The sequence below is a fragment of the Lentzea sp. NPDC058450 genome, assembly GCF_042721395.1.
Classification (GTDB): domain Bacteria; phylum Actinomycetota; class Actinomycetes; order Mycobacteriales; family Pseudonocardiaceae; genus Lentzea.
Genome location: NZ_JBHXLO010000007.1, coordinates 1 through 115,343, shown reverse-complemented (window position 1 = coordinate 115,343; position 115,343 = coordinate 1). Strand labels below are relative to the sequence as shown.

General features: G+C 69.4%; 98 protein-coding genes, 1 tRNA gene, 1 rRNA gene and 1 other RNA gene (1 of these 101 running past the window's edge). 66 read left to right on the top strand and 35 right to left on the bottom strand.

Annotated elements, in window-relative coordinates; genetic code table 11:
- From ACFWNN_RS13700 to ACFWNN_RS13650, 11 genes are all read left to right on the top strand, one after another.
- A protein-coding gene (locus ACFWNN_RS13700; protein WP_382440222.1) for an alpha/beta fold hydrolase crosses the window boundary here: on the top strand, positions 1–23 show its end. It extends 931 nt beyond the left edge of the window; 23 of the gene's 954 nt are visible here — the last part of the coding sequence; the start codon falls outside the window, past its left edge; it ends in the stop codon at positions 21–23.
- A 70-nt stretch (positions 24–93) separates the two neighbouring features.
- Positions 94–1,062 (top strand): DUF3152 domain-containing protein, encoded by a 969-nt coding sequence (locus tag ACFWNN_RS13695; RefSeq protein WP_382440221.1) that lies wholly within the window; start codon positions 94–96, stop codon positions 1,060–1,062.
- Positions 1,063–1,141: 79 nt separating this feature from the next.
- Entirely contained in the window at positions 1,142–2,314 is a 1,173-nt protein-coding gene (gene moeZ, locus ACFWNN_RS13690; protein WP_382440220.1) for an adenylyltransferase/sulfurtransferase MoeZ, read from the top strand.
- Between the two features lie 133 nt (positions 2,315–2,447).
- Complete coding sequence (locus tag ACFWNN_RS13685) at positions 2,448–3,245, top strand: TIGR02569 family protein (RefSeq protein ID WP_382440219.1); 798 nt, start codon at positions 2,448–2,450, stop codon at positions 3,243–3,245.
- A gap of 106 nt (positions 3,246–3,351) precedes the next feature.
- Complete coding sequence (locus tag ACFWNN_RS13680) at positions 3,352–5,271, top strand: molybdopterin oxidoreductase family protein (RefSeq protein ID WP_382440218.1); 1,920 nt, start codon at positions 3,352–3,354, stop codon at positions 5,269–5,271.
- Positions 5,268–6,767, top strand: a complete 1,500-nt coding sequence (locus tag ACFWNN_RS13675) for an FAD-dependent oxidoreductase (protein ID WP_382440217.1) — start codon at positions 5,268–5,270, stop codon at positions 6,765–6,767. The genes ACFWNN_RS13680 and ACFWNN_RS13675 overlap by 4 nt, the downstream gene beginning before the upstream one ends.
- Positions 6,768–6,863: 96 nt before the next feature.
- Positions 6,864–8,165, top strand: a complete 1,302-nt coding sequence (locus ACFWNN_RS13670; RefSeq protein WP_382440216.1) for an MFS transporter — start codon at positions 6,864–6,866, stop codon at positions 8,163–8,165.
- A gap of 88 nt (positions 8,166–8,253) precedes the next feature.
- Positions 8,254–10,710 (top strand): nitrite reductase large subunit NirB, encoded by a 2,457-nt coding sequence (nirB, locus tag ACFWNN_RS13665; protein ID WP_382440215.1) that lies wholly within the window; start codon positions 8,254–8,256, stop codon positions 10,708–10,710.
- On the top strand, positions 10,707–11,018 hold the full coding sequence (gene nirD, locus ACFWNN_RS13660; RefSeq protein ID WP_382440214.1) for a nitrite reductase small subunit NirD: 312 nt from the start codon (positions 10,707–10,709) through the stop codon (positions 11,016–11,018). The genes nirB and nirD overlap by 4 nt, the downstream gene beginning before the upstream one ends.
- Positions 11,015–12,112, top strand: coding sequence for a uroporphyrinogen-III synthase (locus ACFWNN_RS13655; protein ID WP_382440213.1), 1,098 nt, complete (start codon positions 11,015–11,017; stop codon positions 12,110–12,112). Before nirD ends, ACFWNN_RS13655 begins: the two co-directional genes overlap by 4 nt.
- Positions 12,109–12,765 (top strand): sirohydrochlorin chelatase, encoded by a 657-nt coding sequence (locus tag ACFWNN_RS13650; protein WP_382440212.1) that lies wholly within the window; start codon positions 12,109–12,111, stop codon positions 12,763–12,765. The genes ACFWNN_RS13655 and ACFWNN_RS13650 overlap by 4 nt, the downstream gene beginning before the upstream one ends.
- Positions 12,766–13,102: 337 nt before the next feature.
- Here the strand turns inward: ACFWNN_RS13650 and ACFWNN_RS13645 are convergent, their stop codons facing one another.
- From ACFWNN_RS13645 to ACFWNN_RS13635, 3 genes are read right to left on the bottom strand one after another with little or no spacing between them, the layout of a single operon-like run.
- Positions 13,103–13,426 (bottom strand): MGMT family protein, encoded by a 324-nt coding sequence (locus ACFWNN_RS13645; protein ID WP_382440211.1) that lies wholly within the window; start codon positions 13,424–13,426, stop codon positions 13,103–13,105.
- Between the two features lie 13 nt (positions 13,427–13,439).
- Entirely contained in the window at positions 13,440–14,429 is a 990-nt protein-coding gene (locus ACFWNN_RS13640; RefSeq protein WP_382440210.1) for an alpha/beta hydrolase, read from the bottom strand.
- 12 nt (positions 14,430–14,441) lie between these two features.
- Positions 14,442–15,749 (bottom strand): cytochrome P450, encoded by a 1,308-nt coding sequence (locus ACFWNN_RS13635; protein ID WP_382440209.1) that lies wholly within the window; start codon positions 15,747–15,749, stop codon positions 14,442–14,444.
- 182 nt (positions 15,750–15,931) lie between these two features.
- Between ACFWNN_RS13635 and ACFWNN_RS13630 the strand changes: the two genes are divergently transcribed.
- Both ACFWNN_RS13630 and ACFWNN_RS13625 read left to right on the top strand, forming a co-directional pair.
- Positions 15,932–16,750: an SAM-dependent methyltransferase gene (locus ACFWNN_RS13630; RefSeq protein ID WP_382440208.1), complete on the top strand. Its 819-nt coding sequence runs from the start codon at positions 15,932–15,934 to the stop codon at positions 16,748–16,750.
- A gap of 174 nt (positions 16,751–16,924) precedes the next feature.
- A complete protein-coding gene (locus tag ACFWNN_RS13625; protein ID WP_382440207.1) occupies positions 16,925–18,940 on the top strand; it encodes a putative bifunctional diguanylate cyclase/phosphodiesterase in 2,016 nt (671 codons plus the stop codon).
- Between the two features lie 78 nt (positions 18,941–19,018).
- Here ACFWNN_RS13625 and ACFWNN_RS13620 read toward each other — a convergent pair whose 3' ends face one another.
- Both ACFWNN_RS13620 and ACFWNN_RS13615 read right to left on the bottom strand, forming a co-directional pair.
- Positions 19,019–20,014 carry an alpha/beta hydrolase gene (locus ACFWNN_RS13620; protein WP_382440206.1) on the bottom strand — a complete coding sequence of 332 codons (996 nt, stop codon included), beginning with the start codon at positions 20,012–20,014 and terminating at the stop codon, positions 19,019–19,021.
- Positions 20,015–20,031: 17 nt separating this feature from the next.
- On the bottom strand, positions 20,032–21,345 hold the full coding sequence (locus ACFWNN_RS13615; RefSeq protein ID WP_382440205.1) for a cytochrome P450: 1,314 nt from the start codon (positions 21,343–21,345) through the stop codon (positions 20,032–20,034).
- Between the two features lie 167 nt (positions 21,346–21,512).
- On the opposite strand from ACFWNN_RS13615, the gene ACFWNN_RS13610 reads away from it, so the two are divergent.
- Both ACFWNN_RS13610 and ACFWNN_RS13605 read left to right on the top strand, forming a co-directional pair.
- On the top strand, positions 21,513–22,328 hold the full coding sequence (locus tag ACFWNN_RS13610; protein ID WP_382440204.1) for an SAM-dependent methyltransferase: 816 nt from the start codon (positions 21,513–21,515) through the stop codon (positions 22,326–22,328).
- 168 nt (positions 22,329–22,496) lie between these two features.
- Positions 22,497–24,545 (top strand): putative bifunctional diguanylate cyclase/phosphodiesterase, encoded by a 2,049-nt coding sequence (locus ACFWNN_RS13605; protein WP_382440203.1) that lies wholly within the window; start codon positions 22,497–22,499, stop codon positions 24,543–24,545.
- A 48-nt stretch (positions 24,546–24,593) separates the two neighbouring features.
- Here the strand turns inward: ACFWNN_RS13605 and ACFWNN_RS13600 are convergent, their stop codons facing one another.
- Complete coding sequence (locus ACFWNN_RS13600) at positions 24,594–25,541, bottom strand: chitinase (RefSeq protein ID WP_382440202.1); 948 nt, start codon at positions 25,539–25,541, stop codon at positions 24,594–24,596.
- Between the two features lie 956 nt (positions 25,542–26,497).
- Here ACFWNN_RS13600 and ACFWNN_RS13595 point away from each other — a divergent pair.
- Complete coding sequence (locus ACFWNN_RS13595; RefSeq protein ID WP_382440201.1) at positions 26,498–29,635, top strand: ATP-dependent helicase; 3,138 nt, start codon at positions 26,498–26,500, stop codon at positions 29,633–29,635.
- 97 nt (positions 29,636–29,732) lie between these two features.
- A complete protein-coding gene (locus tag ACFWNN_RS13590) occupies positions 29,733–33,092 on the top strand; it encodes an ATP-dependent helicase (protein WP_382440200.1) in 3,360 nt (1,119 codons plus the stop codon).
- Between the two features lie 3 nt (positions 33,093–33,095).
- Here ACFWNN_RS13590 and ACFWNN_RS13585 read toward each other — a convergent pair whose 3' ends face one another.
- Positions 33,096–33,635, bottom strand: a complete 540-nt coding sequence (locus tag ACFWNN_RS13585; RefSeq protein ID WP_382440199.1) for a hypothetical protein — start codon at positions 33,633–33,635, stop codon at positions 33,096–33,098.
- A gap of 76 nt (positions 33,636–33,711) precedes the next feature.
- Positions 33,712–34,092: a hypothetical protein gene (locus ACFWNN_RS13580; protein ID WP_382440198.1), complete on the bottom strand. Its 381-nt coding sequence runs from the start codon at positions 34,090–34,092 to the stop codon at positions 33,712–33,714.
- A 62-nt stretch (positions 34,093–34,154) separates the two neighbouring features.
- On the opposite strand from ACFWNN_RS13580, the gene ACFWNN_RS13575 reads away from it, so the two are divergent.
- The 3 genes from ACFWNN_RS13575 to ACFWNN_RS13565 are packed head-to-tail and all read left to right on the top strand — an operon-like array spanning position 34,155 to position 37,182.
- On the top strand, positions 34,155–35,588 hold the full coding sequence (locus tag ACFWNN_RS13575; RefSeq protein WP_382440197.1) for a M20/M25/M40 family metallo-hydrolase: 1,434 nt from the start codon (positions 34,155–34,157) through the stop codon (positions 35,586–35,588).
- Positions 35,585–36,628: a potassium channel family protein gene (locus tag ACFWNN_RS13570; protein ID WP_382440196.1), complete on the top strand. Its 1,044-nt coding sequence runs from the start codon at positions 35,585–35,587 to the stop codon at positions 36,626–36,628. Before ACFWNN_RS13575 ends, ACFWNN_RS13570 begins: the two co-directional genes overlap by 4 nt.
- 5 nt (positions 36,629–36,633) lie before the next feature.
- Positions 36,634–37,182 (top strand): hypothetical protein, encoded by a 549-nt coding sequence (locus tag ACFWNN_RS13565; RefSeq protein WP_382440195.1) that lies wholly within the window; start codon positions 36,634–36,636, stop codon positions 37,180–37,182.
- Here ACFWNN_RS13565 and ACFWNN_RS13560 read toward each other — a convergent pair.
- Together ACFWNN_RS13560 and ACFWNN_RS13555 are read right to left on the bottom strand one after the other, a co-directional pair.
- The gene (locus ACFWNN_RS13560) at positions 37,179–37,634 is read right to left on the bottom strand and encodes a hypothetical protein (protein ID WP_382440194.1); all 456 of its coding nucleotides are present in this window, start codon (positions 37,632–37,634) and stop codon (positions 37,179–37,181) included. The two genes, ACFWNN_RS13565 and ACFWNN_RS13560, sit on opposite strands and share 4 nt — an antisense overlap.
- Before the next feature lie 43 nt (positions 37,635–37,677).
- On the bottom strand, positions 37,678–38,247 hold the full coding sequence (locus tag ACFWNN_RS13555; protein ID WP_382440193.1) for a hypothetical protein: 570 nt from the start codon (positions 38,245–38,247) through the stop codon (positions 37,678–37,680).
- 72 nt (positions 38,248–38,319) lie between these two features.
- Between ACFWNN_RS13555 and ACFWNN_RS13550 the strand changes: the two genes are divergently transcribed.
- From ACFWNN_RS13550 to ACFWNN_RS13540, 3 genes are read left to right on the top strand one after another with little or no spacing between them, the layout of a single operon-like run.
- The gene (locus tag ACFWNN_RS13550) at positions 38,320–38,997 is read left to right on the top strand and encodes a response regulator transcription factor (protein ID WP_382440192.1); all 678 of its coding nucleotides are present in this window, start codon (positions 38,320–38,322) and stop codon (positions 38,995–38,997) included.
- A complete protein-coding gene (locus ACFWNN_RS13545; RefSeq protein WP_382440191.1) occupies positions 38,994–40,268 on the top strand; it encodes a sensor histidine kinase in 1,275 nt (424 codons plus the stop codon). Before ACFWNN_RS13550 ends, ACFWNN_RS13545 begins: the two co-directional genes overlap by 4 nt.
- Positions 40,269–40,281: 13 nt before the next feature.
- The gene (locus ACFWNN_RS13540; protein WP_382440190.1) at positions 40,282–40,758 is read left to right on the top strand and encodes a hypothetical protein; all 477 of its coding nucleotides are present in this window, start codon (positions 40,282–40,284) and stop codon (positions 40,756–40,758) included.
- Between the two features lie 26 nt (positions 40,759–40,784).
- On the opposite strand, the gene ACFWNN_RS13535 is transcribed toward ACFWNN_RS13540, so the two are convergent.
- The 3 genes from ACFWNN_RS13535 to ACFWNN_RS13525 form a co-directional block, all read right to left on the bottom strand.
- Complete coding sequence (locus ACFWNN_RS13535; RefSeq protein WP_382440189.1) at positions 40,785–41,678, bottom strand: neutral zinc metallopeptidase; 894 nt, start codon at positions 41,676–41,678, stop codon at positions 40,785–40,787.
- 12 nt (positions 41,679–41,690) lie between these two features.
- A complete protein-coding gene (locus tag ACFWNN_RS13530; RefSeq protein WP_382440188.1) occupies positions 41,691–42,770 on the bottom strand; it encodes a neutral zinc metallopeptidase in 1,080 nt (359 codons plus the stop codon).
- A gap of 310 nt (positions 42,771–43,080) precedes the next feature.
- Positions 43,081–44,253 (bottom strand): neutral zinc metallopeptidase, encoded by a 1,173-nt coding sequence (locus ACFWNN_RS13525; protein ID WP_382440187.1) that lies wholly within the window; start codon positions 44,251–44,253, stop codon positions 43,081–43,083.
- Positions 44,254–44,490: 237 nt separating this feature from the next.
- Between ACFWNN_RS13525 and ACFWNN_RS13520 the strand changes: the two genes are divergently transcribed.
- From ACFWNN_RS13520 to nudC, 4 genes are read left to right on the top strand one after another with little or no spacing between them, the layout of a single operon-like run.
- Positions 44,491–46,119 (top strand): DUF2207 domain-containing protein, encoded by a 1,629-nt coding sequence (locus ACFWNN_RS13520; RefSeq protein WP_382440186.1) that lies wholly within the window; start codon positions 44,491–44,493, stop codon positions 46,117–46,119.
- 9 nt (positions 46,120–46,128) lie between these two features.
- Entirely contained in the window at positions 46,129–47,412 is a 1,284-nt protein-coding gene (locus ACFWNN_RS13515; RefSeq protein ID WP_382440185.1) for a M16 family metallopeptidase, read from the top strand.
- Positions 47,409–48,797 (top strand): M16 family metallopeptidase, encoded by a 1,389-nt coding sequence (locus ACFWNN_RS13510; protein ID WP_382440184.1) that lies wholly within the window; start codon positions 47,409–47,411, stop codon positions 48,795–48,797. The genes ACFWNN_RS13515 and ACFWNN_RS13510 overlap by 4 nt, the downstream gene beginning before the upstream one ends.
- Positions 48,794–49,738 carry an NAD(+) diphosphatase gene (gene nudC / locus ACFWNN_RS13505; protein WP_382440183.1) on the top strand — a complete coding sequence of 315 codons (945 nt, stop codon included), beginning with the start codon at positions 48,794–48,796 and terminating at the stop codon, positions 49,736–49,738. The genes ACFWNN_RS13510 and nudC overlap by 4 nt, the downstream gene beginning before the upstream one ends.
- Here nudC and ACFWNN_RS13500 read toward each other — a convergent pair.
- On the bottom strand, positions 49,735–50,184 hold the full coding sequence (locus ACFWNN_RS13500; protein WP_382440182.1) for an Lrp/AsnC family transcriptional regulator: 450 nt from the start codon (positions 50,182–50,184) through the stop codon (positions 49,735–49,737). The two genes, nudC and ACFWNN_RS13500, sit on opposite strands and share 4 nt — an antisense overlap.
- 82 nt (positions 50,185–50,266) lie before the next feature.
- Between ACFWNN_RS13500 and ACFWNN_RS13495 the strand changes: the two genes are divergently transcribed.
- Both ACFWNN_RS13495 and ACFWNN_RS13490 read left to right on the top strand, forming a co-directional pair.
- On the top strand, positions 50,267–50,884 hold the full coding sequence (locus ACFWNN_RS13495) for a LysE family translocator (RefSeq protein ID WP_382440181.1): 618 nt from the start codon (positions 50,267–50,269) through the stop codon (positions 50,882–50,884).
- Positions 50,885–50,886: 2 nt separating this feature from the next.
- Entirely contained in the window at positions 50,887–51,312 is a 426-nt protein-coding gene (locus ACFWNN_RS13490) for a PaaI family thioesterase (RefSeq protein ID WP_382440180.1), read from the top strand.
- Between the two features lie 24 nt (positions 51,313–51,336).
- Here the strand turns inward: ACFWNN_RS13490 and ACFWNN_RS13485 are convergent, their stop codons facing one another.
- Entirely contained in the window at positions 51,337–52,101 is a 765-nt protein-coding gene (locus ACFWNN_RS13485; protein ID WP_382440179.1) for an NmrA family NAD(P)-binding protein, read from the bottom strand.
- A gap of 56 nt (positions 52,102–52,157) precedes the next feature.
- On the opposite strand from ACFWNN_RS13485, the gene ACFWNN_RS13480 reads away from it, so the two are divergent.
- Positions 52,158–52,625 (top strand): MarR family winged helix-turn-helix transcriptional regulator, encoded by a 468-nt coding sequence (locus tag ACFWNN_RS13480; RefSeq protein WP_382440178.1) that lies wholly within the window; start codon positions 52,158–52,160, stop codon positions 52,623–52,625.
- Here the strand turns inward: ACFWNN_RS13480 and ACFWNN_RS13475 are convergent.
- Positions 52,614–53,624: a DUF2399 domain-containing protein gene (locus ACFWNN_RS13475; protein ID WP_382440401.1), complete on the bottom strand. Its 1,011-nt coding sequence runs from the start codon at positions 53,622–53,624 to the stop codon at positions 52,614–52,616. The genes ACFWNN_RS13480 and ACFWNN_RS13475 overlap by 12 nt on opposite strands.
- A 174-nt stretch (positions 53,625–53,798) precedes the next feature.
- Between ACFWNN_RS13475 and ACFWNN_RS13470 the strand changes: the two genes are divergently transcribed.
- Together ACFWNN_RS13470 and ACFWNN_RS13465 are read left to right on the top strand one after the other, a co-directional pair.
- On the top strand, positions 53,799–54,410 hold the full coding sequence (locus tag ACFWNN_RS13470) for a TetR/AcrR family transcriptional regulator (protein WP_382440177.1): 612 nt from the start codon (positions 53,799–53,801) through the stop codon (positions 54,408–54,410).
- Positions 54,407–55,144: a maleylpyruvate isomerase family mycothiol-dependent enzyme gene (locus ACFWNN_RS13465; protein WP_382440176.1), complete on the top strand. Its 738-nt coding sequence runs from the start codon at positions 54,407–54,409 to the stop codon at positions 55,142–55,144. Before ACFWNN_RS13470 ends, ACFWNN_RS13465 begins: the two co-directional genes overlap by 4 nt.
- Here ACFWNN_RS13465 and ACFWNN_RS13460 read toward each other — a convergent pair.
- From ACFWNN_RS13460 to ACFWNN_RS13450, 3 genes are read right to left on the bottom strand one after another with little or no spacing between them, the layout of a single operon-like run.
- Complete coding sequence (locus ACFWNN_RS13460) at positions 55,141–59,199, bottom strand: TIGR02680 family protein (protein ID WP_382440175.1); 4,059 nt, start codon at positions 59,197–59,199, stop codon at positions 55,141–55,143. The genes ACFWNN_RS13465 and ACFWNN_RS13460 overlap by 4 nt on opposite strands.
- Positions 59,196–60,392, bottom strand: coding sequence for a TIGR02678 family protein (locus tag ACFWNN_RS13455; RefSeq protein ID WP_382440174.1), 1,197 nt, complete (start codon positions 60,390–60,392; stop codon positions 59,196–59,198). Before ACFWNN_RS13455 ends, ACFWNN_RS13460 begins: the two co-directional genes overlap by 4 nt.
- Positions 60,389–61,861, bottom strand: a complete 1,473-nt coding sequence (locus tag ACFWNN_RS13450; RefSeq protein ID WP_382440173.1) for a DUF2397 domain-containing protein — start codon at positions 61,859–61,861, stop codon at positions 60,389–60,391. Before ACFWNN_RS13450 ends, ACFWNN_RS13455 begins: the two co-directional genes overlap by 4 nt.
- 72 nt (positions 61,862–61,933) lie before the next feature.
- Between ACFWNN_RS13450 and ACFWNN_RS13445 the strand changes: the two genes are divergently transcribed.
- On the top strand, positions 61,934–62,866 hold the full coding sequence (locus ACFWNN_RS13445) for a cobalamin biosynthesis protein (RefSeq protein ID WP_382440172.1): 933 nt from the start codon (positions 61,934–61,936) through the stop codon (positions 62,864–62,866).
- Here ACFWNN_RS13445 and ACFWNN_RS13440 read toward each other — a convergent pair.
- Genes ACFWNN_RS13440 through ACFWNN_RS13430 form a run of 3 tightly spaced genes read right to left on the bottom strand, consistent with a single transcriptional unit; the run spans position 62,774 to position 64,809 of the window.
- The gene (locus tag ACFWNN_RS13440) at positions 62,774–63,592 is read right to left on the bottom strand and encodes an SURF1 family protein (protein ID WP_382440171.1); all 819 of its coding nucleotides are present in this window, start codon (positions 63,590–63,592) and stop codon (positions 62,774–62,776) included. The genes ACFWNN_RS13445 and ACFWNN_RS13440 overlap by 93 nt on opposite strands.
- Positions 63,593–63,634: 42 nt before the next feature.
- Positions 63,635–64,372 carry a fructosamine kinase family protein gene (locus ACFWNN_RS13435; protein ID WP_382440170.1) on the bottom strand — a complete coding sequence of 246 codons (738 nt, stop codon included), beginning with the start codon at positions 64,370–64,372 and terminating at the stop codon, positions 63,635–63,637.
- Positions 64,351–64,809 carry a low molecular weight protein-tyrosine-phosphatase gene (locus ACFWNN_RS13430; RefSeq protein WP_382440169.1) on the bottom strand — a complete coding sequence of 153 codons (459 nt, stop codon included), beginning with the start codon at positions 64,807–64,809 and terminating at the stop codon, positions 64,351–64,353. Before ACFWNN_RS13430 ends, ACFWNN_RS13435 begins: the two co-directional genes overlap by 22 nt.
- 84 nt (positions 64,810–64,893) lie before the next feature.
- On the opposite strand from ACFWNN_RS13430, the gene ACFWNN_RS13425 reads away from it, so the two are divergent.
- From ACFWNN_RS13425 to ACFWNN_RS13410, 4 genes are read left to right on the top strand one after another with little or no spacing between them, the layout of a single operon-like run.
- Positions 64,894–65,100 carry a hypothetical protein gene (locus ACFWNN_RS13425; protein ID WP_030472678.1) on the top strand — a complete coding sequence of 69 codons (207 nt, stop codon included), beginning with the start codon at positions 64,894–64,896 and terminating at the stop codon, positions 65,098–65,100.
- Between the two features lie 37 nt (positions 65,101–65,137).
- Complete coding sequence (gene cobC, locus ACFWNN_RS13420; protein WP_382440168.1) at positions 65,138–66,136, top strand: Rv2231c family pyridoxal phosphate-dependent protein CobC; 999 nt, start codon at positions 65,138–65,140, stop codon at positions 66,134–66,136.
- Positions 66,133–66,960 (top strand): Nif3-like dinuclear metal center hexameric protein, encoded by an 828-nt coding sequence (locus ACFWNN_RS13415; protein WP_382440167.1) that lies wholly within the window; start codon positions 66,133–66,135, stop codon positions 66,958–66,960. The genes cobC and ACFWNN_RS13415 overlap by 4 nt, the downstream gene beginning before the upstream one ends.
- The gene (locus ACFWNN_RS13410) at positions 66,957–67,694 is read left to right on the top strand and encodes a zinc ribbon domain-containing protein (protein ID WP_382440166.1); all 738 of its coding nucleotides are present in this window, start codon (positions 66,957–66,959) and stop codon (positions 67,692–67,694) included. The genes ACFWNN_RS13415 and ACFWNN_RS13410 overlap by 4 nt, the downstream gene beginning before the upstream one ends.
- 146 nt (positions 67,695–67,840) lie before the next feature.
- On the opposite strand, the gene ACFWNN_RS13405 is transcribed toward ACFWNN_RS13410, so the two are convergent.
- The gene (locus ACFWNN_RS13405; RefSeq protein ID WP_382440165.1) at positions 67,841–68,386 is read right to left on the bottom strand and encodes a hypothetical protein; all 546 of its coding nucleotides are present in this window, start codon (positions 68,384–68,386) and stop codon (positions 67,841–67,843) included.
- Positions 68,387–68,507: 121 nt separating this feature from the next.
- On the opposite strand from ACFWNN_RS13405, the gene ACFWNN_RS13400 reads away from it, so the two are divergent.
- The gene (locus ACFWNN_RS13400) at positions 68,508–69,068 is read left to right on the top strand and encodes a TetR/AcrR family transcriptional regulator (protein ID WP_382440400.1); all 561 of its coding nucleotides are present in this window, start codon (positions 68,508–68,510) and stop codon (positions 69,066–69,068) included.
- Here the strand turns inward: ACFWNN_RS13400 and ACFWNN_RS13395 are convergent, their stop codons facing one another.
- Entirely contained in the window at positions 69,069–70,277 is a 1,209-nt protein-coding gene (locus tag ACFWNN_RS13395; RefSeq protein ID WP_382440164.1) for an HNH endonuclease, read from the bottom strand.
- 1,121 nt (positions 70,278–71,398) lie between these two features.
- Here ACFWNN_RS13395 and ACFWNN_RS13390 point away from each other — a divergent pair.
- The 3 genes from ACFWNN_RS13390 (at position 71,399) to ACFWNN_RS13380 (ending at position 73,602) form a co-directional block, all read left to right on the top strand.
- The gene (locus ACFWNN_RS13390; RefSeq protein WP_382440163.1) at positions 71,399–72,427 is read left to right on the top strand and encodes a ParB/RepB/Spo0J family partition protein; all 1,029 of its coding nucleotides are present in this window, start codon (positions 71,399–71,401) and stop codon (positions 72,425–72,427) included.
- 278 nt (positions 72,428–72,705) lie between these two features.
- Entirely contained in the window at positions 72,706–73,020 is a 315-nt protein-coding gene (locus ACFWNN_RS13385; RefSeq protein ID WP_382440162.1) for a hypothetical protein, read from the top strand.
- 336 nt (positions 73,021–73,356) lie between these two features.
- Positions 73,357–73,602 (top strand): NaeI family type II restriction endonuclease, encoded by a 246-nt coding sequence (locus ACFWNN_RS13380; RefSeq protein ID WP_382440399.1) that lies wholly within the window; start codon positions 73,357–73,359, stop codon positions 73,600–73,602.
- 1,385 nt (positions 73,603–74,987) lie between these two features.
- Here the strand turns inward: ACFWNN_RS13380 and ACFWNN_RS13375 are convergent.
- Positions 74,988–75,073, bottom strand: a tRNA-Leu gene (locus ACFWNN_RS13375).
- A gap of 65 nt (positions 75,074–75,138) precedes the next feature.
- Between ACFWNN_RS13375 and ACFWNN_RS13370 the strand changes: the two genes are divergently transcribed.
- Positions 75,139–76,209: a bifunctional RNase H/acid phosphatase gene (locus ACFWNN_RS13370; RefSeq protein ID WP_382440398.1), complete on the top strand. Its 1,071-nt coding sequence runs from the start codon at positions 75,139–75,141 to the stop codon at positions 76,207–76,209.
- A gap of 63 nt (positions 76,210–76,272) precedes the next feature.
- Positions 76,273–77,208, top strand: a complete 936-nt coding sequence (locus ACFWNN_RS13365; protein WP_382440161.1) for a DUF3103 family protein — start codon at positions 76,273–76,275, stop codon at positions 77,206–77,208.
- A 6-nt stretch (positions 77,209–77,214) separates the two neighbouring features.
- Here the strand turns inward: ACFWNN_RS13365 and ACFWNN_RS13360 are convergent, their stop codons facing one another.
- Positions 77,215–77,736, bottom strand: coding sequence for an NAD(P)H-dependent oxidoreductase (locus ACFWNN_RS13360; RefSeq protein ID WP_382440160.1), 522 nt, complete (start codon positions 77,734–77,736; stop codon positions 77,215–77,217).
- 176 nt (positions 77,737–77,912) lie between these two features.
- Here ACFWNN_RS13360 and rnpB point away from each other — a divergent pair.
- From rnpB to ACFWNN_RS13340, 4 genes are all read left to right on the top strand, one after another.
- Positions 77,913–78,305, top strand: an RNA gene (gene rnpB, locus ACFWNN_RS13355) — RNase P RNA component class A.
- 17 nt (positions 78,306–78,322) lie between these two features.
- The gene (locus tag ACFWNN_RS13350) at positions 78,323–79,447 is read left to right on the top strand and encodes a threonine synthase (protein ID WP_382440159.1); all 1,125 of its coding nucleotides are present in this window, start codon (positions 78,323–78,325) and stop codon (positions 79,445–79,447) included.
- A 155-nt stretch (positions 79,448–79,602) separates the two neighbouring features.
- Positions 79,603–81,177, top strand: a complete 1,575-nt coding sequence (locus tag ACFWNN_RS13345) for a DUF6345 domain-containing protein (RefSeq protein ID WP_382440158.1) — start codon at positions 79,603–79,605, stop codon at positions 81,175–81,177.
- 203 nt (positions 81,178–81,380) lie between these two features.
- Positions 81,381–81,614: a hypothetical protein gene (locus ACFWNN_RS13340; protein ID WP_382440157.1), complete on the top strand. Its 234-nt coding sequence runs from the start codon at positions 81,381–81,383 to the stop codon at positions 81,612–81,614.
- 4 nt (positions 81,615–81,618) lie between these two features.
- On the opposite strand, the gene ACFWNN_RS13335 is transcribed toward ACFWNN_RS13340, so the two are convergent.
- On the bottom strand, positions 81,619–81,882 hold the full coding sequence (locus ACFWNN_RS13335) for a hypothetical protein (RefSeq protein WP_382440156.1): 264 nt from the start codon (positions 81,880–81,882) through the stop codon (positions 81,619–81,621).
- A 415-nt stretch (positions 81,883–82,297) separates the two neighbouring features.
- On the opposite strand from ACFWNN_RS13335, the gene ACFWNN_RS13330 reads away from it, so the two are divergent.
- From ACFWNN_RS13330 to ACFWNN_RS13275, 12 genes are all read left to right on the top strand, one after another.
- Positions 82,298–82,576 (top strand): hypothetical protein, encoded by a 279-nt coding sequence (locus ACFWNN_RS13330; RefSeq protein ID WP_285647521.1) that lies wholly within the window; start codon positions 82,298–82,300, stop codon positions 82,574–82,576.
- Positions 82,577–82,579: 3 nt separating this feature from the next.
- A complete protein-coding gene (locus tag ACFWNN_RS13325) occupies positions 82,580–83,050 on the top strand; it encodes a hypothetical protein (RefSeq protein ID WP_285647519.1) in 471 nt (156 codons plus the stop codon).
- A complete protein-coding gene (locus tag ACFWNN_RS13320; RefSeq protein ID WP_382440155.1) occupies positions 83,025–85,883 on the top strand; it encodes an ATP-binding protein in 2,859 nt (952 codons plus the stop codon). The genes ACFWNN_RS13325 and ACFWNN_RS13320 overlap by 26 nt, the downstream gene beginning before the upstream one ends.
- On the top strand, positions 85,880–87,745 hold the full coding sequence (locus ACFWNN_RS13315; protein WP_382440154.1) for a hypothetical protein: 1,866 nt from the start codon (positions 85,880–85,882) through the stop codon (positions 87,743–87,745). Before ACFWNN_RS13320 ends, ACFWNN_RS13315 begins: the two co-directional genes overlap by 4 nt.
- 12 nt (positions 87,746–87,757) lie before the next feature.
- Positions 87,758–88,357 carry a hypothetical protein gene (locus tag ACFWNN_RS13310; RefSeq protein ID WP_382440153.1) on the top strand — a complete coding sequence of 200 codons (600 nt, stop codon included), beginning with the start codon at positions 87,758–87,760 and terminating at the stop codon, positions 88,355–88,357.
- A 3-nt stretch (positions 88,358–88,360) separates the two neighbouring features.
- Positions 88,361–89,359, top strand: coding sequence for a C40 family peptidase (locus ACFWNN_RS13305; RefSeq protein ID WP_382440152.1), 999 nt, complete (start codon positions 88,361–88,363; stop codon positions 89,357–89,359).
- Between the two features lie 18 nt (positions 89,360–89,377).
- Positions 89,378–89,851: a hypothetical protein gene (locus tag ACFWNN_RS13300; RefSeq protein WP_382440151.1), complete on the top strand. Its 474-nt coding sequence runs from the start codon at positions 89,378–89,380 to the stop codon at positions 89,849–89,851.
- Positions 89,848–90,042, top strand: a complete 195-nt coding sequence (locus tag ACFWNN_RS13295) for a hypothetical protein (RefSeq protein ID WP_382440150.1) — start codon at positions 89,848–89,850, stop codon at positions 90,040–90,042. The genes ACFWNN_RS13300 and ACFWNN_RS13295 overlap by 4 nt, the downstream gene beginning before the upstream one ends.
- A 36-nt stretch (positions 90,043–90,078) precedes the next feature.
- A complete protein-coding gene (locus ACFWNN_RS13290) occupies positions 90,079–91,473 on the top strand; it encodes an RNB domain-containing ribonuclease (RefSeq protein WP_382440397.1) in 1,395 nt (464 codons plus the stop codon).
- A gap of 405 nt (positions 91,474–91,878) precedes the next feature.
- Entirely contained in the window at positions 91,879–92,544 is a 666-nt protein-coding gene (npdG, locus tag ACFWNN_RS13285; RefSeq protein WP_382440149.1) for an NADPH-dependent F420 reductase, read from the top strand.
- Complete coding sequence (locus ACFWNN_RS13280; RefSeq protein WP_382440148.1) at positions 92,544–93,305, top strand: helical backbone metal receptor; 762 nt, start codon at positions 92,544–92,546, stop codon at positions 93,303–93,305. Before npdG ends, ACFWNN_RS13280 begins: the two co-directional genes overlap by 1 nt.
- Before the next feature lie 50 nt (positions 93,306–93,355).
- Positions 93,356–93,781, top strand: coding sequence for a ricin-type beta-trefoil lectin domain protein (locus ACFWNN_RS13275; RefSeq protein ID WP_382440147.1), 426 nt, complete (start codon positions 93,356–93,358; stop codon positions 93,779–93,781).
- Here ACFWNN_RS13275 and pip read toward each other — a convergent pair.
- On the bottom strand, positions 93,778–94,719 hold the full coding sequence (gene pip / locus ACFWNN_RS13270; RefSeq protein WP_382440146.1) for a prolyl aminopeptidase: 942 nt from the start codon (positions 94,717–94,719) through the stop codon (positions 93,778–93,780). The two genes, ACFWNN_RS13275 and pip, sit on opposite strands and share 4 nt — an antisense overlap.
- 18 nt (positions 94,720–94,737) lie before the next feature.
- Between pip and ACFWNN_RS13265 the strand changes: the two genes are divergently transcribed.
- Complete coding sequence (locus ACFWNN_RS13265; RefSeq protein WP_382440145.1) at positions 94,738–95,595, top strand: glutathione S-transferase family protein; 858 nt, start codon at positions 94,738–94,740, stop codon at positions 95,593–95,595.
- Positions 95,596–95,605: 10 nt separating this feature from the next.
- On the opposite strand, the gene panB is transcribed toward ACFWNN_RS13265, so the two are convergent.
- Both panB and ACFWNN_RS13255 read right to left on the bottom strand, forming a co-directional pair.
- Positions 95,606–96,460 (bottom strand): 3-methyl-2-oxobutanoate hydroxymethyltransferase, encoded by an 855-nt coding sequence (gene panB / locus ACFWNN_RS13260; protein ID WP_382440144.1) that lies wholly within the window; start codon positions 96,458–96,460, stop codon positions 95,606–95,608.
- Positions 96,461–96,639: 179 nt separating this feature from the next.
- Positions 96,640–97,479, bottom strand: a complete 840-nt coding sequence (locus ACFWNN_RS13255; RefSeq protein WP_382440143.1) for an alpha/beta hydrolase — start codon at positions 97,477–97,479, stop codon at positions 96,640–96,642.
- Here ACFWNN_RS13255 and lysX point away from each other — a divergent pair.
- The gene (gene lysX / locus ACFWNN_RS13250) at positions 97,441–100,743 is read left to right on the top strand and encodes a bifunctional lysylphosphatidylglycerol synthetase/lysine--tRNA ligase LysX (RefSeq protein ID WP_382440142.1); all 3,303 of its coding nucleotides are present in this window, start codon (positions 97,441–97,443) and stop codon (positions 100,741–100,743) included. The two genes, ACFWNN_RS13255 and lysX, sit on opposite strands and share 39 nt — an antisense overlap.
- Positions 100,744–100,750: 7 nt before the next feature.
- Here lysX and ACFWNN_RS13245 read toward each other — a convergent pair whose 3' ends face one another.
- The 3 genes from ACFWNN_RS13245 to ACFWNN_RS13235 form a co-directional block, all read right to left on the bottom strand.
- Complete coding sequence (locus ACFWNN_RS13245; protein ID WP_382440141.1) at positions 100,751–101,398, bottom strand: response regulator; 648 nt, start codon at positions 101,396–101,398, stop codon at positions 100,751–100,753.
- A gap of 4 nt (positions 101,399–101,402) precedes the next feature.
- The gene (locus tag ACFWNN_RS13240; protein WP_382440140.1) at positions 101,403–102,593 is read right to left on the bottom strand and encodes a sensor histidine kinase; all 1,191 of its coding nucleotides are present in this window, start codon (positions 102,591–102,593) and stop codon (positions 101,403–101,405) included.
- A gap of 114 nt (positions 102,594–102,707) precedes the next feature.
- The gene (locus tag ACFWNN_RS13235) at positions 102,708–104,420 is read right to left on the bottom strand and encodes an NAD+ synthase (protein ID WP_382440139.1); all 1,713 of its coding nucleotides are present in this window, start codon (positions 104,418–104,420) and stop codon (positions 102,708–102,710) included.
- 29 nt (positions 104,421–104,449) lie between these two features.
- Between ACFWNN_RS13235 and ACFWNN_RS13230 the strand changes: the two genes are divergently transcribed.
- The gene (locus tag ACFWNN_RS13230; protein WP_382440138.1) at positions 104,450–106,012 is read left to right on the top strand and encodes an alpha/beta hydrolase; all 1,563 of its coding nucleotides are present in this window, start codon (positions 104,450–104,452) and stop codon (positions 106,010–106,012) included.
- Positions 106,012–107,535 (top strand): alpha/beta hydrolase, encoded by a 1,524-nt coding sequence (locus ACFWNN_RS13225; RefSeq protein ID WP_382440137.1) that lies wholly within the window; start codon positions 106,012–106,014, stop codon positions 107,533–107,535. The genes ACFWNN_RS13230 and ACFWNN_RS13225 overlap by 1 nt, the downstream gene beginning before the upstream one ends.
- Here ACFWNN_RS13225 and ACFWNN_RS13220 read toward each other — a convergent pair.
- Positions 107,490–109,004: an MFS transporter gene (locus tag ACFWNN_RS13220; protein ID WP_382440136.1), complete on the bottom strand. Its 1,515-nt coding sequence runs from the start codon at positions 109,002–109,004 to the stop codon at positions 107,490–107,492. The two genes, ACFWNN_RS13225 and ACFWNN_RS13220, sit on opposite strands and share 46 nt — an antisense overlap.
- Positions 109,005–109,556, bottom strand: coding sequence for an LppX_LprAFG lipoprotein (locus ACFWNN_RS13215; protein ID WP_382440135.1), 552 nt, complete (start codon positions 109,554–109,556; stop codon positions 109,005–109,007). It abuts the gene before it with no gap.
- 125 nt (positions 109,557–109,681) lie between these two features.
- Here ACFWNN_RS13215 and glnA point away from each other — a divergent pair, with 125 nt between their 5' ends.
- The 3 genes from glnA to ACFWNN_RS13200 form a co-directional block, all read left to right on the top strand.
- Entirely contained in the window at positions 109,682–111,025 is a 1,344-nt protein-coding gene (glnA, locus tag ACFWNN_RS13210) for a type I glutamate--ammonia ligase (RefSeq protein ID WP_382440134.1), read from the top strand.
- A gap of 18 nt (positions 111,026–111,043) precedes the next feature.
- Positions 111,044–114,574, top strand: coding sequence for an FkbM family methyltransferase (locus ACFWNN_RS13205; protein ID WP_382440133.1), 3,531 nt, complete (start codon positions 111,044–111,046; stop codon positions 114,572–114,574).
- Positions 114,575–115,053: 479 nt separating this feature from the next.
- Positions 115,054–115,343: ribosomal RNA gene (locus tag ACFWNN_RS13200) — 16S ribosomal RNA — on the top strand; the annotation flags it as partial.

The window sequence follows — 115,343 nt, the reverse complement described above, 5'->3', positions numbered from 1 at the left end:
CGGTCGACCGACACACATGGTGATGAACGACGGCCATACGGGGGATGTGGGACCCTGGACGACGTGAATCGCGCCCCCGAGCGAGGACGTCCTGTGCCGCCCTCCGACCGCTACCGCCGCGGCGAGCGGCGGACCAGCGCGGAACCGCTCGCGGCCGCCTGGGAACCGGACGCGACCCAGGCCATGCGACGCCCCCGCAAGAAGAGCGGGATGAAGAGGCTCGTCTCCAACTACGGCTGGCGGATCTACGCGATCCCCGTGCTGCTGGTGCTGACTGCGCTCGTGGTGCTCGACACGGTCCAGCCCAAGGCGCCCGGCGCGGGCGGCGACACCGGCAGCACCAACGCCGCCGAGACGCCCGTCAGCACGCCCGAGGTCCCTGCCTCCGAGGTGCCGGGCAAGAAACCGGTCCTGAACATCCCGACGGCCGAGCTGCCGGGCGGTCCGGCGTTCTCCGAGGACGGCGTCGGCACGTTCAAGGCGATCGCCGGCGCGGGTGACCGGTTCGGTGACGGTGGCGCGCAGAAGTTCCGCAAGTACTCGATCGCCATCGAGGACGGCGTGAAGCCCGCCGACTACAACGACGACGCGGCCGCGTTCGGCCGCACGATCGACGGCATCCTGGCCGACCCGCGCAGCTGGATCGGCACCAAGCAGGTCGCGTTGCAGCGGGTCGAGGCGAACCAGAACCCCGACTTCACCGTGACGCTCACCACCACGAAGACCACGCACACGCTCTGCGGCAAGGAGATCCCGTTCGAGACCTCCTGCTACAACCCCGGCCAGAAGCGCGTGATCATCAACGTCGCCCGCTGGGTGCGCGGCGCCATGGTCTACGGCAGTGACCTGGCCGGATACCGCACCTACGTGATCAACCACGAGGTCGGGCACGCCCTGGGCAGCGGCCACGCGGCCTGCAAGGACAACGGCGCGCCGGCCCCGGTGATGATGCAGCAGACGTTCGGCGTCTCGAACGACTTCGTCTCGCAGCTCAACGCCGGCCAGGACGTGGTGCCCGCCGACGGCAAGGTGTGCACGCCGAACGCGTTTCCCGCAGGCTGAGACAGCTTTCCAACGGGGAAGAGTCGAGGCAGGGTAGACGTTGTCTCGGACACGGAGACATTCGTCGAGGAGGACCAGCATGGCGCTTCCGCCGCTCGTTGAGCCAGCCGCGGAGCTGACCAAGGAAGAAGTCGCGCGCTACAGCCGGCACCTGATCATCCCGGACGTCGGGGTGGACGGGCAGAAGCGGCTGAAGAACGCGAAGGTGCTCGTCGTCGGCGCGGGCGGCCTGGGCAGCCCGGCGCTGCTGTACCTGGCCGCGGCCGGGGTCGGCACGCTCGGCGTCGTCGACTTCGACGTCGTGGACGAGTCGAACCTGCAACGCCAGGTGATCCACGGCCAGTCCGACGTCGGCCGCCCGAAGGCGGAGTCGGCGCGCGACTCGGTCGCCGAGATCAACCCGTTCGTCAAGGTGATCCTGCACCAGACGCACCTCAACTCCGAGAACGCGCTGGACGTCTTCCGCGACTACGACCTGATCCTCGACGGCACCGACAACTTCGCCACCAGGTACCTGGTGAACGACGCCGCGGTGCTGCTGGGCAAGCCGTACGTGTGGGGCTCGATCTTCCGGTTCGAGGGCCAGGTCAGCGTCTTCTGGGAGGACGCCCCGAACGGCCAGGGCCTCAACTACCGCGACCTCTACCCGGAGCCGCCGCCTCCCGGCATGGTCCCGTCGTGCGCCGAGGGCGGCGTGCTGGGCGTGCTGTGCGCGTCCATCGGCTCGATCATGGTGACCGAGGCGATCAAGCTGCTCACCGGTATCGGCGACCCGTTGCTGGGCCGCCTGATGGTCTACGACGCGCTGGAGATGTCGTACCGGACCATCAAGATCCGCAAGGACCCGGAGTCCCCGAAGATCACCGAGCTGATCGACTACGAGGCGTTCTGCGGGGTCGTGTCCACGGACGCGCAGCAGGCCGCCGCGGGCAACACGATCACGCCGCTCGAGCTCAAGCACAAGCAGGAGTCCGGCGAGGACTTCCTGCTGGTGGACGTGCGCGAGCCGCACGAGTTCGAGATCGTCCGGATCCCCGGTTCCGTGCTGATCCCTAAGGACAAGATCCTGTCCGGCGAGGCGTTCTCGGAGCTCCCGCAGGACAAGCCGCTGGTGCTGCACTGCAAGTCCGGTGCGCGCTCGGCGGAGGCCCTGGCGGCGCTGCACAAGGCGGGCTTCAAGGACGCCGTGCACGTCGGTGGCGGCGTGCTGGCGTGGGCCCGCGAGGTGGACCCGAGCCTGCCGACGTACTAACGGTGGTGGGTGCTTTCGGGGGCATCGACACCCGAAAGCACCCGTCACTCGTTCGGCTTTTCGAGTGGCGGCGCGAATCACCGCGTGCCGTGATCCACCACCCGGACGGTCTAAGCAGGTAGCGTGCCCGACCGTGACCCGCTCCCCCGAACCGCCCCCAGCGCACGTGCGTGCGGCGTTCGGGGCTCGTGACGCCGAGCCCGAGCTCATCGACGGCGGCCCTGCCTGGCGCTGCGGCGACGCCACCATCAGGCCCGCGCCCAAGCCCGCCGAGGCCACCTGGATCGCGAAGACCCTCGACGGTCTCGACGTCCACCACCTGCGGATCGGACGACCGCTCAGATCGACGGACGGCCGGTACGTCGTCGGCGGCTGGTCCGCCACCAAGTTCCTGGCCGGACGGGCCGAGCCGCGGCACGACGAGGTCATCGCCGTCGCGCAACGGCTGCACCAGGCCACGGCCGAGCTGCCCAAGCCCCGGTTCCTCGACGCGCGCACGGACGTGTTCGCCGTCGCCGACCGCAAGGCGTGGGGCGAGGAGGACGTGCCGCTCGACGCCGATCTCGGCGGGCGGACGTTCGACCTGCTGAAGGACCTGCGCAAGCCGCTCAACCTGCAGCCGCAGGTCGTGCACGGAGACCTGTTCGGCAACGTGCTGTTCGCGGGCGACGCCCCGCCGGCCGTCATCGACTTCACCGCGTACTGGCGTCCCGCCGAGTGGGCCGCGGCCGTGATCGCCGTGGACGCCGTGGCGTGGGGTGGCGCGGACACCGGGCTGTTCCACCGGTGGAGCCACCAGGCCGAGTGGGAGCAGGCGCTGGTGCGGGCGACGATGTTCCGGCTCGCCGTGCACGCGCTGCACCCGTTGTCAACGCCACAGTCCTTTGCGGGCTTGGAACGAGCTGCTCACTTCGTCACCGCACTGCTGTGAGCGGGCCATTTTCCACTGACGAAACATTGGGTCGCATTGGGTTAACGAGCGCTTCTTAGCGTTCGGAGGCGTGACCCATTGCCCTTACTGCGCGCTGCAGTGCTCCATGAGCGTCATCGACGGCCAGGTGGCCCCTGGTCCCGGTGGGCTGTGCCAGAAGGGCTGGACGGCGGGGGAGCTGCTGCGGCATCCCGGCCGGCTCACCACTCCGCTGCTGCACGGGTCGCCGGTGTCGTGGGACGAGGCGCTGGACTACGTGGCGGCGCGGATCGGGTTCTACGAGCCCGACGAGGTCGCCGTGTTCGGCGGTGGCGGGCTGACGAACGAAAAGGCCTACGCGCTCGGGAAGTTCGCGCGGGTGGCGTTGAAGACCTCGCAGATCGACTACAACGGCCGGTTCTGCATGTCGTCCGCCGCGGCGGCGGGCAACAGGGCGTTCGGGCTCGACCGCGGGATGCCGTTCCCGTTGACGGACCTGCGCACCGCGGACACCGTGCTGCTGGCGGGCTCGAACCCGGCCGAGACGATGCCGCCGTTCCTGCGGCACCTCGAAGGCGCGCGGCTGATCGTCATCGACCCGCGCCGGACCGCGACGGCCGAGCGCGCGACGCTGCACCTGCAGCCCGCGCCGGGCACGGATCTGGCGCTGGCACTGGGTTTGCTGCACACCGCCGTCATCGAGGGCGTGATCGACAAGGAGTACATCTCCGCGCGCACCACGGGTTTCGACGACGCGTGGCGGGTGGCGGCGTCGTGGTGGCCGGAGCAGACCGAACGCGTCACGGGCGTCTCCGCCGCTGACCAGCGCGCCGCCGTGCACATGCTGGCCGGCCGGTCGTACATCCTGTCCGGGCGCGGCACCGAACAGCACGCGTCCGGCACCGACACCGTCTCGGCGTGGATCAACCTGGCTCTGGCACTGGGACTTCCCGGCCGGGCAGGATCGGGCTACGGCTGCTTGACCGGGCAGGGCAACGGCCAGGGCGGCCGTGAGCACGGCCAGAAGGCCGACCAGCTCCCGGGCTATCGCAAGATCGACGATCCCGTTGCGCGGCAGCACATCATGGACGTTTGGGGCGTCTCGTGGCTGCCCGGACCCGGCCGCAGCGCGTACGAGCTGCTGGTCGCCGAGGACATCAAGGCGATGCTGGTGTTCGGCAGCAACCCGGTGGTGTCGGCGCCGCGCGCGTCGGGCGTCGCGGACCGGTTGCGCGCGCTGGACCTGTTGGTGGTGGCGGACTTCGTGATGTCGGAGACCGCGGCGATGGCCGACGTGGTGTTCCCGGTGACGCAGTGGGCCGAGGAGGACGGCACCATGACCAACCTCGAAGGCCGGATCATCAGGCGCCGCAAGGCACTCGACCCGCCTCCCGGGGTGCGCAGCGATCTGGAGTTGCTGCACGGACTCGCGGCGCGGTTGGGGGTTGTTGAAGGCTTTCCCGTTGCGCCGCAGGAGGTCTTCGAGGAGCTGCGGCGCGCGTCGGCGGGCGGGCTCTCCGACTACTCGGGCGTGACGTACGAACGGCTGGAGTCCGAGCAGCTGCACTGGCCGGTGCCGTCGACGGATCATCCCGGCACACCAAGGCTCTTCCTCGACCGGTTCGCACATCAGGACGGGCTGGCGCGGTTCGTCCCGGTCGACCACCGCGGCCCGGCCGAGCCGCCGGACGCCGAGTTCCCGTTGCAGGCCACCACCGGCCGCGTGTTGCAGCACTACCAGTCCGGGGCGCAGACGCGGCGGATCGACGAGCTGATGAAGGCCGTTCCCGAGATGTACGTGGAGATGCACCCGGACACGGCCTCGCGCGCGGGGCTGAGTCCGGACGGTCTGGCACGCGTCGTGTCCAGGCGGGGAACGGTCACGGCGGTCGTGCGCTGCGTGCCGAGCATGCGGGCCGACGCGGTGTTCCTGCCGTTCCACTTCCCCGGTGACGGGCGGGCGAACCTGCTCACCAACCCCGCGCTCGATCCCACGAGCCGGATGCCCGAGTTCAAGGTGTGCGCGGTGCGATTGGAGCGGGCATGAGGCGAGTCGTGATCGTCGGGTACGGCATGGCAGGGGCGCGGCTGGCGGACGAACTGCGCCGCCGGGACGCCGAGATGTCGGTGACGGTGGTGGGCGCCGAGCCGCACGCCGCGTACAACCGGGTGCTGCTGTCGACGGTGGTGGCGGGGGCGATGACACCGGAGTCGACGCGCCTGCACGACGAGGGGTGGGCGGCGGAGCAGCGGGTTGACCTGCGGCTGGGGTGCGAGGTGGTGGGGATCGACCGCGCCTCGCGCACGGTGACGATCCGCCAAGTGGGCGGGGTGAGTGGGGGCGGGGACGCTGCGGCGGCGCAAGCCCTGACCATCCCCGCCGCCGAACCTGCCGAGGCCATTCCTTACGACGCGCTCGTCCTCGCCACCGGCAGCACCCCCTGGGTCCCACCCGCCGAGGGCCTCCTCGAAGACGGCAAGCTCGCCCCCGGTGTCGCCGCCTTCCGCACCCTCGACGACTGCGCCCAGATCGCGAACGCCGCCGACAAGGGCGCACCCGTGGTCGTCCTCGGCGGCGGCCTGCTCGGCATCGAAGCCGCCAGAGGCCTGGCCGGACGAGGCTGCCTCGTCACGGTCGTCCACCCCGTCGGCCACCTGATGGAACGCCAGCTCGACCCCGGCGCCGGCGGCGTCCTCGCCCGCACCCTCGGCAAGCTCGGCATCGAGTTCCGCCTGAACGCCCTGGCCGCCAAGTACCTCCCCGGCGACGGCCTCGTCCTCGACGACGGCAGCCACCTGCCCGCCGAGCTCGTCGTGGTGTCCGCCGGTGTGCGCGCCGAGACGTCGTTGGCGGTGAAAGCAGGTCTGACGGTCGATCGCGGCATCGTCGTCGACGACGCGTTGCGCACCAGCGACCCGCGCGTGCACGCCATCGGCGACTGCGCCCAGCACCCCGGCACGGTGTCCGGCCTGGTGCAGCCCGCGTGGGACCAGGCCGCGGTGCTCGCCGACCGGCTGACCGGCGCGAACCCGGCCGCGCGGTACACCGGCACGTCGGTCGTCACCAGGCTCAAGGCGCGGGACGTGGACCTGGCCGCGTTGGGGGACGTGCACACCGACGTCGACTGCCCCGACTCGGAGGTCCTGTGCTTCCAGGAACCCTCGCGCGGCCGGTACGCCAAGCTCGTGCTGCGCGACGACCGGGTGGCGGGCGCGATCGTGCTCGGCGCGCCGGATGCGGCCGCCACGATCACGCAGCTCTACGACCGGGGCATCCCGGCGCCGACCGACCGGCTCGCGCTCCTGCTCGGACGGGCGTTGCCCGCCGAGGCCGCGTCGCCCGCCGACCTGCCGTCCAGCGCGGTGATCTGCCGGTGCAACACCGTCTCCAAAGGACAGATCGTGTCGGCCTGGCGGGCGGGCGCGGAGTCGTTGCCGCAGCTCGCGGAGGCCACGCGGGCCACGACGGGGTGCGGTGGCTGCAAGGACGCGGTGTGCGGGCTGCTCGACTGGCTCGGAGCCTCACAGCCGGCGTCGGCGTGATGTGCGGCGGAGTTGCCGTCGCCGTCATCGACCAGAACGCCGAGGTAACGAGCGGTTTCTAGGTTTTCCGGCAACGCCGACCCGCGGAGGACTTCAATGAGCTGGATCGACCACTGGGAGCCGGAGAAGCCCGAGTTCTGGGAGAGCAAGGGCAAGCGGATCGCCCGCAAGAACCTGGCGTTCTCGATCCTCGCGGAGAACCTCGGGTTCAGCGTGTGGGTGCTGATGAGCATCGTGGTGGTGAGCCTCGGTTCCGTCGGCTTCGACTTCACCGTGGGCCAGCAGTTCTGGCTGCTGATCGTGCCGAACCTCGTCGGCGCGGCGCTGCGGGTGCCGTACACGTTCGCGGTGCCGCGGTTCGGCGGCCGGGTGTGGACGACGATCAGCGCCGGGTTGCTGCTCATCCCGTGCGCGATGCTCGCCTACGCGGTCTCGACGCCGGGCACGCCGTACTGGTTCTTCCTGCTCACGTCGGCCGCGATGGGCCTGGGCGGCGGCAACTTCTCGTCGTCGATGGCCAACATCTCGTTCTTCTACCCCGAGGGCAAGAAGGGGCTGGCGCTCGGCCTGAACGCGGCCGGCGGCAACCTGGGCGTCGCGATCACGCAGCTCCTCGTGCCGATCGTGATCACCATCGGTACCGGGATCCACCTCGCCTACGCGGCGCTGATCTGGATGCCGTTCATCGTCGTCGCGACGGGCTGCGCGTGGTTCTTCATGGACAGCCTGACGCAGGCCAAGCCGGACGGGCAGTCGTACAAGCTCGCGTTGTCGAACCAGCACACCTGGGTGATGTCGTTCCTGTACATCGGGACGTTCGGGTCGTTCATCGGGTACTCGTTCGCGTTCCCGTCGCTGATCAAGCTGGCCTTCGCCGACCACAAGAGCTGGGTGGCGCTCGCGTTCCTGGGCGCGCTGATCGGCTCGGTCGCCCGGCCGCTGGGCGGCTGGCTCGCGGACCGGATCGGTGGCGCCAAGGTGACGCTGGGGACGTTCGTCGGGCTCGCGATCGGCACTCTCGGCGTGATCCTCAGCGTCGACACGAAGAACTTCGCGCTGTTCTTCGGTTCGTTCATCGCGTTGTTCGTGCTGGCGGGCGTGGGCAACGGCTCGACGTACCGGATGATCCCGGCGATCTTCCGCACCCAGTCGGACTGCGACAAGTCCGCGAAGCGCCAGGCCGCGGCCGTGGTCGGCATCGCGGGCGCGGTCGGCGCGGCCGGTGGCGTGCTGGTGAACCTCGTCTTCAAGTTCTCCCTGGAGGGCTCGAAGACGCTGACTCCCGCGCTGACCGCGATCCTCGTCTTCTACGGCCTCTGCCTCGCCACCACCTGGTGGTTCTACCTGCGCCGCACCGTCTTCGCGGCACGTCCGTCGCTCGCCCACGCAGGCGTGTGACCCCGGCCGGTTTACCGCGCCGACACACAGCAGACCTGGCGATGACACACGGCCCGGTGACGATGCCGGGGCGGAAGGAGGGACTCCGATGACTCGAACGCTGGTCGTGATCGGCCACGGCATGGTGGGCCACCGGCTCGTCGACCTCCTGCGCGACTCCGCGTGGCGGATCGTCGTGTTCGGCGAGGAGTCGCGCCCCGCCTACGACCGGGTGGCGCTGTCGTCCTATGTGGACACCTGGACCTCGGACGCGCTGGAGTTGCCCGCGCTGAGCGGGTGCGAGCTGCGGCTCGGCGAGAAGGTCGTGTCGGTGGACCGGGAACGGCGCGTGGTCGTCGGGGCGTCCGGTGTCGAGGTCTCCTACGACGCCCTGGTGCTGGCCACGGGGTCCGCGCCGTTCGTGCCGCCGGTGCCGGGCCGGGACCTGCCCGGTTGCCACGTCTACCGGACCATCGACGACCTGGACGACATCCGGGCGACCGTCGAGGCCGCCTCCCGGCCGGGCCGGAAGTCCGGGATGGTGCTCGGTGGTGGGTTGCTCGGCCTGGAGGCGGCCAACGCGTTGCGGGGCATGGGAGTGTCGCCGCACGTCGTGGAACTGGCGCCGCGGCTGATGCCGATCCAGGTCGACGACGGCGGTGCCTCGCTGCTGAAGCGCCTGGTCGAGAAGCTCGACCTGACCGTGCACACCGGCACCTCCGCCTCCTCGATCGAACGGGACGGGTCGCGGTTGATCGCCCGGCTGGCCTCCGGGCTGGAGCTGGACCTCGACGTCGTGGTGTTCAGCGCCGGCATCCGGCCGCGCACCGACCTGGACCTGGGCTTGGAGCTCGGGCCCCGCGGCGGGTACCTGGTGGACGCGGCCTGCCGCACCGCTGATCCCGCGGTGTTCGCCATCGGCGAGTGCGCTGCCGTCGAGGGTGTGACCTACGGACTCGTGGCGCCCGGCTACTCGATGGCGGAGGTGGTCGCCGACCAGCTTTCCGGTGGTGCGCGGGTGTTCCCCGGTGCGGACGTCTCCACGAAGCTGAAGCTGCTCGGGGTGGACGTGGCGTCGTTCGGCGACGCGCACGCGGCCACCGAGGGCGCGTTGGAGGTCGTGGTCAACAACGCGGTCGCCGGGACGTACAGCAAGCTCGTCGTGTCCGATGACGCCCGGACGTTGCTGGGTGGCGTGCTGGTCGGTGACGCCTCTTCCTACCTGTCGCTGCGGCCGTTGGTGGGCAAGGAAGTTCCGGCCGCCCTGTTGCAGCCTGGTGGCGCCGTCGACGTCGAGATGCCTGCTGACGCGCAGGTCTGCTCGTGTCTGGCGGTGACGAAGCAGACGATCACGGACGCGATCGTGTCCGGCGTGGCCTCTGATGTTGCCGAGCTGAAGGCCTGCACCAAGGCCGGTACCGGGTGTGGCTCGTGCGTGCCGATGCTCAAGAAGCTGCTGACCGAGTGCGGGGTCGAGCAGTCCAAGGCGTTGTGCGAGCACTTCACGCACTCCCGCGCGGAGTTGTTCGAGATCGTCCGGGCCACTCGGGTCACCACGTTCTCGGAGCTGGTGTCGCGGCACGGCAGCGGGCGCGGGTGTGACATCTGCAAGCCCGCGGTGGCGTCGATCCTGGCGTCTCTGGGCAACGGGCACATCCTCGGCGCCGAGCAGGTCTCGCTGCAGGACACCAACGACCGGTTCCTGGCGAACATGCAGCGCAACGGGACCTACTCCGTGGTGCCGCGGATTCCCGGCGGCGAGATCACGCCGGAGAAGCTGATCGTCATCGGTGAGGTGGCCCGGGACTTCGGGCTGTACACGAAGATCACGGGCGGGCAGCGGATCGACCTGTTCGGTGCGACCGTGGACCAGCTGCCGTTGATCTGGCGCCGGTTGGTGGACGCCGGCTTCGAGTCCGGCCACGCCTACGGCAAGTCGTTGCGGACCGTGAAGTCCTGTGTCGGCACGACCTGGTGCAGGTACGGGGTGCAGGACTCCGTGGGGCTCGCGATCGAGCTGGAGCTGCGGTACCGCGGGCTGCGGTCGCCGCACAAGCTCAAGTCCGCGGTGTCCGGCTGTGCGCGCGAGTGCGCGGAGGCGCGGTCGAAGGACTTCGGCATCATCGCCACCGAGAACGGCTGGAACCTCTACGTGGCCGGCAACGGAGGGTTCACGCCCCGGCACGCGGACCTGCTGGTGTCCGATGTGGACACCGCCACGCTGATTCAGGTGATCGACCGGTTCCTGATGTTCTACATCCGCACGGCCGACCGGCTGCAGCGCACCTCCGTGTGGCTGGAGGGCCTCGACGGCGGGCTGGACCACCTGCGCGAGGTCGTCGTCGACGACAAGCTCGGGATCTGCGCCGAGCTGGAGGCCGCGATGGCCACGCACGTCGACGACTACGCCGACGAGTGGCGTGGCGTGCTGGAGGACCCGGAGAAGCTGGCCCGCTTCACGTCGTTCGTGAACGCCCCCGGGGTGCCCGACCCCACCATCTCGTTCCGTGCCGAGCGGGGGCAGCGCGTTCCCGTGTCCCTGGGGATTCCGGAGGTCGTCAGATGATCGTCTGTGGCGTTGAGGCTCTGCGGCCAGAGCAGGGGGTGGCGGCCCTGCTGCCGGACGGATCGCAGGTGGCGGTGTTCCTGACCGCGGACGGCGAGGTGCACGCCCTGTCCAACATCGATCCCTTCAGCGGCGCGGCCGTGCTGTCCCGCGGCATCGTCGGTGATCGCGGCGGGGTGCCCGTCGTGGTGTCACCGGTCTACAAGCAGGCCTTCTCGCTGGCCACCGGTGAGTGCCTGGACTCGCCTTCGGTTTCCGTCGCCGTGCACGGGGTGCGCGTGCGTGACGGCGTCGTGGAGCTGACGTGACGGCGCCGCTGCCGTTGGCGGGGTTCACGATCGGCGTCACCGCGGCGCGCCGCGCCGACGAGCTGATCGCGTTGCTGGAACGCAAGGGAGCCTCGGTCGTGCACGGTGCTGCCCTGCGGATCGTGCCGTTGCCGGACGACGCGACTTTGCACGCGGCGACTCTTGAGTTGGTGTCGTCGCCGGTAGATGTCGTGGTGGCCACTACGGCCATTGGGTTTCGTGGCTGGTTCGAGGCCGCTGAAGGGTGGGGGCTCGCGGCTCGGCTGCACCGGGCGTTGTCCGGGGCCGTGGTGTTGCCGCGCGGGCCCAAGGCCAAGGGGGCGGTCCGTGCGGCCGGTCTTGTCGAGACCTGGTCGCCGACGTCCGAGTCGAACGCCGAGTTGCTGCAGTACCTGTTGCGACTTGGGGTTGCCGGGAAGCGGGTTGCCGTTCAGTTGCACGGGGAGCCGTTGCCGGACTTCGTCGGGTCTTTGGTCGCTGCCGGGGCGGATGTCGTGGAGATTCCCGTGTACCGGTGGGAGCCGCCGGCCGACACCGGGCCGTTGCTGCGGTTGATCGATGCCGTGGTGGCCGGGTCGGTGGATGCCCTGACGTTCACCTCGGCGCCTGCGGCTGCCTCGGTGTTGCGGTCTGCGCCCGATTTGGCGGCGTTGGTGGCGCGGTTGCGGCGGGACGTGCTGGTGGTCGGGGTTGGAGCGATCACCGCTGGGCCCTTGGTGGCGGCGGGGATTCCGGTGGTGCAGCCTGCTCGGTCGCGGATCGGGTCGATGGTCCGGGAGTTGGCCGTGGAGCTGCCTTCCCGGGCGTTGCGGTTGCGGATTGCTTCCCGGGACATGGAGATGCGGGCCCAGGCCGTGGTGGTCGACGGTGAGCTGAGGCCTGTCGCGCCTGCGCCCATGGCCGTGTTGCGGACTCTTGTGGCTGCGCGCGGGAGGGTGGTTTCCCGGCAGGAACTGTTGGCCGCGTTGCCTTCCGGTGGGGAGGAGCACGCGGTGGAGACTGCCGTTGGGCGGTTGCGGACTGCTTTGGGGGCGCCGCAGATGGTGTGCACTGTGGTCAAGCGTGGGTATCGGCTTGCGATGGAGCCCGTATGAAGCTGGTGCTGGCGTTTCACGGGACTCGGGATCCGCGCGGGTTGGCGGTGTGCGATTTGATCGCGGCCGGGGTTCGGGCTGTTGTGGACGTGCCTGTGGTGGTTGCTTACGCGGACGTGCTTGAGCCTTCGGTTCGGTCTGTTGTGGACTCGGCTTGTGTTGTGGTACCGGTGTTTCTGGCGGCCGGGTATCACGTTCGGGTCGACATTCCGGCTCAGGTCGCCGGGGTGCCCGGGGTTGTGGTGACTCCGCCGTTGGGGCTGGATGCGGTGCCTGCGGTTCGGGAGCGGTTGGTGGAGGCCGGGGTTCGGGCCGGGGATGCTGTGGTGCTGGGGGCCGCTGGGTCTTCGGATGCTTCGGCTTTGGAGACCGTGCGGGTTGCTGCCTCGATGGTGGGGGCTTGTGCTGTCGGGTATGTGGCTACGGCTTCGCCTCGGATTGCCGATGTGGTGGCTGGGGTGCGGGGGAGGCGGGTGGTTGTTGCCTCTTGGTTGCTGGCGCCTGGGGTGTTCCAGTCGACGCTGGGGCGGTGTGGGGCGGATGTGGTTGCCGCGCCTGTGGGGGCCCATCCGTTGGTTGTTGCCGCGTTGGTTGACCGGTATTACTCGGCGTTGCGTTCCAGCGGGGTTGGTTGCGTTCCGCAGTTCGTCTGACCTTGCGAGAGTTGGTTGCGCGGGTCTCGACGAAAGACCTGGGGTGTGCGATTGGGGCTTGACTTCGGGGCCCTTGCGAGGTGCTGGTCGGCCGGGAAAGGCCGGGCTGAAAAGCGCCCGGCCGAGCTCGAGAAGCTAGCACCTCGCACCCAAAGTCAAGCCCCAATCGCCTTGAGCGGTGGAACCGGCTCTGTGGCAGGCATTGGCCCGTTCGGGCTCGCCTTCGGCTTCGCGTGCCGGGTTTCGTAGGTGGGCGGCCTGCGTCGACGGCTGTCCGGTTGGGAGCGCGCGCCTGGCTTGCGACGGTGGTCGCCTTGCGTTGGCGACTGCTGTTGCTCTACCAGAGGCCTGGGGGCTCGACCTCTTCCTTGCGGGCCTTCTCCCAGCGGTACTCGCGCAGGTTGACCTTGCCGCCCAGGTTCGGGACGCCCTCCTCGTGCAGCAGCTGCAGTTGGGTGTCGCGGAGGTGCGGGGCGCAGGTGCCGTCGGCCTTGAGGACTCGTTGCCACGGGAGGTCGTGGCCGTCCTCGTTCAGGATGCGGCCGACGATGCGAGGGGTCGGGGCCTTGGCCAGATCCGCGATGTCGCCGTAGGTGGCTACTCGTCCGCGCGGGATCGCCAGGATGAACTCGCGGACTCGCTCGTGGATCTCTTCGTCCATGTGCCGAGTCTAGCTAGATGGTTTTTGCCCAGGTGGCCACTGCCTGGTGGTAGTCCGGGGCGTTCGGGGCGTAGTTGATCGAGTGGCCGTAGCCGTTGAGGACGTAGGTGTCCAGGCGTGGGGCGGCGGGGAAGAACGGGGCCTCGTCTGTTTTGAGGGCTGCTGGGCTTGAGCAGTCGCTGCCCATCAACGGGACGCCCGCGCTGCAGAAGTGGGTGTCGTTGCCGACGACGAGGAGGACCGGGACTCGGATCTGGCGGCTGATCGGGATGATCACCGTGTTGAGGAGGATGGTGTCCACGGCTTCTGTTGCCGCGAAGACGGTTTTGGTGGACTCGTCGTAGTCGATCGAGCCTGGGATGAGCGGGCCCGGTTTGTGGAACGCGTTGTAGCGGGTGTTCGGGGCTGTGGTGAGGTAGCCGGCGTCCAGGCCTGCCGGGATCATGTTGGCGAGGACCGGGACCACCGTTATGTAGTTCATCTTGTGCGTGAAGCCGGTGACGAGGACGCCGTCCACGTCCTGGTGGGTGCCTGCCTCGATCATCGCCATCGCCGAGCCGATGGAGTGGCCCGCGATGATGACCTTGGTGAAGCGCGGGCGCAGCTTTTCGATCACCTGGTGGGCCGCGCTCGCCTGGGTGGAGGCGGTGACCAGGGCGCTCAGGGGCTTCGAGCTCTTGCCGGTGCCGAGGCGGTCCAGGGCGAGGGTGGCGAAGCCCGCGTTGTTCTGGGACCGGGTGTAGGAGTGGGTCTGCGGTTCGAAGCCCACGTTCCAGTAGGTGCGGTCGTAGGTGCCGCCGGGGATCAGGACCTGGACCGTGGTGGCGCCCGGTGGGGTGCAGAGGGTGCCCGCGACGGTCTCCTGCGTGGTGATCAACGGGGTCAGGCCCACGCGGACCGGGTAGGTGACTTCCTGGCACGTGGTGGCGGCCGTTGCCGCGGCCGGGGCTAACAGGGTTCCGGTGGCGAGCAGCGCGGTGGCGCAGAGCCGGCGGAAACGCATGGGGGACCTCTCCTAGCGGGGGACGGCCTTCATCAGAAGGCCGGTGGGGTACGGGGCCGAGGTGAACTTGACCCTTGCCTGGCGGGTGGGGATCAGGCGCCATCTCGTGGCGATGGTGGCCAGGGTGATGATGAGTTCGGTCTGGGCGAAGGTGTTGCCCAGGCACTGGCGGGTGCCGCCGCCGAACGGGACGTAGGCGCCTCTCGGGAGCGACGAGGTGAAGGCAGGGGTCCAGCGGTCCGGGTTGAAGAGCGCCGGGTTCGGGAACGTGCGCTCGTCGTGGTGCAGGGCGTGCGGGCTGATGATCACCTCGGCGCCCGGTGGGAGGGTCGCGTCGCCGAGCTGCACGTCGGTCAGGGTGCGGCGCATGACGAACCAGATCGGGTACTTGCGCAGCGTTTCCTGGACGATCGACGTGGTGTAGGGCAACGACTTCAGGTCCGCGTAGGTGGGTGGGCGGCCGCCTAACACCTCGTCGAGTTCGGCGTGCAGGCGGCGTTCCACGTCCTGGTTGATCGCCACCTCGTAGAGCGCCCAGGCCAGGGCGATGGCGGTGGTCTCGATGCCCGCGGTCAGGAGCGTCAGGACCTCGTCGTAGGCCTGGGTGTCGGTCATGCGGGCGCCGTCGTCCTCGGCCAGGAGGATCATCGAGAGGACGTCGCCGTGGTCGGTGGCGTCGGCTCGCCAGCTCTCGATCACCTGCAGGACAACGGACTTCATCCGGGCGATGGCCGCGTCGAACTCGCGGTTGCCCGGCAGGGGGAGCTTCTCGACGAACGTCGGGGTCAGCGCCCTGATCATGCCCTGTTGGATGATCGTGAAGACGGACCGGCGGACCTCCTCGACGGCGTGGCGGCCGATCTCCGCGGAGAAGAGGGTCTCGCCGACGACGGTGACCGCCAGCTCCTGCATGTCGTTCTCGATGACGCGGATCTCTCCTGGTTCCCACCGCGCAGCCAGCGCAGCAGCAGCACGAGCCATTGTCGAGGCATACGCTTCAATCCGTTCGCGATGGAACGCCGGTTGCATCATCCGGCGCTGGCGCAGGTGGTGTTCGCCGTTCGACAGCAGCAGCCCGGAACCGAGGTACGGCTGGAACTTGTCGAACATGGCGCCTTTTCGAAACTTCGATCCTTGCGACACAAGCACTTCGTGGGTCAGCGCCGGGCTGGTCACGAAGTGCGCGTGTAATGGGCCGAGGTCGAGACGCACCACGTCACCGTGTTCGTGCAGCGCGTCGGTGAACTTGGCGCGCCGGGCGAGCATCGCCGGGGTGTGTCCGAGCAACGGCCAGCGGTGGGGAGCCACCGGGACTGGCATTCGGACTCCTGCGGAGTTGGGCCGAATGGGGACGGACCACCCTAGGAGCCGTTTGGGCGAAGACGACAGTGCCTGATCGGGTGGTTCGAGGGTCACTCGGATGGTTCAGTGCGCGGGCCGCTCGGGTGACTAGAGTCGTGCGTCTTCCCCGGACAGCCACGAAAACCGAAGAGGTGTTCCCCGTGGCAGAGACCCAGAACTGGGTTCCGCTCGGCATCGACACGACCGTCCCGAGCATGGCCCGCGTCTACGACTACATCCTCGGCGGCGCCCACAACTTCGCCGCCGACCGGCAGGTCGGGTCCCAGATCGAGAAGCTCGTCCCCGGACTGCCGAGCGTCGCCAGACTCAACCGCCGGTTCCTCGGCCGGGCGGTGAACTTCCTGATGGACCAAGGGGTTCGGCAGTTCCTCGACATCGGGTCTGGCATCCCGACCGTCGCGAACGTGCACGAGGTCGCGCAGACCAGGGACCCGGACGCCCGCGTCGTCTACGTCGACAAGGACCCCGTCGCGTTCGCCCACAGCCAGTTGTTGTTGGCTGACAACGAAAACGCTGCCATCGTGCAGGCCGACATGCGCGATCCGGAGGCCGTGCTGTCGAGTCCCGAGGTCGCGCGGCTGCTGCGTCTCGACGAACCGGTCGGGCTGCTGATGCTGCTCATGCTGCACTGGGTGCCCGACGAGGACAGCCCCGAGAAGCTCGTCGCCCACTACCGCGACGCCCTGCCCGCCGGCAGCTTCGTCGCGATGACGCACGTCGCCAAGGACCAGATCGACGAGAGCGTCGACCAGGCCGCCGCGGTCGTGAACCAGAGCAGGTCAGCGGACCAGATGCACATGCGGACGCACGCGCAGGTCAGCGCGTTGTTCGACGGGTTCTCGCTGGTGGAGCCCGGTCTCGTCGGCTGTGGCGAGTGGCGCCCCGACGGACCTGGCGACTTCGCGGACGAGGCGTCGATGAACATGTTCTTGTACGCTGGGGTCGGTCGTAAGGACTAAAACCACGCTGTAGTGTCGGAGGATCACACGGTTGGCGCAATGGGCGTCGACTGCCGGTAGGTAAACTGCCGGACACTCTCCAACCCATACAGGGCAACGGGAATGACGAAACCAAGCCGAAGACCCGATGCCGCTCCACTCACGGACACCGCCGCCGTCCGCGCGCGAGAAGCCTTGTCGCGCAAGTGGAGCTACCTGCTCAGCAGCGTCGTCGTAGTCGCGCTGAGCAGAGATGAGCTGGACGCCGAACTGGGCGCTCAGCTCGACGCATTGTGCGCGGCGCTGCACCACGAACCGTTCGACCCTGCTCCGTTCGAGGAGGTGGGCGAGCGGCTCGTCGCTCTCGGCTACGTCAACGAACCCGGGCTCAAGCGCACGGTCGACGTGCTGGGCAAGGGTTTGCTGGCGTTGCAGGAGTTCCGGGAGACCGACCAGCACACGGTCCGCGTCGTCGGCGGCATCGGTGCGCTGGCGTGCGGTTTCGTCGCGGCACGGGCCCGCGCGATCCTGGACCAGCAGGAGAGCATGCAGCGGTCGCTGCTCAAGGCCGCCCACGACGCGCAACGGGACCGGCGCCAGAGCGAGGCGAAGTTCGCGGGCATCGCGTCCTCGTCCACCAACGGCGTCCTGATCGTCGGCCTCGACGGCAGGCTGGCCTGGGGCAACGACTCCATCGGCGCGATCATCGGACGTCAGCCGGAACCGGGCACCCGCCTGGTCGAGCTCATCGCGCCGACCTCCATCGCCGTGTTCCGCGAGATGATGGAACGGGTGCTGGGCGAGTTCGGTGAGTTCGAACGCGAACCGATGCAGATCGTGCGCGCTGACGGGGAATTCGCCAAGGTCACGCTCACGGCGTCCCTGCTGCGCGACGACGACGGCAAGCCCAGTCACGTCCTGGTCATGGCCGATGACGACACGGAACTCGCTCTGTTGCAAGGAGAACTGCGCCGGCAGTCGCTGCACGACGTGCTGACCGGCCTGCCGAACAGGCAGTTCTTCACCACCCACCTGGAGACCGCGCTGCGCCGGGCCGACCCCGCGCTCGGCGTGACGATCTTCCACCTCGACCTCGACGCGTTCGGCCTGGTCTGCAACAGCCTCGGCGCACGGGTCGGCGAGCACCTGCTCCAGCACGTCGCCCGCAGGCTGCGCGCGGTGATGTCGAACGAGAAGTCCATGGTCGCGCGGTTCGACGGCGACGAGTTCGGCATCCTCGTGGAGAACACCCCGCAGACGCCGGACATCGCGACCACGATGGCCACCATCAACGCCGACCTCGGCGAACCGACCTATGTGGACGACCACGGCCTGGCGGTGTCGGTCAGCGCGGGCGTCGTGCACAAGCCGTCACCCGACGTCGACCCCGTCGAACTGCTGCGCACGGCCGACCTGGCGCTGCGACAGGCCAAGCGCGACCGGCGCGGTCAATGGGAGTTGTTCCACACCAACGAGGACTCCACCGGACGCCGGGACGCGGCACTCGCCGTGGTCATGCCCGGCGCGTGGGAGCAGGGCGACATCGGCGTCGTCTACCAGCCCGTCCGCGACCTCGCCACGGGCGCGCTCGCGGGCGTGGAGTCGTTGCTGCACTGGGAACTCTCCGACCGGTGCGCGGCGCTCGCCGACGAGAGCGGCCTCATCCTGCCGATGGGCGAGTGGCTGCTGCGCATCGCCGCGGGCCAGGCCCAGTGGTGGCGTCAGCGCGGCGAGCTCGACCAGCAGTTCGGCGTGCGGCTCACGCACCACCAGGCCACCGACGCGGACCTGGTGTCCCGCGTGGCGAAGGTGCTGGAGGAGACCGGGATGCCCGGCGAACGGCTGACGCTCACCATGCCCGTCGGCGTGCTGGGCGTGGCCGACGCGGCGGACAACCTCGGCACCCTCGCGGACATGGGCGTGCGGATCGCGCTCGACGACTTCGGCCTGGGGCCGCGCGACCTGGTGTGGCTCACGGACCTGCCGATCGTGTCCGTGCTCGTGCCGAAAGACCTGGTGCGGCGGCAGGATCCGCGGTCCACGGCGTTGATCCAGGCCGTGCACGACGTGGGCGTGAACCTCTGCGTCGACGGCATCGAGACCGCCGAGCAGGCGAATTGGTGGGCGGAGGCGGGCGCCGACCTCGCGATCGGCCCGCACTTCGGCGCACCGAAGGACGCGGGGGAGTTCCTCCGCACGCTGCGGGACTGAGAGGGGGAGCGTTGTCTCGCAACGCTCCCCGGACCGCGACGCTGGGAACGCTGCCCTGCAACGTTCCCAGCGTCTTGCCTAGATGCTCCGCTGCCAGGCGACCAACGCCGCGTGGTAGGCGTCGGCGCTCTTCGTGTCGAAGTTGAACACGTGCCCGTACCCGTTGACGACGTACCCGTCGAGGCGCGGTGCGCTGGGGTAGAAGGGCTTCTCGGACCTGACCAGTGCCGGCGCGGACGAGCAGTCGGCGCCCAGCGGCGGGGTGCCGCAGAAGTAGTCGGCTGAGGTCTGCATGGTCATCACCGGCACGTCGATCGCGGCGCTGACCGGCAGCACCAGGTTCGACATCAACGCCGTGGTGACGAACTCACCGGCGGACACGACGTCCTTGTTCGCCTCGTCCCAGGCGGTCACGGCGGCAACCTCGGGGCCGGGCGCGTGGAACATGCGGTAGCGGCTGCCGGCCACCGTCGTCAGGTAGCCGACGTCGAGACCGCGCAGGCCGAGCTTCAGGTCGAGCGGCGCGGGGATGAGGTTCGTCAGCGCGGGAACGGCCCTGACGTAGTCCCACTGGTGCGTCATGCCGGTGACCAGGACGCCGTCGACGTCCTTGTACGTGCCCGCCTCCGCCATCGCGATGGCCGAGCCGATGGAGTGGCCGCCGACGATCACCTTCGTGAACCGCGGCCGCAGCTTCTCGATGACCTGGTGCACCGCCTGGGCCTGGTTCGGCACGTCGACCAGGATGCTCAACGGCTTGGTGGACTTGCCGGAACCGATGCGGTCCACGGCCATCGTGGCGATGCCCGCGCCGTTCATCGCGCGCGTGACCGACCGCTTGTCGCCGTCGACCGGGATGTCCCAGTAGCCGCTGGTGTACGTGCCGCCGGGAACGAGCACCTGCAACGTCTTCGCGCCCTGAGGCACGCACAGACGGCCGTACATGGTCTGCCTGATGAGTCCGAACTGGACGGGGGTGTAGACGTCCTCGCAGCTCGTCTGGGCGCTCGCCGGCGTGGGAACCGGTATGAGCGCGGCGAGCAGCACGGCGGCACAGAGCCGACGGAAACGCATGGGGGAACAACCTCCAGCTAGCGGGGGACGACCTTCATCATCAGGTCGTTGGGGTAGGCCGCGTTGGTGAACCTGGTGCGCACGGGCCGGTCCGGGACCAGCCGGTAGCGCCGGCAGACCGTCGCCACCACGATGGCGATCTCGGTCAGGGCGAAGTGGTTGCCGATGCACTGGTGGATGCCGCCGCCGAACGGCACGAAGGCGCCCTTGGGCAACTCCTTGGCACGCTCGGGAATCCACCGGTCCGGGTCGAAGCGCTCGGGGTCCGGGAAGTGCACGGGGTCGTGGTGCATCGTGTGCGGGCTGAGGATGACCTCGGTGCCGGGCGGCAGGACCGCACCGCCGAGCTCGACCTCCACGGCCGTGCGGCGCATCACGAGCCACAGCGGGTACTTCCGCAGCACCTCGGTCGCCACCCGCCCGAGGTAGGGGAGTTTCGAAATGTCGTCGATCGTGACTTCCCGATCTCCCAACACTTCTTCGAGCTCCGCCAGCACCTGTCGTTCGACGTCGGGGTTGGCGGCGATCTCGTGGAAGATCCAGGCGAGCGCGAGCGCGGTCGTCTCGATGCCCGCGGTCAGCAGCGTGATGACCTCGTCGAAGACCTGGTCGCCGGTCATGGGTTCGCCGGTCTCGGGGTCGCGCGCCATCAGCAACGTCGACAGCAGGTCGCCGTGGTCGGTGTCGTCACCGCGGCGGCTCTCGATCACCTCGGTCACGATCGCGCGCATCCGGGCGATGGCCTCGTCGAACTCGCGGTTGGCCGGGATGGGCAGCTTCTCCACGAACCCCGGCGAGAGCGCGCGCATGAGGCCGTTGCGGATGATCACGAAGACCGAGCGGCGGGCCTCGTCGATGGCCTTCCGGCCGATCTCGGTGGAGAACAGCGCCTCGCCGACGATCGTGACCGCGAGCCCCTGCATGTCGGCTTCGAACTGCCTGACCTCACCGGGCTGCCAGCCGTCCACGACCTCGGTGGCGGCGCGGCGCATGATCTCGGCGTACCCGGCGATCCGGTCGCGGTGGAACGCGGGCTGCATCATCCGGCGCTGGCGCAGGTGGAACGCTCCGCTCGACACCGCGAGGCCGTTGCCGACGAACGGGCGGAACTTGTCGTACATCCGGCCCTTGTGGAACTTCGACGCGTCGGTGACCAGCACCTGGTGCGTCACCCGCGGGCTGGCGGCGAAATAAGCGCGTAAGGGACCGAGGTGGACTTCGACGAGATCGCCCTGACCTCGTAAATTCCCGGTGAAAGCGAATCTCTTCCGCAGCATCGGCACGGTGTGCCCGAGAAATGGCAGCCGACCGGGTGCCACCGGGACGGACATCGTCGCTCCTACGCGAGGCGGAAAGAGATCGAGTCACCCTATGAGTCGTTCGGTTGAGAGTGACAGTGCCCGATCGGGTGGCTTGCGTTCACACGTGCGGCGTAACCATGTCCGGTTTGTGCGTGACTAAGCTAGTGCGTCCGCAACCCGATAGAGGTGGGGTCGTCGTGTCCGACGGGCAGAACTGGATTCCGCAGAGCGTAGACGTCTCGGTGCCGAGTGTCGCGCGGGTGTACGACTACCTGCTCGGGGGCGCGCACAACTTCGCGGTCGACCGTCTGATGGGCGACAAGGCCGAGGAGATGATGCCGAACTCGCGGAGCGCGGCCCGGCTGAACCGGGCCTTCCTGCGCCGCGCGGTGCGGTTCATGACCGACCAGGGCGTGCGGCAGTTCCTCGACATCGGCTCGGGCATCCCGACCGTGGCCAACGTGCACGAGGTCGCGCAGGACGAGGCTCCGGAGTGCCGCGTCCTGTACGTCGACCGCGACCCGGTGGCCGTGGCGCACGGCGAGCTCATCGTCGCCGGCAACGACAAGGTCGGCGTGCTGCAGGCCGACATGCGCGACCCGGAGAGCATCCTCACGAGCCCGGAGGCGAACCGGCTGCTCGACTTCGATCAGCCGATCGGGCTGCTGATGCTGTTCATGATCCACTGGGTGCCGGAGGACGCGGACCCGCAGGGGCTGATGAAGCGGTACCGCGAGGCGTTGCCCAGCGGGAGCTTCCTCGCGATCTCGCACATGGCCGGTGACCACGTGAACGACGAGGCCAGGAGCGTCACGGACCGGTTGGCCAAGTCCGGCGGCGACGCCGTCACCTATCGTGATCGGTCCGAGATCGAGGGCTTCTTCGGTGATTTCGACCTGGTGGAACCGGGTCTGGTCAAATTCGCCGAATGGCGACCTGGTGGCCCCGGTGACATCTCCGACGACCCCGCGGTGAACAACGTCGCGTTCGCGGCGGTCGGTCGAAAGCCATAGAAGATATCGATAGAGTGAAGTCGATTCACGCTGCCGGTTGAGGTGGGATCGACGCTGCGTGGGTAAACTGCCGTACCTCAAGAGCCCATTGCGAGGCAGCCCCGAATGTCCAACCCGAGTCGAATAACTCGTGTTACGCCCTCGCCGCAGGACAATGCCAGGGCGCGGATGACGCTTGCCCGGAAATGGTCGTACAAGCTGCTCGGCGCCGTCGCCATTCCGATGGGCCGGGACGACCTCGACCAGGAGCTGGCGCTCCGGCTCGACGCGTTGTGCTCGATGCTGCACGCCGAGCCGTTCGCGACGACCCCGATCGAGGGTGCCGGCGCGGATCTGGCCACGCTCGGTCACCTCGGCAAGCACGGTCTGCGCTGCACCGCGGAGGTGCTCGGCAAGGGCCTGCTGGCGCTGCCCGAGTTCCAGCCCGTGTCGCAGTACGCGGAACGGATCGCGCTCGCCATGGGTGCGCTCGGCGCCGGTTTCACCGCGGCCAACGCGGAGTCCGTGCTGGCGCAGCAGGAGAGCATGCAGCGGTCGTTGCTCAAGGCCGTCCGCGACGCGAACTGGAACCTCAAGGAGAGCGAGGCCCGCTTCAACGAGGTCGTCACGTCGTCCACCAACGGCGTGCTGATCACCGACCTCGAAGGCAGGCTCATCACCGTCAACGAGGCCATCGGCGAGATCCTCGGCCGCACGCCGGACGAGCTCGTCGGCACGCCGTTGCTCGACCTGATCGAGCCCGCGTTCACCGAGATGCTGCGCGAGGCGATGACCGACCTCGCCGCCGGTGCCGTCGACCGCGTCCAGCAGTCGCAACGGTTGCTGCGCCAGGACGGCGAGTCCGCCCGCGTGACGGTGACGGCGTCGTTGCTGCGCGGCGCCGACGGCAAGCCGAACCACTTCGTCGTGGTGGTCGAGGACGGCACCGAGCTGGAGCTGCTGCAGAGCGAGCTGAAGCGGCAGTCGCTGCACGACCCGCTGACCGGGTTGCCGAACCGCCAGTTCTTCACCACGCAGCTGGAGACCGCGCTGCGCAAGGCCGATCCCGAGCACGGCATCACGGTCTTCCACCTCGACCTCGACGCGTTCGGCATGCTGCGCGACAGCTTCGGCGGCCGCGTCGTCGAGCGCTACCTCCAGCACGTGGCCGGACGGCTGAAGGCGTTGCTGGCGGGCGAGAAGGTCATGATCGCGCGGTTCGGCGGTGACGAGTTCGGCGTGCTGCTGGAGAACACGGCGGCCACGCCCCGCATCGACACGATCATGAAGAGCATCAACGAGGACCTGATGTCCGAGCCGACGTACGTCGACGGCCACGGGGTGTCGGCGTCGATGAGCGCGGGCGTCGTGCACCGGCCGGGGTACGACCAGGAACCGCTCGACGTGCTGCGCTCGGCGGAGAGGTCGTTGCGCCGCGCCAAGAAGGGCAGGCGCGGCCAGTGGGAGCTGTTCCACGCGGGCCAGGACGCCGAGGAACGCCGCGACGACGCGCTGGCCGTGGCGATGCCGGCCGCGTGGGAGAACGGCGACGTCACCGTGCGGTACCGGCAGATCGTGCGACTGTCGACCGGTGAGGTCTCGGGCGTCGAGGCGGAGTTGTTCTGGGACACCGACTCCGGCCCGCTGGACCACGACCGGTGCGCCGGGCTGGCCGAGCAGACCGGCCTGATCCTGCCCCTGGGCGGCTGGCTGTTGAAGGTCGCCGGTGGTCAGGCCGCGTGGTGGCGGCAGCGCGGGCAGTTCGACCTGCCGCTGGCCGTGCGGCTCACCGCGCACCAGGCGTCCGACGCGGACCTGGTCTCGCGCGTCGTGGAGGTGCTCGACGAGATCGGCGTGCCATCGGAGATGCTGATGGTCAGCGTGCCCGGTGGCGTGCTGACGCTGCCCGACGCCGTCGACAACCTCGCCGTGCTGACCCGGATGAACGTGCTGACCGCGATCGACGACTTCGGCATGGGACCGCTGGACTTCGGCCTGCTCGCGTCCGACGTGCCGGTGCGCGCCGTGCGAGTGGCACGCGACCTGGTGGCGTCGCGATCCCCTTATGTGGCGGCGTTGTTGCCGTTGCTGCGCGAACGCGGCGTGCGGGTGGCCGTCGAGGGGATCGGGGACGCGGAGCAGGCGGCGTGGTGGCGTGACGCCGGTGCGGACTTCGCGACCGGAGACGCGTTCGGGGTTGCCCGTGAAGCCGGAGAGTTCCTGTTGGATCTCCGGTGACCGGACGGGGTCGGGGTCACGTCCGGCCACCGGAGGAGTTCTCGGTGTCTAGCCAGTGAACTTCGCCAGCGCCTTGGTGAATTCGTAGGTCTGCTGGTTGATACCGCTGCATGAGGAGCTCATGGCTCCGCAGTTACCGCGGTCGCGGTTCACGGCCCAGAAGCTGACCCGCGACAGGTGCTTCGAGTTCGCCCACGTGACGATGTCGCGGAAGTTCTGCGGGGTGACGGTCTCGCCGGTGTCGGTCTTGCCGTTCATCGACGACAGGCCGCTGCGCCGGTAGGCCGCGTCGTCGGTCAGCCCGAACGTCGACTTGACGTGGTTCTTCAGCCCGTCGACCGCGGACTTGGTGTACGCGAACATGTCGCCGCCGCTGCCCCAGTCGAACGGCATGACGGCCCAGGTGTCGATCGGCGCATTCAGTTCCTTGGCTCGCGTGACCAGCCGCTTGCCCCACGAGTTCGGGCCGGTGCGGTCCGTCGGCATGGTGATGACGGTCTTCACGCTCGGGTTGTTCTGCTTCACGATCTTGAGGGCGCCGAGCACGCGGTCCTGCGTGGTGTTGTTCTCGAACTCGGCGGCCTCGATGTCGATGTCGATCGCCTTGAGCTGGTAGGCGTCGATCACCTTCTGGTAGGCGCCGGCCAGTGCCGCGGGGCTCGAGCAGAACTGGCCGAGCTTGTTGCCGGACCAGCCGCCGATCGACGGCACCGCGTCGCCGCCGGCCGCTCGGATGTTGTTGATGAGGGTCTTGTCCGAGCCGGTGAGGCTGCGGGTGCCGTCCCACTTCGGGTTGCAGGTGCCGTCGCTCAGGATGAAGGCGAGGGTGAACGACTTGATGCCCGTCTGCTGCATCACCGTGGCGGGGTTCGGCTGGCCGCCCCACTGGTAGAGGTAGGGGGCTGCGAGTACCGGGTTGACGGCGGCCTGTGCGGTCGTGGGCAGCATGATCGCCGCGCAGGTGGCAGCGACTGCGCCGACTAGGAACCGCTTCATCAGTCCTCCAAAGACTGCTCGGTCCAGGGCGGCGGAGCTGGCAGTGAGGGGGCTCACAACGGTTCTAAAAGTGGACTAGACCACCTGGATCTGTCAAGAAGGTAGACGAAATCGGGTGGCAGCGTTTCGAAACTTGTCCGGTGGCCGGTTTGGGTCGCCTTGGGTCGCCTTGGGGTGGTGGCTGGGTTGGGGGCAAAGACGAACTGCGGACGAGCGTGGTCGAGTCATCGCCGCTGGCGCGTCGATAGAGATTGGGGCTTGACTTCGGGGCCCTTGCGAGGTGCTGATCGGCCGGAAAAGGCCGGGCTGAAAAGCGCCCGGCCGAGCTCTCGAAGCTAGCACCTCGCACCCAAAGTCAAGCCCCAATCTCTTTGCAGCGTGGGCACGTTGGCAGCGCACGTCACCGTTACCGCTTGACCGGAGCCAAGAGGTAAGGACGCCTCGCCTTCGGCATTGCGCTCGGGTCTTGGCCGGGCGCTCGGCTGCGCCATCGCGATGCTTGCGCTCAGACGGGCTCGCCTTCGGCATCGCGAGTCCTAAAGCCATTGGTACCCGGCAAGGCCCATCCGTCTTGCCTCACTCCGCCCCGCCCCGCCCTGGCCCCGCTGCGCCTTGCCTCGCTGCGCCTTGCCCCGCCTGGCCCTGCCCCGCCTCCGCCCTGCCCCGCCTCCGCCCTGCCCCGCCCGGCCCTGCCCCGCCTCCGCCCTGCCCCGCCTCCGCCCTGCCCCGCCCGGCCCTGCCCCGCCTCCGCCCTGCCCCGCCTCCGCCCTGCCCCGCCTCCGCCCTGCCCCGCCTCCGCCCTGCCCCGCCTCTGCCCGGCCCGGCCCTGCCCTGCCCCGCCTCTGCCCGGCCTTGCCCTCCACCCCCGGCTCGCCCTCGTCCCTGCCTGGCCCGGCATCGTTGCTGCTCCGGCGGGGTGTGGCGATCTTGTCGGTGGTGCGTGGTGGAATCGGGGGGTGGCACTTGCACCTCATCTGGTTCGCCGGAAGCCGGAGACGCGGCCGCGTCCTCGGTGGGACGCCGCTGCCCAGCGGGTCTTCGCGGCGGAGGGTTTTGTTCGCGTGCTCGGGGGGCCTGGTACTGGAAAGACGACGTTGCTCGCCGAGTTGGCTGCCCATGTGGTGTTGGAGGGTGGGGCCGATCCCGAGAACGTGTTGGTGTTGACGGCCAACCGGCGGGCTTCGGTGGCGTTGCGGGCTCGGATCACGCAGTTGTTGACCGGGCGGTTGTCTGCTGTTCGGGAGCCGTTGGTTCGGACTGTGCACTCGTACGCGTTCGCGGTGTTGCGGAACCAGGCTGTGTTGATGGGGGAGCCGCCGCCTCGGTTGTTGTCCGGGCCCGATCAGGACGCGATGGTTCGGGAGTTGCTGGCGGGCGACGTCGAGTTGGGGGCGTTGCAGTGGCCGGAGAGGTTGCGGCCTGCGCTGGAGTTGCCCGGGTTTGCTCATGAGCTGCGGGATTTGTTGCTCAGGGCTGCTGAGCGGGGGCTTGGGCCCGAGGATCTGATCGAGCTCGGGGAGGAGCACGGGCGGGACGTGTGGGTTGCGGCCGGGCGGTTCGGGGCCCAGTACGAGGCGGTCAACCTGTTGTCCGGGATGGACTCCGCCACGGCTTATGCGCCTGCTTACGACGCTGCCGAGTTGGTGTCGTCGGCTTATGCGGCGTTCGTGAACGACGAGGACCTGTTGTTCGCTGAGCGGCGGCGGATCAGGTACTTGCTGGTGGACGACGCGCAGCATCTGGATCCGATGCAGTACTCGTTGGTGCGGTCGTTGGGGTCGCAGGCCGCTCGGTTCGTGCTGGCCGGGGATCCGGACCAGGCGATCTTCACGTTCCGGGGGGCCGATCCGGAGATCCTCCGGGACGCGGACGGCGAGACCGCGGTGTTGAAGCAGTCGCATCGGATGATGCCCGAGGTTCGGGACGCGGTGGCGAGGCTCGCCGCGCGGTTGCCCGGGGCTTCGCCGGCGAGAGTGGTTGACCCTGTTGACGGTGAGGGGTCGGTGCAGGTTCGGTTGCTCGCTTCGTCCGCTCAGGAGGCGGCGTGGGTGGCGGACCAGTTGAGGCGGTCGCATCTGGCCGACGAGGTGCCCTGGTCGCAGATGGCCGTGGTGGTGCGGTCGGCGACGTTGTCGTTGCCGGTGTTGCAGCGGGCGTTGCTCGCGGCCGGTGTGCCGGTGTCGGTTTCGTCGGACGAGTTGCCGTTGGCGCAGCAGCCGTCCGTGCGGCCGCTGTTGGCGTTGGTCCGGGCCGCTGCGGCGCCTGGGTCGTTGGACGAGGACACGGCTTCGATGTTGTTGTCGTCCAGTTACGGTGGTGCGGATCCGTTGGCGCTGCGCAGGTTGCGGCGCGGGTTGCGCAGGCTGGAGATGGCCGCGGGGAACGATCGGCCCAGCGGCGAGTTGCTGGTCGAGGTCGTGGAGACGGGTGACCGGCTGGCGGCTCTGGAGGACGTCGAGTCGATGCCCGCTCGGCGGATCGGGCATCTCCTTGCGTTGGCGCGCAAGGCGATCGAGGCGGGCAAGTCCGTCGAGGTCGTGTTGTGGGACCTGTGGACGGCTACCGGGCTGCAGGAGCGGTGGGTGGCGCAGTCGGCCCGGCGCGGGATGCCCGGCATGCAGGCCGACCGGGACCTGGACGCGATCGTGGCGTTGTTCGAGGCCGCGGCGAAGTACGTCGACAGGTTGCCGGGGTCCGGGGCGGCCGGGTTCGCGGACTACCTGGAGTCGCAACGGATCGTCGGCGACACGCTGGCCGCCTCGGCGCCGACCGGCGAGGCGGTGTCGGTGCTGACGGCGCACTCGGCGGCCGGGCGCGAGTGGGAAGTCGTTGCCGTGCCCGGGGTTCAGGAGGGCAGCTGGCCGGATCTGCGGTTGCGCGGCACGGTGCTGGGTGTCGAACGCATGGTGGACGTGCTGGCCGGGCTGGAACCGTCGGTGTCCCAGGTGGCGCCGATCCTCGCGGAGGAACGCCGGTTGCTGCTGGTCGCGGCCTCGCGGGCGCGGTCCAAGCTGCTGGTCAGCGCGGTCAGGGGCGAGGACGAGCAGCCGTCGCGGTTCCTCGACGAGATCGAGTCGTCCGCTGAGGACGAACGCAAGCTGCACCGCCCGCAACGCGGGCTGGTGCTGGGCGAGCTCGTCGGCGAGCTGCGCAAGGTGGTCTGCTCGGACACCGAGTCGCCTGAACGCAGGGAACGGGCCGCCACCCAGCTCGCCAGGCTCGCCGAGGCGGGCGTGCCGGGTGCGCACCCGGAGTCCTGGTACGGCCTGGCCGAGGTGTCGGTGGACGCTCCACTGTGGACCGAGGACCAGAAGGTCAGCGTGACGCCCTCGACCATCGAGGTGATCACGAAGTGCCCGCTGCGGTGGGTCGTCGAACGGCACGGCGGCCAGGACCCGGCCGAGCTGGCCTCGGTCACCGGCACGCTGGTGCACGCTCTGGCGCAGGCGGCGGCCAGCGGCGCGGACTCCCAGCAGCTGCGGGTGAAGCTCGACGAGGCGTGGGCCGCGGTGGACGCGGGTGCGCCCTGGTTCTCCCGCCGCGAACGCCTGCGCGTCGAGAAGATGCTCGACACGTTCCTCGCCTGGCTGACCATGAGCCGCACCCAGCTCACCCAGGTCGCCGTCGAGGAGGAGATGGTCGTCGAGGTGCCCAAGCGCGACGGCGGGCCGTGGCTCCAGGTCCGGGGCCGCGTCGACCGGCTGGAACAGGACGAGAACGGCCGCCCGGTCGTGATCGACCTCAAGACCGGCAAGAGCCCGGTGTCCAAAGAGGCGTCGCAGGAACACCCGCAGCTCGCGGTGTACCAGCTCGCCTCGTCGCTGGGCGGCTTCACCCACATCGGACTCGGAACGGAGCCGGGCGGCGCGCGCCTGCTCTACGTGGCGAAGGAGGACAAGAAGACAGGAGCCGTCGAACGCACCCAGGCCCCGCTCGACGAGCAGGGTGTGCAGGCGTGGCTCGAGGTCGTGCAGGGCGCGGCGGAGTCCGTGCTCGGGCCCGAGTACACGGCGCGGGAGAACGCGGACTGCGACCGCTGCCCGGCGCGCACGACGTGCCCGGTGCACCCCTCCGGGCGTCAGGTGAGTGAGTAAGAGTCGTTGACCTGCGCGTTTCCTGAACCAGAACGGTCGGCGAACACACCGTCCCGGGTGGTGCGGGCGCGCACGGGCCGGGTAGGAAGATGTACTGGTGACCGTCAGCCCGTTTGAGATCGCTGAGGCGCTCGGGCTGAACAAGCCGACACCCGAGCAGGCCGAGGTGATCGCCGCACCCGCGCAGCCCGCGCTGGTCGTGGCGGGCGCCGGTGCCGGCAAGACCGAGACCATGGCCGCGCGGGTCGTGTGGCTGGTCGCGAACGGCCTCGTGCAGCCCGACCGCGTGCTCGGCCTGACGTTCACGCGCAAGGCCGCGCGTCAGCTCGCCGACCGCGTGCGGGCGAGGCTGCGCAGGCTCGCGGGATCGTCCCTGCTGGACGATCTCGACCCGAGCGGCGAGCGCAAGATGTCCGTGCTGACCGGCGAACCCGTGGTGCTGACCTACCACGCCTACGCGGGCCGCCTGGTCACCGAACATGGGCTGCGGCTGCCGGTCGAGCCCGGCGTCCGGCTGCTCACCGAGACGGCGTCCTGGCAGCTCGCGCACCGGGTCGTGTCGACGTGGGCGAAGGACCTCGACACCGACAAGGTGCCCGCGACGATCACGGGCTACCTGCTGTCGCTGGCGGGCGAGCTGGGCGAGCACCTCGTGACGCCGGACCAGCTGGAACAGCACGCGCACGAGCTCACGGCGTTGATCGAGAACGCTCCGCGCGCCCCGCGGCAACGGGACGCGCTGCCGGAGAAGCTCAAGGAAGTCGTTGCGGCGCAACGGCTGCGGATCGCGCTGCTGCCGTTGCTCGACGCCTACCAGCAACGCAAGCGCAAGGAGGCCGCGCTCGACTTCGCCGACCAGATGTCGCTGGCGGCGCAGCTCGCCCAGTTCGAGGAGGTGGCCTCGGGCGAACGCGAGCGGTACGGCGCGGTGCTGCTGGACGAGTACCAGGACACCGGTCACGCGCAACGCGTGCTGCTCAGGTCGTTGTTCGGCGACGGCAAGCCGATGCCGGTGACGTCGGTCGGCGACCCCGCGCAGGCCATCTACGGCTGGCGCGGCGCGTCCGCGGCGAACCTGCCGCGCTTCGCCGACGACTTCCCGCCCACGAAGAAGTTCGGGCTGCTGACCAGCTTCCGCAACCCGCCCGAGGTCCTCGAGCTCGCGAACGCCGTCTCGCTGCCGTTGCGCGAGGCCGGTCTGGACGTCGAGGAGCTGCGCGCACGGCCGGGCGCCGGACCGGGTGACGTCCGGCTCGCGCTGCACGAGAACATCCGCCAGGAGCTCGACTGGATGGCGGACAACCTCGCCGCGCAGTGGGAAGCGCACCTGGACGCCGAGGGCGTGCCGCCGACCGCGGCCGTGCTGGTGCGCCGCAGGTCGGACATGGCCGCCATCGCCGCCGCCCTGCGCGAACGCGGCCTGCCGGTCGAGGTCGTCGGGCTCGGCGGCCTGCTGGACGAACCCGAGGTGCGCGACCTGGTGTCCGCGCTGCGGGTCCTCGTCGACCCGCTGGCCGGCACGGCCGCCGCCCGCCTGCTCACCGGCTCGCGCTGGCGGCTCGCCGCCGTGGACCTGGCCGCGCTCTGGAAGCGGGCGCGTGAACTCGCCGGTGTCGCACCCCGGCAGTCCGTTGTGGACGATCCGCTGATGGTCCTCGCCGACGCGCTGCCCGGTGAGCACGCCGAACAGGCCGGCCTGGCCGACGCGCTGGACGACCCGGGCGACCCCGACGCGTACTCGACCGACGGCTACCGGCGCATCCGCAGGCTCGGCGGCGAGCTCGCGGCGTTGCGGCGCAGGCTCGACCAGCCGTTGCCCGAGCTCGTCGCCGACGTCGAACGCACCCTGCTGCTGGACATCGAGTCGATGTCGCGGCCCGGCATGGTCGGCCGCGCCCACCTCGACGCGTTCTCCGACGTCGTCATGGACTTCGCCGCCGCCTCGCCGTCCGCGACGCTGCCGTCGCTGCTCGACTACCTCTACACCGCCGAGCACGCCGAGGACGGCCTGGAACCCGGCGAGGTCGAGGTCTCCGAGGACCGCGTGCAGATCGTCACCGTGCACTCCGCGAAGGGCCTGGAGTGGCACATCGTCGCGCTGCCGCACCTGGTCCGCGACGTGTTCCCGGGCCGCAAGAAGTCCTCGTGCTGGCTCAAGAACGTCACCGAGTTGCCCGCCTCGCTGCGCGGCGACTCGGCCGACCTCCCGGTGCTGCGGCTGTCCGCGGGCTTCAACCGCAAGGAGGTCGACGAGGCCCTCGCGATCCACACCGAGGAGTTCGAGGAACGCCGGCTCGTCGAGGAACGGCGCCTGTTCTACGTGGGCGTGACCAGGGCCGAGCACAGCCTCCTCATGTCGGGCCACTGGTGGGCGGAGGCGGGCGACAAGCCGAAGGGTCCGTCGGTGTTCCTGCGCGAGATGCACGAGGTCTTCGAACGCGAGAACCCGCCCGGCGACATCAGCGCGTGGGCCCCGGAACCCGAGGCCGACACCCCGAACCCGCTGGCCGAGGACGTGAAGTCGTCGATCTGGCCCGCCGACCCGCTGGGCAAGCGCCGCGACGCCGTCGTCGAGGGCGCCGAGATGGTGCTGGCCGCCCTCGACCAGCTGCGCAACGCCCCGCCGGAGCCGTTGGCGTTGATCTTCGACGAACCGGCGGAAGCCGAGGTCGTGGACGAGGACTACCCGCCGCCCACCGACGAGCCCCCGGACGACGACTTCCCGCCGGAGCCCGAACCGCTGCCCGACGACGTGGTCCCCGACGACCCGGAGATGCCCGAGGAGGCCGACCCGGAGGGCTGGGCGAAGGACGTCGACGTGCTGCTGGCCGAACGCGCCGCGTCGCAGAACCGCCGCGAGCAGGTCCTGCTGCCCGACCACCTGTCGGTCTCGCAGCTCGTCGAACTGGCCAAGGACCCCGACCTGCTGGCCCGCCGCCTGCGCCGCCCGCTGCCGTTCCCGCCGAACCCGCTGGCCCGGCGCGGCACGGCCTTCCACACCTGGCTGGAGAACCGCTTCGGCGCGACCCGGCTGCTGGACCTGGACGAACTGCCCGGCGCCGGGGACGCCGACGCCTCACCGGACGCCGACCTCGAACGCCTGAAGGAGTCGTTCCTCGCGAGCGACTGGGCCGAGCGCACCCCGCACGACGTCGAGGTGCCGTTCGAGGCGGAGTTCGACGGCATCTCGGTGCGCGGCCGGATGGACGCCGTGTACCGGGACCCGGACGGCTGGACGGTCGTCGACTGGAAGACCGGCGCGGTGCCGGACGCCGAGGCGTTGCCGGCGCTGTCCGTGCAGCTGGCGGCCTATCGGCTGGCCTGGGCGGCGTTGATGAACGTGCCGCTGGAGCAGGTGCGGGCGGCGTTCCACTACGTGCGGCACGACCACACGGAACGGCCGGCGGACCTGCTCGACGAGCAGGGGTTGAAGGACCTGATCCGGTCCGTGGGCTGAGCTTCAGGCCTGCTGGCTGGAGCCTGCGGGCGCGTGCGACTCCTTGAGGACCCGTTCGTACAGGACCTCCAGCAGCCACCGCCCGAAGAGCGACGGCCCGAACTCCGGCGAGCGGTCCTCCGGCGGCACCATCAGGTCCGCGGTGGTGTCGTCGCCGACCACGACACCGATGCCGTAGTAGTCGAGCTCGATGTACGACCAGGCCTGGGACTCGTCGGTGCGGGGGAGCATCACCGCGCACGGGGCCAGGGTCAGGAGGGTGCCGCACGACTGGAGCGCGCGGTCCGTCGTGGACTCGCTCACCAGGACACCCACCAGCTCGACGGCGGCCACCGGGAGGCGGTCGTGCACGGCGGGCTCGAACCAGGAGCGGAACCACGACGGGTCGGCTCTGGGCGGCCAGCCGTTCTGGGTTCTCCACTCGTGCACGTCGGGGAGCAGGCGCACGACCGCGGACACCTGCTGGCCCAGGACGGCGACGTCGGGTACGACGACTCCGTCCCAGCCGAGCGCGGTGGCCGCGCGCTGAAGAAGCGTGTGCACAGGGCGCATCCTAAGGTTCCTCGCACGGAAAATGACAGCGTTTGCGGGGCACTTGGTTAAGGATTACCCAGGGTGGTCATGGGGACGCTTTCGCGACTTTCCACGCCCATGCGACGAGCGGGATCTGCAGGGGCAGACGGCCGTAGGCGATGGCGCGGGCTTTGGGGGATTTGTCCCGGAAATCCAGAGCCATTTTCACATTCGCCGGGAAGACGGCCACGAACAGCGCGGCGGCGGCGAATCCGCCCAGGCGGCGCGTGCGCGGGGTGGCGACGGCCGCGGCGACCGCGAGCTCCGCGACTCCGGACGCGTACGTCCACTGCCGCGGGGTGCCGGGCAGTGAGCGGGGAACGATCGCGTCGTAAGGCTTCGGCCTGGTGAAGTGGGTCGCTCCTGCCAGGCCCAGCAGCGCGGCCAGTGCCAGCGCCGACCGCGTTCGGGAACGGGTTGGTTCCATGGCGTCACCATGTCATGCCTACGCCGCGTAGGCGAGATGGGGCTGGCCTATTGTCCACGAGCGTGGCAGGTGATTCTCGTCATTCCGCACCCTCCGAACGCGCCGCCGTCGCCGCGCTGGCCGATTCCTTCGTGGCCGGCCTGTGCGAGTGGATCAGGATTCCCGGCATCGGCGTCGACCCCGCGCACCACGCCGACGTGCGGAGATCTGCCGAATGGCTGGCGGATCGGCTGACCGCGGACGGCTGGCCCGAGGTCGCGGTCTGGGGTGACGGACCGGCGCTTCCCGCCGTGTTCGCGTGCTGGCCCGCCGAAGATCCGCAGGCCCCTGTGGTCCTCGTCTACGGCCACCACGACGTGCAGCCCGTCGACCCGGTCGACCGGTGGGAGCACCCGCCGTTCGAGCCCGTGATCAGCGGCGACGAGCTCCTGGGGCGTGGCGCGAGTGACGACAAGGGGCAGGTCGCGATGCACCTGCTCGGCGTTCAGGCACATCTGGCGGCCACCGGACAGAAATCACCGGGCGTCACGCTGAAGCTGTTCGTCGAGGGCGAGGAGGAATCGGGGTCGCCGCACCTGCGAAAGCTCCTGGAAGATCATCGGGAATCGCTCGCGTGCGATCTCGTCGTGTTCACCGACACCGCATTGCACGAACGGGACGCGCCCACGGTGAACACCGGGCAGCGCGGTGTTCTCGGCGGTGAGATCACGTTCTTCGGCGGCACCGACGACGTCCATTCCGGACGCGCGGGTGGTGCCATTCCGAACCCCGCGACGGCACTCGCGAAACTGATCGCCGCATTGCACGACGACGACAACAAGATCCAGCTCGACGGTTTCTACGACGACGTCCGCGAACCGTCCACAGAGGAACGCGCCGACTACGCCTCGCTGCCGTTCGACGAGCAGAAGTGGTTGCGGCACAACGGCGGTGGCGCCCAGGCCGCGCACGGCGAGACCGGCTACAGCACCCTCGAACGGATCTGGGTGAGGCCCACCGCCGAGATCAACGGCATCAGCGGCGGCTACACCGGGCCAGGCCTCAAAACGATCATCCCGGCGTCCGCGACGGCGAAGATCAGCTTCCGGCTCGTGCCCGACCAGCACCCGGACCGGGTGCGCGAGCAGCTCAGCGCGTTCGTCGAGAAGCACACCCCGAACGGCATCCGCGCCGAGGTGAGCTTCCGCGGCGAGGGCGTGCCGCCGTACGCGATCAGCCCGGACGACCCGGCCAACGCCGCCGTGCGCGAAGCGATGGAATCGGCCTTCGACCAGCCGGTGAGGTTCGCGCGAGCAGGCGGTTCGGGGCCGGCGGCGGTGCTCCAGCAGTTCCTCGGGGTGCCCCTCGTGTACCTCGGCGCGACGTTGCCGGATGATCGCGTCCACGCGCCGAACGAGCGCGTAGTGGTGCCGTTGCTCCTCAAAGGCGCGGAGGCGGCTGCTCACCTGTGGCGGACGCTCGCCCGAGCGGAGATCGCGAAGAGGTTGTCCCGATGAGCTTGTCCGAGGAAGCGTCGCATTCGCTCGTCGGCGTGATCAGGATGCCGGACAAGGTCGAGAGCCCTGTCCGCGCGATCCTGAAGCGCGTCGTCGGCGCGATGGCGGCCCTGCTGCTCGCGGTGATGATCGTCTACCTGGACCGCGACGGCTACCGGGACGTGAACGAGGACGGCGTCTCGCTGCTCGACTCGTTCTACTACGCGACCGTCTCTCTCTCGACGACCGGCTACGGCGACATCACGCCCGCGTCGTCGTCAGCGCGCCTGGTCAACGTCCTGGTCATCACGCCGTTGCGCGTCCTGTTCCTGATCGTGCTGGTCGGCACGACACTCGAAGTTCTCACCGAGCGCTCCCGTCAGGCGTTGCGCATTCAAAAGTGGAGGCGGGTTGTGCGGGACCACGTCGTGGTCGTCGGTTACGGCACGAAGGGACGGTCCGCGGTCGCCGCTCTGCTCGGCGACGGCGTCGACCCTGGCTCGATCGTCGTCGTCGACACCGTGCAGGAGTCGCTCGACGCGGCCACGGCCAAGGGCCTCGTGGTCGTGCACGGATCGGGCACGCGCAACGACGTGCTGAGGGTCGCCGGAGCGGCCAGGGCCCGCGCCATCGTCGTGGCCCCGAACCGCGACGACACGGCGGTCCTGGTGACGCTGACCGCCCGCGAGCTCGCGCCCAAGGCGCAGATCGTGGCCTCCGTCCGGGAACGGGAGAACGAGCACCTGCTGCGGCAGTCCGGCGCGGACTCCGTGGTCGTGTCGTCCGAGACGGCAGGACGCCTGCTGGGCATGGCCACCGCCACGCCGTCCGTGGTGGCGATGGTCGAGGACCTGCTCACGCCCGACCAGGGCCTCGCGATCTCCGAGCGGGACGTGGAGCAGAGCGAGATCGGCGGCTCGCCGCGGCACCTGCCGGACATCGTGCTCGGCGTGGTGCGGGGCGGGACGTTGTACCGGGTGGACGCCCCCGAGGCCGACGCGATCGAGCCGGGGGACCGGCTGCTGTACGTCAAGAAGGTGACCCCGCCCGGCGAGGAGTGACGTTCATGGACCTGCCTGGTGTCTTGACGCTGATCGGCCTCGTCGTGCTGATCGTGATCGGAGTGTTCGCGCTCACGAAGTCCGGCGAGGAGACGGCGAAGCTCCGCTCCGCCAAGGTGGCCGACAGCGTGCTGGGCCACTACGCGACCAGGCCCGGCTGGTCGCACGTTCCCAGCGGCGACCCCGTGCCGGCCGGGCGGATGAGCACCGCGTACGACGTGAAGCGGCGCACGGCCGTGGCGGGAACCCACGAGGGGAGGGCGGTGCGGGTCGCCGTCTTCGGCTCGTACGTCCCCAACCGCGCGGCCGGGGCCCAGAACGGAACCGCCACCTTCGGTCTCGTGGTGGCGTTCGACGCGCCGGAGCTGCCCGCGGACCTGCGGGTGGACACCGGCGCCCGGATGTTCTCGGAGCTCGCGACCTACCAGGTGCCCGCGGTGGACGTCGGGGACGGCGTCGCCTGCTTCACCTTCACCGACCTGACCGTCGCCGAGGAACTCGACCACGTGATCGGCCTGACGCACGACGTCGTCAAGGCGCTCGTGGCCGCTTAGGAAACCGGTTCCGCCGGGCGTGGCGCGGGCATCACGGCCGGGGCGCGCAAAGGCGCGTAACGGAAGAGGAACGCGTAGAAACCGCCCGCCAGCGCGGCCATGCACAGCAGCAGCGCGGTGAGGCGGCGGCCGACCGGGAGTCCGACCGGGACGGACGCGGCGGAGGACACCATCTCGCCGCCCGTGTTGACGATCTCGACCGTCTCGCCCTTGGTGTGGCCGCAGCCGTCGAGTTTGGCCTGCTTCTTCTGGCCGCCGGCGTCCCACTCGACGGTGTCCATGCCGCTGCCGCACGAGCCGCTCTCGACGACCGTGGCCATGACGGGCGGAGGGGGTTCCTCGGCGCCGAGGACCTTGGCGGGCACCAGAAGCGCGACCGCGACACCTATCCCGACCAGTCCGACGACCAGCAGGATGAACACCCATCTGTCGGGGCTTCGCGGAACCGCCACACTGCGATGTTCGCAGACGCGGCGGCCCGCGTGGAGCCCAGGTTTACTTCGGCAGCTGACGGAGCTTGTCGACCTTGATGGTCTTGCCGTCGGACACCGTGCCGGTCACCGCGACGAGGTCGCCGTTCTTCGGCTTCTCGGTCACGGCCGACAGGTCGAGCGGCGTCTGCAGGCCGTCGACCTGCACCAACGTCGCGTTGTTGCCGTTGACGTCCTTGACCGTGCCGCGCGTCTGGGCCTTGGCCAGCGCCACGTTCAGCGCCTTGCCGTCCTTGACGCGCACGGTGACGCGCTGGTCGGCCTTGAGCCCGGCGATGTCGCCGCCGCGCAGCTTCGTGGCACCGTCAGTGGTCAACGACACTTCGCTGCCGTCGTCCTTGGTGATCACGAGCTTGCCCGTCTCGACGCTCTTCACGCGGCCGACGACGAGGGTGCTGTCCTTGAGCTTGGCCTTGTCCGCACGGCCGCCCTTGCCGGGGCCGCCGGGGTGGCGTTCCGCGAACGCCGCGGGCGGGCCGTCCTGGCCCTCGGCCGCAGTCGCGACGGCGATGCCGCCGACGGTGAGACCGACGGCCGCGACGATGGCGCCGGCCCACGCTGATTTCTTCGACATGCGCCTCAGCGTGCGCCCGCAATCTGAGGGCCAGCTGAAGGCGAGTCGCCCGAACCCCGGATGATCAGGAGAATGGGCAGGGTGTCCGCCAGGGTGTTGGTGATCGAGGACGCCGAGGCGATCGGCGCCGCGGTGTCGTCCGCGCTGCGTGAGTCCGGGTACGACGTGCAGCACCGCCTGGACGGGCGTCAGCTGGAGACCGACCTCGGTCGCTTCCGGCCTGACCTGGTCGTGCTCGACGTGATGCTGCCCGGCCGCGACGGCTTCCAGTTGCTCGAGGTCATCCGCCGGTCGTCCGGTGCCGGGGTCGTGATGCTCACCGCGCGCGACGGCGTGCCGGACCGGTTGCGCGGGCTCGCGGGCGGTGCCGACGACTACGTGGGCAAGCCGTTCGTGCTCGCCGAACTGGTCGCGCGGGTGTCCGCCGTGCTGCGCAGGCTCGGCCGCACGCCGTCGACCGTGCAGGTCGGCGACCTGGTCGTGGACGCCGACGCCGGTGTCGTCATGCGCGCCGACCAGGCCATCGAACTGACCGCGACCGAGCTGCGGCTGCTCGTGTACCTGGCCGCGCAACGCGGGCGCGTCGTGTCGAAGACGCAGATCCTCACGGCCGTGTGGGGCTACGAGGACTACGACCCGAACCTGGTCGAGGTCCACATCAGCGCCGTGCGTCGCAAGATCGAGGAACACGGCACACGGCTCGTGCACACCGTTCGCGGTCTTGGGTACGTGTTGCGAGCCGAAGAATGAACCTCCGCACGGTCTCGCTGCGCCGCCGCGTCGTGGTGTCCGTGCTGCTGGTGCTGTTCCTCGTGCTGGTGGCGCTGGTCATCTCGGTCGACCGCACGTTCGCCACGCAGTCCTCCCGCGACGTCGACGGCGTGCTGGTCAACACCGAGAACCGCGCCGTCGAGATGCTGAAGAACGGCCGCCGCCCGGCCGAGGTCGTCGGCCTGCTGACCAAGCGGAACGTCCACGTCACCATCGAACAGCCCAACGGCACCGTGATCGGGGTCAAGCCCGACGGGGAGTTCGAGGCCAGGAACCGCGTCGTCGGCCGCAACAAGGTCACCTTCTACGCCGACACCGAGGCGATCTCGAACGCGCAGCACCGGTTGCGCAAGCTGTTGCTGATCCTCGGGCTGGTGGCGATCGGGGTCACCGGCCTGCTGATCGTCGTGGCGGTGCGCAAGGCGTTGGCGCCGTTGGACGCCATGACGTCGTTGGCGCAGGCGATCGCGGCCGGGCATCGCGGCGGCCGGCTCAACCCGTCGCGGACCGACACCGAGCTGGGCAGAACCGCGGCCGCGTTCGACGGGATGCTCGACTCGCTCGAAGGCTCCGAGCAGCGGACGCGCCGGTTCGTCGCCGACGCCGCGCACGAGCTGCGCACGCCGATCACCGGCGTGCAGGCGGTGGCCGAGGCGCTGGTGCAGGCTCCCGTCGACTCGCCCGATCGCGACCAGATGTCGTTCCTGCTGGTGCGGGAGGCGCGGCGGGCCGGACGGCTGGTGGACGACCTGCTCGCGCTGGCCCAGCTCGACGCCGGCTACGAGATGCAGCGCGAGTCCGTCGACCTGCTCGGCCTGGCCGAGGCCGAGGTGGCGCGGACCCGGTTCGTGGCACCGGACTTCGACATCGCGGCCGAGGGCGTCTCGGTCGCGGTCGTCGGCGACGGGCAACGGCTCGCGCAGGTGCTGGCGAACCTCGTGGACAACGCGAGGCAGGCCACCGGCCCGACCGGGACGGTCCGGATCCGGGTCGACCTGACCGGCTTCACGGTGTCCGACAACGGTCCCGGCGTGCCCGACGCCGAGCGGGAACGGATCTTCGACCGCCTGGTGCGGCTCGACGACGCCCGTGACCGCCGCTCGGGCGGGTCGGGCCTCGGGCTCGCCATCGCGCGTGGCGTGATCAGGGCGCACGGCGGTGACCTGACCTGCGAGCCGTCCGCGCAGGGTGCGGTGTTCCGGGTGGTGCTGCCCGCCGTAAATCCGGTCGCCACGCCCGCCGCTCTTTGATTCCATCGACGGCGTGGACGTCGACGTGGTGGTGCAGCTGGTCAAGACGGAGTGGACCAAGGGCTCGCGGGGCGGGGCCGAGGCGACCCGCCGCACCGCCGCGCCGGTCGGGTTCGCGCTGCCGCACCTGAGGCCCGCCGTGCACGAGATCCGGTTGAGCGAGCCCGACTTCACGCCCGTGTGGGAGAAGGAACGCGCCGAGATCGACCGGATCACGCTCACCCTGCGCGAGGACGACGACGTGCTGTCCGTGCAGCTGCAGGACACCATGATGGCCGCGCCCCGACGGCGCGACCGTCCGTCACCGGTCCGGCTGGCGCGCGGCGAGTGGGTGCGCTGGCAGCTCAACCACCGGTGGTCCCGTCCGCGCGACGGCGGCTGGAACTACCTGCTGACCACGCTGAACCTGGTGTACGGCACGCCTGCGGATCTGGAGGTGTTCCTGGGGACGCCGACGCGGCACGTGGACGAGCAGACGCACCTGCGTTAGTCGGTCGCTCACGCCGGGCGCCCTGGTCAGCCGACGGCCGCCGGGGTCGCCGCGAACGTGTTGCAGGCGTCCGTCGAGTTGGCCTTGAAGCCCGCGCCCGCCCACTGCGCCTGGTTCTTCGCGGAACCGTGCGCGTTGTTCTCGGGCTGCTCCTCGATGGCGTACTGGAAGTCCTCCTGGGCCGACCGGGCGAGACCGGCCGTCACCGAGCCGCGTCCGGCCGCCGCGGCGAGGAACATGCCGGCGAAGCAGTTCGCCTGCAGCTCGATCCGCCGGGACATCTCCAGGCCCGCCGGGGACTTCTCGCCCGCGTCGGTGATCTTCAGGTCCGCCGCCCGCAGCAGGCCGGTGAGTGCCTGCACGTGGTGGCCGTACTCGTGCGCGAGCGTGGCGAGGTGGGTCGCCGGGGCGTCACCGCCGCCGTTGTCGCGCAGCCGGGCCGTGGGCATGTAGATCGTGCGGTTGCGGCCGCAGTAGTACGCCACCGCGTGGTCCGACTCCGGGGCGGCGCCGCACGGGCCGTCCTTCAGCGTCGGCGAGGCGTCCAGGACGGGCTTGTCGAACGGCAGGTTCGCGGCCTGGAGCAGCGGGCCCCACGTCGCGTCCAGGCACTCGACGCCCGCCGCGTAGTACGCCGCCAGCTGCGCGTCCGAGGTGCCGAACGGCGGCAGCGCGCACGTCGCCGGCGCCAGCGTCGCGGGCTTGACCAGCAACGGGTGGTCGGCCAGCCGGTAGACCGCGCGCGGGCGGATCGGGGTCGACGGCTCGGTCGGCGGCGTCGACACGGCCTTGGACCCCGCCAGCGCGTGCCCCGTGACCACTCTCGGGCGACTCAGTTGACCGATTCCGAGGACGAACGCGACCACCAGCACGAACACTCCCGCGAGCAGGACAGGGTTGTTCTTCGCTGGTTGGGTCACGCTCTCCCCTTCCTAGGAGACGGCTCCTGCGTCGGCGGCCCAGGTGTTGCACTCGGACGCCTTGTTCGACTTGTAGCCCCGGTCCACCCACGACGCGTTGTTCTGCGGCGTGCCGTGGTCCTTCGTCGGATAGATGTCGTAGTCGCCGCGGTTGCCCGCGTCCGTCAGCGCCACCCTGATCACGTCGATCGGGATCGCGCCGTGCGACAGAGGGGCGAGCGACATGCCTCCGAAGCAGGTCGCCTGCAGCTCCATCCGGCGGTTCAGGTCGAGGCCCTTCGGAGTATCCCACCCGCCCGCGTCGTACTGCGCGCGGTCCGACGCTTTGAGCATTCCGGTCAGCCACTGGATGTGGTGGCCGTACTCGTGGGCGAGCTGTCCGAGGTACTTGCCGGGGTGGTTCGGGTTGTTCGGGTTGCGCTCGGCGGCGTACGCGTTGGCCGTCCAGTAGATGCCGCCCTGGCAGTACCGGGCCGTCTGGTCGGGACGCACCGTGCCGCACGGGTACTGCGCCTGCTCGGTGATGATGTGCAGCTCAACGGGCTGGTACGGCAGGTTCGCCGCCTGCAGCGCGGGCTTCCACATGTTCTCGATGCACGGCAGCGCGGCGCGCAGGAACTTGTCCTGGCCCGCCGGCGAGTAGTCCATCGCCGGCAGCCCGCAGCCCGAGATCGTGTTCGCGCCGAAGCTCGGCTTGAGGAACGGGTGGTCGGCCAGCGCGTACACGGCCTTCGGGCCCGCCGGGGTCTGCGGGGCGGACGGCTGGCGCGACGACGACGCGCGCGGGGCGCTGGTCGTCGTCTCCGCCGCCTCGGTCGTGGTCGGCGCGGTGAACGTCGGGCTGTACGTCGTGTAGTTCGAGTAGCCCGTGTCCTTGACCTTGCTGTTCAGCGTCGCCGCGAACACGCCGACCGCGCCCAGGCCGAGGATCACCACACCGCCCAGGATCAGGGCGATCAGCGGACCGCTGCTCTTGCGGCGCGGCGGCGGCGGGAACTGGCCGTAGCCCTGCGGGCCGCCCCACTGCGGGTGCGGCGGCGGCATGACCTGGCCGGGAGGCGGCGGGCCGTAGTAACCGGGCGGCGCCTGCATCGGCGGACCTTGCGGCGGCATGCCCTGCGGGGGCGTGTTGTACGGCGGCGGAGCTTGTGGTGGTGGCGCGCCGTACGGCGGTGGCGGGCCTTGTGGCGGACGCTGCCCGAGTGGTGCGGGCATCGGTGGCGGGCCGACCGGGCGTGGCGGCGGCCAAGAGCCCGGCGGCGGTGGTTGCGTCATCGCCTGAGGTCCCCCCAATGGTCATCCTGGGTCGGGTACGAGCATAGGCGGACCGAGATCGCGTGTCCCCCGACCGGGCTAACGCGTCCAGTCCACGTCTGTGAGACGCGTGGGGCGTGCGTTCGGTTCATGAGACGTCCGCCGCGCTCGCCGCCCACGTGTTGCAGGCCTTGATGTTGTTCTGCTTGTGGCCGTGCATCACCCAGCGGTCGTTGTTGGGCGCACTGCCGTGGTCGGGCCTGCGGTTGTAGTCGCCCCGCTTGCCCGCGTCGCTCAGCCCGGTGTTCACGACCTCCATCGGCACGACGTTCTTGTGCGAGAACGGCGCCAGCGTCATGCCGCCGAGGCACGTCGCCTGCAACTCCAGCCTGCGGTTCAGATCGAGCCCCTTCGGCGTGTCGAACCCACCGACGTCGTACTGCGCCTGGTCGGCCGCCCGCATCATGCCCGTCAACCACTGCACGTGGTGCCCGTACTCATGACTGAGCTGCCCCAGGTACACACCAGGATGCCGCACCGTGGTGCCGCCCTCGTTGGCGTAGTAGTTGCCGGGCCAGTAGATGACGCCCCGGCAGAACATGGCCGTGACGTTGTTCTGCCGCGACCCGCACGGCGTCTGCGTCGTGCCCGTGAACACCTGCAGCTCGGCCGGCTGGTACGGCAGGTTGGCCGCCTTGAGCGCAGGCTGCCACGCCTTCTCGATGCACGGCAACGCCGCCTCGAGGAACCGCTTCTCCCCGGCGGGGTTGTACTCCATCCGCGGCAACGGGCACGAGTCGAAGTCGTTCGCGCCGATGTTCGTGCTGAAGATCGGGTGGTCGGCCAGCTTGTAGACCGCCTTCGGCCCCACCGGCGTCTGCTGCGTCTCCCGCGTCGGGCGGGTGGTCGTCGGAGCGGTCGTGGTGGTGGTCGTCGTGGTCGTCGCCGACGTGTAGGTCGGGCTGTAGGTCGTGTAGCCGGAGTAGCCCGTGTCCTTGACCTTGCTGTTGAGCGTGGCCGCGAAGACACCGATCGCGCCGAGGCCCAGGACCACGACGCCGCCGAGGGCGAGGGCGAGGATCGGGCCGGCGCTGCTGCGGCGCGGCGGGGCCATCGGGTAGGGCGGCGGGGCGAACGCGCCGGGGTGCTGGTGGCCCCAGGTCGGCTGGGGTGGGGGCATGACCGCCCGAGGGGGCGGCATGACGGGGCGCGGCGGCGGGAGCGGGGCACGGCCGGGAGGCGGCGCGTACGGCGGAGGTGCGCCGTACGGCGGTGGCGAGCCCACGGCAGTGGGCTGCCCGTACGGAGGAGGTGCGCCCACGGGCGGACCCATCGGCGGCCCTCCCGGAACCGGCCGTCCCATCGGGCGTTGTCCGGCCGGAGGACCCATCGGCGGTGGCGCCGGCACGGGCGGCGGGCCCACCGGGCGCGGCGGCGGCCAGTTGCCCGGTCGCGAGTTGCCCGGCGGCGGTGGCTGCGTCATCGCCGAAGATCCCCCAGATGGCGTCTGTTCGAAAGTCCGCCGGAGCATATGAGGACTCCGCTATTGTCCGCAGCCGTGTTGAAGAACTGGGGTGCGGCGATCTTCGCCGCCGCCGCGCTGACGTCCGTCGGGTCCGTCGTGACGGCTGGTGGCGCGCTCGCGCAGCCGCTTCCCGGGACGGTCAGCACCGAGGTGCGGATGAAGCTGGAGCGCGACGCCCGGCTGTCCGTCACCGAGACGGTTCAGGTGCCGGACGGCAAGACCGTCAAGCGCACCGTCCCCTTGCGACTCGCGGTCGGCAACGAGCTGGAGCGGCAGTACCAGGTCACCGACGCCAAGGTCGACGGCAAGGGCAGCACGAGCACCACGGACGACACGTTCAGCGTCGAGCTCCAGGGCACCAGCACGCTGACCTACACGGTCGTCGGGGCGGTGGCGCCGGTCGGCGACACGCTGGAGGTCCGCTGGCAGGTCGCGGGCGGCTGGGACGCCGAGCTCGACAAGGTCGCCGTGTCGTTCTCCGCGCCGGACTCGCCCACGTCGGTCAACTGCCTCGCCGGGCCCGTCGGGTCGTCGCAGCCGTGCACCAGCGCGGACCTCGCGGACGGCAAGGGCGTGCGGGCGCAGGAGATCAAGCTCGCCCCCGAGGAACGCATCGACATCGCGATCGGGCTGTCCGCCGGGGTCGTGCCGCCGAACGCGGTCGTGGTCGAGCAGTCGGGTCTGGCGGCCGCGTTCGCGCTCACGCCGATCAGCGCCACGGCCCTCGGCGCGCTCCTCGTCCTCCTGCTGGGTGGAGTGGCGCTCCTCTGGTACCTCCGCGGCCGGGACGCCGCGGCGCTCGCCAGTGACGTCGGCGCGGTGACCGTGCTCGTGCGCGACGAGCAGAACCGGGTCGCGTTCGCGTCACCGGACGGCGTGCTGCCCGGCCAGGTCGGCACGGTCGTCGACGAGCACGTGGATGTGGTCGACGTGACGGCCACGGTGATCGACCTTGCCGTCCGCAACTACCTGTGGATCACCGAGACCGAGGGCCACGACTGGCAGATCGTGCGCCGCAACCCCCTCGACGCCTCGCTGTCCGGTTACGAGCGGGCCGTCGCCGAGGCCCTGCTGCCGGCCGGCACGGAAGCCGTCAGCGTGTCCGAGCTGCGCGGCAGGCAGATCGACCTCGCCGCCGTGCGCGACGAGCTGTACGCGGACGTCGTCGAGAAGCGCTGGTTCGTGCGGCGCCCGGACGCCGAGCGCACCAAGTTCTGGTGGGCCGGAATCGGGCTGGCCGTCGTCGGCGTCGTCGCCACGGTCGCGCTGGCGTTCACGGTCGGCAACGCCCTCTTCGGACTCGCCGTCGCCATCGGCGGGGTGGCGCTCGCGCTCGGCGCCCGCTCCATGCCCGCGCGCACGAAGCGGGGCAGCGAGCTCCTCGAACACGTCCGCGGCCTGCGCGGGTACCTCCACGGGGTGACGCCGCAGGACGTGCCGGAGGCCGACCGCGAGCTCGTCTTCTCGCGTTCGCTGCCGTACGCGGTCGTGCTCGGTGAGACCGAGCGCTGGCTCACGACGTTCGGCCAGAGCCAGCAGGACCTCTACTGGTACGGCAATGCCACCGACTTCCGCCGCAGCTTCCCCGCGTTCCTCGGGGCGCTCGACGGCGTGCTCGCCCAGGCGGGCCACCTGCGATCGCTCCGGGCGCCGAACCCGTAGGCTTGCCGCATGGCCTCACCCGAACTGCACAGGTTCACGTTGCCCAACGGCCTGCGGGTGGTGCTCGCCCCCGACGCCAGCGCACCGGTCGTCGGCGTCAGCGTGCACTACGACGTCGGCTTCCGCTCCGAGCCGGAGGGGCGCACGGGCTTCGCGCACCTCTTCGAACACCTCATGTTCCAGGGCAGCGAGAGCCTGGAGAAGCTGGCCCACTTCCGGCACGTGCAGTCGTCGGGCGGCACGTTCAACGGGTCCACGCACCCGGACTACACCGACTACTACCAGGTGCTGCCGAGCGCGGCCCTGGAGCGCGCGCTGTTCCTCGAAGCGGACCGCATGCGCGCGCCGAAGCTCACCGAGGAGAACCTCCGCAACCAGATCGACGTGGTGAAGGAGGAGATCCGGCTCAACGTGCTCAACCGCCCGTACGGCGGGTTCCCCTGGATCCTGCTGCCGGCGGTCCTCTTCAAGACGTTCGCCAACGCGCACAACGGCTACGGCGACTTCGTCGACCTGGAGAGCGCCACGGTCGACGACTGCGCGGAGTTCTTCGACACCTACTACAGCCCGGCGAACGCGGTGCTGACGGTGGCGGGCGACCTCGACGTCGAGGCCGCGAAGGCGTTGGTGGAGAAGCACTTCGGCGACGTGCCGTCCCGGCCGCGCCCGGAGCGCCCCTCGTTCGCCGAGCCCGCCCCGCAGGGCGAGGTCCGCCACGAGCACGGCGACGCGCTGGCCCCGCTGCCCGCGATCGCGATCGGCTACCGCGTGCCGGACCCGGTCACCGACATCGACGGCTACCTCGCGTACCTGGTGCTCGCCGGCGTGCTGACGGACGGCGACAGCTCGCGCCTGCAGCAGCGCCTGGTGCACCGCGAGGGCATCGTGATCGACCTGAACGCCGGCTGCGGTCTGTTCGGCCCGCTCGAGGCCCGCGACCCCGACACGTTCAGCATCACCGCGATCCACACCAACGAGGTCTCGCCGGACCAGGTCATCGCGGCCATCGACGAGGAACTGCAGAAGCTCGCGCAGGAGCCCCCGTCGGCGGAGGAGCTCGCGAAGGTCACCGCCCGCTGGGCGTCGACCATGCACAAGGAGCACGACCGGCTCACGAACCGCACGCTGGGCCTCGGCTCGGCGGAGCTGCTGTTCGGCCGTGCCGAGCTGATCTACGAACTGCCCGAGCGGATCGCCTCGGTGACCGTCGACGAGGTGTCCGCCGCGGCCAAGGCGCTGCGTCCCGACTCCCGCGCCCTTCTCTTCGTCAAGCCCACCGGAGGAGCCCAGTGACCTCGGCCAAGACCCACCGTTCCGCCGAGGAGATCGGGCGCACCGAGACCGGCCCGCGCCCGCTTCCCGAACTGGGCAGCCAGAAGGCGGCCGCCGAACTGTCCACTGTCGACACGACGCTGCCCAACGGCCTGCGCGTCATCGCGGTCCGCCGCGCGACCGTGCCGATGGTCGAGGTCCGGCTGCGCGTGCCGTTCGCCGACCCGGCGGGCACGAGCGTCGGCTCCCAGCACTCCGCGATCGCCGAGATCCTCGCGAACACGGTCCTCACGGGCACCGGGTCGCGCTCGCGCGTGCAGATCGACACCGAGCTGGCGCTGGTCGGCGGCGAGCTCGACTCCGTCGTCGACCCCGAGCGCCTCAGCTTCACCGGCAACGCGCTGGCGTCCGGCCTCGGCACCGTCCTCGACGTGCTGAGCGACGTGCTGACCAACGCGTCGTACCCGGCCGACGAGGTCGAGCGCGAGCGCGGCCGGCTCGTCGAGCGGATCACGATCGCCCGCTCGCAGCCGAGCGTCATCGCCCGCGAGGCGCTGCAGAAGATCCTGTACGGCGACCACCCGTTCGCCAAGGAGATGCCGGAGGCCGACGAGGTCGCCGCCGTCTCCCGCGAGGACGTCGCCGCGTTGCACGCCAAGGCGTTGCTGCCGCGCGGCTCGGTGTTCGTGGTCGTCGGCGACGTCGACCCGGCGCAGGCCGTCGAGCAGGTCGGCGCGGCCCTGGGCGCGTGGCAGGGCGACGGCGAGGCCGTCCAGCTGCCGCCGCTGCCCGAGGTCAGGGGCGGGGACGTGGTGCTGGTGCACCGCGCCGGCGCCGTGCAGTCGCAGATCCGTCTTGCGGCGCAGTCGATCCCGCGCACCGACGAGCGCTACCCGGCGCTGCAGCTCGCGAACCTGGTCTACGGCGGGTTCTTCTCCTCGCGCCTGGTCGAGAACATCCGCGAGGACAAGGGCTACACCTACAGCGCCCGGTCGCACCCCGAGTTCACCGTGCACGGCGCGACGCTGCTGATCGACGCCGACACCGCGTCGGACGTCACGGCGGCCGCGCTGCTGGAGACCCGCTACGAACTCGCCCGGCTCGGCCTCGTGCCGCCGTCGCAGTCCGAAGTGGACACCGCCCGCAGCTACGCCGTCGGCACGCTGCTCACCAGCACGTCGTCGCAGGGCGGCCTGGCGTCGTTCCTGGTGAACCTCGTCGGCCTGGGACTCGGCCTCGACTGGCTGGTGGCGCATCCGCAGCGCCTCGCGGCCGTCACCGCCGAGCAGGTGGCGCAGGCGGCGCTGGACTTCTTCGCCCCGGCCAACTTCACGGGCGTGCTCGTCGGCGACGCCGAGACGCTCAAGCCGAAGCTCGCGGCCCTGGGCGGGGTCTCGTTCCAGTGAGTTTCGAACTGATCGGTCTGCCCGCGCTCTCGCGGTCAGCGATCGACAGGTCAGAGCCGTTGCGCGGCGACGAGGAGAAGCTCGCCGCGCTCTGGCCCAAGGCCCGCATGATCGTCGTGGACACGCGCGGCCGCACGCTGGTCGCCGACCGGGGCACGCGCCTCGCGGACCGTCCCGCGACCGAGTTCGGCGACCTGCCGCCCGTGAACGCCGTCCTGCTGGGTGAGCAGGACGGCGTGGCGTACTTCGCCGTGCTGATGCCCGCCGAGGACGACGAGCCGGTGCCGCCCAGCCGTGCCTGGGGCGCGCCCGACCTCACCGACGAACCGCAGTGGCTCGACCTCCGTCAGGCCGGCGCGACGCTGGAAGACATGTGGGCGGGCCTGTTCACCACGGCCGCCGCGCTGTTCCAGTGGCACCGGCTCGGCAAGTACTGCGCCAAGTGCGGTGCGCGCACCGTGCTGGAGAAGTCGGGCTGGACCTCGGTCTGCTCGGGGTGCGGGCGCGAGGAGTACCCGCGCACCGACGCCGCCGTGATCTGCCTCGTGCACGACGGCGCCGACCAGGTGCTCGTCGCGCGCGGACCGGAGTGGCCGGAGGGCAGGTTCTCCGTGCTGGCCGGGTTCGTCGAGGCCGGCGAGTCGCTCGAGGCCTGCGTGGCGCGCGAGATCTGCGAGGAGGTCGGGGTCACCGTGCGCGACATCCGGTACCTCGGCTCGCAGCCGTGGCCGTTCCCCCGGTCGTTGATGATCGGGTTCGAGGCCGTGGCCGATCCCGCCGAACCGCTTCGCCTCGCGGAGGGTGAGATCGCCGAGGCCAAGTGGGTGTCGCGCGCGGACGTGCGCAAGGCGATCGACGAGCCGGGCAGCGTGCCGGGGCTCCTGCTCGCCGGGGGCGCGTCGATCGCGTTCCGGATGTTGCAGAGCTGGTCGCGTAGTTAGGGGAGGGGACGGTCGTCGACCACGTGCTTCATGACGACCGTCGACCTCATCCGCCGCACGCCGGGCAGCTTCACCAGTTCTTCGTCGTAGAGCCGTTGGTACGCGGGCAGATCCGCCGTCGCGATGCGCAGCAGGTAGTCGGGCTCGCCGAAGAGTCGTTGCGCCTGCAGGACGTTCGGGATGGCGGCGACCGCACGTTCGAAGTCGGCCACCGTGCTCTCGTTCTCCCAGTGCACGGTGGCGAACACCAGCGCCTCGAAGTTCAGGCCCACCGCGGCCGGGTCCACCACGGCCTTGTAGCCCCGGATCGCGCCGTCGCGTTCGAGGTCGCGCAGCCGGCGGTGGCACGGCGAGATGCTCAGGTTCACCCGCGCGGCCAGTTCGGTGACGGTCAGCCTGCCGTCCTGCTGGAGCTCGGCAAGAATCTGTCGGTCAACGGCGTCCATTGCCACATTCTTACCCCTGTCGAGCTGCGGTGCGGGCAAAGACGGGAACACCTTCGGGCTGTTGCTTCCTAGCCTTTCCAGCATGGAACTCGGCACTGTGGTGGCGTTCCTGGCGGTGGACCTCCTGCTGGTCCTGACCCCGGGAGCGGACTGGGCGTACGCGATCGCGGCCGGGCTGCGCGGCCGGTTCGTGCTGCCCGCGGTGCTCGGCCTGGTCGCCGGCTACGCGGGTTACACGCTGCTCGCGGTGGCCGGTCTGGTCGTGGTGGTGGCGAGCTCGCAGGGCCTGCTCACGGCGTTGACGGTGGCGGGCGCCGCCTACCTGGTGTGGCTCGGGCTGGGTGTGCTGGCCAAACCGGCCGCACCGGGCGCGGCCGAGGCGGTGGCGTCCTCGCCGGGACGGGTGGTGCTGCGGGGCGCGGGGATCAGCGGCCTCAACCCCAAGGCGATGCTCCTGTTCGTGTCGCTGTTCCCGCAGTTCATCGACCCGGCGGCAGGGTGGCCGGTCGGCGTGCAGACCGCGGTCCTCGGCGTGCTGCACATGGCGTTGTGCCTGACGGTCTACCTGGCCGTGGGCGTCTCGGCGCGGCTCGTGCTGGCCACCCGTCCGGGGGTGGCGAGGGTGGTCAGCCGGGTCAGCGGAGCCATGATGATCGGCATCGGCGGCGTGCTGCTCGTCGAACGGCTGGCAGGAGGCTGACGGTGGACGTGCGGGAGCGGATCCAGAGCAGTTTCGACCGGCAGGGCCTCATGGCCCACCTCGGCGCGCGGCTGGGCGTGGTCGAGCCGGGACGGGTCAGCATCCTGTTGCCCGCGCGGGCCGAGGTGACGCAGCAGAACGGCTACTTCCACGCGGGTGCCACGAGCGCGATCGCCGACAGCGCGGGCGGATACGCCGCGTACACGGTGTTCGAACCCGGCACCTCGGTGCTGACGGTCGAGTTCAAGATCAACCTGCTGGCCCCCGCCCTCGGTGACCACGTCGAGGCTGTCGGCACGGTGCTGAAGCCCGGCCGCACCCTCACCGTGTGCCGGTTCGACGTCTTCGCGGTGACCGGGGCCGAACGCAAGCTGGTGGCGGCCGGCCAGCAGACCCTCATCCAGGTCGAAGCCCGCCTGGATCGCTGACTTCCGCACGAACGACGTCCGCGGCTACCGCCTCGACTCCGCGCGGGCGAGCCAGGCCGCGTAGGTGTGCCAGCCGATCTCGGGGAACTCCGCGTGCAGGGCGGGCAGGTCCAGGTCGAGGCCGGTCTCGGTGAAGTAGCGGAACATCGCCGCCAGGTCGGGGGAGTACCGCTCCGCCTGCTCCGGAGGGACCTGGACGAACTCGGTGCCGCGCAGTGCGGCCATCTCGGGGCCGGTCAGGAGGTCGCTCGCCAGGTCGACGCGGCGGTGGCGGAGGCGCGCCGGTTGCTCGAACGCCAGCACGGCCGTTGCCGCGATGTCCTCCGGTGCGACGACGTGCAGTTTCAGGTCGGGTGGGATCGGCAGGGCGACAGGGCCCGTCGCGGCCATGAACGCGGCCGGGCCGAGGATCGTCCAGTGCGGGTGGTTCTCGGTCAGGTGGCGTTCCACCTCCGCCTTGGTGTCGAAGTGCGGGATGCCGGTGCCGCGGTCGGCGTTGGTGGCCGAGGTGAAGACGACGTGCGGGACGTGCCTTGCCGCGTCGACGGCTGCTTTGCCCCTGGCGACCTCATTGTCGCTGTTCAGCGGGGTCATCAGGAAGACGCCGTCCGCGCCCGCGAAGGCGGCGCGCAGGGACGAGGGCACGTCGAGGTCGCCGTGGACGTCGGTGGCGGTGGTCGGGTTGCGGGTCATGCGGCGGACGTCGTGGCCGCGTTCGGTCAGCAGGCGGGCCACCGCGCCGCCCTGCGTGCCGGTGGATCCGGTGATGACGATCCTCAAAGTTTTCATGCTCAACATTTGAGTGTGAAAATGTCGCGCCGTCAAACCTGTTTTAGGATGGGGCGGTGACGGAGCCGATCTACTCGTGGCTGTACGCGCAGCAGGGCGTGGACGCCGTGACGGCCGCGATCGGGCGGCGGATGGAAGCCGAAGCCGGGTGTTCGCTGCTGGAGCACGCGGCGCTCTTCCGGCTGCACCACAGCGGCGGGCGGCTGCGGATGTCCGAGCTCGCCGAGTTGCTGGAGGTCAGCCCTTCCGGCATGACCAGGCTGGTCGAACGGCTGGTCGCGCGCGGCTGGGTCACGAGGGAGCAGCCCGCGGACAACCGGCGGCTGGTCATCGCCGTGCTCACGCCCGAGGGCGAGGAGATGTGCCTGGGGACGACGGCGCCGGTGTACCGGGCGTCGCTGGCCGAGGAGTTCACCGGGCTGCTGAACGACCGCGACCTCGCCGACCTGCGCCGGATCGGCCGCAAGCTGCTGGAGGGCCACGGCCGTTGGGACGTGCGGAGGTTCGCGCCGTCAGAGGAGTGACGGCAGCAGGTGCTCCTCGGTGACCATCAGGCCGGTGGTGGCCATGGTGCCGGCGAGATCCGGGTCCCAGCTCGCGGGTTCCGGGTGGGCGTTCAGCGTCGGCAGTTCGACTCCGCGCGCGATCAACGTGGCCACGGCGTCGCGGTAGTCGGCGGCGGACATCCGCCACGCCGTGCCACCGGTCCAGGCGAGGACCTCGTTGGTGACGCGCAGGCCCTCGGGCGTGAAGTCGTTGTGGCACAACACGGTCTTGCCGTCGAGGTGGTGCTTGGCCTGCGGCGTCAGACCGTGGGGGAGCACCATCAACGGGCCGGGCATCCCCGACTCCAGCAGGCGCGGGCTGCGCACGACGGTGATTTCGGCGGCGTCGAGGGTGTCGTTCAGCGACAGGTAACCCTGCGAGGTCAGCACCGGGTCGCTGTAGGCGTCGGACAGGACGCCGGAGCGTTCCCAGGTGGTGCCGGCGAGCTGCAACGCCTTGGTCAGCACGCGGGTGAGCGGGCGGCCCTCGTCGAGATCGTTGCCCGCCAAGGCGAAGCGGGTCGTCCACCGGCGCGGCTCGGCGCGCAGCCGGGCGAGGATCGACGCGGCCTGGTTCGCGATCATCGGCAGCGCGGGCTGCGGGATCTTGCCGTAGCGCCGGACGTGCTCGACCCACTCGGCGGCCCAGGGTTCCTGCAGCAGGCCGTGTTCCCGCAACGCGAACTTCAGCACGGCGTCCGCTGTGGACGCTTGCTCGGTCGTCGACATCGCGATCGGCCTGCCGTGCACTGACTCCAGGACCTCGGGCAACGTGCTGCCGTGCGCGCGGACGTGCTCGTCCAGGCGTGCCAGCGAGATCTGGCGGCGGGCCGGATGGGCGACGGGCTTGCGCAGCAGCTCACCGAGGACGGTCGCGGTGCGGTCGTCCTCCACGCGGAAGCTGAACGCCGACCGGCCGCCGCCCTCCATGGTCTCGCGGGCGAGGCGCCAGAAGTCCGCGAGCTCCGGGGAGTCCATGTTCACGCCCCCAACCTAGTGGCACGGCTCGAAACGTCGGCGGTGAACTCGCGCTCAGCAGGACGCCTGGCGGTACCACGATGCGCCCGTCTGACCACGAGTTCGCACGTCGACGTTTCGAGCCGTGCCACTGAGGCTTGACAGAAAGCGCTGGCGAGGGGAGTCTCCCTAACCATGAGCGTTCTGCCTAATCGTGATAGGCAAGCCGAACGGCGTGAGGCGACCCGGCGGGAGATCGTCGACGCCGCGTGGGAGATCGCGCGCCGCGACGGGCTCGCCGCCGTCACGTTGCGCGAGGTCGCGGCCATGATCGGGATGCGGTCACCGTCGCTGTACTCGCACTTCGACTCGAAGAACGCCATCTACGACGCCATGTTCGGGCAGGCGTGGACCCTCTACCTCGACGAGATGAGGCGGCACGAGCTGCCGGAACAACCGCGCGAGGCGCTGCTCTCGATCGCCGAGCACTTCTTCGCGTTCTCGCTCGCCGACCCCGCCCGCTACCAGCTGCTCAACCAGCACGCCGTCCCCGGCTTCACGCCGTCGGAGGCCGCCTACGCCCCGTCCGTCGAGGTCATGGGCCTGCTGCAGGAGATCGTGCGCGGCCTCGGCGTGACCGACGGAGCCGACGTCGACCTGTTCCTGGCGTTGTGCGGCGGCCTGCTCGACCGCCAGCTCGCCAACGAACCGGGCGGCGACCGCTGGCTGAAGCAGCTGCCCCGCGTGATCGACATGCTCGCCGACGAGGTCGGCCTGCCTGGACCAACCCTCAGGAGCTCGAGATGACCACCGCACTGGACGCCGGACCCAGAACGTCCGCGCTCGACCGCGACACCGCGATGCGACTCGCGGCGACCGAGTACGACCGGGCGATCGCCCTGCTCTCCGGCCTCGAACCGGACGACTGGGCGAAGCCCACCTGCTGTCCCGGCTGGGACGTGCGCGCGATGGCCACGCACGTGCTCGGCATGGCCGAGATGTCCGCGTCCTTCCGCGAGAACCTGCGTCAGGTCAGGGCCGCGCAGGCCCGTGACGGCGTGTTCATCGACGAGCTGACGGCGTTGCAGGTCGAGGAACGCGCCGACCTCACACCCGAGGCGATCGTCGCTCGGCTCGTCGAGATCGCCCCGAAAGCGGCCAGGGCGCGCCGCCGCATGCCGTGGTTCGTGCGCGGCCGCCGCATGCCCGGCACCCAGCGCGTCAACGGCGCCGACGAGGCCTGGACGCTCGGGTTCCTCTCCGACGTGATCATGACCCGCGACCCGTGGATGCACCGCACCGACATCGCGCTGGCCACCGGGAAACCCCTGGAACTCACCGCCGCGCACGACGGTGTGCTGGTCGACGACGTCGTGCGCGAGTGGCTCGCACGGCACGGCGGCCCGGTCGCGCTGACGCTGACCGGGCCCGCTGGCGGCACCTGGGGCGAAGGCCCGGCGCTGGAGTTCGACGCCGTCGAGTTCTGCCGCGCCATCGGTGGCCGCGGCACCGCTCCCATGAGCACCGAGGTGCCTTTCTAGGGGTCGATCCGGTCCAGCGCCGCGCCGTCCCACGTGGTCTGCGTGCACGCGACGCCCCGGCCGTTCTTGGGCCGCAGCACGTCGTAGATGTGCATGCGCGGGATCTTGTCCGACACGCCCCAGCCGCTCGGCCAGGTGATCACCCAGTCCATGTCGAGGTCGACCAGCAACCCCAGCATGCGCGCGATGGTCGGGTCGTCGAGCCGTTCGAACGCCTCGTCCAGCAGCACCAGGCGCAGCGGGTCGAACTCGTCGCTGACCGCGTCGTAGAAGCTCGCCGCCGCCGCGAACAGCGTCACGTACGAGATCAGCCGGGTCTCACCGGACGACAGCTGCTTCAGCCGCCGTTCGCGCGGGCCGCCGTCGGGGCCGGTGTCGGCGACGGTCACCGTGAACTGGTGCCACGTCCGGTAGTCGAGCGCCCGCGACAGGATCTCGGCGTACCCGCCGGAGTGCGCGTCGCGTTCGTTCTCGATCCGCTCGGTGAAGACGCGGCGCAGCGTGGCGTCCTGCTCCGGCGTGCGTTCGCCGAACGGCAAGCGCACCAGCGCAAGCGCCTGCCGCGTCGCGTCGTCCAGCGCGCTCGACGACTTCCAGGCCAGCTTGACGTGCACGCCCTGGCTGGACCGCGCCTGGCCGAGCACCTCGTTCATCCGCTTGGTGAGGTCCTCGGCGACGGTGATCTGGCCGCGCAGCCACTCGGCCAGGTCGCGGATCAGGTAGTCGGCGAAGATCCCCTGGTACTGCTCGTCGAGGAACCCGCGCTGCTCGGTCAGCTTCGTCGTCACCTGGCGGGCGGCGACGGCCACCGGCTTCGCGCCCTCCTCGCCGGTCACGGTGACGGTGAGCAGGCCCGCGTGCTGCTCGGCGGCGATGTCGTGGCTGCCGGCCAGGGACGTCTGCAACGCCTGGAGCTTCGCGATGACCGTGGCCTCGGTGCCACCGCGCCGATCAGGCGTCTCGGCGAGGGCTTGGCGGACGGTGGCTTCGAGCGTGGCGCCGGTGTCCTCGGCGGAACCGTCCACCGGCTCCGGGAACGCCGCCGCCACCAGCCCCGGCGCGCGCACCGTGGCCGTGAAGTTCGCGGCCGCCCGGTCCCGTGCCTCCGCGGCCTCTTCCACCTGCGTGGAGTTGGTCTCCAGCAACGCTTCCAGCTTCGCCGCCTGCTCGCGCGCGGTCGTGATGCTCTCGCGCACGCCCTTGAGATCCTCGCGCATCTTCTTGCGCGACTTCTCCAGCGACGTCAGCTGCTCGCTGATCTCCTTGGCCTCACCGCCGACCGCGTCGGTCAGCTCGGCCAGCGTTCCCGCCTGGGCCGCGTAGTCGACGCACCGGCTGTCGGCGTCGGTCTCGGCGGTCTGCCGGTCGGCGACGGCCTCGTGGTAGCGGTGCGACGCGTCGGTGAGGTCGGAGATCGTGCCCTGGCACCGCCTCTTCACCGCGTCACCGAGCAGGTCGGCGGTCCGCTGGGCCTCGGAGGCGGCGGCTTGGGCGGCGCGCAAAGCCTCCGTGTCGGACGACAGGTCGGCGTCCCCGGCCTGCCGGGTCAGTTCCGACCGCGCGGCTTCGAGCCGGGAGTGGGCGTTCTCCAACGCTTCCCGCAGCTCGAACGTCCGTTGCTGCGACCGTGCGGCGGACTCGTCGGCGGCCTGCACGCGGCTGTGCTTCGCGATCAGCTCACCGTCGGCGGGGAACGCCGCGAGGTGCGCCTCCCACGTCGCGACGTGCTCGTGGGCGCGGGCGAGCTCGTCCTCGGCGGTGCCGAGCTGGCCGCGCAGATCGGCCAGTTCCTCTTCCAGCGCACCGATTCGACGGCCACGCGCGGCCTGCCGGGCGCCGGCGCCGATGAACTCGGCCTCCGGCTTGGTCCAGCGGCCGGTCAGCACGCCCGTGCGCCAGTCACCGGTGGTCGTCATGTCGTCCAGCGACACCGCGCGCAGCAGGTCGGCGACGAACGACTCGGGCACCGGCGATCCCTCGACCGCGGGCACCAGGTAGTCGGCGAGCGATCGGCCCTCGGCTGCCGGGCGCGGTACGGCCAGCACGTCCTCCAGCGAGGCGTCGGCCGTGCTCACCCACGCGTCCAGCAGGCCGCTCGCCTGCAACGCCGCTTCGAGCCCCGCCCGTTCGTCGTCGGTCAGCGCCGGCACGAAGTCGACCAGCCGGTAGAACGGCGCGCCCACAGCGGAATCGCGGGACGCGGACGTGTACTGGCCCGGCACCGGCACCCGCTCGTTGCCCGACCGCAGGCCGACGAGCTCCTCGTCCAGCGTGTCGAGGCGGGCACGCAGGTCGGCGCGTTGCTGGGTGAACGCGTGCGCGGCGTCGCGGGCCGTCTGCACGAGCGGTCCGGCCCACTCGCGGGCGGTGGTGCTCAACGTCTTCGCGGCGGCCGGGTCGGCGGTCCGCGGCAGCACCAGGGCGTCGGCGGGGCGGTCGTCGCGCAGCGGGCCGCTCGTCGTCCACACCTCGACCTGCTCCAGCCAGGCCTGCACGACCTCGGCCAGCTCCTGCATCTCCTGATTGCGCAGCGACGTCGACTCGGTCGCGCCGAGCTGGGCGTCGCGGGCCTTCTGCCGCAACGACTCCACCTCGCGGTGCTGCGCGTCCAGGGCTAGAGCCTGCTCGTGCAACGCCAGCGCCAGCGCACCCCGTTGGCGCGCAAGGGAAGCGATGTCGGAGGCCTGGTCGATCACCGACGTCAGCGCCGTCAGCACGTCCTCGGTCGCGGCGGCCGGCGGCACCCGGCGTTCGATCGGCAGCGGCCCCGCCTCGGGATCGGGCTTGGCGCGCACCGAGGCCGTGGTCACCGACGCCTCGGCGGCCGGGACCTGCGGCACGTCCGGCGCCAGGTCGGCGTCCATGCCGGCCAGCCGCAGGTTCTCGCGCAACGGCTCGCTCAACGCGTCGGCCGCCTGGAGGTCCTCGGCGAGGCGGCGCAGCAGCCGCAGCACGGCGTCGACGGCCGCGTCCTCCTGCGCGCGCTGGCGGTGGGCGGTCTCCAGGGCGGCGACGGCCGAGGAACGCTTCTCCGCCACCAGGTTCTCGCGCGTCTTGAGGTCCTGGAGATCGCGGAACGCGGGCAGCTCCTTCAGCGCCGCGATGGTCTCCTCTGCCTGCTGCTCGCCGGTCTCCATGTCGGTGAGCGCCTGCTCGGACGCCGAGCGCTCCATCCGGGTGAGGTCGAGCTCCTGGCTGAGCTTCGCCTGCTCGCGCCGCAGCTTCGTCACCGACTTCTCGGCGCCCTCCAGCCGTTCCGACGCGCTGCGCAGCCCGCCGAACGCGTAGTCCCGGTAGGTCTTGAGGAACGTGCCGAGCGCACTGTCCGCTGAGGACAGTCGCACGATGTTCTCGCGGATCGACTCCAGGTCGTCGAACGACGTCGCGAGCTGCTCGACCATCGCCTGGTCCAGCGGCGGCAGGGCGTCGGACAGGATCTGTTCGAGCTGGCCCTCCAGCACCTTCAGGCCGACGTCCGGGTTGCGCAGCGTCCGCTGGAGGTGCAGCAGGTCGCCGTACCGGGCGGCAGGCACGCCGTAGACGGCGTCGGCGATCTTCGCGCGGAACGCCGGTTCCTCGAACATGCAGTCGGCGCCGATGAGGTCGCGCAGCTGCGCCGGGCCGTGCGGGACGCGTTCCGGGCCCGCGAGCTGGAGTTCGGTGCCGACGCGCATCGGCGTGACGAACCGCCACGAGTCCGTGATGGCCTGCGAGGTCTTGGACGCCTTCACGCCGAGGCCGCACGTCAGGTACTCGTTGCCGGAGTGGTCGGCGGCCTCGCGGATCAGCTCGACCCACGCGTAGCCGATGCGGTTCGGGCCGCCGTCGTAGTCGTCGAGCATCAGGCGGCGCAGGCTGACGGTGTCGAAGCCCTTCGAGCCGAGCTGGCGCAGGTCGCCGTCGAGGCACAGCGGGAGCAGCAGCTCCAGCGTGCGGGACTTGCCGGAACCGTTGGTGCCCTGGAAGATCGCGCGGCCACCGGAGAAGTCGAACGTCTGCTCGGTGTACTGCCAGATGTTGACCACGCCGCCGCGGTGCAGCCGCCACCTGCTCATGAAACGTTCTCCTCGTCGAACAGGGACCAGCTCGGTACTTCTCGCACCACAACGGGTTCGGGTTGTTGTTCACGTTCGGGGTCGCCGTCGGGCGAGGGCAGCCAGCGGTGCGCGGCCGCGCTGATCGACCACGCGCCGTCTTCCGTCCGCACGGCCAAACCCATGCGCCGCAACAGTTCTGTCACCTCGGCGACCAGGCGGTCGAGGTCGTCGGTGAACTGCTTCGACCACGCCGCGGGGTAGTCCTCGACCAGACCGGCGCAGACCTCGCGCAGGCGTTCGACGGTGACGACGTACCGGGCGGGCGCGTCCTCGTCCTCGCCGTCGATCAGGTCAGGCAACGCCAGCAGCGTGATGCGCGCGACCGTCGAGACGCCCGGGAACGAGAGATCGGTGAGGAAGTCCTCGGGGTCTGCGGCGAGCACGCCCTCGACGCGGCACTCGGTGTGCAGGCCGAAAGCCTGCTCCAGCAACGCCGTCTCCTTGCGCTGGTTGCGCCGCAGCCACTCCGCCTGCTCGTCCGGCAGGTCCGCGTACAGCACCAGCGGCGTCTCGACGAGCCTGCGCCGCACGGCGTGCTCGACCCCGCGCGGGCCGGGGCGCGCCGCCAGTTCGACGAGGTGCGCCGGGGACGTGGCCTCGCCGACCGGGCCGGTGACGAGCTGGCCCAGCAGGTCGGTGTCGATCGTGATCAGCGCTTCCTGCGGCAGCAGGTCCTGCGCGACCGAGCCCTCGGTCTCGTGCAGCACGCCGAGCGAGACGAGGTGGCGCAGCGCGGCCGTGAGCGCCCGCCGTTCGGCGACGTCGTCCGGTGCGTCGATGCCCGCTTCCGCTGCGGCGGAACGGATGTCGGCCACGAGCCTGGACAGCAACGTCTGGCGGCCGATGCCGGTCAGCACCGCGAGCGTGAGCGCCAGGTAGGCGTAGCCGCGCGGGGACATGCTGAGCACGCCGCGGGTGTCGTCGTTGCCGGGGCCGGACTTGTAGAGGCGCGCGAACCGGCGTTCCACGACCAGGCGGTAGCCGAGCAGGCCCGCGAACAGGTCCTGGAGCACCGCGCGGTGCCGGTAGACGAGGCTGAGCAGTTCGCCGTCGGGGCCGTCGCTGCGCAGCAACGGCCGGCGCAGCAACGTGCGGGCGCAGCGCACGACGTTGGCGGCGTCGATGTCGGAGAGGTTGTCCAAGTGGTTCATTTTTGCAGTGCCACCGTCGCGTCGTGCAGGGTGAGAGTTCCGGCGGCGGAACGGATCTGCGTCGTGGCGCCGGGGACGATCTCGAGTTTGAGGCCGCGCACCGGGTCGCTCGCCGCACCGCTGTCGTTCGGCGAGTCGCGCTGGGCCATCGCGAGCGTCAGCAGCTCGCAGAAGACCTCCAGCGCGCCGTGCGTGAGCGTGGTGTTCTCCAGGTTTCCGGCGGCCTGGGTGAGCTCGGCGACGTGCCGGGCGCGGATCTCGTCGGCCTCCCGCGCCTCGGCCAGCAGCGACTGCTCGGTCATCGGGTCGTCGAGGATCCTGGACGGCCTGCCGCGCCCACCCCGGTCGCCTCGGGTTCTGACGCTCACCGTGACGTCGCAGACCGGGCCGTCGCGCCACGGCGTGCGCTCGTTGTCCGAGTCGTGCTCGGGGGCGGGGGAGAGGTGGCGGGAGCTGTAGAGACCGAACGCCGAGGCGTAGATCTCGTGCGCCTCCTCGCGGGTCGAGTTCTGGAACCAGCTCGCGAGCTTGAGCAGCTCGGCCCGGCGGCCCGGCAGCAGACCGCCGCCGGACGTCGCGCGCTTCACGCTCGCGAGCAGGCTGCCGATGGCGCGGGCGGTGGCTTCTCGCAGCGCCGTGACCTGGCTCGGCCGGCCGGGGCGGTCGACGAACCAGTCGGTCAGCTCCTGCCAGTCCTCCGGGGTGCGGCCGCGGGCGCGTTCGACGTTCTGGCCCAGGTCGGTGCCGAGGAGCCGGACGAGTTCGCTGCGCGCCTTGGTGAGTCCGGCCAGGGCCTCGGCGATCGGGGGCGTGTACTTGAGGACGTCCTCGACCACCCGCTGGATGTACTCGACCAGCAGGTTGCGGAAGCCCGCGATCTCCTCGGGAGCGAGGTGGTTCCGCGTCACGACCTGGCCGAGGTAGGCGTAGAAGTCGCGGACCGTCGCGGCGAGCTCGGCGTGCTGGAGGAACAGCGTGGTGACGCGTTCGGCCAGCAGTTCCTTGGTCTTGTCGCCCTCGTTGAGCAGCGCCACGGAGAGGCTGCCGCCCAGCTCGTTGAGGCCGCGCTCGATGGCGGGGAGGAGCTCGCGGGAGACCTCGCGGGCGCCTTCGGGGACCCGGAGCAGCTCGTCGACGTCGCGCTGGACGCGGACCGCGAGCTTGGAGACCTGGTAGCGGACGCTGCCGTGCTGGAACTCGGCGATGCTGGCAGCGACGACCTCCCGCCGGCCCTGGACGAGGTTGCCCCACTCGACCAGCTGCTTGAGGCGGTTGATGACGTTCTCGATGCGGCTTTCGCCCTGCTCGACGCGGCCCTCGCGCTCCTGTCCGGCCAGTGCTCCGGCGACCTCTCCCGCACTCAGGTCCGCGAGCAACGTGGAGGTGAACAGCCGCATGATCGCCAGGTACGTGCGCTGGTGATCGCGCGCGTCCAGGTAGGCGTACAACTTCAGCCGCTTGTGCTCCACGACCGGCCACCCTAATGCGCGCGCCGGTGTGATGCGGCGATACCGTGCCTCCTACGAGCTGGGGAGGATGCCGTGGGCGCGGGTCGCGCGTTGGGGTTGTTGCTGGGCGTGGCGGCGGACGCGGTCTTCGGAGATCCACGCCGATTTCACCCGGTAGCGGCATTCGGGTCGACCGCCGCGGCCGTGGAGAAGCGCCTCTACGGCGACTCGGAGGCCAACGGGGTCGTGCACTCCGCTGTTCTCGTGGGCGGCACCGTCGCGCTCGGCGTGGCCGTGGAACGGGTCGCGCGCCGCCACTGGCTCGCCCAGGCGCTGGCGACCGGCCTCGCGACCTGGGTGGTGCTCGGCGGCAACTCGCTCGCCACCGAGGGCACGTCGATGGGCCGCGAACTGGCCGACGGCGACCTCGACGCGGCCCGCGACCGGCTGCCGTCCCTGTGCGGTCGCGATCCTTCGAAGCTGGACACCCTCGGCCTGGCCCGCGCGACCGTCGAGTCCGTGGCCGAGAACACCTCGGACGCCGTCGTGGCGCCGTTGTTCTGGGGAGCCGTCGCCGGTGTGCCGGGGCTGCTGGGCTACCGCGCCGCCAACACGCTGGACGCGATGGTGGGCCACAAGTCGCCGCGTTACCTGCGGTTCGGCTGGGCCTCCGCGCGCCTGGACGACGTCCTGAACCTGCTGCCGTCCCGGCTGGCGGCCCTGCTGACCGTGGGCGGCGCCCCGGTCGTCGGCGGCTCGGCCTCGCAGGCGCTGGAGACCTGGCGCCGGGACGCCTCAGCCCATCCGTCGCCCAACGCGGGCCAGGTGGAGGCGGCGTTCGCCGGAGCGTTGGAGATCAGGCTCGGCGGCCGCACCGTCTACGCGCACGGCGTCGAGGAACGCCCGGTGCTCGGCCACGGCCGCAACCCGGACTCAGGTCACGTGACGCGAGCCGTGGAGCTGTCCCGCGTCGTCGGCTTCGGCGCGGGGTTCGTCAGCGCCTTCATCGCTCTCTTCCGCAAGTAGCTCGGCGATCGACTTCTTCTTCGTCCGGCCCTCGTACAGCACGCCACCGGGCCGTGCCTCGCGGATCGTGAAGTAGAGCCACCCGCCGACGGCCATCACGCCGAACGCGATCCACTGCAGCGCGTAGGAGAAGAAGGGCCCGGACTCGATGCGCGGCAACGGCAACGTGTCGAGCGCGCCGGCCTGGCCCTCGATCAGCTGGTAGTAGCCGGGCTCGATGCCGGCGCCGACCGCGTTGTTGTTGATCGAGTAGATCTGCTTGCGGCCGTCCTGCTCGAACGCGGGCTGGTCGTTCGACTCGTTGGGCCGCGCGAGCCCGATGAGCGTGACCTCGCCGGTGGGGGCGGCCTGGAAGTTCGGCGGCTTGATGCCGTTGACCGGCCGCACGTACCCGCGGTCGATCAGGATCTTGTGGCCCGTCGTGGTCTCGAACGGCGTGATGACCTCGAACGCCGCCTCGCCCTGGACGGTCCTCAGTCGTGCGAGCGCTTCCAGTTCCGGCAGGTAGCGGCCCTTGATCTCGACCTTCTGCCACTCGTCGTGCCGCGCCCCGAACTGCGCCGGGTCGCTCTTCAGCGACTTGGTGATGGCGGAGTTCTGCTGCTGCCGTTCGTCGTTGCGGCCGAACTGCCACGGCGACAGGAAGTACATGCAGGCACCCGCGAACACCCAGACGGCCAGGGTCAGCGCCAGCCAGCCCGGCTTGAGGAGGAACTTGAACCGCACGACCTCACGGTAGTTGCGTGAGCTGGACCTCGTGGCACTGGGTCAGGACGAACCTCGCAAAACGGTCTTCGCGGCCGCCTCGGCCTGCGTGCGATAGCCGCCGCCGAACAGCACGGCGTGCACGAGCAGCGGGAACAGCTGGTGCAGCGGCACACGGGCCTGCCAGCCGTCGGCCAGCGGCGCGACCTCCTGGTAGGCGCCCAGCACGTGGTCGAGGTGAGGGCAGCCGAACAGCTGGAGCATCGCCAGGTCGGTCTCGCGGTGGCCGCCGTGTGCCGCCGGGTCGATCAGCCACACCTGGCCGTCCGCGCCCCACAGGACGTTCCCGCTCCAGAGGTCGCCGTGCAGCCGTGCGGGCGGTTCGGGTGGGCCGGCCAAGGTGTCGATTCGCGCGCAGACCTCGCTCACGTCGATGCCCGCCCGCCGCGCGTACGGCTCGATGCGGTGTGACGCGAACCACGAGGGCCAGTCCGCTGCGGGTTCGTTGACCATCGGGGCCAGGCCGATGGTCGCCTCGCGCGGGCCACCGGGAGGCGGCGAGCCGAACGCGTCAGCGCCGGCTCGGTGCAGAAGCGCCAGCCGGCGCCCGAAGGTCACGGCCGCCTGAAGATCTGGCGTGCCGTGCGGGATCTCGTCCATCACGAGCACGCCACCCTCGGCGCTGTGCACGAACGGCACGGGCGGCCCACCCGGAACGCGCAACCACCGCAGCCCAGCCGCCTCGGCGGCGGTGGCTCCGGACGTCTGCCGCTTGGTCCTCAGAGCCGCTCGCGGACCCACGCGATCAACCCCGGCATCGCCGCCTCGGTCATCACCAGCACCTCGTCGAACCCGGCGGCGTCGCCGTAGAACGGGTCCGGCACGTCCACGCCGTCGGCGTCCGGATCGAACGAACGGAGCAGTCGCACGCGGTCCGGTTCGACCATCCGGCGCAACGCGCGGGCGTGACCGGAGTCCAGGGCCACCAGAAGATCGGCGTCCAGGTGAGACGGACCGACCTGAGCTGCCACGTGGTCGGTGGGATATCCGTTGTCGGCCAACGTCTTCAGCGAGCGCGGGTCGGCGGGGTCACCGACGTGCCATCCGCCCGTTCCCGCACTGGACACGTGTACGAGGTGCGACAATCCTTCCCGCGACAACCACTCTCGGAAGACGAGCGCTGCCACGGGGGACCGGCAGATGTTGCCGGTGCAGACGAAGGTGACGTGGACCTGCATGGCGCGCAGCCTATGTGCTGCCGCCGCACGGTAACGCTCAACCGTTGTCGCAAGATGTAAGGGCAAACGACATGGAGGCCGCCCATGCAGACAGGTACCGACGTGCCCCCGCAACGGGAGATCATCGGGTGCACCGACGCCCTCGGGCGTCGTCGTGCGTTCGAGGTGTACCTCAACGAGAAGGGTCGCGTCTGCTTCCGCACCCCGCCCGGTGAGTCCGCGCAGCTCGACGCGTTCCAGCTGGACGAGCTGATCAGCCACCTCACCGAGCTCCGCCGCTACATGCAGTGACGCGCCGGTCTGAGCCCGTCGCCTACTATTCCGGGCGATGACCAGCCCAGACCTGCGCCACCACGGTGACGTCGACGCCGCACCAGGCCTCGCCGACTTCGCCGTCAACGTGCGGGTGCCGCACCCGCCCGATTGGCTGCGCGAACGGCTGGCCGCGGCGCTCGACGGACTCGGGCGTTACCCCTCGCACCTGGCTGAAGTGCGCGCTCGTGAGGCCGTCGCACGCCGTCACGGGCGCTCGCCGGACGAGGTCCTGCTCCTCAACGGCGCCGCCGAGGGCTTCGCGCTGCTGCCGAAGCTCGCGCCGCGCCGTGCCGCGATCGTCCACCCCGGCTTCACCGAGCCGGAGGTGGCGTTCCGCGATGCCGGGATTCCGGTCGACCACGTGCTGCTCGACGGCGACTTCGCGTTGCCGGAGCACGTGCGGACCGACGCCGACCTGATCGTCATCGGCAACCCGACGAACCCCACCTCCGTGCTGCACGAGGCCGCTCGCCTGAGAGCGCTGCCCGGACGCCTGGTCGTGGACGAGGCGTTCATGGACGCCGTGCCCGGCGAACCCGAGTCGCTCGCGCACGACCCGGACGTGCTGGTGCTGCGCAGCCTGACCAAGACCTGGGGCCTCGCGGGCCTGCGCGCCGGCTATCTCCTCGGCGACCCCGAGACCCTCGCACGGCTCGCGCACGGTCGTCCGCACTGGCCGGTGGGCAGCCTCACGCTCGAAGCGATCACCGCGTGCTGCGAGCCGGAGGCGCTGGCCCAGTCGGCCGAGTTCGCCTCTGCGGGCCAACGGTATGCGGCTGCTGCGGTGGAGCAGCTCCAAGATCTCGTCGTCGTTGCCCCGAACGGACCGTTCCTGCTGATCAGGGCGCCACGCGGGACGCGACAGGCGTTGCGGGACAAGGGGATCGCGGTGCGTCGCTGCGACACGTTCCCCGGACTGGACGACACGTACCTGCGCGTCGCGATCCGGCCGCCGGAGGAGTTCGCGGTCTTCGTGGACGCGCTGCGGGTAGTGATGGAGGAACTGGCGTGAAGCTCGCCGACGTGATCGCGGTCCTGGAGTCCGCGTATCCGCCGAAGACCGCGGAGAAGTGGGACGCGGTGGGCCTGGTCTGCGGTGATCCTGGGGAGGACGTCACCAGGATCCTGGTCTGCGTCGACCCCACGGCGTCCACTGTGGACGAAGCGGTCGAGGTGGGCGCGCAGTTGCTCGTCGCGCACCACCCGCTGCTCCTGCGCGGCGTCAACGGTGTTCCGGCCGACGACCCCAAGGGTGCGTTGGTGCACAAGCTGATCCGGAACCGCGCCGCCCTGTACTGCGCGCACACCAACGCGGACTCGGCTTTGAACGGCGTCTCGGACGCCCTCGCGAAGGCCATCGGCCTCACGGTCACCGGCCCGCTCGACCCCGCCGAACCGTCGGCGGAGACCGGCATCGGGCGCATCGGCGAGCTGTCCGAGCCCGAGTCCTTGCGGACCTTCGCCCAGCGCGTGGCGAACGCCCTGCCCACGACCGTCCAGGGCGTGCGCGCGGCAGGCGACCCGGAACGCCTGATCAGCAGGGTCGCGGTCTGCGGCGGAGCAGGCGACAGTTTCCTGGGCGCGGTCAAGAACGCGGGCGTCGACGCCTACGTCACCGCCGACCTGAGGCACCACCCGGCGTCGGAGCACGTCGAGTCCGGCGGTCCCGCGCTGGTCGACGTCGCGCACTGGGCCAGCGAGTGGCCGTGGTGCGAGCAGGCGGCGGAGATCCTGCGGCAGGCCTTCGGCGGTAGGGTCGACGTACTCGTCTCCACTCGCCGGACCGATCCGTGGACCGTCGGTGCGACGAGCCCATCAGCAGGAGGACATGCGTGAAAGCCGACCCAGCAGTGCAGCGCAGGCTGCTCGACCTCGCCGGGGTCGACGCCGAACTGGCGCGTGTCACCCACCGTCGCCGCACGCTGCCGGAGATCGCCGAGATCGCCGAGGCCGAGCAGTTGTCGCGCGTGAAGCAGGACGCGCTGGTGGCCGTCGAGACGACGCTGGGCGACCTGGACCGCGACGTGAAGCGCCAGGAGACCGAGATCGACCAGGTCCGCGCCCGCGAGGAGCGCGACCGCAAGCTGATGCAGTCCGGCTCGGTGGGCGCCAAGCAGCTCACCGACCTCGAACACGAACTCGCCACCCTGCAGCGCCGCCAGGGCGTCCTCGAGGACGACCTGCTGGAACTGATGGAACGCCGCGAGGCCGTAGAAGCCGACGTGTCGTTCGCCCGCGTCGAGCTCGACAAGGCGGGCGAGACCCTGTCGGCCGCCACGAGCCGTCGCGACGAGGCGCTGGCCGACCTCGAAGCCGTCGAGACCCGCCGCACCGCGGACCGCGCGGTCATGGCCAAGGGCTTCCCGGACGACCTGCTCAAGGCCTACGACCGCCAGCGCGAGCAGCGCGGCATCGGCGCGGCCCTGATCCAGTCCCGCCGTTGTGGCGCGTGCCGGATCGAGCTCGACCGCAGCGCCGTGGCGAAGGTCAAGGAGGCGGCGGCCGACGAGGTCGTGCGCTGCGAGGAGTGCGGCGCGATCCTGGTCCGCACCACGGAGTCGGGCCTGTAGCTGCTGACGTTCGGGAAGGGGCCGCCCAGGCTGGGCGGCCCCTTTTCCCTGTTCGACGTCCCCAGGACGGCGTTCCAGTCCTTTGTGGACAAACTGCGGGACCGGTTCGGCGGACTGCGTCACCGCTGCGGTCCGAGTCGTTCCGCCTAAGCGAGCTCAGCGCGACGCAGCCGCAGCGCTGACACCAGGAAGAAGACGCCGCCGATCGCAGCGTACCCGGCGAGGTTGCTCAACGTCGCCCCCTCGGCCCCGGCCTGCAGGACGAACGACGTGCCGGCGAGCGTCGAGATGCCGCCGCTGAGGATCATCGGCCACTGCCCGCCGTGACTCCGCCGCACCAGCCCGACCACGAGCTGGGCCACGCCGGACACCACGGCCCAGGCGCCCCACACCCGCAGCACCGCCGGAATCCCGGACGTCACCGCGAACGCCAGCCCGGCCGTCGCAGCGAGGCTGACGGCGATGTTGGCGTAGAGCGCGAGCGACGCCCCACCCCGCGAAGTCCGGCTGTCGACCACGACCGCAGCCACGTCGAACAGCGGGTACAGCACCAGCAACGTGCCGCTGACCAGCCCGATCTCGCTCCCGGTGACGAACAGCAGCGTCGCCCACACCACCGCGAACCCGAAGCGGACGAGGTAGAGCGTGCGGAGGGCGGGGGCGAGGCCAGGCGACTCGGTAAGGGTGCTCACGACTCAGTCCTTGAGGTAGGGAGAACGTTCTTTCTGCTTGCGTTCGCAGCCTGGCAGCCCGTCCCCGACGCTGTCAAGACCGAACGTTCTCTCTGCTACCGTGGCGCAGGTGACCAGCACCATCTCCGAGGCCAGAACCCGCCTGCTGGAAACAGCCAGCCGCCTCTTCTACGCCGAGGGCCTGCACTCAGTCGGCGTGGACCGCATCCTTGCCGAGGCCAAGGTGACCAGGGCGACGATGTACCGCCACTTCGCAGGCAAGGAAGACCTCGTCCTCGCCTACCTGGCAGAGGCGGACCAGGCGACGCGCCACCACGTCGAGGCAGGCGTGGCAGCCGCCACGACCGACGCCGACGCCGTCCGTGCAGTAGCCAAGGGCATCGCCATGCACATCAACGGGCAGGGATTCCGCGGCTGCGCGTTCCTCAACGCCGTCGCGGAGTACGCAGACCCCGCACACCCCGTGCACCAGGCCGTGCTGGCGCACCGCCAATGGTTCCTCGACACGGTGACGGGGTTGCTCGCGCGCGTCGGGGACGGTCCGGCCGACCTCGACGGACGGCACTTCGTGATGCTGCGCGACGGGGCGATGGCGGCGGGGTGCCTGGCGGATCCGGGGCCGATCGGCGACACCCTGTGCGAGGCGGTCGAGGGCATCCTGCGCGCCCGCACGTCGGGGTGATCAGGGCAGTCCGCGGTAGACGTTGGTGCGGTGCCAGGTGAAGTAGGGGTGCGAGCCGGTGCGGTGCGCACCGCACGCGCGGCCGTCCAGCTGCGTCAGATGGTCGTGCAGCCGGCCGCGGAAGCCCTCCTCGAACCAGACGAGCACACGACCGGTGTCGTTCACGGCGACGTGGCCGGACTCGAACAGGCTGTCGCAGCCGAACTTGCACGCCAGCATCGCCACGTTGGCCAGGTCGTTGCGCTCGTCGTCGGTGCACAACGACCGCTTCTTGATGTGGGCCGCGACGAGGAAGTCTCCGGGGTAGTCGTGTCCGCACAGGTCGCAGGGCGCGGTGGTGCGGCCGCCGAGCAGCAACCTGCGCAGCGCGCTCTGCTCCTTGCGGATCTTGACCTGCGCGATGCCGTCGAGCTTCTCGAACTTCTGGATGCGCACCGGGAACTTCGTGTCGTGCAACGTGATGACGACCGGATCGAGGGTGCAGGTGGTGCCGGGAATGGTCAGCAGCACGGCGCCGACGAAGGACGACCGGTGCCCGAGCACCTCGACGTTCACGAGCACCGACCCCTGCCCGTACAGCTTCGCCAGGCCGCCCTCGACATCGCGGACGCCGACCCACTGACCCTCAGGTGACTTCTCGGTGGTCACCCGCACCCGTTTGGGCGTGACCTCGACGATGGTGTTCACCTTGCCCGTCGCCGTCGTGATGGGGTCTCCGATGAGCGACCGCAGCAGAGCCAACGCGTCCGGCGCCGTGCCCCGGTTCGAGGGTTTCGCCAGTTCCGCGGCCAGCCGCACGGCGTCGTCGGCGGCGTACCCGGCGATCTGCAGCCGGAGCCGGATCAGCTTGGTGGCGTTGCCGTCCGGGTTCTGGCCGATCCGGCCCTGGGCGCGGCCGAGCCTCCTGCGCAGCGCCTCCACGTCGGGCGTCTCGGCCAGCACGATCGGCGAGTCCACGATCGACCGTTGCTCTTCTGGCAGCTTCCTGGCGGTGGCGGAGTCCACGACGCCGCTCACGATCACGGCGCCGAGCTCGCGCAGCCGGCGGAGCAGCAGCTCCAGGGCCTCGTTGTACTGGTGGTTGCGGCCGTGCGGACTTCCGGCGACCTTGCCGCCCGCGCTCCTCATCACCAACGCGAGGTGGTCGCCGTCCGGCTCTACCTCGAACTCGGCGTTGAGCTCGTCACCGGCGTCGTCCGTTGCTCGCATGTCTTCATCATCTACGTCCGCGGCCACCGAGTTACGGCAAAGCAAAACCCCCACGGGGCTGATGTCTCCATCAACCTCGTGGGGCTCATCTGTGTCCGAGGGGACTTGCTCCCTAACTACGCCTCGATCTGGCCGGAGCTTGGCCGGCTGACCAGTCCCGGACCATCACTCAAGCACCAACGGCATGGACGGGGCGCAGTACGACTTGAACAGGCGGCTATCTGTGGAGACACTCTGATTCGCGAGGGCGGGACGGGTCGCGATCCCTGTCATGCCCTCCATTTCTGGGTCTGGATCCTGCACCCCGATTGCCGCATCGGCGGACGGGACGGCCTGCGCCGCACGTGCAACCGTTCGCCATGAGCGGCCGGCTAGTGCCGGAGATCCTCAACGTGCAAGGGCAGATCTCCGCGCAGTCGACTCATCTCGCAGTAGACGGCCGAGTTCGGTACGAGCCGCCAGGCCTGCGCAAGGTTGAGAACACCCATAGCCATCGCTGGTCACGACCGTCAAACCATGCCGCCGGCGTAGCTATCTTCGATGTAGAAACTCTACAAGCTGCGCCGATGCGCGGCTGCTTTGGCCCTCTGAGCTGCACCTATGCACAAAGTTGATCATCTGCGGGGTCGTCTATGATTGACCTATGAACCAAGGGCGGAGTGCGGCGGACCGGCTGCGGCTCGGAGACGAGATCGATCGCTTGGCTGAGGAAGGGGCAACGTTGGAGGAAGCCGCCTTCCGCATGGACGTTTCACCAGATGTCGCTCGAAAAGCGCGGTGGCTTGCTCGCGCGTACACGCCTGCGGAGCGTATTGCGGTCGGCGAACACGTATTGACCTCGATACGTGCGTCTCACCTTGAGGTGGTGATTAATGTGGGACGAGACCGTGCTCATTTGCTGCAGCAGTCAGCGCGTGAGGGCTTGACTGTGCGGCAGATGCGAGCAGTTGCTTCGCGGCCTACGACGGTCAGTGCTCCGAATAACGGTGTGACAAGTATTGGAATCGCAGCTCATCTGGCTAGTGTGGCAGAGATTCTTGCGCGGTACGCGAATTGGAGCTCGGTCCAGTTGGAAAAGTTGCTTGCAGGACCAAACGGGCCGGTTATTCAAGATCTTGCGATTGCGGGACGCGCACTGGCTGATCGTCTCGATGCTGGATCTGTCAATCGCAAGTAATACATCGAAGAGAGGGCTCTCCGTGTCGCTAAATCTTGTGGAGACGAGTAAATCGATCGAGCTGGGCAAGATAACTGAGTCAGGCCAAAAGGTTCGCGAGACAACCGTGGAATCGGGCGTCGAGGGTCTGCTGCAGAGTATTCTCCTCAATGGGCAAATACATGCGGTCTCGCTAATCGAGAATGCGGACGGTACGTATGAGCTAATCAACGGGCACCGTCGTTTTGCTGCGGCGCGCATGGGCGGGCTGTCGAGCTTGCGGGCAAACGTGTACGAGGTTCCCGCAGGTGAGGAGGATAGTCGAGAGCTTTTTATTCAGCAGCACCTGCACGCGGCAAATCTTACTGAATCATTGACCGAGCTAGAGCGTGCGGAGCAGTTTTCGCGAGTGATGAGCGAGTTCAACCTCGAGGTGGAGGCTCTGCCGGAAATCTTCAAGGGGGAAAGTGTTGAGTCTATTCGTGACTGTCTGAAGCTTCTAAACATCGATGAGCGCGTCCGGGATCTGGTCACAGCCAATCCAGATCGATTTAGTCCTGCTCATTTGCAGGTTCTCGCAGACTATGCCACGCCAAGCACAAAAGGTGCATGGCGGATGAAGCCGGATGAGCAGGTCGCGGCAGCAGAGATGCTTGTGCGCCAAGAAGACAAGCGGGCTGTGGCAGATCCTCGCAAGTTCGACGCGCATATCAAGAGCGTCGTGAAGGCCAGGCGAGATCACGAGAAAGAAAAGAAGGATGCGCTAAAGTCTAAGCGGCCACAGGCGGATCCTGTTAAATCACTGTTCCGAGGAATCGATGCTGCTGATATAGCGATCAAATCCTTGATTAATAGCGACATGTCAATGATCAAAGAGATTGAGGCCGTGGATAAAGGGCAGGCTCTCAAGAGTATATACGATCTCGTCGAGGCATTGAGTTCGTTCGCTGATGGCCAGGTGTCAAAGCTCCCAGTTCGCCGGGTAGTCTCGTGATTTCGAGCGTCCCTGATAGAGGCAATTACTCACCCGCTCGAGTTTCTCAAGGGAGACGCCTGCAGATCAATCCTGACGCGCTCAGAATAGTTCCTGAGGCGCATCGGAACGCATGGAGCGGCTTGGTCCATCAGCCCAGGTTGGATATTGCAGGACGTTTTAGAAAGAAGTGGACTGATCTTGAGACCCTCTATGTCATCCTAGCGGATCCAACTGCGTCGTATATCGAAGTCGGAGATAAAATCCACCGATCGCCAGGTGCAGTACGTTATCGGCGTATGGTGATGGTGTACTTGCTACGTGACGAACACGGTGCTCACGAGAGGGCGCAAGCCTATCGCGACGATCCGAAAGAAAATCACAAGCACCACGACTATTACCATGTCGATAAAGTTCTAGAGGAGTTTGGTTTCTACTCTATGTTGGTTAGCGAGCAGTTCGCGATCGCCAAGCCCCTCCGGCAGCCATCAGCTAGCTGGCGCGGAGATGGAACTAGCAGCGCGCTCGGCAGTGAACTACGTGACCTAAAGAAGTTCCTGCATGACTTTATGGAGAGCTCGCTGCAGGCGGGTGATAACGGAGGAGTGGAGTGAATAGGAAATGGGTCATGTGAAGCTCCGCAACTTCCGGCGGCCCGGTATATCCGTCACCTAGTCCGCCGGACCTTCATCGTCTGACCCGGTCGCCATATCTTTCGATCGGATTGCGGCAGGTTCAAGCAGTGGAAAGATTCAAGTTTCGTCGACGAAAACGATAGTTATGATGGAGATGGGCATGACTGTCGGCCGAGACGAGAGCTCCGAGCCGCCATTGCTGCAGCAGAGGACTGCACTTATCCTGCTGTTGGCGGTCCTGCAGGGGTGTCGGCGCCGGTGCGCTCGTGCTGCTGGCCAGGATGACTCGCCGAGCGCGCGGGATGCCAGGAAAGAATTGCGTTCAGCAAGATTTGTTGTGCTCGGTTATCAGGAACTCATCCGGAGATCGCAGAGCGTCTCGACCTGACCGTCCCAGTTCAGGGTGAGTGGATATCGGTGCGTTTGGCTGTCGTCGACAAAGTTGACGAACGCCCAAAAGTTTGGCTCGAAGATCGATGGTGGGCGGTGGCTCGTTCAGAGGAGTTGCAGATGCCCGCGCCTGTGGTCCCGCGGGGTGAGCTGCCTGCTCAGCCGCAGTAGGCGGACGTCCGTCCGAGGGCTCAACTTGTCGGGCGATCGCGGGCACAGCTCTCAGGCGGTTGCTGTGCGCATTGGCTCCTTATCAACTGCTATGTCTCAAGAAGCGACTTGCGCTTGATCCCTATTATCGGCTGGTCAGTCGGCAACCTCAGCGCTTGTCGCGCGGCGTAGCTGCCAGCACTTCGGCGAGGTACGACTGGTTCTCAGATCGCTTCACCTTGTACTGGACCGTCGCAGCAGCTGATGGTTGACTTGGCACAGTGCCGTGAGTGGCGGTCGTTGACATTGTTCTAGCTGCCGGCTGCCTCCTCGGTGAGGGGCATAGCTGTCACGGGTAGAAGCCACGAGTGCCCACCACTAGGGCCGGGCGGGCGTCTGACTCCCACGCGCTTAACTTTGCTGTTCAAGGGCCTTCATGATCTCGAACACCTGTGATGGTGGGATGCGAATGCGTGCCACGGTCTGCGCCTGGATCTGTACAAACTTGCTCCGGTCTCGTCTTGGACGGGCATCGGCGGGTGATTGTAAGAGGCGACGTTCAGGGTGAACCCGTCCTGGTCATGCCACATGCTCACGAAGTTGACGAAGACGCCTCGTGCGATCTCAGGACTCAGTGCGATCTGCGCTCGCGGCTCAATCTCGGCCATCTGGATTCCCTTGCTTCAGCGGATGCTCACAGCGCCAACTGAACGACGTAGCGCGATCCGTAGATCACATGAGTGGCGTTCGCGGTAGGCGGGCTGCGTACTGCTGGACTTTTCCTAGACGTCCTGCATGAGTGAGCAGGCGGGACGGCTAGCGGAATCCGAGAATCAGGTATCTACCTGCGCAAGCAGCTCAATCTGTGAGAGTGGGACGGGCCGGTCCGCCCCCTGCCCCACTCTCATGTTCCGAGCCCGCATGACTCCGGTGGACTGCGACAGCGGGTGGGACGGGACATGTTGGCGAAGCGCCGCTGCTGCCGACCAAGGGTAAGCGAGTAAGATCTTCATGCGGTGAGCTGTCGCGAGCTGATCAACGTTGTTGCCCAGCCGCGACCCTCGATGCCGTGCACCCTCCCCAGTCTGCGTGCAGACATCTGGACGCAGCAGCAGGCTGGTCCGCCGAAACGATCCACTGCGGTCAGCGGAAGTGATGTGGCTACCTGGACTTCGGGCGATCAACGAAGCGCGCGGCGGCAGAAGCCGAGCTGGCGGGCCTGCCGAAGCGAAAACGGGTGCCGGAGCGTCGCGGCGATCTACGCGATGATCGACATAGAGACTGACGCGTCGTGGCGGGCCCGATGATCTGCAAAAACTGTACGAGAGGTTTGGGCTGAAGAGCGTCGAGGACGCCGAAGGGCGGACGCTCGATGCGAGCATCCGCCCTGACGATAGGGATGAAGCTGGTGTCCGAGGGGGGACTTGAACCCCCACGCCCTTACGGGCACTAGCACCTCAAGCTAGCGCGTCTGCCATTCCGCCACCCAGACTTACGTGAACAGAATACAGGGTGCCGGAAGGGGTCTGAACGCGGGGCTACGATCGGGCCGTGAAGGTGATCGTCGAGGCCGATGGCGGGTCGCGTGGCAACCCCGGGCCTGCCGGGTACGGCGCGGTGGTACGGGACAAGCTCAGCGGCGAGACGCTGGCCGAGCGCAAGGGGTTCATCGGGGTCGCGACGAACAACGTGGCCGAGTACCAGGGCCTGATCGCGGGGCTCAGGGCCGCGGTGGAGCTCGGTGCGGAGAGCGTCGACGTCCGGATGGACTCCAAGCTCGTCGTCGAGCAGATGTCCGGGCGGTGGAAGGTCAAGCACCCCTCCATGCAGCCGCTCAACCGCGAGGCGCAGGAGGTGGCCACCCGGCTGCCGAGGGTCACCTACGAGTGGATTCCGCGCGAACGGAACAAGCAGGCCGACCGGCTCGCCAACGAGGCCATGGACGGTGAGACCAAGGCCGGCAAGGCCGAGAAGGCCGAGGGTGCGAAGCAGCCTCACTGGAGTGGGGCGGTCGGCGAACCCACGCGGATCATCCTGCTGCGTCACGGGCAGACGAGGTTGTCCGTGGACCGGCGGTACTCCGGGCGCGGGGACCACCCGCTGACCGAGGTCGGGCTGGAGCAGGCGGAGAGGGCGGCGCGCAGGCTGTCCACTGTGGACGGGATTGCCGGGATCATCTCGTCGCCGTTGCAACGGGCCCAGCAGACGGCGCGGAAGCTCGCGGACAAGATCGGGCTCGAGGTGGTGACGCACCAGGGGCTGATCGAGACGGACTTCGGGGACTGGGAGGGGCTGACGTTCGCCGAGGCCGCAGCCAAGGATCCCGAGGTGCATCGGCGGTGGTTGGGGGACACGGCGCAGAAGCCGCCCAACGGCGAGAGCTTCGACGAGGTGCACGCGCGGGTCAGGAAGGCTCGCACCGACATCATCGCGAAGTACGGCGGCACGACGTTGGTCCTGGTCAGCCACGTCACGCCGATCAAGACCATGCTCCGGCAGGCGCTGGACGTCGGGCCGCAGTTCCTCTTCCGGATGCACCTCGATCTGACCGGGGTGTCGATCGCCGAGTTCTACCCGGACGGGCACGCGTCGGTGAAGCTGGTGAACGACACCTCGCACCTGGGTTGACCTGGGGTTGAGTAGTCGATCGGCGGCTTGTCGACAACCCGGAAGCTCTCCACGATCCGGAGCATGAGAGCCCACACCCTGCGCGCAACTCTCGTGGTCCTGACACTGGTCGCCGCCGTCGTGCCCACCAGCACGGCGGCCGCGGCGCCCCGCACCGTGAGCCAGATCCTCGACGGCCTCGCCCGCGACGTCGCCACCGGCAAAGGCGCGGTCCCGAACGCCGAACGGCAGATCGCCAAAGCCAAAGGACTGCCGGACGGCAAAGGTCTCGTCACCTTCCGCCACGCCGGCGCGACCAGCGGCGAACGGCTCGTCGCCGCCGCCCCCGACGACGACAACGCCAAGACCATCAAGGCGTACGACCGCAACGGTGACGTGCACGAGCTGACGACCGCGCACGAGCCGAACCAGCCGTTGACCATCGTCGACATCGACGTCGAACGGGCCGTGCATCGCGGCATGGACGTCATCAAGCAGGCGATGCCGACCGAGCAGACTCGGCAGCTCGCCGGCTACTGGGCCACGCAGGTCACCCGGATCAGCGTCAGCGACGTGCAGGAACCCTGGTTCAAGGGCGACGCGGAGATCTTCGCGCTGGTGTCCGGGTTCGGGCCGGACGGCAAGGTCAGGGTCGACCCCGTCACGATGCCGTACCTCGACGACGAGAACACGACGTACTCCCCGAACCAGCTGCTGGTGCACTGGAACAACTACAAGTACGACCTCGCCGACGTGGTCCTGATGGAGGACGACGGCGACACGAACTACAAGGCGCTCGCCCAGGCGCTGGCCGCCGCGTTGCTGACCATCGTGGACGGTGGCGCGTACATCCCGCTGGTCAGCGCGGTGCTCGACGCCATCCCGGACAGCTGGTACACCGACGACCCGGACTACGTCGAGTCCTGGTACACCCTGTCCGAGCAGGGCGGCGGCGTCCTCAACGGGGCCTCCGGGCGAGGCTGGATGGACACGCGGCCGTACTTCGTCCGCGAGCTGTAGGAACCCCTAGCTGACCTTGCGCAGTCGCGGGGTCAGCGCAGCGCCGAACCGGTCGGCCGCCGCCTCCAGCGCGGCGGCCGACTCAGCGGACCCCACGTTCTGGTCCAGCACGAACTCCCCGCGCACCACCTGGTCCGCGCCCTTGGCCGCGAGCAACGGGTGCAGGGCGTAGTCCATCGCCACCAGGAACCCCTGGCTGCCGCCGGTCGCCAGCGGCAGCACGGCGCGGCCGCGCAGGGCCTTCTTCGGCAGCAGGTCGAGCAGCGCCTTGACCAGCCCGCTGTAGGCGGCGCGGTAGACGGGCGAAGCGACCACCACGCCGTCCGCCGACAGCACGCTGCTCACCGCCTCCGCGATCTCCGGATCACGCAGGTCCTCGGTGAGCAGCGACAACGTGGGCAGAGACCGGACGTCGAGCAACGACACGCGGTGCCCGGCGGCCCGCAGGACCTCGGCCACGTGCTCCACGACGACACCGGTCGGCGCGGCGTGGGACGGCGCGGCCGAGATGATCAGCACATCGGACATGACGGGGCACTCCCTGAGGTCGTCGTGGGGTACGAGCAACTCAGCGGAGGCAACACAGGCTTGCAGCCACGCGTCCGTAGTCGACGTGGCGACGTCGGGTCATACCGGTGAGTCAACCAACGTCCGCACCGGTGGACAACCGGTTCCAGACGCTGGGATATCCTGGTGAGCGCGGATGAGTCGGCAGGGCGGCCGCGGCAGGAAACTGTCGAGGAAAGTCCGGACTCCACAGGGCAGGGTGGTTGTTAACGGCAACCAGGGGCGACCCTCGGGACAGTGCCACAGAAAGCAGACCGCCACGGCGCAAGCCGCGGTAAGGGTGAAACGGTGGTGTAAGAGACCACCAGCGCCCCAGGTGACTGGGGCGGCTAGGTAAACCCCACCCGGAGCAAGGCCAAGAGGGCACCCGACCGCAAGGGAAGGTGCCTGCGCGAGCGTTCGAGGGCTGCCCGCCCGATGCTCGCGGGTAGGCCGCTAGAGCCTGTCGGCAACGGCAGGCCCAGATGGATGGCCGCCGACTGGGACCTCGGTTCCACGAACAGGATCCGGCTTACATGCCGGCTCATCCGCCTGTATGCATGAAGTCATGCTCTCGCATCTGGAATGCGCCCGTTGCGGCCGCGAACACGACGCCAACGCCGTCCAGAACCTCTGTCACGAGTGCGCGTCGCCGCTGCTCGCCCGGTACGACCTCACGCGCGTGAACCGTCCCACGGCCGAGAACTCGCTGTGGCGCTACAAGGACGTGCTTCCGGTCCGCAACCCCGACCCGGCGTTCAGCCTCGGCGAGGGCATGACGCCGCTCGTTTCGCTGCCCGCGATCAGCGAGCACCTCGACGCGACCGTGCTGATGAAGGACGAGTCGCTCATCCCGACCGGCTCGTTCAAGGCCCGCGGTGCCGCCGTCGGGGTCGCCAGGGCCAAGGAGCTCGGCATCGAGGGCATCAAGATGCCGACCAACGGCAACGCGGGCGCCGCCTGGGCCCTGTACGCGGCACGGGCGGGCCTGCGCAGCGTCATCGCGATGCCCGAGGACGCGCCGTTGATCACCCGCGAGGAGGTCGAGGCGAGCGGCGCGGAGCTCAGGATCGTGCCGGGCACCATCGCCGACGCGGGTAAGGCCATCGCGGACGTCGACCTCTTCGACGCCTCGACACTCCGCGAGCCGTACCGCATCGAGGGCAAGAAGACGATGGGTTACGAGATCGTCGAGCAGCTCGGCTGGCGCGTCCCCGACGTGATCATCTACCCGACCGGCGGCGGCGTCGGTCTGATCGGGATCCACAAGGCGCTCCACGAGATGCGCGAGCTCGGGTGGATCACCGGCGAGCTGCCGCGGCTCGTCGCGGTTCAGTCCACCGGGTGCGCGCCGATCGTGAAGGCGTTCGACGAGGGCAGGGCGGAGTCGACCTTCTGGGACGCCGCGTACACCGACGCGTTCGGGATCAACGTGCCGAAACCGTTGGGGGACTTCATCATCCTGCGGGCCATCAGGGAAACCAATGGCACGGCCGTCGCGGTCACGGACGAACAGATCGCTCACGACCGCGCGGAGACCGCACGGCTCGAAGGCGTGTTCCTGTGCCCCGAAGGCGCCGCGACGATCAGCGCCGTACGGGCGTTGCGCGCCAACGGATGGCTGAGCGCACGGGACGAAGTGGTCGTGCTGAACACCGGCGCGGGCATCAAATACCCAGCTGTCCGCCTCTAGTTTCGTCGCTGCCCCAAGGGTGTTACAGAATTTCGGCCGTTCGAGTGGTGCGGCCGCGACAACGGGCCACTCTCGGTATCACCGCGAAACCCGCCACATCCTCCTGTCAGACGGCCGGCCCCTGCAGCCGGCCGTCCCCAAGGGAGGGAACAGACATGCAACGCAAGCTGACGGTGGTGCTGGCCCTGTCCAGCCTCGTCACCGCGGGAGCGGCCGGGATCGCCGCCGCCGACGCCACGGAGCTGCCCGTCTACGGGGTGACCAGCTCGGGTCTGGACCAGGAGCAGGCACAGCAGCTGCAAAGAGCGTTCGGGCTCAAAGACATCCAGAGAACCGAGGCCGGTGCGGTGTCCTTCGCGGACCCGCAGCGGTACCTGTACCTGCCGACCGTCGACAAAGGACAGGGCAGGCCGGACGAGGACGGCAACGCCACCACGCAGACCGCCCTCGACACCGAGGCGATCAAGCGCATCAGGACCATCCCGGCCGAAGAGGCCGCCAAGCGCGCGCAGGAAGGCCTGAGGGCGGCGGGCGTCCTGCCCGCCAACGCCACGCCGACCGCGCAGAACACGACGTTCGAGCTCGCGGACCCCAACGGCCGCAACGCACTCACGGCCAACCTCGACACGAGCGTCTCGTACACGTTCCAGCTCGGCGGCATCCCGCTGGAGGGCGAGGGCGCGAACATCCGCGTGTCGTTCGACGCGCAGGGCGTCACGGCGGTCAGCCACGCCGCCCGCAGCTACGAGAAGGCCGGCTCGGTCAAGGTCAACGACCTCGCCTACGGCGCGAAGCTGTGCCAGAAGTACCTGGGCGCCGAGGTCAAGGCCGACGCGAGCTACGTCTACGTGGCCGCGCCGCTGGAGGAGAAGGCGGACAAGGTCGAGCCGTCGTTCCGCTGCACCGGCCGCAACGCCGACGGAGGCGCCCCGCAGGCGATCACCCTGCCCGCCGCGGTCGGTGCCGAGCTGCCGCAGCCGGGCCCGGTGCAGGACCCGCGCCCCGAGGCCGAGCCCCAGTTCAAGATCCAGGCCGTCGGCACGCAGGTGGGCAGCGAGGGCACCGGCAACTGCTCGGGCCTGCCCAACACCGTCGCGAACATCGGCACGTTCAACACCGAGGCGAGCAACCACGGCGTCACTCGCTCGTTCAGCTGGACCGACGGCAACGCCTGGGAGAGCGACTTCAAGGACCCGGCGTTCGCGGGCGGCCAGGACACCACCTGGACCGATGACGTCGACCTCACCTACTGGCAGGGCCACGGCAGCGGCACCGGCTTCTACTTCACCGGCTGCTCCAACCACAACGACACCAAGCTCGCCAACACCGAGGCGCGCTGGGGCAACAACGACGTCGAGTGGATGAGCCTCTTCACCTGCCTGATCCTGGAGGACAACACCGGCGGCCAGACCTGGGCGCAGCGCTGGGGCCAGGCGTTCCGCGGCCTGCATCAGATCAACAGCTTCACGACCGTCAGCTACAACTCCGCCAACCACGGCGGCAAGTTCGCCCACTACATGTGGCAGCCCGGCCCGATGAAGGTCCGCGACGCGTGGGCGCAGGCGAGCATCGACACCCAGCCGGCGTCGGTCCGGTGGGCCACGATGGGCGTCTACCTGCCGGCCAGCGGTGGCCTGGGCAACTTCGACGACTACTTCTGGGGCAAGGGCTCGGTCGGGCCCGACTACGCCTCGACCGGGTGGTTCTGGAGGATCTCCGGCGCCAGCTAGTGCACGCGGCGTGAAGCCCGGCGGCCACGACGGTCGCCGGGCTTCACCGCGTCGGGTAACGGCGTGGCCGCGAGTGACGAGTGCACAGGCGTGACCACTGAAGGACAACCGGACGACTCTGGTGGTCTGCTCGGTGACCGTCAGCTCCGCGGCATCTCCGCAGGCGGTTCGAAGCGCCGCTGGCCGAGCGGATCGACGGCTTCGTGGGCTGGCACGTCAACAAACGCGAGCCCGAGTACCGCTTCGCCCGGCGGCTCCTCCCGTACCAGCTGTCACTCGTCCTGATCGCGGTGGCACCGGCGGTGGTGGCGATCCCTCTGGCGCTGGCGAACGCCAACTGGGTCATGTGGGTGGTGCTCGGCGTCGACCTCGCGCTGCTCGCGAACTACGTGGGGCAGTTCCTCAGGTATCGATCTCTGAACCAGACGGCGCCCTGAGGTCTCAGCGGTTCGCGGGACGCCCGGACGGCATGCGCAGCACGGGCCGGAACGGCTCCCCGGCGTTGTAGAGCTCCTCCAACTCCGTCACGTAGGCCAGCACCGCCGGATTCACGATGTCCGCGAGCGACCGGACCCCCGCCTGGGGCTCGTAACTGGACAGGTACGTGGCCGCCGCCCGAGCCCGTTCCAGCACCTCGCGGTCGAAGTTGATCGTCCGCTGGACCCGGCGCCGGGATTGCGTGCCTTGCCCGGTAGGCTCGTCCACGCCTGGAGCACTAGGGGAGGCTGTGATTCCGTCCACACTTCCATCCGGCACGAGGTCAGGTTCGAGCATGGGCGAATCTCCTCGCAGTCGTGGCTCCGGAGCGCGCCCGAGGCTGGGTCGCAAACCGGCCGATCTGGGCGTTCACATGGGTGTACACGTGCGCGTGTTTGAGACGCACGCACTGTGGGTGACCAGGGCGTTCGCAGTCGGGTGAACCTTGCCAGCGACGGAGAGAATCTCGATCCGGGTGTTCCCCACTGACCTCTCCTCAGTGATGATGTGTCGGCCAGATTAGACGTAATTCCTCCCAGGGGGAACGGCCAGATGATCTACACCCCGCAGCAACAGCCCCACACGACGTGACGAACTCGTGTTCTACTCGTAGCGCAAGCCCCAGCGCACTCTGGAGTAAGAAATGACCGCCATGGACCTGGTGACACTCGCTCAGCAGCAGCCGCAGGTGCCGGGCACAGGCAACGTCCGGACCTGGATTCTGGACAACATCGTCCCGTTGCTCCTGCTCACGGTCGCGCTGCTCCTGCTCTGGCTGGGGGGTGGCAAGGGCGACAACGCGGGCGTCATGCGCCGCCTCGGTGGTGTGATCGTCGCGCTGGCCATCATCGGCCTGGCCGTCACGACCGACGCCGGCGCGAACATCGGTCAGTGGCTCGCCGGTTTGTTCGTCGGAGGCTGACACGTGCGGGTTCGCACCGACGACGAGGTCTACCGGGTCGACGCCGTCTGGCTCGGTCCGCCCAAAGCGACATTTCCCTGGCGCGCGCGATACGTCGCGTGGGGCGTCGGGATCGTCGTTTTCCTCGTCGTGCTCACGATCGAACGGCAGATGGGCGTCGGGTTCGGGTTCTTCTCGACCGCGTGGGCCCTCGTCGCGACGATCATCCTGACCAGGTTCATCACCCAGCGGATCAGTCATGAACGGCCCCTCACGGCCGTCATGTCGATGTGGGTCCGCGAGCTCACCGCACCTCGAGAGCGCACGGCCAGTACCGGCGGAGCGGCCAGTGCCGCCCGGATCCGGGTCACTCCGCAGCGGCCTCGTCCCAAGTTGAGCAAGAAACAACGGGCGAGACAGCAGGCCCAGCCCCGCCGGACGCCAGACAGCCGTAAGAAGGAGGTTCGCGGTGTTCGGACGCCGGCGAGACCGTGACCGTCGCTCCGCCCAGCACATCGCCCAGCACGCCGCGGCAGACCCCCGTGAGCGTGACCGCGCCGCATATTCCAAGCGTGGCCGTCGCCTGCCCGGCGAGCAGAACGTGCCGAGCTACACGCCGTCGATCAGCGCCCGCAGCATCGACGGTCACCTGCTGCGCACCGGCCAGGAGGTCTACGCCTGGTACCGGCTCGCGCCGCAGCGCTGGTCGTTCCGCAGCGACTCGCAGCGCCAGGACCTGATCGCCGCCATCGCGGGCCAGTACGCCGAGCTGCAGGGCCGCTGGATGCACCTGCGCGTCACCACGCGGCCGTACCCGATCCGCATGTGGGCCGAGGCGCACGTGCACAACGCCGTCAAGCGCCTGCCGGACACCCCCGGCACGCTGTCGTTCGACGACTACATGGTCGGCGAGCAGCAGCAGCTGATGGGCCGCTCGATGGCGGAGAAAGAGGTCTACCTGGGCGTTCAGGTGCAGACCCGCAACATGATGGACCGCGCCGTCGAACGCGCGGCCCCCGTGCTGCGCAAGGTCTTCCCGGACGCCGTGGACGCCGAGCTCGTCGCGCTGGACTCCGAGGTCGAGCACCTCGACCAGGTCATCGGGTCCGCCGGGCTCGAAGGCCGTCCCGCGACGGCCGAGGAGATGTCCTGGCTGATGCACCGGTCGTGCTCGCTGGGCCTGCCCGCGCCGCGCAACCTGCCCGCCGTGCCGGGTGCCGCGTGGGAACCGGAGGACCTGGCGTCCTTCACCGACGCCGCGGACTTCCACCAGGAGCCCTACTCGCCGACGGTGACCGTGCGCGGCCGCACCGGCTCGAACGCGGGCATCAAGCGGCACGTCGCCGTGCTCACCGTCGGGCTCATGCACGGCCTGCAGATCCCCGAGGTCGACGACCCGTGGGTGCAGCGCGCCGACCGGCTCCCGGCCAGTGTCGAGTGGTCCGCCCGCATCTACGTGCGCAAGCCCGAAGAGGTGTCGGGCGAGCTGTCGCGGCAGATGAGCAAGGTCCGCTCGCAGGTCCGCCACTACACCGACGAGCACGAGCTCGAACCGCCGCAGTCGCTCGCCCGCCAGGCGGGGCGCGTGCTGGAGATCGACGACGAGATGACGTCGGGCTTCACCGCGCTCGGCACCCGGGTGCGCTCGTGGTGGCGGCTCGCCGTCTCCGGCCCGACCGAGCGCGAGGCGCTGCGCCTGGCCCAGTCGTTGCTGGAGCTGTACAAGCCGAAGGTCGCGATCGAGCACCCCGAGGCCCAGTACGCGATCGCCCGCGAGTTCATCCCCGGCGAACCGCTCTCCAACGGTGCCTACCTGCGGCGCGGCAGCGTGCTGTGGGCGGCGAGCGCCGTCCCGACGGCCACCGCCGAGGTCGGTGACCGCCGCGGCATCCTGCTCGGCGAGACCGTCACGGCCACCCGCCGCCCGGTCGCGTGGGACCCGTGGATGGCGCAGGAGCTCCGCGACGCCTCGGGCCTGACGGCCATGGTCGCGGGCCTCGGTGCAGGTAAGTCGTTCCTCGGCGGCGGCATGGTCTACAAGACCCTGCGCGCGGGCGCCCACTGGACGTTGCTCGACCCGTCCGGCCCGCTCTCGGCGCTGTGCGAACTGCCGGAGCTGCGCCCGTACGCCCGGCCGATCAACCTGCTCAACGCCCAGCCCGGGATTCTGAACCCGTACCGGGTGGTCGCCGAGCCGATGATCGAGCACTTCCTCGACGAGGACGACCCCGAACGGGCCTGGCGCCGGGAGAAGGCCCTCGCGGCCGCCACCCGCCGCCGCCTCGTGCTGGACGTGCTCACCGGCCTGCTGCCGTTCGAGGTCGCGCGCCTGCCCCAGACGCGCATCGTGCTGCTGCGCGCCGTCCGCACGGTCGGCGGCCGCTTCGACGCGCACCCAGGTCTCGTCTTCGAGGCGCTGCGCCGGGACGCGTCCGAGCACCACGAGCACGCCGTCGTCGTCGCGGACTTCCTCGACGAGATGCGCGAGCGCATGTCGTTGCTCATCCCCGAGGAGAACGCCGACCCGTACAACGAACAGCGCGACGACCGGCTCACCGTCCTCACCATGGCGGGCCTCAACCTGCCGAAGGACGGCGTCGGCCGCGAGCACTGGACGGACGCGGAGGCGCTCGGCGTCGAGATGCTGAACCTCGCCGCCTGGCTCACCCAGCGGTCGATCTACGACCGGCCGAAGGACCTCCGCAAGGGCGTCTGGATCGACGAGGCGTTCTTCCTCTCCGAGGTCCCGACCGGTCGCGTGCTGATGAACCGCTTCGCGCGTGACTCGCGCAAGTGGAACGTCCGCGTGCTGCTCTCGTCGCAGATCCCGGCCGACTTCCTCAGGATCCAGGGCTTCGTCGCCCTGCTCGACTCGGTCTTCGTCGGCAGGCTCGACGACGACCAGGCCCAGGCCGACGCGTTGCGACTGCTCAAGGTGCCGGTCGGCGCCGGGTACGAGCAGGTCATCGCGTCGCTGGGCCGCCGCCCCGGTGGCGAGCGCACCGCGACCGAACGCGACCGCGCGCCCCGTCAGTTCATCTTCGGCGACGGCGCCGGTGGTGTGGAGCGGATCCGCATCGACTTCAGCGGACCGCACCTCGAGCACCTGCGCAACGCCCTCGACACGACGCCGGACGCCAAGCGCGGCGACTCCGGTGCCGAACTCGTGCCGGCGGAAGACCACGCGGCTCCCCAGCCGCCCGCCTACGTGCCCGACGAGATCGACGACGAACTGGCGGCGGACATGGAACTAGGGCTCACGGAAGACGAAGCTCACCTCGTGAGCCACGGTGACGGCTCGAACCGCCACCGGGACGGCGGCGCATGACGGCGCTGACGATCGTGCTCGCGATCGCCGCCTTGCTCTGGGCAAGGCGGCGGTTCGCGCTGCGCGCGTCAGCACGAGCCAAGTCGCTCACTCTGGTGTCGGCGATCCTGGCCCTTCAGGTGGTGCTGGGTGCCCCGATGGCCCACGCCCAAACCTGTGGCGAGGCACCGAACCCCGAACGTCCCGGCGCGGGCATGGTCGGCGCGCTCGACCCGCCCGTCGGCAACGGCCTGCCCGGCTCGCCGTACCTCGACTACGGCTACGCGGGCATGGTCTGGCACAACTTCAACTCGAAGTGCAACGTGCTGCCCGACGCCAACGCCACGCTCGACACGTGGGCGGGCAACGAGCTCTTCAGCATCGGCAAGAACATCGTCGGTGCCACGAACGCGTTGCACTACACCGTGATGGGCCGCGGTCTGCTGGTCCCGCTGGACGACGCCGTGAAGAACGGCGTGCAGAAGGTCTACGACAACGTCTACCTGCGCTGGTTCGGCCTGGTGGCGTTGATCCTCGCGATCCTGATGTTCCGGCAGATCTGGACCGGCGACTTCGCCACGATCTCCAAACGCGGGCTCTGGGCGTTGGCGGCCATGTGGCTGGCAACGTCCACATTGGCCCTACCTCAGTTCTACAACCTCCTCGACAACACGCTGGTCTCGAAGACATCGGAGATACAGGCGGGGTTCATCGAGGCGCCTGAAGAACAAGGCACGCTCCACGTCCTACCGACGAAACTGCACGACGCCGTCGTCTATCAAAGCTGGCTGCGCGGCGCGTTCGGCACGCCCGAGGCACCGCAGGCCGCCGAGTACGGCCCGCGCATCCTCAAGACCCAGGCGTGGACCACGGCCGAGATCGCCGAGGGCAAGGACGGCGACCAGGCCGCACTGGACGCCAAGAAGGCCGAGTGGAAGGCCCTCGAAGCCCAGCTCGGCACGGCCAAGGGCTACTTCGACGGCACCGACGGCAGCCGCACCGGCGCGGGTTTCCTCGCGTTGCTGCAGTCCATCGCGTTCTCGCTGTTCCAGCTGTTCGCGAAGGCCGCGGTGCTGCTCGCCCAGCTGCTGCTGCGCATCCTGACGCTCGCCGGGCCGCTCATCGGCCTCGTGGCGTTGCTGCACCACGACCTGCTGCGCAAGGTCGCGCGCGCGGCCGCCGTGACGGTGTTCAACGTGCTGGTGCTCGCGGTCCTCGCGGGTGTCCACGCGTTGCTGCTCCAGGCGATCTTCAACGCGACCGGGCTCTCGTTGCTCACCAGGACGTTGCTGGGACTGATGCTCACCCTGGTGTGCTTCGTGATCGGCAAACCGCTGCGGCGCATGTGGCAGATGGTCGAGATGTCCGTCGGTTCGGCGGGCAACGTCCTGCCGATGAGCGGTGGCGTCTGGTCGAAGATGATGGGCCGCAAGAAGCAGCAGGGTCCCACGCCCCAGGACGAGTTCTGGGAGTCCGTGCGGGACAACGACTCCGACGGCGAAGAGGTGCCGCAGCGCGGCCGCGGCCGGGTGCGCCCGGAGGCGTCCAGCCCGGTCATGGCGACGGCGCAGCGGCTCGACCGCGACGCCCAGCCCGGTCAGATCATCAGCGGGCCGGACGGCTCCCGCGTCCGCGCGGGCGCGTTGCCCGCCGGTTCGGGGCCGGCCGCACTGCCCGTCGCACGCTCGCGCGTGGTGGACAGCCCGACGGTCACCGACCGGCAGTGGGACCGGGTCGACGACGCGGTGCTCGTGCCGTCGCGGTCGAGCGCCTACTCCGCCCCGGTGCAGGAACCTCGCAGGGCCGAGACAGAAGTGGTGGCAGGGCGTCCGGTGCACGTGATCTACCGACCGTCGCGCGGTTTCGAAGTCAGGGACAACTGAAGGGAGGCGTAGGTGCCGATCCGTACCAACCGCGGCCGTGCCGCGGTCTACCGCAGGCTCTGGGGATGGCCGCTGCGTTCCCCGCGGCACCTGGCCGCCTCGATCATCATCTTCGTGGTGCTGATCGTCGCGCTCGGCGTGATCGTCCCGAAGGTCCTCGACCGCAAGCCCGCCGACCCGAACGCCGCCGGCCAGAACTCGACCTCGTCGCAGGGCACCCAGGTCGGCCAGCTGCCGGGCAGCAGCGGAGCCTCGCTGCCGACCAAGCTGCCGCCGCCGTCGATCTCCGCGTCCGCCGCGCCGCCGCAGGCCGACGCGCAGCTGATCGCGGAGCTGTGGGCGGAGAACTGGATCAAGCCGCCGCCGGACAACGACGTGAACAAGTGGCTCGCGCAGCTCCGTCCGTACACGACGGAGGAGTTCCTCGCGCAGATGGCGACGATCGACCCGAAGAACGTCCCCACCAAGATCACCCAGAAGGTCACGGCGAAGAAGTCCTACGTGTCGTCGGCCGACTTCGAGGTGGGCACGGACGAGGGCAAGGTCCTCATCACGCTGGTCAAGACCCCGTCCAAGGACTGGCGTGTGAACAGCTACACGAAGGCGGACTGAGCCATGCGCCTGATGTTGCTGATGGGAGCCCTCGCCACGATCGTCGTGGTCGTGGTGGCCACGTCGGGTGTCACGCAGGTCGTGAGCAACTCCACGAACCCCATCAGCGCCGACTTCCGGCGGATGAGCTGCAACGCCGCCATCGGCCCGTGGGACGCGGGCGGCGGAGACAAGGGGCGCAACGACGCGTCGCGCCTCAACGACGAACAGCGCAACATCGTCGGGCGCATCATCTCCATCGGCCAGGAGCGCAAGCTGCCGCCGCTCGCGTGGCAGATCGCGATCCAGGCGGGCATGACCGAGTCGGGCCTGCGCCCGTTGAACTACGGCGACCGCGACTCGCTCGGCATCTTCCAGATGCGTCCGTCGATGGGCTGGGGCACCCCGGCCGAGGTGATCGACCCGACGTACGCGATCAACAAGTTCTACGACGTGCTGCTGAAGGTGCCGGACTGGGAGAACAAGCGCCCCGGCGACTCGGCGCAGGCCGTCGAGCGCTCGGCGTTCCCGGACCGCTACCACAACTGGGAGGCCATGGCCGCCTTCCTGCTGAGCGAGCTCGGCCAGATCTCCGACCCGGCCGGCTGCGGCGCGGGCGCGGGGGAGTTCCTGCTGGCCTCGAACGCGGCGGGCATCGCCATCGAGTTCACCAAGCAGCAGCTGGGCGAGCCGTACCTGTGGGGCGGCAACGGCCCGGACGCGTGGGACTGCTCCGGCATCCTGGTGAAGGCGTTCGGCGCGGCGGGTGTGCAGATCCCCCGCGTGGCGAACGACCAGTACGAGAAGGGCGGCGCCCACCTTCCGGTGCGCGAGGCCCAGGCAGGCGACCTGATCTTCTGGGCGACCGACACGTCGAACCCCCGCACGGTGCACCACGTGGCCATGTACCTCGGCGGAGACGAGTACATCCACGCACCTCAAACGGGTGATGTCGTGAAGATCAGCAAGATCAACTGGGATTATTACGAGTTGATGCCGCTGGCCGTCCGGCCGGGCGTGTAGATCGCGGGGAGGCGCTGCATGTTCAACCACGACCCCATCCCGAGGCCTTCCGGACCACCCGCGTCGAGCACACCAGTGCGTGACTACACGGCGGCCGGAGCACCGGGAGTCTCGTCCGACTACGTGGTGATCCCACGGGCGCTGGCCGAGGCGATGCCGTTGCCGTGGCAACAGCACCTCGTGCACCTGCTCGCGGACTTCCACCGCACGTACGGGCACCTCAAGTGGCCGGTCTACCGCGTGGTGCCGTCCCGCTACGAGAAGCTGGCCGACCTCGACGAGGAACAGTTGGCCGAGGTGGGCGCCATCATGGAGATCGACTCCGACGGTTCCCTCGTCTACCGCGACCGCTCCGGACGTAAGATCGAGAACGCCGAAGACCGCACGGTGCTGGTCTCGTGTTTGGATCCGATCCCGTCGGAGTACGCCAACGCCAACCAGTCGACGCCGCCGCGGGGATTCCCGGCGCCTTTGGGAGGCGAACGCAGATGAGTGACACGAGCGGGTGGTACTTCTGCCTGACCCACCAGACGGTGGAGCACGGCAAGGGGTGCAAGGGCCCTGACCGCATGGGCCCGTACCCGGACGAGGCCACCGCGGCCCGAGCCCTGGAGATCGCCAGGGAACGGACCAAGGCGGCCGACGAGTCCGACAAGAAGTGGCGCGGCGACGACGAGGACTAGTACCTCGCTCCTTAGTCTGTGCGGGTGGCTACCCAGGTGATCCGCACGGGCCGTGCCGACCTGTCCTTCGACAACCTGCGCACCGAGTTCGGCCTGCCGTCCGCCTTCCCGGCGGACGTCCTGGCCGAAGCAGAGGCGGCGGTCTCCCGAACCCCGGGAGACCGCGAGGACCTGACCTCCATCCCGCTGGTGACGATCGACCCACCGGGCGCCAAGGACCTGGACCAGGCCCTCCACCTGACCCGCACCGCCGACGGCTTCACGGTCCACTACGCCATCGCCGACCTGGGCCTCTTCGTCACCCCGGGCGGTCCTCTGGACCTCGAAGTGCGTCGCCGGGGCCAGACCACCTACCTCCCGGACGGCAACGTCCCGCTGCACCCGACCGTCCTCTCCGAAGGCGCGGCCTCCCTGCTCCCCGGCGTGACCCGCCCGGCCGTCCTCTGGACCTTCGACTGCGGCCCGGACGCCATTCCCGTGAAGGTGACCGTCCGCCGAGCCCTCGTCCGCTCCACGGCCCAGTTCGACTACGCCTCCGTGCAGGCCACCTTCGACAACGGCACCCCGCACCCCTCGATCGAGGCCCTGGCCACCTTCGGCCCACTGCGCCGCGCCTACGCCCGCACCCGAGGCGCCATCGAACTCCAACTCCCAGAACAGGAGATCGAGCACAACGGCTCAGGCTGGAAACTGGTGGCCCGCCCCCGAGCCGACGTGGACGCCTGGAACGCCGAGATCTCCCTGATGACCGGCATGGCCGCGGCAGACCTGATGCTCAAGGCCAAGACGGGCATCCTCCGCACCCTCCCGGACCCGGCCCCGGACGCGGTGAAGGCCCTCCGCAAGTCAGCCGCGGCCCTCAAGGTCCCGTGGCCGTCCGACAAGTCCCCAGGAGCCTTCCTGGCAGACCTGGACCCCACCACCCCGGAAGCCCTGGCGCTCTTCACCGACGCCACCCGCCTCCTGCGAGGCGCGGGCTACTCGTCCTTCAACGGCGAGGTCCCGGACCTAACCACCCACGCAGGCGTAGCGGCCCCCTACACCCACGTGACGGCCCCACTCCGCCGCCTGGTGGACCGCTTCGCCACCGAAGTCTGCCTGGCGGTGTCCGCAGGCGACCCCCTCCCACCCTGGCTGGCCGAGGCCCTCCCAGAACTCCCGTCCCTGATGGGCTCCTCGGACTCCCTGGCCTCCAAGGTGGACCGCGCGGCGACCGACCAGGTCGAGGCGTGGGTGCTGGCGGACAAGATCGGCCAGCAGTTCGAGGCGGCAGTCCTCCGCGCGGGCGACAACGAGGCCGACATCTACGTGACCGAACCACCAGTGCTGGCCAAGTGCACGGGCAAGCACATCCCAGAAGGCGAACGAATCACCGTCCGCCTGGCGGAGGCAGACCCGGCAACCCGCAAGGTCCGCTTCGAGAAGGCCTGACCACGCGAAGCCGAAGGCGAGCCCCACAACACCGCGAAGCCGAAGGCGAGCCCGTACGAGCGCCGCACATCGGAACAGCGGTGTGGTGACGTGCCTGCACAAACCCAGCCACGCACGCGAAGAGATCGGGGCTTGACTTTGGGTGCGAGGTGCTAGCTTCTCGAGCTCGGCCGGGCGCTTTTCAGCCCGGCCTTTTCCGGCCGATGAGCGCCTCGCAAGGGCCCCGAAGTCAAGCCCCGATCTCTATCGTCGCGAAGCGGCGATGCATGGACCACGCTCGTCCGCGGTTGTCTTTGCGCCCAACGCAACCACCAACGCAAGGCGACCCGACCCCAACGCCGGAACGTGACGCCCCCAACGCAAGCCGACCCGCACCAGAACCGCAGCCCGTGTGAAGATGCAGGGGTGACTGACATCAAGGACCTCACCGTCGGTGTCCTGGGCGGCACCGGTGCCCAGGGCAAGGGCCTGGCCATCCGCTGGGCCAAGGCGGGCCTCAAGGTGATCATCGGCTCCCGCAGCGCCGACCGAGCCGAACTGGCCGCCAAGGAGATCGTCGACACCGCCGGCGGCGACGTCCGGGGCGCCGACAACTCCGACTGCGCCGCGGACTCCGACATCGTCCTGATCGCGGTCCCCTGGGACGGCCACGGCGACCTCCTGACAAGCCTGCGCGACCAGCTGGCCGGCAAGATCGTCATCGACTGCGTGAACCCGCTCGGCTTCGACAAGCAGGGCCCGTTCGCCCTTCCCGTCACCGAGGGCAGCGCCGCGCAGCAGGCCGAGCTCCTCCTGCCGGAGTCCAAGGTCACGGCCGCGTTCCACCACGTCTCCGCGGTCCTGCTCGCCGACCTGACGGTGTCCGAAGTGGACATGGACGTCCTGGTCCTCGGCGACGACCGCGAGGCCACCGACACCGTCCGCGAGCTGGCCGAGCTGGTGCCGGGCTTCCGCGGCGTCTACGGCGGCCGCCTGCGCAACGCCCACCAGGTCGAGGCCTTCACCGCCAACCTGATCGCTGTCAACCGCCGGTACAAGACCCACGCCGGCCTGAAGATCACGGGAGTCTGATGCTCCCCGCCGACGACCTCGGTGAGCCGGTCCCGCTGGACCAGCCACAACGAGTGGTAAGTCTGGTGCCCTCGATCACCGAGGCCGTCGCGCACACCGTCCCCACAGCCCTCATCGGCGCCACGGACTACTGCACCCACCCACCGGATCTCGAAGCAGAACGAATCGGTGGCTCGAAGTACCCGGACGTCGACAAGGTCCTGAACCTCAACCCGGACCTGGTCATCGCCAACTCCGAGGAGAACCGCCAGGAGGACGTGGAACGCCTGCGCGCCAACGGGATCAACGTCTGGGTGACCGAGGCGCCGAAAACGGTTCCGATGGCCCTGGAGTCGTTGCGCAGACTCTTCCAACTCGCCTGGGACGTCACCCCAGCATGGCTCACCGAGGCCGAATCCCTCTGGCAGGACACGAAACCGGCGAAGCTGACCGCCCTGATCCCGGTCTGGCGCAGGCCGTGGGTCGTGGTCGGCAGGGACACGTTCGCCACCGACGTCCTGCGCAGACTGGGCATCGAGAACGTCTACGCCACGCACGAGGAGCGCTACCCGCGCCCGACCCTCGAACAACTCAACGACAAACGGCCGGACCTGGTGATCCTCCCCGACGAGCCGTACGTCTTCACGCACGAGGACGGCCCGGAGAGCTTCCCCGGCCTCCCGTACGTCCTCGTCAACGGCCGGCACCTCACCTGGTACGGGCCTTCGCTCGTAGCCGCAAAAGCTAGCCTCGCGAAGGCGTTGGACTACGGCCAGGGTTGACAACCCCAGGGGGATTCGCGAGAACGGGACCGCTGCCAGGATTCGGCCCCATGGGGAAACTAGCCGCGATCATCGCGACAGCCGCCGCCACCGTCACCCTCACCGCCGTCCCGGCCTCGGCCGAGCCGATCGTCGTCTACCAGCTGGCGGGCACCACCCGGTGCCTCGCCGACACCGGCAGCGACGTGGTCCTCAGGCCGTGCAACGAGATCGCGAACGACCAGCGCTGGATCGTCCCGATCAGCGGTGGCGTCGACTGGCCGCACAACATCGCCACCGACAAGTGTCTCGGCGCCACCGCCGCCGGCGACGTCACGGGCCAGGCCTGCACGAGCAGCGGGAACCAGCGCTGGCGCCGCATCGCCTCCGGCACGTCGTTCCAGTTCCGCAACGTCGGCACCAACAAGTGCCTCACCGCCCAGGTGACGGTCGCGACGTGCACGACCGCCACCGCCAAGTGGAACGGCCTGCGCTAGTCCCGGAACCGATCCGTCGCTTCCAGCAAGGCGGCCAGGATGCCGGGCTCGTCGTAGGCGTGCCCGGCATCCGGCACCAGCACCAGCGACGACTCCGGCCACGCCTTGTGCAGGTCCCACGCGGACACGACAGGCGTGGCCATGTCGTACCGCCCCTGCACGATCACCCCGGGAATGTCCTTCAACCGCCCGGCATCCCGGATCAACTGCCCTTCCTCCAACCACCCGCCGTTGACGAAGTAGTGGTTCTCGATCCGCGCGAACGCCAACGCGTACGAAGGCTCAGCGAACTCCGCCACGAGCGAAGGCCGGGGCAGCAACGTCACCGTCGCCCCTTCCCAGGTGCTCCAGGCCACCGCCGCGGGCCCGTGCACCGCGGGGTCCGGATCCGCGAGCAACTCCGCGTACAACGAGACGGGGTCCCCGGACAGCCCCACCAGCGGAGCCGTGAACTTCTCCCACAGATCGGGGAAGAGCTGAGCCGCCCCGCCGCGGTAGTACCAGTCCACTTCGGACGACCGCAGCGTGAAGATCCCGCGCAGCACCAGCTCCGACACCCGCGCCGGATGCGTCTCGGCGTAGGCCAGCGCCAGGGTGGACCCCCACGAACCGCCGAACACCTGCCACCGCTCGATCCCCAGCGACTCCCGCAGCAGCTCCATGTCGGACACCAGGTGCCAGGTCGTGTTCAACGACAGGTCGCCGGACGCGGACGCGTGCGGCAACGACCGCCCGCACCCGCGCTGGTCGAACAGGACGATCCGGTAGGCGGCCGGGTCGAACAGCCGCCGGTGGGACGGCGAACAGCCACCACCGGGCCCGCCGTGCAGGAAGACCACGGGCTTGCCGGACGGGTTGCCGCACTCCTCCCAGTACACGAGGTTGCCGTCGCCGGTGTCCAGGTGGCCTGACGCGTGAGGCTCGATCTCCGGGTACATGGGCCTATGGTCGACCACATGGCGCAGTTCTCGAAGGAGACCTCCACCACGGGGGCGTTCGTCAGGCAGCCCAACCGCTTCACCGCCCGCCCGGAGCCGGAACCGGGCCGCTACCGGCTGGTCGTCAGCCTCGCCTGCCCGTGGGCGCACCGCGCGGTCATCGTCCGCAAGCTCCTGAACCTCGAAGACGACATCTCGCTCGCCGTCGTCGACCCGATCCGCGACGAGAAGGGCTGGCGGTTCGAAGAAACCGACCCGGTCCTGCACATCGACTACCTCAAACAGGCCTACGACAACGCCGACCCGGGCTACGAGGGCCGCGTCACCGTCCCGGCGCTGATCGACACGACGACAAAACAGGTCGTCTCCAACGACTACCCGCAGCTCACCCTGGACTTCAGCCTGAAGTGGCGCCCGGAGAGCACCCTCTACCCGGAACACCTGCGCGACGAGATCGACGCCTGGATCGAGCCGATCTTCCACAACGTCAACAACGGCGTCTACAAGGCGGGTTTCGCCACCTCACAAGAGGCCTACGAAGAGGCGTACACGAACCTCTTCCGAGAACTCGACCGCATCGAGGCCCACCTGGCCACCCGCACCCACCTGGTGAACGACCAGCTCACCGAGGCCGACATCAGGCTCTGGACCACGCTGGTCAGGTTCGACGCGGTCTACCACGGCCACTTCAAGTGCAACCGGAACAAGCTCACCGAGATGCCGAACCTCTGGCAGTACGCGAAACGCCTCTACGCGAGCTTCGGCGACACGGTGAACTGGGACCACATCAAGCGCCACTACTACGTGACGCACCACAACATCAACCCGACCGGAATCGTGCCGGCGGGTCCAGACCCGGAGGTCTGGACCCGCTGAAACCCAGAACTCAGTGGAAGGTGTGCTCGGGCCCGGGGAACTGGTGCCCGCGCACCTCGTTGGCGAACTCGGCGGCCGCGCCCAGCATGACGTTGCCGATGTCCGCGTAGCGCTTCACGAACCGGGGCGCCTTGCCGCGGTTCAGGCCCATCATGTCCTGCCACACCAGCACCTGGGCGTCGGTGTCCGGACCGGCGCCGATGCCCACGGTCGGGATGACGAGGTCGTGCGTGATCTGCTTCGCGACCTCGGCGGTCACCATCTCCAGCACGACCGCGAACGCGCCCGCCTCCTGCACGGCGATGGCGTCCTGCACCACGACGTCGTGGTTGTCGTGCCGGCCCTGCACGCGGTACCCGCCGAGCTGGTGCTCGGACTGCGGGGTGAAGCCGATGTGCGCCATGACCGGGATGCCGGCGGCGGTGATCGCGCGGATGTGCGGCGCGAAGTAGGCGCCACCCTCCAGCTTGACCGCGTGCGCCTGGCCTTCCTTCATGAACCGGACCGCCGTCGCCACGGCCTGCTCGACCGACACCTGGTAGGAGCCGAACGGCAGGTCAGCGACCACGAGAGAGCGCTTGACCGAACGCGTCACGGCGCGCACGAGCGGTACGAGCTCGTCGACCGTGACGGGCAGCGAGGAGTCGTGGCCGTAGACGGTGTTCGAGGCGGAGTCGCCGACCAGCAGGACGGGGATGCCGGCCTCGTCGAAGATCGAGGCGGTGAAGGTGTCGTACGAGGTGAGCATGGGCCACGCCTCGCCGCGTTCCTTCATCTCCCGGAGGTGGTGCACGCGGACCCTCTTGGCCGGGGGCTTCTGGCCCGCTCCGGAGCCGTAGGGCGCGGAAACTTCGGCATTGGTCATCGTCGACCGTTCCTTTCCTCGAGGCCCACGTCCGTGGGTCCCCGGGCGCTTGGTGCACGGTTGCCGAACACCAGAGTGGCACCGTTGGCGAGAAACGGAACACGGATGCGGCTACCGTCACACGGCCGGCGGCGCGAATCACCGGACCGGGGTCGACTGCACCGATCCCGAACGCGGCCTCACGCCTCGGGCAGCCCCCGCAGCACCTCCCGGACCGCCATCACCACGGCGTCCGGCCGGTCCATCTGGATCATGTGACGGCTGCCGGGCACGGGCACGTTGCGTCCCCACGGCACGAGGCCCGCCAACGACCGGTGCTCCGGCCACACCTTCCGTCCGGCCGTGAGCACCAGCCACGGCACACGGGGCAACGGTCGTCGCGCACGCAACCGTTCGAGCGTCGCCACCTGGCCGGGGTACGACGCGAGCTCCCACAGCGCCGCCCGCCCCACACCGGGCCGCCGGTAGACGAGTTCGACCAGGTCAGAGGGGGCGGGGTCGGTCATGCCGAGCGTCGACGCCGCCGTCAGCCAGTTGCGGAACCAGTGCCCGTACCGCTGGGTGATCCGCGCGCCGAGCCACCGGCTGCCGAGGGCCCGCACGCCCTGCGCGACGACCGCCGACACGTCGAACGGGGCTCCCGCGCCCGGCGTCTCGGCGTCCGGGTCGAGCAGGACCACCCCGTCGACGCGGTGCGGCCGCAGCCGGGCGTAGGCCTCGACGTGCATGGACGCCATCGAGTGGCCGACCAGGATCGCCCGCGGCACTCCGCGCAGCACCGCGTCGAGGACCGCCACCTCGCGGGCCAGCGACGGCCCGCGCCGCGCCGGACCGCTCAGGCCGAGGCCGGGCCGGTCGAACACGATCACCCGAGCGTGTGGCGCGAGCAGGCGCACCGTCCGGTCCCAGTCGAACCACGCCCCGCCCAGGCCTGAGCTGAGCACCACGACCGGCCCGTCGACACGCCCGGAGGTCGCGACATGCACCCGCCCGGCAGAAGACGGAATCATGGCGGTCATCGGCAGACCTCGGGAGTTGAAGTGGCACCGGCTTGGAAGTGGAAGACCGCGGGCGCGATAGCGACGATCGTGCAGCTGGCCGGGGTGTTGTCGCTGCTCAGAGTGATCCTGCCGGAGGACAGCTGGTTCACCGACGTCGCGGACGGCATCGGGTACTTCTTCGGCCTGCCGATCGACGGCAACCTGTTCATCGCCATGGTGTTCTTCGTGCTCGGCGCCGCCCTGCGCAGGCACAAGCGAGCAGCGCTGTGGACGCTGCTGCTGTTCCAGGTCATGGGCCTGCTGCTGGTCGGCTTCATCATGGTCATCTTGGCCCTGGCACCTGAAGAAATCCTGGACGAGGGCGAGAAGCCGCACTGGGTGTTCCTCGGCATCGGCGTCGCGACCTCGCTGGTGCTCGTCACGCTGTTGTTCGTGGTCCGCGAGGCGTTCCCCGCCCGGCTGGCCCGCGGCGCGTGGCGGCAAGCGCTTGCGTCGTTCGTGCTGGGCATGATCGCGCTGGTCCTGCTCGGCTGGGGCCTCACCGAGGTCTTCCCCGGCAAGCTGGTCGCGCAGACCGACAAGCTCGCGTGGGCCGCGAACCAGGCCACGGGTGAGGTCGTCCGGCTGGGACGGCTGGACATCCCCGAGGGCCCGCAGTGGCTGAGCGTCGTGCTGGGCCTGCTCGGCGCGCTGGTCGCGGTCAGGGCGATGTACCTGTTCTTCCGCGGGGTCCGCAGCCAGAGCATGATCTCCGGCGACCAGGAGCTCGACGTCCGGCGCCTGCTCGCGGCCGACGGCGAGCCCGACTCGCTCGGCTACTTCGCGACCCGGCGCGACAAGAGCGTGGTGTTCGCGGCGTCCGGCCGGGCCGCGCTGACGTACCGGGTGATCGGTGGCGTCACGCTCGCCTCCGCAGACCCGATCGGCGACGAGGAGCACTGGCCGGAGGCCGTGCGGGCGTGGCTCGCCGAGGCCCGCACCTACGGGTGGATGCCTGGGGTCCTGGGCGCGTCCGAACGCGGCGCGCAGGCCTACTCCGACGCCGGGCTGAAGGCGTTGGAGATCGGTGACGAGGCGATCCTCGACGTCCGCCGGTTCGTGCTGGCGGGTCCGGAGCGCAAGGGGCTGCGGCAGGCGGTGTCGCGCGTCGAACGCGCCGGGTACACCACGCGGGTCCGTCGCCACAGCGAGATCGCGCCGGACGAGATGGCGTCCATCCTGGACCTGGCCGAGGCCTGGCGCGGGGCGGAGACCGAGCGCGGGTTCTCGATGGCGCTGGGACGCCTGGGGGATCCGAGCGACGGCCGATGCGTGATGGTCGAGGCCTACGACGCGTCAGGTGCGTTGCGCGGACTGCTGTCGTTCGTGCCGTGGGGTCGTCGTGGGGTGTCGCTGGACCTGATGCGTCGCGACCGTGCGGCGGAGAACGGCCTCAACGAGTACATGGTCGCCCAGCTCGCCGCGGCCGCCGGACACCTTGGCGTGCAACGGATCTCGTTGAACTTCGCGATGTTCCGCGCGGTGTTCGAAGAGGGCGAGAAGATCGGCGCCGGGCCGGTGCTGCGGGCGTGGCGCCGGGTGTTGTCGCTGGCGTCGCGGTTCTTCCAGCTGGAGTCGCTGTACCGGTCGAACGCCAAGTACCTGCCGGAGTGGGAGCCGCGTTTCCTCTGTTACCAACGTTCCCGGTCGTTGCCCCGCGTCAGCATCGCGGCGGGCGTGGCCGAGGGGTTCGTGCCGTCGCTGCGGTCGTTGCGCAAGCGGGCGTTGCAGAAGACCGACGTCAGCGACGAGTTCGCGGCGCGCGTGGCGGAGATCGACGACATCCGCGTCGAACCGAAGGCGGTGCGCCGGCCGGAGCAGGTCCGCGTGCGGATCGCGAAGGTCGAACGGCTCGTTGCTCAGGGCGTTGACCCTTACCCGGTGGGCTTCGCCCGCTCAGACCTTCTCGCGGGAGCCCGTGAACGGTTCGGCGAGCAGGTCTCGGTCACCGGGCGCGTGGTGGCGTTGCGGGAGATGGGCAGGCTCTGCTTCGCGCGGCTGCGGGACTTCAGCGGTGAGATCCAGCTGATGCTGTCCGTCGACTCGCTGGGTGACGCGCTGGCGTCGTGGAAGTCGGACGTCGACCTGGGCGACCACGTCGGCGTGACCGGTCAGGTGATCAAGTCCGACCACGGCGAGATCTCGGTGCGGGTGGAGTCGTGGTCGATGACCGCGAAGTGCCTGCATCCGTTGCCGGACAAGCGGAAGGGCTTCACGGACCCGGAGGCCCGCGTCCGGCAGCGCTACCTCGACCTGGTGGTGAACGCCGACTCCGCGCACCTGCTGAAACTGCGCAGCGACGTCATCCGCAGCGTGCGCGAGTTCCTGCACGCGCAGGAGTACCTCGAAGTCGAGACGCCGATGCTTCAAGCCGTGCACGGTGGCGCGAACGCACGGCCGTTCGTCACCCACATCAACGCCTACGACATGCGCATGTACCTGCGGATCGCGCCGGAGCTGTACCTGAAACGGCTGTGCGTAGCGGGCGTGGACCGGGTGTTCGAGCTGAACCGCAACTTCCGCAACGAGGGCGCGGACGCCACGCACAACCCCGAGTTCACGATGCTGGAGGCCTACCAGTCCTACGCGGACTACCGGGTCATGCTGGACCTGGTGCGCACGCTGATCCAGCACGCGGCGCGCGCGGCGTTCGGGACCGAGGTGGCGATGCGGCCCGAGGGTGCCTACGACATCTCGGGGGAGTGGCCGGTGATTCCGGTCTACACGGCGGTTTCCGACGCGTTGGGCGTGCCCGTCACGCCCTCGACCTCGGTCTCCGAGCTGCGTTCGTTGCTCAGCGCTCGGGGCGTCGAGATCAACGAGGACTGGGACCACGGCCAGCTCGTGCAGGAGGCCTACGACTCGTTCGTCGAGGCCTCCACCGTCGGGCCGACGTTCTACACCGACTTCCCGACGTCGGTGTCCCCGCTGACCCGTCAGCACCGCGTCGACCCGCGGCTCGCCGAACGCTGGGACCTGGTGGCGTTCGGCGCGGAGATCGGCACGGCCTACTCGGAGCTGACCGACCCGCTGGAGCAGCGCCGGCGGCTGGAGGCGCAGTCGCTGAAGGCCGCGTCCGGCGACGTCGAGGCGATGGAGCTCGACGAGGACTTCCTGCGCGCCCTGGAGCACGGCATGCCTCCGACGGGCGGGCTCGGCCTGGGCGTCGACCGCCTGCTGATGATGCTGACCGGCACGTCGATCCGGCAGACCGTGCTCTTCCCGTTCGTGAGGCCCCAGTGATGCGGGCTCAGTGATCCAGGTAGGCGAGGACGGCTTGGACGCGCCGGTCGCCTGAGCCGTCCTCGGAGTTGAGGCCGAGCTTCAGGAACACGTTGCCGATGTGCTTGTGCACGGCTCCCGCGCTGAGGACGAGCTTCTCGCCGATGGCGGCGTTCGACAGCCCCTGCGCCATCAGCCCGAGCACCTCCCGTTCGCGCGGAGACAACACACTCAGCGCGTCATCGGCCCTGCGCCGCACCAGGAGTTGCGACACGACCTCGGGGTCGAGCGCCGTGCCCCCGTTGGCGACGCGGTGCAGCGAGTCGAGGAAGTCCGCGACCTTGCCGACCCGTTCCTTGAGCAGATACCCGACACCACCGCTGGTGCCGGCCAGCAGCTCGTGCGCGTAGCTCTGCTCGACCCACGCGGACAGCACCAGCACGGCCAGCTTCGGGTGCCGTCGCCGCGCCTCCACGGCAGCTTTCAGACCTTCGTCCGTGAACGTCGGCGGCATCCGCACGTCGACCACGGCGATGTCCGGCTCGTGCTCGGCCACGGCCTTCAGCAGGTCGTCCGGGTTGTCGGTGGCCGCCACGACGTCCAGACCTTCGTTGCGCAACAACAACGTCAGCCCCTCACGGAGCAGCGCGTCGTCTTCAGCGATCACGATCCGCACGACGTCACCTCCCCGCCGGCAGCTGCACGGTCAGCACCGTGGGCCCACCCTCGGGACTGCTCAACTCGGCACTGCCGTCCAACGCCGCCACCCTGCCCCGAATCCCGTCCAACCCCGTCCCCCGCTTCTCGTCCGCGCCACCCTTGCCGTCGTCGTGAACGATGACGGTGAGCCGCTCCCCGATGATGCTGAGGCTGACCCACGCCCGCTGCGCGCCACTGTGCTTGGCCACGTTCGTCAACGCCTCCGCCACCGCGAAGTACGCCGCGGCCTCCACCGCCGCCGGCAACCGCCCGAGCTGCTCGGCCGTCAACACGCACGGCACCGGACACCGCGCGGCCAACGCCTCGATCGCCCCGTCCAGCCCCAGATCATCCAGCACGGGCGGATGGATGCTGCGCACGACGTTCCTGAGTTCTTCGAGGGCGTCGCCGGCCGCGTCCTGAGCGCGGAGGAGTGCTTGCGCCGCGTTGTCCGGGTTCTGCTTGAGCGTCCGCTCCGCGATCCCGAGCATCATGACCACTCCGACCAGCTTGTTCTGCGTCCCGTCGTGCAGGTTCCGCTCGATGCGCCGCAACTCGGCCCCGTGCGCCTGCAACGCCGCAGCCCTAGTAGCCACAACCTCAGCCAGCCGCTTCTCCAGCGAAGCCTTCGGCGGAGCCAACATCTTCGCCGCCATCCGCGCGTCCCACGCCGCCAGCCGCGGCAGCCGCAGGGTGATCAGCGCCAGCACGATCATGATCGGCAAGCTCAACAACGCCATCGGCCACGAGTCGACGAAGATGCCGAACGAGTTCTCGAACCCACCGGGGACGGTCCACCAGAACAGCAACACGAACGGCTGCTGCACGAGTGCCCCCGGCACCCCGATCGCGATCGAGCCCAGCAACGTCCCGACCAGTGCGTGCGTGATCAGCCAGACCCCGTCCCGCCTGCTGTGCGGATCGGCGAGCACGCCTTGGGCGCGGTGCAGCCACGGCCCGTCTAGCGGGGGCGGCGACTGGACCCCTACGCCGGCGAACTTCGCGAGCCGTTGGCGGTCGAAGTCCACGATACGACGGATGTACGGCGCGGTGATGGGCAGCAACGGCAGGACGACGACGGACAGCAGCAGCACCCCGATGGCGAGCCACGACGCGATGGCCGTCAGCAGCCCCGTCGCGAGGTAGACGAGTGCCGCCCAGATCCGTTTCATGGGGAGAAACGTATCCGGGGTCTGCATGACCGCGCGGTGGAGCAGGCTCTACTCATGTGGTCGGGCTGCATTGACGACTGCGGTTGGGTGCGCCGCTGAGATCCGCCCGGACTGTCAGCCCTCGCGCCACCCGTTCGTGATCGGCAGCCGCCGGTCCCGTCCGAAGGCCTTGTTCGAGATCTTCGTGCCCGGCGGGTACTGCCGCCGCTTGTACTCGGCCTTGTCGACCATCCGCAGCACCCGGTCCACCAGCTCCGGCGCGTGCCCGGCCTCCAGCAACGCGTCGTACCCCTTGTCGTCGTGGACGTAGTCGTCCAGCAACGCGTCGAGCACCTCGTAGTCCGGCAGGGAGTCCGTGTCGACCTGACCGGGCCGCAGCTCGGCCGACGGCGGCTTGACGATCGAGTTCTCCGGGATCGGCGGGGTCTCGCCGCGCTTCTCGGCCTCGGCGTTGCGCCACCGGGCGAGGTCCCAGACCAGCGTCTTCAGCACGTCCTTGATCGGCGCGTAGCCGCCCACCGCGTCGCCGTAGATCGTCGAGTAGCCGACCGCGAGCTCGGACTTGTTGCCGGTCGCCAGAACCAAGTGGCCGTCCTGGTTGGACAACGCCATCAGCAGCATGCCGCGGCACCGGGCCTGGATGTTCTCCTCGGCCAACCCGGACAGCTTCAGCTGCGAGACGTAGACGGAGACCATCTCGCCGATCGGCTCGGTGGTGAAGTGCAGGCCGGTGCGGTCGGCCATGTCGGAGGCATCCGAACGGGAGTGCTCGGAGGAGTAGGAGGACGGCATCGAGACGCCGTAGACCGCGTCGGCGCCGAGTGCGTCCACGGCCAGAGAGGCGACCACGGCCGAGTCGATGCCACCGGACAGACCGAGCACCACGGAGCGGAAGCCGTTCTTGTGCACGTAGTCGCGCAGGCCCGTCACGAGCGCGTGCCACACCTCTGCCTCGTCGGACAGCGGTTCGAAGACGCGCGGCGCGGGCAACGGCTCGTAAGCAGCAGCTGCATCGGACAGGAACACGCGGCGCACGTAGAAGTCGCCGATCTGGCCCTGCTCGTAGTCGCGGTCGCCGGGGACGTCGAAGTCGGCGAACATCAGGTGCTCGACGAACTGGGGCGCGCGGCCGATCAGGCCGCCCTGCGCCGAGACGACCAGCGAGTCGCCGTCGAAGACGAGCTCGTCCTGGCCGCCGACCAGGTTGCAGTAGGCGAGGGGCGCGTGGGCCTCGGCGGCGCGGCGGGCCACCAGCGGCAGGCGCAGGTCGTCCTTGTTGCGCTCGTACGGGGAGGCGTTCGGCGAGACCACGATGTCGACGCCCGCGTCACCCAGCGCGGTGATCGGGCCGCCGTCCTGCCACAGGTCCTCGCAGATCACCATGCCGACCTCGACGCCGTTGACGCGCACGACGTCGAGGGACGAGCCGGGCTTGAAGTAACGCCGTTCGTCGAACACGCCGTAGTTCGGCAGGTGGTGCTTGCACTGGCGCGCGACGACACGGCCGCCGTGCAGCACGGCGGCGGCGTTGCGCGGGCCCACCGAGTCGTGTTCGAGGTAGCCGACGACCGCCGCCACGGAACCCAGGCCCGCGTCGTCCAGCGTCCGCGCGAGTTCCTCGAGCTTCTCGGCCGACGCGCGGGCGAACGACGTGCGGATCGCGAGGTCCTCGACCGGGTAGCCGGTCAGCACCATCTCGGGGAACACGACGAGGTGCGCGCCGCCTTCACGGGCCTTGCGCGTCCAGTCCACGACCAGCGAAGCGTTGCCCGAAAGATCGCCGACAGTGGCGTTGACCTGGGCGAGCGCGATCCGAAGCTGCGGCATGCCCTCATCATCTCCCATACCATCGGGCTGTGGTCCGTCTCTTGAGCGTGTTGCTCGTCATTCCGCTGCTCGCGTCCTGCACGACGATCATCGAAGGGACGTCCAAGCCCGGCGTGAGCTTCGAGAAGTCCGGTCCGGCGGGCACGGTGCCGGCCGGTTTGGAGGAGTTCTACGGCCAGAAGCTGGGCTGGGAGAACTGCGCTCCTTATGCCACAACCGGCTCCAGCAGGGACGCGTACGGCAGCAAGCGTGACGTCGAGTGCACACGCCTGAGGGTTCCCCTCGACTACACCAAGCCGACCGGCGACACGATCACGATCGGCGTGCTCCGGTACAAGGCCACCGGGCAGAAGATCGGCTCGCTGCTCACCAACCCCGGCGGGCCCGGCGCGTCCGGCATGGCGTCGGCCGCGGGCATGATCACCGAGTACCGCAAGACCGAGCTCGCGGCCAAGTTCGATCTCATCGGGTTCGACCCGAGGGGCATCGGCGCGAGCGAGCCGGCGGTCCAGTGCCTCACCGGACCGGAGCGCGACGCGGAGCGTTTGGACCTCGACACGGACACGAGTCCGGCCGGAATCGCCCAAACGGAGCAAGAGAACAAGGCATATGCCGAGAAGTGTGCCGCCGGGACAAAATTCGGGGCATCAATGCTCGCCAACTTGGGCACGCGGGACGTAGTTAAGGACATGGATGTCCTCCGCTCTGCTCTCGGCGACGCGAAGCTGAGCTACGTCGGGTACTCGTACGGCACCCGCATAGGAACCGAATACGCCGAGACCTTCCCCCAGAACGTGCGCGCGCTCATCCTCGACGGAGCCGTGGACCCGACCCAGGACCAGCTCGCGTCGCTGGTCGCCCAGGCCGCAGGCTTCCAGAAGGCCTTCGACGAGTTCGTGAAGTGGTGCCGTGAGAAGAAGGACTGCCCGCTGGGAGGCGACGCGAACGCGAGCTTCCGGCAGCTCACGACGCCGCTGATCCAGAAGCCCGTCGACGTCGGTGACCGCAAGCTGTCCTACAACGACGCCATCACCGCGGCGATCCAGGCGATGTACTCCGAGCAGCTCTGGCCGATCCTGCTCAGCGGCCTGATCGAGCTGAAGAACGGCAAGGGCACGACCCTGCTGCGCCTCGCCGACGCGTACTTCGATCGCGACGACCAGGGCCAGTACTCGACCATCACCGACGCGTTCAACGCCGTGCACTGCGTTGACGACCAACGGCTGACGGACAAGAACGCGCTGCTGGAGACGCAGAAGAAGTACAAGGAGGCGGCGCCGTTCCTCGACGACGGCAACCCGCCCGGCGCCGCACTCGACTCGTGCGCGTTCTGGCCCGCCCCCGTGACCGCGCGCACCGGCCCGCCCAAGGCCGACGGCATCCCGCCGCTGCTCGTCATCTCCACCACGGGCGACCCGGCCACCCCTTACGAGGCCGGCGTGAACCTGGCCAAATCGCTCAACTCGCGGCTGCTCACGTTCGAGGGCGTGCAGCACACGGTCTTCCTGCAGGGCGACCGCTGCGTGGACTCCGCGGGCGTGAAGTACCTGATCGACCAGACGTTGCCCGCTGACGGAACCCGGTGCGCCTAATGACGAAGAGGCGATCCCGAGTCACCGCGGCGTTGTTCGCCTTGATCATCGTGCTCACCACGTCCACGTCCTTCGCGCGCATCGACGGCAACGCCGTCGCCGGCCGCAAGGGCATCGAACGCTTCTACGCGCAGACGTTGTCCTGGGGTGCGTGCCAGCCCTACGCGACCGATGCGAAGAGCAAGGGCCTGTACGAGCGCGAGGGCATCCAATGCTCGCGGTTGCAGGTCCCGCTCGACTACGAGAAGCCGGACGCGGGCACGATCACGGTCGGGCTGCTGCGCCGTCCCGCCACCGAGAAGGACCGGCGCGTCGGTTCTCTCGTGCTGAACCCCGGGGGACCCGGCGGTTCCGGCATGTCGCACGTCGCGAACATGCAGCCGAACAACCCCGTCGGCAAGCGGTTCGACGTCGTGGGCTTCGACCCGCGCGGCGTGGGGGCGAGCCAGCCCCGCGTCCAGTGCCTGACCGACGCCGAACGCGACGCGCAACGGCTGCGGCCCAAGGGCGAGAGCGCGAACCAGACCGAGCAGGAGAACAAGTTCTTCGTCGACCGGTGCGCCGAACGCAGCGGCATCGACCTGCTGCGCAACGTCGGCACGCGCGACGTCGTGCGGGACGTCGACGTGCTGCGCGCCGCGCTGGGGGAGAAGAAGCTGAGCTACCTCGGCTACTCCTACGGCACGCGCATCGGCACGTTGTACGCCGAGATGTTCCCCCGCAACGTGCGCGCGATGGTGCTCGACGGCGCGGTGGAGGTCAACGCAGACAAGGTGGCCGCGTCCGCCCGTCAGGCGCAGGGCTTCGAGGACTCGTTCCAGCGCTTCGCGGGCTGGTGCGCCCAGCGCGACTGTCCCATCGGGAGGGACACGAGCACGGCGGAGTCCAAGTTCCGCCAGCTGATCGAGCCGCTCAAGAAGACCCCGATGCAGGTCGGCGACCGCAGGCTGTCCCACTCGGACGCGAACACCGCCATCATCCAGGCGATGTACACGGACCGGTTGTGGGAGACGGCGCTCAAGGGTCTGCAGGAGCTGAAGCAGAACAAGGGCACCACGTTGCTCCAGCTCGCCGACCAGTACCTCGGCCGCGCCCAGGACGGCAGCTACAGCCGCATCCAGGACGCGTTCGTGGCCATCCGGTGCGTGGACGAACCGCCGATCAAGGACCGCGCCACCCTGGAGTCCAACCGTCGGAGGCTGTTGGAACTCCTCGGGAACGACACGATCCCCACCGACGAGACGGCTCTCGGCCCGTGCGCGTTCTGGCCCGCCCCGCACACGTCCGAACCGCACCCGCCGAGCGTGCAGGGCCTGCCCCAGGTGCTGGTCGTCTCGACGACCGGCGACCCGGCGACGCCCTACCAGTCCGGCGTGGACCTCTCCAAGGCGTTGGGCGCGCGTTTGCTGACGTACAACGGGAACCAGCACACGGCGTTCCTCGCGGGCATCAACTGCGTGGACACCGTGGGCACGAACTACTTGGCGGACCTGAGGCTGCCGGAAACGGACGCCGTCTGCTGAGAACGCCCCGGCAGGAAGATCGAGCCCAGCGCTCCGACCGCGCAGATCACCGCCGTGATCAGGAAGATCTCGTGGTACTCGGTGAGCAACGCGTCGGTGAGCCCGCGCTGGTACTCGGCCATCTGCCGTTCGAACTCGGCCTTCTCCACGCCGAACGGCAGCGGTGTGTTCAGGTCTGCCGTGAGCTCGCGGAAGCGGTGCAGTCCCCACGCGGACAACGCCGCCACACCGACGAGCATGCCCGTCATGCGCGCGACGACGACGAACGCCGACGCCACGCCGTGACGCACTGACGGGACGACACGCAGCACAGCACCACTCAACGGCGCGATGACCAGGCCCAGCCCGAAGCCGGCGATGGCCAGGTCACGCGTGAGAACGAGCCCGCTGACGTCGGCGGGCCACTGCGCGATGAACACGTACGACACGGACGCCATCGCGAGCCCGCCGAACGACACCCAGCGGTCGCCGATCCGCGAGGCCAGGACCCCGCCGAGCACCGCGCCGACCGGCAACGCGATCAGGAACCGCGTCAGCAGCGTCGCCGACGAGGCCGAATCGCGCCGCAGCACGGTCTGCGCGAACAACTCCACGTCGACCAGCGTCACCATCAACGCCGCGCCGGCCGCCAGCGACACCCCGAGCACCGCCCAGAACGGCCGCCATTGCACGCCGTCGGGATCGATGAGACGCACGGACGCACGGCGTTCCCACAAGAAGAAGGCACCCAGCACGACGAAAGCCGCCACCAACGTCGGCCAGCCCCACGACGGCAGCACGGACTCGGCGGGCGTCGGGTTGTAGAGCGCCACCACCAGCAACGACAACGCCGCGGCCAGCAGCACCCCGCCGACGACGTCGATGCGCACCTCGCGCCGTGTGTTCGGCACGGTCCGTTGCACGATCACCATCGCGATGACCGCCAACGGGATGTTGATCCAGAAGATCCACCGCCAGCTCTGCGGCTCCCAGCCCTCGAACAACGGCATCGCGTTGAACAGCGACGCGACCCCGATGCCGTAGAGCGTGCCGAGCACCGACCCGAGCTCCTGAGCAGCGCCGACCGTGCCGAGAGCCGACGACCGCCGGTGCTCCTCCCACAGGTCGGCGACCAGCGCCATCGTCACGGGCAGCAGCGCGCCACCGGCGAGGCCCTGCACCACACGCCCGAGAACGAGCAACGGCACGTCAGCGGCCAACGCCGTGATGACCGAGCCCACGAGAAACCCGAGCAACGAGATCTGGAGCACGAACCGCCGCCCCAGCCGGTCCGACAGCTGACCGAGCAACGGCATGCCCGCGACGTACCCGAGCAGGTAGCCGGTGACGATCGGCGTCGCCTGCTCCAGCTCGTTCACCGCGATGCCCAGGTCACGCACCATGTCCGTGAGGACCCCGACGACGACGTACGCGTCGAGGGCCCCCAACAGCACAGCCGCGCCGGACGCGGCCAGAGCGACTCGTCTCATCTACGCGGGCGCCGTCACCGTGACGGGCTTGTCGAAGTCGGTGAGGCCGATGTCGACCTTCTGACCACCGGGGAGCTCGAACAACGCGCTCTTGAGCTTGTTGTCCTTGTCGATCGAGAACGTCGACTTCACGTCCGCGGAGATGCCCGGCACCAGCCCGGCCGCCACGTCCTTCGGCACCGTCGCCTCGACCACCGACACGTCACCGGACGACTTGGTCTTGGCGTCCTTCGCGCTGCTGAGGACCTTCGCGACGCCCTTCTCGGGGTTCAGGATCGCCGACGGGTCGTACACCTGGCCTGCGAACGCCGCCGGCAGCTTCGTGAAGCCGCCCGTCGGGCCCTTGAAGTGCAGGTTCCCGCCGGTCAGCACGTACTCGATGGACAGCAGGCTGCCCCCGAAGGTGACCTTCGCGGTGCCCTTGGAGTCACCGGCCGACGTGAGGTCGCCGTCCGCCTCCTTGACCGGCACGTCCGGCAGCTCGCCGTCGACCTTGATCGTGAAGTGGACGCTCTTCACCGAACTCATGGACTCGGCCGACTTGGAGAGCAAGGTCGCACCATCGGGGAGATCTCCACCTGACGTGCAGCTCGTGAGCAGGGCGAGTGCGCAAACCAACAACCAACGGGCGGACATGCGTTGATCGTAGAGTCCCCACTGCCCTTAAGCTGCGCTCTATGGACCGCCAGCAGGAGTTCGTGCTCCGCACGCTCGAGGAACGCGACATCCGGTTCGTCCGGCTCTGGTTCACGGACGTCCTGGGCTTCTTGAAGTCCGTGGCGGTCGCACCGGCCGAGCTCGAGGGCGCCTTCAGCGAGGGCATCGGGTTCGACGGCTCCGCGATCGAGGGCTTCGCCCGCGTCTACGAGTCGGACATGGTCGCGAAGCCGGACCCCGGCACGTTCCAGGTGCTGCCGTGGCAGACGCCGGAGGGCACGAACTACTCCGCGCGCATGTTCTGCGACATCACCATGCCGGACGGCTCCCCGTCGTGGGCCGACCCGCGGCACGTGCTGCGCCGCACGCTCTCGAAGGCGAGCGAGGCGGGCTTCACCTGCTACGTCCACCCCGAGATCGAGTTCTTCCTGCTCAAGGGCCTGCCGGGCGACGGCAGCGAGCCCGAGCCGGCGGACAACGGCGGGTTCTTCGACCAGACCTCGCACGAGACGGCCACGCACTTCCGCCGCCACGCCATCGAGGCGCTGGAGGCCATGGGCATCTCCGTCGAGTTCAGCCACCACGAGGGCGCGCCCGGCCAGCAGGAGATCGACCTGCGCTACGCCGACGCGCTGACCATGGCGGACAACGTCATGACGTTCCGCTACGTGGTGAAGGAGGTCGCGATCACGCAGGCCGTGCGCGCCTCGTTCATGCCCAAGCCGTTCTCGGACCAGCCCGGTTCGGGCATGCACACGCACTTCTCGTTGTTCGAGGGCGACCGCAACGCCTTCTACGACGAAGAGGACCCGTACCAGCTCTCCGACGTCGGCAAGCAGTTCGTCGCGGGCATTCTCAAGCACGCGCGCGAGATCTCCGGCGTCACGAACCAGTGGGTCAACTCGTACAAGCGGCTCATCGTCGGCGGTGAAGCGCCCACGGCCGTGTGCTGGGGTCACGCGAACCGTTCGGCATTGGTCCGTGTGCCCATGTACTCGCCGGGGAAGTCGTCGTCCCGCCGCGTCGAGGTCCGTTCGCTCGACTCCGCGTGCAACCCATACCTCGCCTACTCGGTGATCCTGGCCGCCGGCCTGCGTGGCATTGAGAAGGGCTACGAGCTGCCGCCGCCCGCCGAGGACGACGTGTGGTCGCTGACCGACCGCGAACGCCGTGCGGCCGGGTACGCGAACCTGCCGCAGAACCTGGGTGAGGCGCTCGCCGAGATGGAGAACTCGGAGCTGCTCCCCGAGGCGCTCGGCGAGCACGTCTACGACTTCTTCCTGCGCAACAAGAGGACGGAGTGGGACGCGTACCGTCGAAGCGTCACCCCGTACGAATTGCGCACACTTCTTCCCATGCTGTGAGGCAGCTACGTGCTCTCCGTGACTGACGTTCCCGAGTTCCAGCCGACGATCTGCGCGTGCACCGTCGCCACGGCGGCGGAGCTCCCGGCGGTCAAGGTCCTGTCCAGCTCGTTCCTCGCGGAGCACCCCGAGGGCCGGTTCGTCGCGCTGATCGTCGACGCGCAGCCGGAGCACTCGGGACCGGGGCTGATGACACCGCTCGACATCGGTGTCGACGAGCTCGAGCTGCACGTGCTGGCGACGTCCCTCGACGCCTCCGGGCTGAAGGCCGCGATGATGCCGCGGCTGCTGGAGGCGTTGCTGTCGCAGGGCATGCCCGTGCTCTACCTGGACCCGTGGGTGCAGGTGTTCGGGTCGGTGACCAAGCTCGTGCTGGAGGCGTTGCGCACCGCACCGGTCGTGCTGCTGCCGCGCACGTTGCGGCCGTTGGCGTCCGACGGCCTGCAGCCGGGTCCCGCCGACCTGCACGACCTCGGCGCGTTCGACCCCGGGTTCATCGCGGTGGGCAAGGGGGCCGAGCCCTACCTGACCTCTTTGGACATGCCCGCGATCGTGCCGCATCACGTCGTGCGGGACGCACGGATCGGGTTGTCCGTGTGGAACGTCGCCGACCGGCCGTTGCACCGCACCGAGTCCGGGGCGTTGGCCGTTGTGGGCCAGGACCTGTTGACCGTGCACTTCCGCGGGTTCGACCCGCAACGGCCGTGGCTGCTGTCGGCCGACTTCGCGGAACGGCCGCGCGTGCTGCTGTCGGAGCACCCCGAGGTCGCCGAGCTCTGCCAGTCCTATCGCGCTGAGCTGGTGCGCCACGGCTGGACCGTCGCGCCCGTGCCCTACCGGTTCGACGCGTTGATCGACGGGACGCAGATCCCGTCCGAGCTGCGCGCCGACTACCGCGCCTCCGCCGCGCCACCGCCGCCGGCGTTCGGTGAGGACGGTGGTGGCGGGTTCCTCATCTGGGCGTGCGAGCCGACCGAGACCGGTGGCACGCGGTGGGCCGATGCCGTGTGGCGTGCCGACGCGGCGTTGCAGAAGCAGTTCCCCGCGCCTTACGGAGCCGACGCGGACGCGTGGCGTGAGTGGTGCACGACCGTGGGCGTCGGGTCCGGCCGTCTGCCGGCACCCGCCGTGCCGCAGCCCCGTTCGGAAGGGCCCGCGCTGCTCGACCAGCTCGGTGTGTCCGTGGTGGGGTCCGGGCCGTTGGTCGATCTGATGCTCGCCGCCGCGCGCGCGTCCGGACTGCCCGTGTCGACCGAAGCCGGTTATCCCGTCGTGGTGCGGGCATCTTCTTCTGACGACGTGCCTTCTGGACGGTTCGTCGTGGACGTCGCACTGGACGCCACGGCTGCGGACGACCGCACGGGCGTGAACGAACTTTGGCTTTCATCAGACGTGTCGCGTGCCGCTGCCGAACGCGTCGGTGGGCCCGTGGTGCGTGTGGTGCCTGTGCCCGTGCACGACGTCGGTGCTCGTGAACACTCTGCCGGTGAGGTGGTGGTGTTCGCCGCGATGGCGGACCACTCTCTCGACCGGCCCGGCAACGTGCTGGGCGCCGTGTCGGCGTTCTTGACCGCGTTCCCCGATCGCACCGACGTCGAGCTGCGGATCGCCGTGTCGGGGGCGTTCGACCACCCGGAGGCCGCCGAGCGGTTGCGCCTCGCCACCGCCTCTGACCAGCGGATCTCGTTGGTCGAGGACCTCGACGTGGCCGAGGTCGCCGACGCCGTCGTGTCGTTGCACCGCGGTGGGGCCGACGACCGGATCGCGTTGCGTCTGGCCGAACTGGCCGTGCGTGGTGTGCCGGTGGTGGCGTCCGGCCACGGCGCCGTTGCCGAGCTGTTCGGCAAGACGGCTGTTCTCGTGCCGTGTCACCAGGGAGCCGAACCGGACGTTCAGGCTGCCGCGAAGTTGTTGCGCTCGTTGGCGGATGACCTGCCCACGGCCGTTGCGCTGGGTGCGGCCGCACGGGACCACGTGCTGTCCGTGCGTTCCGTTGCGCGCGTTGCCGAGATTCTTCGCGAACGCGTCGAGCACTCGTACCGCGGATGGCGTGCGCGTCGGCCGAAGCCCAAGGCCGAGGTCGACCCGATGCTCGCGTTGCAGTCGGCCAAGCACGCGTTACTCCGGCAGCCGACCGTGGACGGTCCCAGCCGGACGCCGATGGCACCCGCGCTGCGCAAGGTCGTGCTGCGAGCGCTGGACCACTACGACAACCACATGCGCCAGGTGCTGCACACCCTGATCGACGGGGTCGAGCGCACGGTGTCCGAGCTGGTCAACCGGCAGGACGCGCTGAGGGCGGGCGTCGGCACCGGTGAGCTGGAGCTCCTGCGCGCCGAGGTCGAGCAGGTCGCCGAACGGCAGGCGCACTTCGGTGACCAGCTGGTCGGCATCGACGACGGCGTCGTGCGCGTGCGCGCGGACATGGCCGGGCAGGGGCGCCGGCAGCGGGACCTGGAGGACGCGGTCGTCGCCGAGGCGGCCAAGCGCGCGAAGTCGGACGAGGTGCTGGCCGAGCGGATCGACAAGCTGACCGTGGCGCTGGACCGGACGCTGGACCGCATCGACGGGCTGGAGTCCAAGGTCGTCGAGGTGTTCCGCGAGCGGGACTCCCGGCTGGACGCCGCACTGCGCACCGCTCACCAGGCACAACAGACCGCGGACGCGTTGCGGCGCGTGGTGGTCCGTCAGCACGAGGCCTCCGGGGACGCGCCTGCCGTGCGGTCGTCGCTGGTGTTGTGCGACGCGGGCATGATGCGGCTGCCCTCCGACGACGCGTTCATGCTCCCGCTGTTGTCGTCCAACGGTGTGTGGGAGCCGGACCTCGCCGAACTGCTCGACTCCGTGCTGGAGCCGGACGGGATCTTCCTCGACGTCGGCGCGTACGTCGGCTACCACTCGATTCGCGTGTTGTCGCGGCTCGGGCTGATGGGCGCCGTCGTCGCCGTGGAACCGGACGCGTCCGCGGCCGCGCTTTTGAGGCACAACGTCTCGGCGAACCTTCCTGCTGCTGTTGCCTCTCGGCTGACCGTGGTCGAGGGAGCTGCGTGGGAGAGCGCGGGCGAGCTCGCGGCCTCACCGACGTTGACCGGTGGTGTGTCCGTGTCGCCGTTGCCGGATGACGCGGGCGAAGACATCGCACGGGTGAAGTCGCTGCGCTTGGACAAGGCACTCGAAGACATCGCACTTGTGCAGGGCATGAAGCTTTCCGTCGTGCGGGTCGACACGCCTGGACGCGGGCATCGCGCTCTCGCGGGACTCGTCCGGTTGTTGCGTCGCGACAGGCCGCACGTGTTCCTCGAGTTCTCCGCGACCGCGACCGCGGATCTCGGTGACGATCCGGTGACGGTGCTCAAGGAGTTCGGCGTCTGGGGTTACGACCTGGTCCCGGTGGCGACCCGGCAACCCGCCCCGGCGGACCAGATCGTGCGGGCGATGGAGGGACTTCGTTCCATCACCTTGTGGCTCCGTCCACGTCCGGTCGGCGCCAAGCCGGCTGCTCCGACGCCGTCCGTGCCGATCAAGCAGCCCGCTGACCAGGCGATTTGACTTTGATCCACGCCGTGAGTAACTTTCTCCAAGTCGCAAGCGAGACCCCGGAACGAGCGGTTGACACCGCAGATCGGGCCGGGTAAAGTCTCACGGCGTCAAACCCCCAGAAGTAAATAAGCGGCCTAACGTGCTGTCCGGGATCTGAAAATGACCCCGATTTGACACCGGGAAAGCCACTCAGATAACTTCTGAACCAAGCAAAAAACTGAATGCGAAGCGAGTTTGCGCCGCACCGAAGAAGCCGAAACGGCCGATTTGACAAAGCGAAAACGAACGAGCTAAGCTTTCAACACAAGCCCCGAGAGAAAGCCTCCGGAAACGGAGACTGGAACCGGTGAGCGCGTGTTCTTTGAGAACTCAACAGCGTGCCGAAACACAGCCAGTAATATATGAATTACCTCCTCGTCGAGGTAGTTCCTTTGAGAGTAATACCAGATTGCCAGACATATTCCGTCTGGAGCGATCAAACACAATCCTTATTGGAGAGTTTGATCCTGGCTCAGGACGAACGCTGGCGGCGTGCTTAACACATGCAAGTCGAGCGGTAAGGCCCTTCGGGGTACACGAGCGGCGAACGGGTGAGTAACACGTGGGTAACCTGCCCTGTACTCTGGGATAAGCCTTGGAAACGAGGTCTAATACCGGATACGACCTGGAATCGCATGATTCTGGGTGGAAAGTTCCGGCGGTATGGGATGGACCCGCGGCCTATCAGCTTGTTGGTGGGGTAATGGCCTACCAAGGCGACGACGGGTAGCCGGCCTGA

Coding starts and splice junctions, on each gene's coding strand:
- ACFWNN_RS13305 (WP_382440152.1), top strand. CDS start 88,361: ATGCGCCTGATGTTGCTGATGGGAGCCCTCGCCACGATCGTCGTGGTC.
- lysX (WP_382440142.1), top strand. CDS start 97,441: ATGCACCCGCCCGGCAGAAGACGGAATCATGGCGGTCATCGGCAGACC.
- ACFWNN_RS13650 (WP_382440212.1), top strand. CDS start 12,109: ATGAAGCTGGTGCTGGCGTTTCACGGGACTCGGGATCCGCGCGGGTTG.
- ACFWNN_RS13670 (WP_382440216.1), top strand. CDS start 6,864: ATGAGCTGGATCGACCACTGGGAGCCGGAGAAGCCCGAGTTCTGGGAG.
- ACFWNN_RS13500 (WP_382440182.1), bottom strand. CDS start 50,184: ATGGACGCCGTTGACCGACAGATTCTTGCCGAGCTCCAGCAGGACGGC.
- ACFWNN_RS13565 (WP_382440195.1), top strand. CDS start 36,634: ATGGACCTGCCTGGTGTCTTGACGCTGATCGGCCTCGTCGTGCTGATC.
- ACFWNN_RS13265 (WP_382440145.1), top strand. CDS start 94,738: ATGGCGCAGTTCTCGAAGGAGACCTCCACCACGGGGGCGTTCGTCAGG.
- panB (WP_382440144.1), bottom strand. CDS start 96,460: ATGACCAATGCCGAAGTTTCCGCGCCCTACGGCTCCGGAGCGGGCCAG.
- ACFWNN_RS13645 (WP_382440211.1), bottom strand. CDS start 13,426: ATGGACGAAGAGATCCACGAGCGAGTCCGCGAGTTCATCCTGGCGATC.
- ACFWNN_RS13240 (WP_382440140.1), bottom strand. CDS start 102,593: ATGAAACGGATCTGGGCGGCACTCGTCTACCTCGCGACGGGGCTGCTG.
- ACFWNN_RS13675 (WP_382440217.1), top strand. CDS start 5,268: ATGAGGCGAGTCGTGATCGTCGGGTACGGCATGGCAGGGGCGCGGCTG.
- ACFWNN_RS13600 (WP_382440202.1), bottom strand. CDS start 25,541: ATGAAGCGGTTCCTAGTCGGCGCAGTCGCTGCCACCTGCGCGGCGATC.
- ACFWNN_RS13255 (WP_382440143.1), bottom strand. CDS start 97,479: ATGACCGCCATGATTCCGTCTTCTGCCGGGCGGGTGCATGTCGCGACC.
- ACFWNN_RS13365 (WP_382440161.1), top strand. CDS start 76,273: ATGAGAGCCCACACCCTGCGCGCAACTCTCGTGGTCCTGACACTGGTC.
- ACFWNN_RS13515 (WP_382440185.1), top strand. CDS start 46,129: ATGGCCTCACCCGAACTGCACAGGTTCACGTTGCCCAACGGCCTGCGG.
- ACFWNN_RS13455 (WP_382440174.1), bottom strand. CDS start 60,392: ATGAACCACTTGGACAACCTCTCCGACATCGACGCCGCCAACGTCGTG.
- ACFWNN_RS13295 (WP_382440150.1), top strand. CDS start 89,848: ATGAGTGACACGAGCGGGTGGTACTTCTGCCTGACCCACCAGACGGTG.
- cobC (WP_382440168.1), top strand. CDS start 65,138: ATGACCAGCCCAGACCTGCGCCACCACGGTGACGTCGACGCCGCACCA.
- ACFWNN_RS13550 (WP_382440192.1), top strand. CDS start 38,320: ATGGGCAGGGTGTCCGCCAGGGTGTTGGTGATCGAGGACGCCGAGGCG.
- ACFWNN_RS13395 (WP_382440164.1), bottom strand. CDS start 70,277: ATGCGAGCAACGGACGACGCCGGTGACGAGCTCAACGCCGAGTTCGAG.
- ACFWNN_RS13220 (WP_382440136.1), bottom strand. CDS start 109,004: ATGAGACGAGTCGCTCTGGCCGCGTCCGGCGCGGCTGTGCTGTTGGGG.
- ACFWNN_RS13555 (WP_382440193.1), bottom strand. CDS start 38,247: ATGTCGAAGAAATCAGCGTGGGCCGGCGCCATCGTCGCGGCCGTCGGT.
- ACFWNN_RS13350 (WP_382440159.1), top strand. CDS start 78,323: ATGCTCTCGCATCTGGAATGCGCCCGTTGCGGCCGCGAACACGACGCC.
- nirB (WP_382440215.1), top strand. CDS start 8,254: ATGACTCGAACGCTGGTCGTGATCGGCCACGGCATGGTGGGCCACCGG.
- nirD (WP_382440214.1), top strand. CDS start 10,707: ATGATCGTCTGTGGCGTTGAGGCTCTGCGGCCAGAGCAGGGGGTGGCG.
- ACFWNN_RS13430 (WP_382440169.1), bottom strand. CDS start 64,809: ATGCAGGTCCACGTCACCTTCGTCTGCACCGGCAACATCTGCCGGTCC.
- ACFWNN_RS13615 (WP_382440205.1), bottom strand. CDS start 21,345: ATGTCCGTCCCGGTGGCACCCGGTCGGCTGCCATTTCTCGGGCACACC.
- ACFWNN_RS13640 (WP_382440210.1), bottom strand. CDS start 14,429: ATGCGTTTCCGCCGGCTCTGCGCCACCGCGCTGCTCGCCACCGGAACC.
- ACFWNN_RS13680 (WP_382440218.1), top strand. CDS start 3,352: ATGAGCGTCATCGACGGCCAGGTGGCCCCTGGTCCCGGTGGGCTGTGC.
- ACFWNN_RS13545 (WP_382440191.1), top strand. CDS start 38,994: ATGAACCTCCGCACGGTCTCGCTGCGCCGCCGCGTCGTGGTGTCCGTG.
- ACFWNN_RS13620 (WP_382440206.1), bottom strand. CDS start 20,014: ATGCGTTTCCGTCGGCTCTGTGCCGCCGTGCTGCTCGCCGCGCTCATA.
- ACFWNN_RS13235 (WP_382440139.1), bottom strand. CDS start 104,420: ATGCCGCAGCTTCGGATCGCGCTCGCCCAGGTCAACGCCACTGTCGGC.
- ACFWNN_RS13460 (WP_382440175.1), bottom strand. CDS start 59,199: ATGAGCAGGTGGCGGCTGCACCGCGGCGGCGTGGTCAACATCTGGCAG.
- ACFWNN_RS13425 (WP_030472678.1), top strand. CDS start 64,894: ATGCAGACAGGTACCGACGTGCCCCCGCAACGGGAGATCATCGGGTGC.
- ACFWNN_RS13485 (WP_382440179.1), bottom strand. CDS start 52,101: ATGAAAACTTTGAGGATCGTCATCACCGGATCCACCGGCACGCAGGGC.
- glnA (WP_382440134.1), top strand. CDS start 109,682: ATGGACCGCCAGCAGGAGTTCGTGCTCCGCACGCTCGAGGAACGCGAC.
- ACFWNN_RS13635 (WP_382440209.1), bottom strand. CDS start 15,749: ATGCCAGTCCCGGTGGCTCCCCACCGCTGGCCGTTGCTCGGACACACC.
- ACFWNN_RS13570 (WP_382440196.1), top strand. CDS start 35,585: ATGAGCTTGTCCGAGGAAGCGTCGCATTCGCTCGTCGGCGTGATCAGG.
- ACFWNN_RS13275 (WP_382440147.1), top strand. CDS start 93,356: ATGGGGAAACTAGCCGCGATCATCGCGACAGCCGCCGCCACCGTCACC.
- ACFWNN_RS13495 (WP_382440181.1), top strand. CDS start 50,267: ATGGAACTCGGCACTGTGGTGGCGTTCCTGGCGGTGGACCTCCTGCTG.
- ACFWNN_RS13360 (WP_382440160.1), bottom strand. CDS start 77,736: ATGTCCGATGTGCTGATCATCTCGGCCGCGCCGTCCCACGCCGCGCCG.
- ACFWNN_RS13315 (WP_382440154.1), top strand. CDS start 85,880: ATGACGGCGCTGACGATCGTGCTCGCGATCGCCGCCTTGCTCTGGGCA.
- ACFWNN_RS13605 (WP_382440203.1), top strand. CDS start 22,497: ATGACGCTTGCCCGGAAATGGTCGTACAAGCTGCTCGGCGCCGTCGCC.
- ACFWNN_RS13475 (WP_382440401.1), bottom strand. CDS start 53,624: ATGGACTCCCCGGAGCTCGCGGACTTCTGGCGCCTCGCCCGCGAGACC.
- ACFWNN_RS13300 (WP_382440151.1), top strand. CDS start 89,378: ATGTTCAACCACGACCCCATCCCGAGGCCTTCCGGACCACCCGCGTCG.
- ACFWNN_RS13330 (WP_285647521.1), top strand. CDS start 82,298: ATGACCGCCATGGACCTGGTGACACTCGCTCAGCAGCAGCCGCAGGTG.
- ACFWNN_RS13530 (WP_382440188.1), bottom strand. CDS start 42,770: ATGCAGGCGCCGCCCGGTTACTACGGCCCGCCGCCTCCCGGCCAGGTC.
- pip (WP_382440146.1), bottom strand. CDS start 94,719: ATGTACCCGGAGATCGAGCCTCACGCGTCAGGCCACCTGGACACCGGC.
- ACFWNN_RS13470 (WP_382440177.1), top strand. CDS start 53,799: ATGAGCGTTCTGCCTAATCGTGATAGGCAAGCCGAACGGCGTGAGGCG.
- ACFWNN_RS13580 (WP_382440198.1), bottom strand. CDS start 34,092: ATGGAACCAACCCGTTCCCGAACGCGGTCGGCGCTGGCACTGGCCGCG.
- ACFWNN_RS13345 (WP_382440158.1), top strand. CDS start 79,603: ATGCAACGCAAGCTGACGGTGGTGCTGGCCCTGTCCAGCCTCGTCACC.
- moeZ (WP_382440220.1), top strand. CDS start 1,142: ATGGCGCTTCCGCCGCTCGTTGAGCCAGCCGCGGAGCTGACCAAGGAA.
- ACFWNN_RS13385 (WP_382440162.1), top strand. CDS start 72,706: ATGGTGATGGTGTACTTGCTACGTGACGAACACGGTGCTCACGAGAGG.
- ACFWNN_RS13225 (WP_382440137.1), top strand. CDS start 106,012: ATGACGAAGAGGCGATCCCGAGTCACCGCGGCGTTGTTCGCCTTGATC.
- ACFWNN_RS13465 (WP_382440176.1), top strand. CDS start 54,407: ATGACCACCGCACTGGACGCCGGACCCAGAACGTCCGCGCTCGACCGC.
- ACFWNN_RS13280 (WP_382440148.1), top strand. CDS start 92,544: ATGCTCCCCGCCGACGACCTCGGTGAGCCGGTCCCGCTGGACCAGCCA.